Annotated in this window: 60 protein-coding genes and 3 pseudogenes (2 of these 63 running past the window's edge); 24 read left to right on the top strand and 39 right to left on the bottom strand. The window is 72.6% G+C overall.

Annotation, left to right across the window (positions count from 1 at the left end; genetic code table 11):
• The 4 genes from bioD to BJ965_RS33320 form a co-directional block, all read left to right on the top strand.
• On the top strand, window positions 1-356 hold the 3' end of the coding sequence (gene bioD / locus BJ965_RS33335) for a dethiobiotin synthase (protein WP_184914009.1). The gene continues 370 nt to the left of window position 1, outside the view; the window shows 356 of its 726 coding nt (coding positions 371-726); its start codon lies off the left edge, out of view; it ends in the stop codon at window positions 354-356.
• An 86-nt stretch (window positions 357-442) separates the two neighbouring features.
• On the top strand, window positions 443-1,342 hold the full coding sequence (bla, locus tag BJ965_RS33330; protein WP_184914007.1) for a class A beta-lactamase: 900 nt from the start codon (window positions 443-445) through the stop codon (window positions 1,340-1,342).
• Window positions 1,343-1,353: 11 nt separating this feature from the next.
• On the top strand, window positions 1,354-2,289 hold the full coding sequence (locus BJ965_RS33325) for an endonuclease/exonuclease/phosphatase family protein (RefSeq protein ID WP_313667429.1): 936 nt from the start codon (window positions 1,354-1,356) through the stop codon (window positions 2,287-2,289).
• A 76-nt stretch (window positions 2,290-2,365) separates the two neighbouring features.
• Complete coding sequence (locus BJ965_RS33320) at window positions 2,366-3,040, top strand: class I SAM-dependent methyltransferase (RefSeq protein ID WP_184914004.1); 675 nt, start codon at window positions 2,366-2,368, stop codon at window positions 3,038-3,040.
• 12 nt (window positions 3,041-3,052) lie between these two features.
• Here the strand turns inward: BJ965_RS33320 and BJ965_RS33315 are convergent, their stop codons facing one another.
• Both BJ965_RS33315 and BJ965_RS33310 read right to left on the bottom strand, forming a co-directional pair.
• Window positions 3,053-3,427, bottom strand: a complete 375-nt coding sequence (locus BJ965_RS33315) for a fic family toxin-antitoxin system, toxin component (protein ID WP_184914002.1) — start codon at window positions 3,425-3,427, stop codon at window positions 3,053-3,055.
• A gap of 4 nt (window positions 3,428-3,431) precedes the next feature.
• A complete protein-coding gene (locus BJ965_RS33310; RefSeq protein ID WP_020270799.1) occupies window positions 3,432-3,671 on the bottom strand; it encodes a hypothetical protein in 240 nt (79 codons plus the stop codon).
• Window positions 3,672-3,806: 135 nt separating this feature from the next.
• On the opposite strand from BJ965_RS33310, the gene BJ965_RS33305 reads away from it, so the two are divergent.
• Together BJ965_RS33305 and BJ965_RS33300 are read left to right on the top strand one after the other, a co-directional pair.
• Entirely contained in the window at window positions 3,807-4,622 is an 816-nt protein-coding gene (locus tag BJ965_RS33305; RefSeq protein ID WP_184914000.1) for an ABC transporter ATP-binding protein, read from the top strand.
• A gap of 4 nt (window positions 4,623-4,626) precedes the next feature.
• Window positions 4,627-7,194 carry an ABC transporter permease gene (locus BJ965_RS33300; RefSeq protein WP_184913998.1) on the top strand — a complete coding sequence of 856 codons (2,568 nt, stop codon included), beginning with the start codon at window positions 4,627-4,629 and terminating at the stop codon, window positions 7,192-7,194.
• Window positions 7,195-7,326: 132 nt separating this feature from the next.
• Here BJ965_RS33300 and BJ965_RS33295 read toward each other — a convergent pair whose 3' ends face one another.
• The 21 genes and pseudogenes from BJ965_RS33295 to BJ965_RS33195 all read right to left on the bottom strand — a co-directional run bounded on the left by BJ965_RS33295 (window position 7,327) and on the right by BJ965_RS33195 (window position 62,532).
• On the bottom strand, window positions 7,327-7,842 hold the full coding sequence (locus BJ965_RS33295) for a flavin reductase family protein (RefSeq protein WP_184913996.1): 516 nt from the start codon (window positions 7,840-7,842) through the stop codon (window positions 7,327-7,329).
• A gap of 68 nt (window positions 7,843-7,910) precedes the next feature.
• Window positions 7,911-10,526 (bottom strand): annotated as a pseudogene (locus BJ965_RS33290) (amino acid adenylation domain-containing protein); the annotation flags it as partial.
• A 34-nt stretch (window positions 10,527-10,560) separates the two neighbouring features.
• On the bottom strand, window positions 10,561-11,154 hold the full coding sequence (locus BJ965_RS33285; protein ID WP_184913991.1) for a cysteine dioxygenase family protein: 594 nt from the start codon (window positions 11,152-11,154) through the stop codon (window positions 10,561-10,563).
• Window positions 11,155-11,283: 129 nt separating this feature from the next.
• Window positions 11,284-15,936: a type I polyketide synthase gene (locus BJ965_RS33280; RefSeq protein ID WP_184913989.1), complete on the bottom strand. Its 4,653-nt coding sequence runs from the start codon at window positions 15,934-15,936 to the stop codon at window positions 11,284-11,286.
• Window positions 15,933-20,489: a type I polyketide synthase gene (locus tag BJ965_RS40005; protein ID WP_184913987.1), complete on the bottom strand. Its 4,557-nt coding sequence runs from the start codon at window positions 20,487-20,489 to the stop codon at window positions 15,933-15,935. Before BJ965_RS40005 ends, BJ965_RS33280 begins: the two co-directional genes overlap by 4 nt.
• 55 nt (window positions 20,490-20,544) lie before the next feature.
• Window positions 20,545-21,771, bottom strand: a complete 1,227-nt coding sequence (locus BJ965_RS33270) for a threonine synthase (RefSeq protein WP_184913985.1) — start codon at window positions 21,769-21,771, stop codon at window positions 20,545-20,547.
• 13 nt (window positions 21,772-21,784) lie between these two features.
• The gene (locus BJ965_RS33265; RefSeq protein WP_184913983.1) at window positions 21,785-23,572 is read right to left on the bottom strand and encodes an ABC transporter ATP-binding protein; all 1,788 of its coding nucleotides are present in this window, start codon (window positions 23,570-23,572) and stop codon (window positions 21,785-21,787) included.
• On the bottom strand, window positions 23,569-25,353 hold the full coding sequence (locus BJ965_RS33260; protein WP_184913981.1) for an ABC transporter ATP-binding protein: 1,785 nt from the start codon (window positions 25,351-25,353) through the stop codon (window positions 23,569-23,571). Before BJ965_RS33260 ends, BJ965_RS33265 begins: the two co-directional genes overlap by 4 nt.
• A 442-nt stretch (window positions 25,354-25,795) precedes the next feature.
• On the bottom strand, window positions 25,796-26,608 hold the full coding sequence (locus BJ965_RS33255) for an LLM class F420-dependent oxidoreductase (RefSeq protein WP_184913979.1): 813 nt from the start codon (window positions 26,606-26,608) through the stop codon (window positions 25,796-25,798).
• Window positions 26,609-26,646: 38 nt separating this feature from the next.
• Window positions 26,647-27,627, bottom strand: coding sequence for an alpha/beta fold hydrolase (locus tag BJ965_RS33250; protein WP_184913977.1), 981 nt, complete (start codon window positions 27,625-27,627; stop codon window positions 26,647-26,649).
• A gap of 126 nt (window positions 27,628-27,753) precedes the next feature.
• A complete protein-coding gene (locus BJ965_RS33245; protein ID WP_184913976.1) occupies window positions 27,754-29,613 on the bottom strand; it encodes a CocE/NonD family hydrolase in 1,860 nt (619 codons plus the stop codon).
• An 8-nt stretch (window positions 29,614-29,621) separates the two neighbouring features.
• A complete protein-coding gene (locus BJ965_RS33240; RefSeq protein ID WP_184913974.1) occupies window positions 29,622-33,143 on the bottom strand; it encodes a non-ribosomal peptide synthetase in 3,522 nt (1,173 codons plus the stop codon).
• Window positions 33,140-33,907 (bottom strand): thioesterase II family protein, encoded by a 768-nt coding sequence (locus BJ965_RS33235; RefSeq protein ID WP_184913972.1) that lies wholly within the window; start codon window positions 33,905-33,907, stop codon window positions 33,140-33,142. Before BJ965_RS33235 ends, BJ965_RS33240 begins: the two co-directional genes overlap by 4 nt.
• Complete coding sequence (locus BJ965_RS33230; protein WP_184913970.1) at window positions 33,904-34,119, bottom strand: MbtH family protein; 216 nt, start codon at window positions 34,117-34,119, stop codon at window positions 33,904-33,906. Before BJ965_RS33230 ends, BJ965_RS33235 begins: the two co-directional genes overlap by 4 nt.
• 76 nt (window positions 34,120-34,195) lie before the next feature.
• Window positions 34,196-41,029 (bottom strand): type I polyketide synthase, encoded by a 6,834-nt coding sequence (locus tag BJ965_RS33225; RefSeq protein ID WP_184913964.1) that lies wholly within the window; start codon window positions 41,027-41,029, stop codon window positions 34,196-34,198.
• A gap of 304 nt (window positions 41,030-41,333) precedes the next feature.
• A complete protein-coding gene (locus BJ965_RS33220; RefSeq protein WP_184913962.1) occupies window positions 41,334-44,780 on the bottom strand; it encodes a non-ribosomal peptide synthetase in 3,447 nt (1,148 codons plus the stop codon).
• On the bottom strand, window positions 44,777-52,696 hold the full coding sequence (locus BJ965_RS33215) for a non-ribosomal peptide synthetase/type I polyketide synthase (protein WP_184913960.1): 7,920 nt from the start codon (window positions 52,694-52,696) through the stop codon (window positions 44,777-44,779). Before BJ965_RS33215 ends, BJ965_RS33220 begins: the two co-directional genes overlap by 4 nt.
• Entirely contained in the window at window positions 52,696-59,100 is a 6,405-nt protein-coding gene (locus BJ965_RS33210) for a MupA/Atu3671 family FMN-dependent luciferase-like monooxygenase (protein WP_184913958.1), read from the bottom strand. Before BJ965_RS33210 ends, BJ965_RS33215 begins: the two co-directional genes overlap by 1 nt.
• 80 nt (window positions 59,101-59,180) lie before the next feature.
• Window positions 59,181-60,338: an acyl-CoA dehydrogenase family protein gene (locus tag BJ965_RS33205; RefSeq protein WP_184913956.1), complete on the bottom strand. Its 1,158-nt coding sequence runs from the start codon at window positions 60,336-60,338 to the stop codon at window positions 59,181-59,183.
• A 322-nt stretch (window positions 60,339-60,660) separates the two neighbouring features.
• Window positions 60,661-61,290: a hypothetical protein gene (locus tag BJ965_RS33200; RefSeq protein ID WP_221513277.1), complete on the bottom strand. Its 630-nt coding sequence runs from the start codon at window positions 61,288-61,290 to the stop codon at window positions 60,661-60,663.
• Between the two features lie 585 nt (window positions 61,291-61,875).
• Window positions 61,876-62,532: a 4'-phosphopantetheinyl transferase family protein gene (locus tag BJ965_RS33195; protein WP_184913952.1), complete on the bottom strand. Its 657-nt coding sequence runs from the start codon at window positions 62,530-62,532 to the stop codon at window positions 61,876-61,878.
• 426 nt (window positions 62,533-62,958) lie between these two features.
• On the opposite strand from BJ965_RS33195, the gene BJ965_RS33190 reads away from it, so the two are divergent.
• A complete protein-coding gene (locus tag BJ965_RS33190; protein WP_184913950.1) occupies window positions 62,959-63,945 on the top strand; it encodes an aldo/keto reductase in 987 nt (328 codons plus the stop codon).
• Window positions 63,942-64,535 (top strand): hypothetical protein, encoded by a 594-nt coding sequence (locus BJ965_RS33185; RefSeq protein WP_184913948.1) that lies wholly within the window; start codon window positions 63,942-63,944, stop codon window positions 64,533-64,535. Before BJ965_RS33190 ends, BJ965_RS33185 begins: the two co-directional genes overlap by 4 nt.
• A gap of 100 nt (window positions 64,536-64,635) precedes the next feature.
• Here the strand turns inward: BJ965_RS33185 and BJ965_RS33180 are convergent, their stop codons facing one another.
• The 5 genes from BJ965_RS33180 to BJ965_RS33160 all read right to left on the bottom strand — a co-directional run bounded on the left by BJ965_RS33180 (window position 64,636) and on the right by BJ965_RS33160 (window position 74,507).
• Complete coding sequence (locus BJ965_RS33180; RefSeq protein WP_184913946.1) at window positions 64,636-65,889, bottom strand: hypothetical protein; 1,254 nt, start codon at window positions 65,887-65,889, stop codon at window positions 64,636-64,638.
• Window positions 65,886-67,811 (bottom strand): CocE/NonD family hydrolase, encoded by a 1,926-nt coding sequence (locus BJ965_RS33175; RefSeq protein ID WP_184913942.1) that lies wholly within the window; start codon window positions 67,809-67,811, stop codon window positions 65,886-65,888. Before BJ965_RS33175 ends, BJ965_RS33180 begins: the two co-directional genes overlap by 4 nt.
• 85 nt (window positions 67,812-67,896) lie before the next feature.
• Window positions 67,897-68,145 (bottom strand): acyl carrier protein, encoded by a 249-nt coding sequence (locus BJ965_RS33170; RefSeq protein WP_030835555.1) that lies wholly within the window; start codon window positions 68,143-68,145, stop codon window positions 67,897-67,899.
• A 29-nt stretch (window positions 68,146-68,174) separates the two neighbouring features.
• Window positions 68,175-69,026, bottom strand: a complete 852-nt coding sequence (locus tag BJ965_RS33165) for a 3-hydroxyacyl-CoA dehydrogenase family protein (RefSeq protein WP_184913940.1) — start codon at window positions 69,024-69,026, stop codon at window positions 68,175-68,177.
• Window positions 69,027-69,077: 51 nt separating this feature from the next.
• Window positions 69,078-74,507, bottom strand: a complete 5,430-nt coding sequence (locus tag BJ965_RS33160) for a type I polyketide synthase (RefSeq protein WP_184913938.1) — start codon at window positions 74,505-74,507, stop codon at window positions 69,078-69,080.
• A 673-nt stretch (window positions 74,508-75,180) separates the two neighbouring features.
• Between BJ965_RS33160 and BJ965_RS33155 the strand changes: the two genes are divergently transcribed.
• Window positions 75,181-75,981: a thioesterase II family protein gene (locus tag BJ965_RS33155; protein ID WP_184913936.1), complete on the top strand. Its 801-nt coding sequence runs from the start codon at window positions 75,181-75,183 to the stop codon at window positions 75,979-75,981.
• On the opposite strand, the gene BJ965_RS33150 is transcribed toward BJ965_RS33155, so the two are convergent.
• The 7 genes from BJ965_RS33150 to BJ965_RS33120 form a co-directional block, all read right to left on the bottom strand.
• Complete coding sequence (locus BJ965_RS33150) at window positions 75,964-77,028, bottom strand: phosphopantetheine-binding protein (protein ID WP_184913934.1); 1,065 nt, start codon at window positions 77,026-77,028, stop codon at window positions 75,964-75,966. The two genes, BJ965_RS33155 and BJ965_RS33150, sit on opposite strands and share 18 nt — an antisense overlap.
• Window positions 77,010-77,786 (bottom strand): hypothetical protein, encoded by a 777-nt coding sequence (locus BJ965_RS33145; protein WP_184913933.1) that lies wholly within the window; start codon window positions 77,784-77,786, stop codon window positions 77,010-77,012. The genes BJ965_RS33150 and BJ965_RS33145 overlap by 19 nt, the downstream gene beginning before the upstream one ends.
• 5 nt (window positions 77,787-77,791) lie before the next feature.
• On the bottom strand, window positions 77,792-79,558 hold the full coding sequence (locus tag BJ965_RS33140; protein ID WP_184913931.1) for a non-ribosomal peptide synthetase: 1,767 nt from the start codon (window positions 79,556-79,558) through the stop codon (window positions 77,792-77,794).
• A 32-nt stretch (window positions 79,559-79,590) separates the two neighbouring features.
• A complete protein-coding gene (locus BJ965_RS33135; protein WP_184913929.1) occupies window positions 79,591-82,707 on the bottom strand; it encodes a non-ribosomal peptide synthetase in 3,117 nt (1,038 codons plus the stop codon).
• On the bottom strand, window positions 82,697-83,941 hold the full coding sequence (locus BJ965_RS33130) for a cytochrome P450 (protein WP_184913927.1): 1,245 nt from the start codon (window positions 83,939-83,941) through the stop codon (window positions 82,697-82,699). Before BJ965_RS33130 ends, BJ965_RS33135 begins: the two co-directional genes overlap by 11 nt.
• On the bottom strand, window positions 83,934-85,271 hold the full coding sequence (locus tag BJ965_RS33125; RefSeq protein ID WP_184913925.1) for a condensation domain-containing protein: 1,338 nt from the start codon (window positions 85,269-85,271) through the stop codon (window positions 83,934-83,936). Before BJ965_RS33125 ends, BJ965_RS33130 begins: the two co-directional genes overlap by 8 nt.
• Before the next feature lie 137 nt (window positions 85,272-85,408).
• A complete protein-coding gene (locus tag BJ965_RS33120; protein WP_184913923.1) occupies window positions 85,409-86,866 on the bottom strand; it encodes an amino acid adenylation domain-containing protein in 1,458 nt (485 codons plus the stop codon).
• Window positions 86,867-88,170: 1,304 nt separating this feature from the next.
• Here BJ965_RS33120 and BJ965_RS33115 point away from each other — a divergent pair.
• From BJ965_RS33115 to mug, 9 genes are all read left to right on the top strand, one after another.
• Window positions 88,171-89,451 carry a valine--pyruvate transaminase gene (locus BJ965_RS33115; protein ID WP_184913921.1) on the top strand — a complete coding sequence of 427 codons (1,281 nt, stop codon included), beginning with the start codon at window positions 88,171-88,173 and terminating at the stop codon, window positions 89,449-89,451.
• Window positions 89,452-89,552: 101 nt separating this feature from the next.
• The gene (locus BJ965_RS33110) at window positions 89,553-90,839 is read left to right on the top strand and encodes an MFS transporter (protein ID WP_313667420.1); all 1,287 of its coding nucleotides are present in this window, start codon (window positions 89,553-89,555) and stop codon (window positions 90,837-90,839) included.
• On the top strand, window positions 90,799-101,646 hold the full coding sequence (locus BJ965_RS33105; RefSeq protein ID WP_184913919.1) for a non-ribosomal peptide synthetase/type I polyketide synthase: 10,848 nt from the start codon (window positions 90,799-90,801) through the stop codon (window positions 101,644-101,646). Before BJ965_RS33110 ends, BJ965_RS33105 begins: the two co-directional genes overlap by 41 nt.
• Before the next feature lie 186 nt (window positions 101,647-101,832).
• A complete protein-coding gene (locus tag BJ965_RS33100) occupies window positions 101,833-102,252 on the top strand; it encodes a GNAT family N-acetyltransferase (protein ID WP_184913917.1) in 420 nt (139 codons plus the stop codon).
• A gap of 231 nt (window positions 102,253-102,483) precedes the next feature.
• Complete coding sequence (locus BJ965_RS33095) at window positions 102,484-103,824, top strand: hemolysin family protein (protein ID WP_184913915.1); 1,341 nt, start codon at window positions 102,484-102,486, stop codon at window positions 103,822-103,824.
• On the top strand, window positions 103,821-104,834 hold the full coding sequence (locus tag BJ965_RS33090) for a hemolysin family protein (protein WP_184913913.1): 1,014 nt from the start codon (window positions 103,821-103,823) through the stop codon (window positions 104,832-104,834). The genes BJ965_RS33095 and BJ965_RS33090 overlap by 4 nt, the downstream gene beginning before the upstream one ends.
• Before the next feature lie 208 nt (window positions 104,835-105,042).
• The gene (locus tag BJ965_RS33085) at window positions 105,043-105,822 is read left to right on the top strand and encodes an SGNH/GDSL hydrolase family protein (protein ID WP_184913912.1); all 780 of its coding nucleotides are present in this window, start codon (window positions 105,043-105,045) and stop codon (window positions 105,820-105,822) included.
• Between the two features lie 92 nt (window positions 105,823-105,914).
• Window positions 105,915-107,357 carry an adenylosuccinate lyase gene (gene purB, locus BJ965_RS33080; protein ID WP_184913910.1) on the top strand — a complete coding sequence of 481 codons (1,443 nt, stop codon included), beginning with the start codon at window positions 105,915-105,917 and terminating at the stop codon, window positions 107,355-107,357.
• A gap of 13 nt (window positions 107,358-107,370) precedes the next feature.
• Window positions 107,371-107,916, top strand: coding sequence for a G/U mismatch-specific DNA glycosylase (gene mug / locus BJ965_RS33075; protein ID WP_184913908.1), 546 nt, complete (start codon window positions 107,371-107,373; stop codon window positions 107,914-107,916).
• A 4-nt stretch (window positions 107,917-107,920) separates the two neighbouring features.
• Here the strand turns inward: mug and BJ965_RS33070 are convergent, their stop codons facing one another.
• Window positions 107,921-108,352: a hypothetical protein gene (locus BJ965_RS33070; RefSeq protein WP_184913905.1), complete on the bottom strand. Its 432-nt coding sequence runs from the start codon at window positions 108,350-108,352 to the stop codon at window positions 107,921-107,923.
• 55 nt (window positions 108,353-108,407) lie between these two features.
• A pseudogene (locus BJ965_RS40530) lies at window positions 108,408-108,587 on the bottom strand (ABC transporter permease); the annotation flags it as partial.
• 72 nt (window positions 108,588-108,659) lie between these two features.
• Here BJ965_RS40530 and BJ965_RS33065 point away from each other — a divergent pair.
• Window positions 108,660-108,853: pseudogene (locus tag BJ965_RS33065) on the top strand (response regulator transcription factor); the annotation flags it as partial.
• Between the two features lie 89 nt (window positions 108,854-108,942).
• Window positions 108,943-110,091, top strand: coding sequence for an ROK family transcriptional regulator (locus tag BJ965_RS33060; RefSeq protein WP_184913903.1), 1,149 nt, complete (start codon window positions 108,943-108,945; stop codon window positions 110,089-110,091).
• A gap of 100 nt (window positions 110,092-110,191) precedes the next feature.
• On the opposite strand, the gene BJ965_RS33055 is transcribed toward BJ965_RS33060, so the two are convergent.
• Together BJ965_RS33055 and BJ965_RS33050 are read right to left on the bottom strand one after the other, a co-directional pair.
• Complete coding sequence (locus tag BJ965_RS33055; protein WP_184913901.1) at window positions 110,192-110,953, bottom strand: GntR family transcriptional regulator; 762 nt, start codon at window positions 110,951-110,953, stop codon at window positions 110,192-110,194.
• A 167-nt stretch (window positions 110,954-111,120) separates the two neighbouring features.
• The gene (locus tag BJ965_RS33050; protein ID WP_184913898.1) at window positions 111,121-112,002 is read right to left on the bottom strand and encodes an RNA polymerase sigma-70 factor; all 882 of its coding nucleotides are present in this window, start codon (window positions 112,000-112,002) and stop codon (window positions 111,121-111,123) included.
• Window positions 112,003-112,111: 109 nt separating this feature from the next.
• Here BJ965_RS33050 and BJ965_RS33045 point away from each other — a divergent pair, with 109 nt between their 5' ends.
• From BJ965_RS33045 to BJ965_RS33030, 4 genes are all read left to right on the top strand, one after another.
• Complete coding sequence (locus BJ965_RS33045) at window positions 112,112-112,765, top strand: NADPH-dependent F420 reductase (RefSeq protein ID WP_184917772.1); 654 nt, start codon at window positions 112,112-112,114, stop codon at window positions 112,763-112,765.
• Between the two features lie 107 nt (window positions 112,766-112,872).
• On the top strand, window positions 112,873-113,703 hold the full coding sequence (locus BJ965_RS33040) for an alpha/beta fold hydrolase (protein WP_184913896.1): 831 nt from the start codon (window positions 112,873-112,875) through the stop codon (window positions 113,701-113,703).
• A 64-nt stretch (window positions 113,704-113,767) separates the two neighbouring features.
• Complete coding sequence (gene pdxR, locus BJ965_RS33035; RefSeq protein WP_184913894.1) at window positions 113,768-115,207, top strand: MocR-like pyridoxine biosynthesis transcription factor PdxR; 1,440 nt, start codon at window positions 113,768-113,770, stop codon at window positions 115,205-115,207.
• A gap of 127 nt (window positions 115,208-115,334) precedes the next feature.
• Window positions 115,335-115,343: the 5' portion of an alkaline phosphatase D family protein gene (locus BJ965_RS33030; RefSeq protein ID WP_184913892.1), read on the top strand. Its footprint extends 1,554 nt past the window's final position; 9 of the gene's 1,563 nt are visible here — the first part of the coding sequence; the start codon lies at window positions 115,335-115,337; its stop codon lies beyond the right edge, outside the window.

Raw genomic sequence — 115,343 nt, 5'->3', positions numbered from 1 at the left:
CCCTCGCGGACGCGGCCCGGCTGCTGTCGGCGCCGGTGCTGGTCGTGACCCCCGCGGGGCTCGGCACCCTGAACACGACGGAGCTGACGGCGCGTGAACTGCGCGCCCGGGGGCTGGAGCCGGCCGGGATCGTCATCGGCAGCTGGCCCGCGGCCCCGGATCTCGCCGCGCGCTGCAACCTCGCGGATCTGCCGGACGTGGCCGGAGCTCCGCTGCTGGGCTCCGTTCCGGCCGGATCGGGCGCCCTCTCCCCCTCCGCCTTCCGGTCGTCCGCGCCGCACTGGCTGGCGCCGCGGCTGGACGGCTCGTGGGACGCGGAGGCGTTCCGGATCCGGGAGGCGCCCGAGGCGTTCTGAGGGCTGGGGCGGTCTCGCGGTGAAACCGAGGCGCGTGTGATCGCGTGTTGAAGTACGTACGTGATCGCCTCCGAAAGGGACCCCCCGTGCACACCAACGGATCACGCCCGTCCCGCCGTACCGCCCTCGTGCTGGGCACGGCCGCCGCTCTCTCGCTGGGCGGCGGCACGGCCCACGCCTTACCCGGCACGGCCGGGGTCACCGCGCGGTTGCGGGAGCTGGAGCGGAAGCACACCGCCCGGCTGGGCGTGTACGGCCGCAATCTGCGCACGGGCCGGACCGTGGCGTACCGGGCCGATGAACGCTTCCCGATGGCGTCGGTGTTCAAGACGCTCGCCGCCGCGGCCGTCCTGCGCGACCTGGACCGGGACGGCGAGTTCCTGGCCCGGCGTATCCACTACACCCAGGAGTACGTCACCAAGTCGGGCTACTCCCCCGTCACCGAGGACCACGTCGCGACCGGCATGACCGTCGGCGAACTGTGCGACGCCACCATCCGCTTCAGCGACAACACCGCGGGCAACCTGCTCCTGGAGGAGCTGGGCGGGCCGACCGCCGTCACGCGCTTCTCCCGCTCGGTCGGTGACCGGATCACCCGGCTCGACCGCTGGGAGCCCGAGCTCAACTCCGCGGAGCCGTGGCGCGTGACCGACACGACGAGCCCGCGGGCCATCGGCCGGACCTACGCCCGGCTCGTGCTCGGCACCGCGCTGGACCCCCGGGACCGGGCGCGGCTCACGGACTGGCTGCTGCGCAACACCACCAGCACCGAGAAGTTCCGCAAGGCCCTGCCCGCCGACTGGCTGATCGCCGACAAGACCGGCGGCGGACGCCACGGCGGCAACAACGACGTCGGCATCACCTGGCCGCCGGACGGCCCGCCGATCGTGATGTCCGTCCTGACCACCCAGCCCGAGGAGGACGCCCCGGCCGACAATCCCCTGGTGGCCGGCGCTGCCGCCCTGCTGGCGGCGGAACTCGCGTAGGGGGTCGCGTGGTGGGCACGGGCAGGCTGCGGCCGCGGGACGCCTGGCTCGTCGGCGGTGCCCTCGGTGTCGCCGGTCTGCTCGCCCTGCACTCGGCCGTGCCCAACGGGGTCGGGCGTCTGGGGAGTTTGCTGGAGACGTTCCTGCCGTGGCTCGGAGCGGCCGTGCCCGTGCTCGGCTGTCTCGCCCTGCTCGGGCGGTCGGGGGCGGGGCTGCTCGCCTGCCTCGCCCCCGCGGCAGTGTGGCTCTGGATGTTCGGCGGGATGTGGCTCTCCTCGCCCCCGGCCGCGTCCGACCTGACCGTCGTCCAGCACAACGTGGCCGACGACAACACCGACCCCGCCGGCACCGCGCGGGCCCTGCTCGCCACCCGCGCCGGGCTGATCGCCGTCGAGGAACTGACGCCCGCGGCGCGGCCCGCGTACCAAGCGGTCCTGGACGGGTCCCATCCGCACCGAGCGGTCCACGGCACGGTCGGGCTCTGGTCCGCGTACCCGCTGTCGGAGGTGCGGCCCGTGGACATCCGGCCGGCGGGCTTCCCCGGGAGCTGGCGGCGCGGTCTGCGGGCCACGGTGTCCGCGCCCGGCGGCGAGCTGGCCGTGTACGTGGTCCATCTGCCGTCCGTGCGCCTGGGTGCGACGGGCCTCGCCTCGGCGGCCCGTGACGAGAGCGCGGCGCTGCTCGCGGCCCGGATCGACGACGACCCGGCCCGCCGGCTCCTGGTGGTGGGTGACCTCAACGGCACGGTGCGGGACCGCGGGCTCGGGCCGCTGACCTCCCGGCTCGACGCACCGCCCACCGGGTTCGCGTTCAGCTGGCCGGCCGGTCTGCCGGTGGCGCGGATCGACCAGGTGCTGGGGCGAGGGGCCGAGGTGACGGAGGTGTCGGCACGGGATGCGACCGGGAGCGATCACCTCCCCCTGCTGGGCCGGGTACTCCTTCGGTAGCCGGCAGGGGTGGGCCGGGCCCGTCCGGGGGACAATCGCCTCGAGGCGCAAGGCCAGCCTCGTCAAGGAGGTCCCCATGCCGCTCCGCTCCGGCAAGGTGCCACGGGACGCCGTGCACCATCCGCTGTTCGCCCGCTGCTACGCCCGGGTCAGTGTCGCCGCCGAGACCCGGATGGGCATGGGCCGGATCCGCGGGAGACTGCTCGACGGGCTGTCCGGGCGGGTGATCGAGATCGGCGCGGGCAACGGGCTGAACTTCGCGCACTACCCGGGCACCGTCGCGGAGGTCGTGGCGATCGAACCGGAGCGGCGGCTGCGGCACCTGGCGGTGGAGGCCGCGCTGCGCGCCGAGGTGCCGGTGGACGTGGTGCCCGGTGCGGCCGAGGCGCTGCCGGTCAAGAGCGAGGGCTTCGACGCGGCCGTGGTGTCGCTGGTGCTGTGCAGTGTGCGGGACGTGCCCCGGGCGCTCGGGGAGCTGCGGCGGGTGCTGCGGCCGGGTGGCGAGGTGCGGTTCTTCGAGCACGGCAGGGGCGGTGGCCGGGCGATGACCTTCACGCAGCATGCCCTGGACCGGACGGTGTGGCCGTTGCTGAGCGGGGGCTGCCATGTGGCGCGGGAGCCGGTGCGGGCGCTGCGGGACGCCGGGTTCGAACTCGGCCCCTACCGGCAGGTGCTGATGCCCGAGGAGGGGCCGCGGCTGCCCAGCTCGTACTGCGTGCTGGGCACGGCGTGGCGTCCACTCAGCGGGTAGTGCGGCCGGTGGTCACAGGCTCCACTGGCGCAGCTCCCGCTCGATGTCCCGTACGGAGGCCGCGCCGCTCTTGACCAGCCGGGCGAGGTCGCGTACCTGCTCGGGCGAGGTGATGACCTTGACCCCGCTGGCGACGAGGTAGGCGTAGGCGACGGCGGAGGCGAACAGGGCGTTGGAGCGTTCGAGCGCGGGCACGTGGAGCAGGAGCTGGAGCAGGGCGGCGGCGCGGGCGTGCGGGCTGTAGTAGACGGGGACGTCGAATATGGCGGCCTGGTGGCGGGCGACGGCGGCGACAAGGGCTCCCCAGTCGGTGACCTGGGGGTCCCCGGGGGTGTGGTGCTCGGCGAGCATCAGCAGCCAGGCGAGGTCGATGTCGAGGTTGTTCAAGGGATCAGTGGCGACCTTCGCGCGTGCCCTCACGGTCTGCGCCGAATTCCTCGGCGAAGACGGATTCGTACTGCTTCATGAAGTCGGCGGCGGCTTCCACGAAGGTGTGGCCCACCTCGCCGGTGTCCTGCCTGACCAGTTCCTCGATGTACCGGTTGACGCTCATGCCGCGGGCCAGGGCGCGTTCACGGGCGGCGCGGGCGGTGCCCTCGTCGACGCGCACGTTCAGCTGGGTCTTCGCCATACCTCGAAGCTAGCGCGCAGTTGCTAGCACCGGCAAGGGCGGAGTCCGACCCGCGGAGGATACCGAGTGTGGGCCGGGTCACATTACCCTCGGGCAGGGCCAGGAGGTCCTGACGTCCATCCAGAGGAGGCGGCCTTGTCCACACCTGCTGCGGAGCACGCTCCCGGCCTCGCGCCGGCCGACGGGATCGCGGCCCGCGCGCGCGGTCTGACCAAGGCGTACGGCTCGGGCGAGACGGCCGTGCTCGCGCTCGACTCGGTGGACGTGGACGTCGTCCGGGGCCGGTTCACCGCCGTGATGGGCCCCTCCGGCTCCGGGAAGTCCACGCTGATGCACTGTCTGGCGGGGCTCGACACCGTCTCGGCCGGACAGGTGTGGCTGGGCGACACGGAGATCACGGGGCTCCGGGAGCGTGAGCTGACGCGGCTGCGCCGGGACCGGATCGGGTTCATGTTCCAGTCGTTCAACCTCATCCCGACCCTGAACGCGCTGGAGAACATCACTCTGCCGATGGACATCGCGGGCAGGAAACCGGATGAGAAGTGGCTGGACCGGGTGATCGACACCCTGGGCCTGCGGGACCGGCTCCGGCACCGGCCGTCGCAGCTCTCCGGCGGGCAGCAGCAGCGCGTGGCCTGCGCGCGGGCGCTGGCCTCCCGGCCCGAGCTGATCTTCGCGGACGAGCCCACCGGCAACCTCGACTCGCGGGCCGGCCTGGAGGTGCTGGGCTTTCTGCGCGAGGCGGTCGACCAGCTGGGGCAGACCGTCGTCATGGTCACCCACGACCCGGGCGCCGCAGCCCACTCGGACCTGGTGCTCTTCCTCGGGGACGGCCGGATCGTCGACGAGATGCGACGTCCCACGGCGGAGGCTGTCCTGGAGCGCATGAAGAGGTTCGACGTGATCCGCACCCGGTACGAGGACGCCCCCGCGACACCCGAGGAGAACTGAGCCCGTGCTCAAGGCGACCCTGCGGAGCTTCCTCGCGCACAAGGGGCGGCTGCTGCTCTCCGCGCTCGCCGTCCTGCTGTCCGTCGCGTTCGTCACGGGGAGCCTGATCTTCTCGGACACCGTCAGCCGCACGTTCGACCGGCTGTTCGCCTCCACCGCGGCCGATGTCACGGTCAGCCCGAAGGAGGACCTCGACGAGGCGGTGCCCTCCGGCCGGACGGCCACCCTGCCGGCCGCGCTCGCCGAACGGGTCCGGCGGGTCGACGGGGTCGCGGCGGCCCGTGCCGACGTCAAGGTGAACGGCCTCACGGTCGTCGACGAGGAGAACGCCCCGGTGGGGCCCACCACCGGGGCACCGACGCTCGGCAACGCCTGGAACCCGAACGAGCGCAGCCCGGTCGAGCTGGCCTCGGGCCACGCCCCGAGCGGCCCCGCCCAGGCGCTGCTCGACTCCGAGACCGCCGACCGCAGGAACGTACGCGTCGGCGATCCCCTCACGGTCATCGCGCCGCCCGGGTCGTTCAAGGTGCGGGTCGTCGGCATCGTCACGTTCACGACCACGAACCCCGGCTCGGCGCTGCTCTACTTCGACACACCCACGGCTCAGACGAAACTGCTGGGCCGGCCGGGGACGGCCACCGCCATCTCGGTCGACGCGGCGCCGGGCGTCAGCGACGATCAGCTCAAGCAGCGCGTGGCCGCCGCGCTCGGCGCACACACCTACGACTTCAGGACGGCCGGCGAACAGGCCGAGTCGGACGTCGAGCAACTGGGCGGGTTCCTCGACGTCATCAAGTACGTGATGCTCGGCTTCGCCGGGATCGCCGTGCTGGTCGGCGTGTTCCTGATCGTCAACACCTTTTCCATGCTCATCGCCCAGCGCACCCGCGAACTGGGTCTGCTGCGGGCGCTCGGTGCCGACCGGCGCCAGGTCCGCGGCTCGGTGCTCACCGAGGCCCTGCTGCTCGGACTGGTCGGCTCCACGCTGGGACTCGCCGCGGGCATCGGTCTCGCGGCCGGGCTGATCGGGCTGATGGGCCTGCTCGGCATGAACATCGACGCCGACGAGATGGAGATCGGCTGGGCGACCCCGGTGGCGGCGTACGTCGTCGGGCTCGGCGTCACCTTCGTCGCCGCCTATCTCCCGGCGCGGCGGGCCGCGGGCGTCTCGCCGATGGCCGCCCTCTCGGACGCGGAGGTGGCCGGGGTGGGCCGGCCGCTGCGGATGCGCGCGGTGGCGGGCGCGGTCGTCGGGGCGGCCGGTGCGGCGGCGCTGGCGGGCTGCGCGGCGTCGCGGCAGACCTCGTCGGCGGCGTCCCTGCTGGGCCTCGGTGTGGTGCTCACCCTGATCGCGACCGTGATCGCCGGACCGCTGCTGGTGCGTCCGGTGATCCGGGTGCTGGGCGCGGCCTTCCCCGCGCTGTTCGGCTCGATCGGGCGGATGAGCCAGCGCAACGCCCTGCGCAATCCCCGCCGTACCGGAGCCACGGCGGCGGCGCTGATGGTGGGGATCGCCCTGGTGGGCGGGATGTCGGTGGCGAGCGAGTCGATGACCGCGTCGTTCGACCGGCAGATCGACACGACGCTGGGCGCCGACTTCGTGCTCCAGAACAGCAACTTCCAGCCGTTCCCGCAGGAGGTCACCGACAAGGTGCGCGGCACCGACGGCGTGGGCCTGGTCGTGCGCGGGCGGTTCACCCCGGTCGCGGTGCGGCTCCCGGACGGCGACCGCGTGGAGACCACCGCCGCGGGCTACGAACCGCGGCTCGACGACATCGCCAACATCACCTACACGCACGGGGACACCGCGGCCGCGCTCGCACGCGGGCGGCTGGCCATGGACCGGGACTTCGCCCGCGACCACGGCGTGCGGGTGGGCAGCACCCTCCCCGTGGAGTTCCCGGGCGGACGCTCGGCCGAGCTGACGGTCGGCGCGCTCACCGACCAGGACTCCGCCGAGGGATTCGGCACCCAGGGCGGCCTGTTCTTCGGGCTGGGCACCCTGGAGCGGTACGCGCCGGGCGGACAGGATTCCGCGCTGTACGTCAACGCCGCCGCCGGCACGGGCGACGACGACCTGCGCGCGAACCTGGAGGAGACGCTGGATCCGTACCCGCAGGTGCAGGTGCGGGACCTGGCCGACTACAAGCGGCTGGTCCACGACCAGATCGCCGTCCTGCTGTACCTCGTGTACGCGCTGCTCGGGCTGGCGATCATCATCGCGGTGCTCGGCGTGGTCAACACCCTCGCGCTGTCGGTGGTCGAACGCACCCGGGAGATCGGGCTGTTGCGGGCGATCGGGCTGGCCCGGCGCCAACTGCGGCGGATGATCCGGCTGGAGTCGGTGGTGATCGCGGTGTTCGGCGCGGTCCTCGGGCTGGTGCTGGGGCTGGTGTGGGGCGTGTGCATGCAGCAGGTGCTGGCGCTCCAGGGCATGACGGCCCTGGCGATCCCGTGGGTCACGATCGTGCTGGTGGTGGTCGGCTCGGCGGTGGTCGGGGTCGTGGCGGCGCTGCTGCCGGCGTTGCGCGCCTCCCGGATGAACGTACTGGCGGCCATCGCGCACGAGTGACGTCCGTACGGTGCATCGCTGTGACGCGTGCCGGCGCGGGTGATGTGTTCTTGCCGTGCCGGCACGCGTATCCGGGCCGCGGCGCCCGGGTCCTCCCGATCGTCGAGCGCGCCCGTCGTTGCCCCGGCAGCGTCAGGAAGCGAGCGGTGTGTGGGTACCGAAGGAGCGTTGGTGGTAGGTGAGGGGGCTGGAGTCCACCGGGGGTACCTCGCCCGGTTCGGCCGAGACGACCTGGGCGAGCAGGACGGTGTGGTCTCCGGCGGGGACGTAGGCGTCGGCCTCGGCGGCGATCCAGGCCGCCGAGCCCGGCAGGCGGGGCCGGTCCTGGCTCGGCGACCAGGTCACGCCGTTGAACTTGTCCGGTCCGGAGCGGGCAAAGGTGGTGGCGAGATCCGCCTGGTGAGCACCCAGGATGTTGAGACCGAAGCGTCCGGTGCGGCGGATGACCTCAAGGAGCCGAGAGCGGTTGTCCAGGCACACCAGCACCATCGGGGGCGTCAGGGACAGTGAGCCGAAGGCGCTGACCGTGGTGCCGTGCGGGCGGGGGCCGTCCATCGCGGTGACCACGGCGACCGGGGTGGCGACGGTGGCCATGGCGTCGCGGAACGCTTGCGGGGTGATGGTGCCGGGTGGCTGGGGGGTGGGCATGACCGGGCCGTTTCTGTGACGGAGGGGTGGAGGGCATCGACGGCCCGGTGACCCGCACATGCAAGAGCTCAAGGGCGATTGATCAGGTATCGGGCCATGCCGGCGACGGTGGGTGACTCGAAGAGGGAGCGGATGTCCAGGTCGATGCCGAAGACCGAGCGGATGCGCTCGGTGAGCCGGATGCCCAGGAGCGAATCCCCGCCCACGCGGTAGAAGTTGTCGTGGATGCCGATCCCGGGAAGGCCGAGCACCTCCGCGAACAGGGCGCGCAGGAGTTCCTCCTGCGGGGTGCGCGGGGCGGCGGAGGTGGTGCGCGGGAGCGGGTCCGGGAGCGCCCTGCGGTCGAGCTTGCCGCTCGGTGACAGCGGAAGCGCGTCGAGCACCGTGAACGTCGACGGGATCATGTGCTCCGGGAGGTGCCGCGCCGCGCCGCGGCGGACCTCCTCCGCGAACAGGTCCGGGTCGGAGGGAAGCCCCGGGCCGGGGCGGGGCACGGCGGCCGGCCGGGCGGGGCCGTCCGGCGCATCACCGGGTCGGCGGGCGTACAGGGTGACCAGTCCCGTGCCCTTGAGGAGAGGCGCCGTCTCGACCTCGACGGCGTAGCCGTGCGCGGTGAGCCGGTCCTTGACGCGGGCCACCCGGTCGCCCACGTCGTGTGCCTCGATCGCCAGCTGTCCGATGAGGGGCCAGTGCGCGTCGTCGATACCGTTCAGGACCTCGAGTTCGCTCTTCTCCGCGTCGATCTTCAGCAGGTCGACGCGGTCCACTCCGGTCTCGCGGATGACGTCGGACAGGGTCCGCAGCCGGCAGACCACCTCCTCGTGCCGCAGCCGCTCGGAGAGCAGCACGTCGAGGTCCGCCTCGGCTCCGGGCGCGTCGAGGCCCCTCGACGAGAGGTCGTTGCGTACGTACGCCTCCACGACGCCACGTTCCTGCGCCGTGTCGCCGAACCGCCCGGACATGATGGACAGGCCCGGGTAGTAGGTGAACGTCGCCGTGTCCTCTTTCTCACCGATGCCGCACGGGAACAGCCGGACGTCCGCGCCGTGGATGCGGGTGTTCAGCTCCAGCAGACGGAACAGTTCGGGGATGGGTTCGAAGGCGTGGACGACGGCGCCCGGGCACGACCGGGCGACCTCGAGGGTGAACAGCCCGATGTGCGCACCGACGTCGAACACGCAGGCGTCCGGCGGCAGGGTGATGCCGTTGCGGAGGTACTCGCGGCCCTCGAAGATCTCCTGGTAGACGAAGTCCGTCTCGGCGTGATTGCCCGAAGCGATGAGCATGCCGTTGGGCAGTGTGTGCCGCTCGTCGGCGCCGAGCAGGCCCTGGCGTTCCAACCGGCACACCCGCAGCAGGGGGCCCGCCTCGCGGGCGTCCGGGACGAGGTAGGCGGCCAGTCGCGCGCCGCCCGTCTCGTCCGGCCGGGCCACGACCGCGGCTGCCCCGACGCCGGGCAGGCCGGCCAGCACGGCCTCCACCTCGCCCAGTTCGACGCGCATGCCCCGCACCTTGACCTGGTGGTCGGTCCGGCCGACGTACTCGATGGCTCCGTCGGGGCGCGGGCGGGCGAGGTCACCGGTGCGGTACATGCGGCTGCCGGGCGGCCCGTACGGGTCGGGGACGAAGCGGTCCGCGGTGAGGTCCGGTCGGTTGACGTAGCCGCGGGCCAGCTGGACACCGGTGATGTGGAGCTCGCCGGTGGCACCGGGCTCCACCGGCCGCAGGTCGGTGTCGAGGACACGGAGGCCGGTGTTCCACACGGGCCGGCCGATGGGGACCGCTCCCGGCTCGTCGTCCGCCCGGCACTCCCAGTGGGAGACGTCGACGGCCGCCTCCGTGGGGCCGTACAGGTTGTGCAGCTCGGCGCCGCCGAGGACGGGGAAGAACCGGTCGCGCAGTTCGCCGGGGAGGGCCTCTCCGCTGGCGAAGACCCTGCGCAGGCCGGTGCACGCGGCCGCCGCGGGCTCGTCGAGGAACAGCCTGAGCATCGACGGCACGAAGTGGACGGTCGTCACCTGCTGGGACCGGATCAGCTCCGCGAGGTACCGCGGGTCCCGGTGCCCGCCGGGCGCGGCCATGACGAGGCGGGCGCCGACGCTCAGCGGCCAGAAGAACTCCCACACGGAGACGTCGAAGTCCGCCGGGGTCTTCTGGAGCACACCGTCGTCGCCGCAGAGCGGGTACCGGTCCTGCATCCACCGCAGCCTGTTGACAATGGCCCGATGCGGTACGGCGACGCCCTTCGGCCGTCCGGTCGACCCCGAGGTGTAGATCACGTACGCGGTGTTCAGCGGGTGCGGCGGCGGAGGCAGGGGGTGGTCCTCCGCCGTGTCCCGTGCCGACAGCTCCCGGATGTCGTCGGCGGTCAGCACCGTCAGGGGCCGCGCGTCCTCGGCCATGAGCGCGATCCGTTCGGCCGGATGCCCCGGGTCGAGCGGCAGGTAGGCCGCCCCCGTCCTGTGGACCGCGTACAGGGCGACAACGAGTTCCACGGAGCGCGGCACACTCACCGCGACAACGGTCTCCGGCCCGGCGCCGAGGGCCGCCAGAGCACGGGCCAGCCGCTCGGTCCGCGCGTCCAGTTCGGCGTAGGTCAGTACGGTGCCGTCGGCGACGATCGCGACCGCGTCGGGCGTTCTGGCCACCTGCGCCGAGAAGAGCTCGGGCAGGGTGGTCGGCGGATTGTGCACGCTGTCCCCCATGATGTCGCTTCCCTTACGGTCTGGCGGGCCGCTGTGCCGCACCGAGGACGGCGTGCGGCGGCCGCACCGGCAGGTCGTAGCATCGCCGGACGCTGGTACCGAGCCTGCCGACGTCGGCGCCGTACACGTGCAGGGAGACGGTCAGGCCGTCGGTCGCGCTGCGGACCTCGTGGATGTCCCCCGGCGGCGAGAGGTGGGCGACGGTGCCGATGTGGTTGACGGTGACGTCGACGGGGACGAGGTGCGGTGAGCCGTCCTCGTCGACGAGCCGGTAGCGGATCTCCTCCTCGGCCCCCCGATGGACGCCGATCACACACCAGCAGACGTGGTCGTGGATCGGGGTGCGCTGGCCGGGCAGCCACACGAGGGCGACGACGGAGAACGTGCCGTCCGGCTCGATGTGCAGAACGTGCTGCTTGTACGCGGCGGGGTCGGCGGCCAGCTGCTCCTCGGTCAGCAGGTCGTCGTGGCGCAGATGGGCGGCGACGACGTCCGCGGCCCGCCGGCCCGGCTGCTCGGGCCGGTCGGCGGACGGGGCGCGCAGCGCCTCGCGGATCTCCCTGACGAGGACGTCCAGGCGCGATCCCCTGGGGGAGGGAGCGGGCATCGTGCTCCTTTCGTACGGCGTCCGGCGTTCCGACGGGGAGCGCCGGGGACCACCGGCCGGTGAGGGATGACGGTGTCGTCTCGGGTGCGCTGCGGCCCGTGCGCGGTGCGGGACGGGCCGATCGCCCGGTCAGGTCTGGCGGCGTGCGCGGGCGCGGGCCATCCGGTTCTGCTGGTGCTGCCGGCGTGAGTGGGCCCGGCTCTTGACCTGTTCGATCGTGTGCCCTGCCGCCTCGGCCGGTTCGGCGTCGTCCCCGTCGATCAGCCGGGCGAGACCGGCGACGGTGAGCACCTCGTACAGTTGCGCCACCGTGAGTGAGGCGCCCAGGGACTTGTTGACGGTCGCCACGAGCTGAATGGCGATCAGGGAGCCGCCGCCGAGATCGAAGAAGCTGTCGTTGACGCCGACCTGGTCGATGCCGAGCAGGTCCTGCCACGCCTTGCACAGCTGCCGCTGGGTCTCCCCCTTCGGCGGGGCGTAGGCGCTGGGGACCTCAGGGCGGGGGTGAAGGGTGTGCGGTGCGCCGAGTCCGGCGAGCCGTTCGTCGCCCCCGGCGTCCGCGCCGAGCACGAAAGCCTGCTCGATCAGGGCGTTGACGTCCACGGGCGACACGATCAGCTGGGGTTCGGGCGACGAGGAGAGGACGCGTTCCAGCGCTTCCAGGGCCTGCGCCGACGCCATGCCGCGCTCCGCGACATCCTTGCCGCGGATCTCCGCCAGCGCGTCCGGGAGGTCCGTCGCGACGGCCATGCCCGCGTCCTTCCACGGCCCCCAGTCGACGGTGAGGACCCGGCGTTCGGCCGCGTGGGAGTGGGCGTAGGCGTCGAGGAAGCTGTTGGCGGCGACGTAGTCGGCCAGGCCGAAGTCACCGACGTGGGCGGCGTTGGAGCCGAAGAGGAACAGGAAGTCGGGCCGTCGGTCTGCCAGCGCCTGTTCGAGGTGGAGCGTTCCGAGCACCTTGGGGCCCATGACCTGGGCGGCCTTCTCGGGAGTGCCGAGCTGGACGAGGCCGCCGCCCGCCAGGCCGGCCGCGTGGAAGGCGCCGTGGACGCCTCCCCACCGCTCCACGACGGCGGAGACGGCGGCCTCGACCTGGTCGTGGTCGCAGACGTCGGCGGTCAGCAGCATCACCTCGGCGCCCCGCCGCCGGAGGGCGCGGACCTTCTCGATGACCTCGGTGGTCCTGCCGCCGCCCGGCTGCGCGAGCCGGCGGTCCCACTCCTCCTCCGGGGGGACGGGGGTGCGGGCGAGCAGGGCCAGTCTCCGGCCGGGGCGGGCGAGGTGCTCCGCCAGGGCGAGCCCGAGCCCGCCGGTTCCGCCGGTGATCAGGTAGACACCGTCGTCACGCAGGGCGGACGGGGTGCTGTCCGAGGGCGGCAGTGGCGCGGGGACATAGGTCTGCGACCAGCGGTGCGGTCCCCGGTGGGCGACGGCGGCGTGCCCGGGCGGCACGGAGAACTCGCGCAGCAGCCGGTCTGCGGCGCGCTCGACCGGCTCGCCGTCCAGGACGATGTCGACGCTGCGGCAGGCGAGACCTGGGTGTTCGCGCGGGATGACACGGACGGGGCCGAGCAGGGTGGACTTGAGCGGCATGAGCCGTTCGGTGCCGAGGACCCGGTGCAGACCGTCGCTGACGACCCAGATGTCGCAGTCCGGTTGGTCGGAGTGGCTGTTGAGTGCCTGGGCGAGGAGCAGCAGGCCGTCGAAGGCGCGGCGGGCGGCGGCGAACCCGGCCGCGGGGCCGCCGTCCGGGTGAGGGGTGGCACCGGTGACGTTCCAGCAGTGGGCGATACGGGTGGGCAGCTGGTCCTGCTCGCGCAGCGCCCGCAGCAGGCGTGTGTAGTGGTCCGGGTCGACGGGGTCGATCGTGAAACGGCCGGGGGCCTGCGTCCACTGGTCTCCCGCGGACACGGTCGTCACCCGGGCGCCGTCGCGGCGCAGCCGGGCCGTCAGGGCCTCGGCCAGCCCCCGGCCGTCGTCGAAGACGAGCCAGCATCGGTCGGTGGGAGACGCGGGCGCCTGGGGCAGTACGGTGCGTTCCCAGGACGGGGCCTGTATCCAGTCGGCGACGTCGGCCCGACGGGCCGCCGGGGTACGCACGGCCGGTTCGGCCTGCCGGTCCAGCCAGTACCGCTTCCCCTGGAACGGGTAGGTGGGCAGGGCGACCCTGCGGCGCCGCCCGCCCTGGCGCGGCTCGTGGAAGGCGGCCCAGTCGGGTTCGCCGCCGGCGAGCCACAGTTGGCCGAGGGCCCGCTGCGCGGCCTCCACCGGGTGCCGTTTGTCCTGGCGGTGCGGCAGGGTGGAGGTGACCAGTCGGGGGGCTTCGCCGGTGACGACGCGCCGGGCGAGGCTCGTGAGGGTCTGGCCGGGGCCGACCTCCAGGAAGACGAGGTCGGGCTCCTCCGCGAGGGTGCGCACACCGGCGTCGAACTCCACCGGGGCCAGTACGTGCCGGCCCCAGTACGCCGGATCGCGGGCCTCGTCGTCCGTGATCCAGGTGCCCGTCGTGTTGGACACGAACCTGGTGCGGGGCGCCTGCCTCGGTACGGCCGCGACGGCGGCGACGAACCGGTCGACCATGGGCTGCATCATCGGCGAGTGGAAGGCGTGCGAGGTGCTGACGGGCCGGGTGGCGACGCCCCGCTCCGAGAGCAGCGCGGCGAACGCCGCCACGGCGGTGTGGCCGCCGGAGACGACACAGTCCTTGGGCCCGTTGTGGGCCGCCAGAAAGACGTCGCCGGGCAGCAGGGACTCGACGGTCGCCCGGTCGGCGACGACGCTGAGCATCGCCCCGGTCGGCTGCTCCTGCATCAGTCGCCCGCGCAGCGCCACCAGGGCGAGGGCGTCCTGCGGGGTGAACACTCCCGCGAGGCAGGCCGCGACGAGTTCTCCCAGGCTGTGACCGAGCAGGGCGGCGGGTTCGACGCCCCATGACGCCCAGAGCCGTGCCAGGGCGTATTCGAGGACGAAGAGGGCCGGCTGGGCGAGCCTGGTCCGGTCGAGTTCGGCGGCTGCGGTCTCGGACCGCTCCGTGTCGAGCAGCAGGTCCAGCAGGCCCGCGTCGGCGTCGCCGCGGGAGGCCAGTTCCTTCAGGCAGAAGTCCACGGCGTCGCGGAAGACCGGCTCGTGCGCGTAGAGCTCCCTGGCCATGCCGGGGTACTGACCCCCCTGCCCGCTGAGGAGGAACGCGACGCGCGGGGGCGTGCCGCCGCACTCGCCGGTCGTCACCCGCGCGGGGTCCCGTGCCTCCAGGGCGGCGGCGAGTGACGCGGCGTCGGGGCCGGTGACGGCGCGGCGTACCGGGAAGCGGTGGCGGCCTGTCGCGGCGGTGTACGTGACGTCGGTGAGCCGTGCCGGTCCTCGGCGCAGGCGCGCGGCCATCGCGTCGCTCAGCTCCTCCAGCGCCGCGTGGTCGCGCGCGGACAGCACGAGGAGGTGAGAAGGGTGTTCGTCGGGCCGGGTGTCCTCCCCGGGGTCGGGTCGGCCCTGCGGGGGGCCTTCCTGGAGGACGACGTGGGCGTTGGTGCCGCCGAAGCCGAAGGCGCTGACTCCGGCCAGGCGCGGTGTGCCGGAGCGCGGCCACGGTGCCGTGTCCCGCTGGACGGTGAAGGGTCCGGCGGCGAAGTCGATGTCCGGGTTGGGGGATTGGAAGTGCAGGGTGCGGGGCAGCGTCTCGTGCCACATGGCCAGGACCGTCTTGATCAGTCCGGCGATACCCGCGGCGGCGTCCAGGTGGCCGAAGTTCGACTTGAGCGACCCGAGGGCGACCGTGGCGGGCGGCACGCCCTCGTAGGCCTTAGTGAGGGCGCGCACCTCGATCGGGTCCCCGAGCGAGGTGCCGGTACCGTGCGCCTCGACGTAGCCGATCGCGGCCGGGTCCGTGCCGGCGTCGCGCAGCGCGTCCGCGATCACCCTGGCCTGGCCGGCGACGGTGGGGGCGGTGAAGCCGACCTTGACCGCCCCGTCGTTGTTGACGGCCGAACCCTTGATGACGGCGTAGACGGTGTCGCCGTCGGCGAGGGCGTCGTCGAGGCGCTTGAGCACCACGGCACCCGCGCCGCTGCCGAACAGGGTTCCGGCCGCGCGGGCGTCGAAGGGGCGGCAGTGTCCGTCCGGGGAGACGAACGAGCCTTCCTGGTGGAAGTAGCCGCGCTCCTGTTCCAGGTTGAGGAAGACGCCGCCGGAGAGCGCCATGTCGCATTCGCGCTCGCGCAGCGAGCGGCAGGCCAGGTGCACGGCGACCAGCGACGTGGAGCACGCGGTGCGCAGCGAGACGCTGGGGCCCCGCAGGTCGAGCTTGTAGGAGACCCGGGTGGACAGGAACCCCAGCTCGTTGCCGAGGAGGATCTGTGTGCCGCCGGTGGTCTCGACTATCTCGGGATGGGAGTAGACGTGGGCCAGGTAGCCGTTGCTGCCGGCACCGGCGAACACGCCGATGTCCCCGTCGAACCGGGCGGGGTCGTGCCCCGAGTGCTCCAGCGCCTGCCACGCCGTCTCCAGGAAGACCCGGTGCTGCGGGTCCATGATCTCCGCCTCGCGGGCCGTGTAGCCGAAGAACTCGGCGTCGAACATGTCGATGCCGGGCAGGCAGGCGCCGGCGCGTACGAAGTTCGGCTGGTCGAGGTGGTCCGGTGCGGCGCCCGCGGCGAGGAGCTGTTCGTCCGTGAAGAAGGAGACGCTCTCCACGCCGTCGCGTACGTTCGCCCAGAACTCGTCCAGGTCACGGGCGCCGGGGAAGCGTCCCGCCATGCCGACGATCGCGATGTCCCGGTCCCGGCTCATGCGAGGTCCCCGATCAGGCCGGCCAGCGAGCGGACGGTGGGGCCCTCGTACACGACGGTCAGCGGGACGGCGATGCCGAGGCCGCTGCGCAGCCGGTGCACCACCTGCAGGCCGAGCAGGGAACTGCCGCCCAGTTCGAAGAAGTTGTCCTGTACTCCGACCGCCTCGATGCCGAGCAGTTCCTCCCAGATGGCGGCGAGCCGGCGTTCCAGGTCGGTCGCCGGGGCCACGTACGGATTGCGCAGGCTGGGGCGGGCGTGGCGCTGCTCCACCACCGTCGTGTCCCGGACGGGTGCGGACCACTGCCGGACGCGCTCGTTGAGGTCGGTCGTGGAGGCGATGACCTGAGGACGGGCCGCCGCGTCGAGGAGGCGTTCGAAGACAGCGCGTCCCTCGTCCGGGTCGAGGGCGACCTGGTGGACGGCGGCGCCGATGCCGGCTTCCGCACCGGCGTCGCCGGGGAAGTGCCACGCCTCCCAGTTGAGCGACGTCCACCGGGGGCGGCCGGGACGTGGCTCGCGCCGGGCGAAGGAGTCGAGGAAGGCGTTGGCGGCGGCGTAGGCGGTGAACCCGAGTCCACCGAGCAGGGCCGCGACAGAGGAACAGAGCACCGCGAAGTCGAGGGGCTGTCCCTCGAGGGCCCGGTCGAGCACGTGCACGCCGTGCAGTTTCGGCCCGAAGTGGCGGGCGCAGTCGTCGTCCGTCAGGTCGGCGAGCACCTGGTGGGCGGCTGGTCCTGTGGTGCCCGCGGCGTGGATGACGCCGTTGACGGGGCCGCACTCCTGGACGGCCTTGTCCACCGCGGCGGCGACCGCGTCGGGGTCGGCCACGTCCGTGGCGGAGATGACGACCGTGGCGCCCATGGCCTCCAGTTCGCGCACGGCGGCGACGGCCGCGGCGGTGGCGGGGTCGTGCTCGCCGTCCCACGCGCCGCGGTCGGGCAGGCCCGTACGCCCCATCAGAACCAGGTGCGCGCCGGGTGCGCGGGTGGCGATGGCGCGGGCGAGGACCAGTCCGATCTTGCCCAGGCCGCCGGTGATCAGGTAGACGCCGCCGGGTCGCAGCACGCCCTCGGTGCGCGCGGTCAGCGGCGCCGGCACGAGGACCTGGCGCCAGCGCGTCGTGCCGCGCAGCGCCACGATCCCGCTGTCCGCCTCGTCGGCGAGTTCCGCGAGGACCCGGTCCGCGAGGCCGGTCGTGCCGGTCGGGACGGGCACGTCGATCTGGGCGCAGCGCAGGGAGGGGTACTCCTGGGGGGCGACCTTGCACACGCCCTGGACGGTGGCCTTGGCGGGGTTCACCGGCTCGTCCCCGAGCACCGAGTACGTCTCGCTCGACAGCACGGTCCAGTGCTGCTCGCCCACCATCAGTTCGGGCTCGCACGCACGGGCCCACCGCACGAGGCTGTGGAAGCCGCGCTCCAGGGTCTCCTCGGCCGCCGCGCGGTCGTCCGTCGTGGGGCCCGGGTCGACGGCCCAGCAGTGCACCACGCGGTCGGGGAAGGCCCCCTGGCCGCGCAGGCTCTCGGCGAGTCTGCCGTAGTGGTCCGGGTCGGCGGGGTTCATGACGTACCGGCCGGGACCGTCCTCCTGCCAGGCGGGTCCCGTGCTGACGGTCACGACGGGGGCGCCCAGCGCGGCGAGCCGGGCGGCGACGTCGCCGCCGAGGCCGCCGTCGTCCGCGAACACGAGCCAGCGGTGGCCGTCCGCCGCGAGGGTGGTGTCCTCCACGGGCGCGGCCCGCTGCCACGAGGTGTCGTAGAACCAGTCGTCCATCCCGGCCCGTTCCCCGGACGCGGCCGGGTGCCGGTCGCGCCGGTCGGCGTCGAGCCAGTACCGGGTGCGGGCGAACGGGTAGGAGGGCAGCACCACCCGGCGGCGCGGGGTGTGCGCGTGCAGGCCCGCCCAGTCGGGGGTGACTCCGGCGAGCCACAGCCGACCGAGTGCCCGGAGCGCGGCCGCCCGGTCGGACTCGGCGGTGAACGCGTCGGGCAGCGACGGGACGACGACCCGGTCCGCGACCTCCGCGCTCGCCGGGTGCTGCATCGCCCCCGACGTCAGGGCCCGGCCGGGGCCGACCTCGACGAGGACGACGTCGTCCACGCCCCACAGGGTGCGCATGCCGTCGGCGAAGCGAACCGGCAGCCGTACGTGCCGGGCCCAGTAGTCGGGGTCCGTCGCCTCCTCCGCGGTGATCCAGGTGCCGGTGATGTTGGAGACGAACGGGATGGCCGGCGGGCTCAGCCGTACCCGGCGCACGGCCTCGGCGTACGGCGCGACGACCGGGTCCATCATCGGGGAGTGGAACGCGAACCGGGTGTTGAGCCGCCGCGAGACCACCCCGGCCGTCTCCAGCGCGGCGGTCACCCGGTCGATCGCCTCGGGCGGCCCTGCCAGCACGCAGGTGCGCGGATCGTTGACGGCGGCCACGGACACCTCGTCGGTGAGGTGGCGCGCGACCTCCTCCTCGGTGAGCGGTACGGCCACCATCGCGCCCTCGCCGCAGGCGGAGATCAGCCGGGCTCGCTCCACGACCAGCCGCAGGGCGTCCGGCAGGGAGAACACCCCGGCGAGGCACGCGGCGACGTACTCACCGAGGCTGTGGCCGATCATCGCCTCGGGGACGACGCCCCAGGCGCGCCACAGCCGGGCCAGCGCGTACTCGACGGCGAACACGGCCGGGTAGCCGAGCGTGGGCTGGTCGAGCGGGTGGTCGCTGATGCGGGGCGCCATCAGCATGCGCCGCAGGTCCGGCTTTCCGTCGCCCTCGGAGCGGCGCGCGGCCGCCCGGTCGAAGACGACCTCGCGGATGTCCCGGCCGAGGAGCGGGTCGAGGATCAGGGCGCACTCGTCGAGTGCCTCCCGGAAGGCGGGCTCGGTCGCGTAGAGACGCTCCGTCATCATCGGGTACTGCTCGCCGAAGCCGCTGAACATGAAGGCGACCGGGCGGTGGCCGTCCCCGGTGCGGGCGGCGCTGAGGACCCGCCCGTCGTCGCGGGCGTCGAGGGCGTCGAGCGCCTCCGCCGGTCCGGACGCGACGAGCACCCGGCGGTGGTGGAACGGCCTGCGTCCCGTCTGGAGGGTGAACGCCAGGTCCCCCAGGGGGGTTTCGGGGTGTTCGCGCAGATGGTCCGCGAGCCGGTCGGACATCGCCTCCAGGGCGGTGTCGCTGCGGGCGGAGAGGACGATCAGCTGCTCCTCGCCCGCGAGATCGGGCGCGGGGGGACGGTCCGGGGCCTGTTCCAGGACGACGTGCGCGTTGGTGCCGCCCAGTCCGAAGGAGCTCACTCCGGCGCGGCGCGGGCCGTCGGTGACGGGCCAGGGCACGAGCTCGGTGTTGACGAAGAACGGGCTGTCGGCCAGGTCGATGCGCGGGTTGGGACGTTTGAAGTGGAGGGTGGGCGGGATCTGGCCATGCTCGACGGCACTGACGGCCTTGATCAGTCCCGCGATGCCGGAGGCCGCGTCGAGGTGGCCGATGTTGGTCTTCACGGCGCCGAGGGCGCAGAAGTTGCGCTGGTCGGTGCCCGCGCCGAACGCCGCGGTGAGCGCGGCGAACTCGATGGGGTCGCCCAGGGACGTGGCGGTGCCGTGCGTCTCGACGTACCCGACGGTCTCGGGTTCCACGTCGGCGTTGGCCAGGGCGGTGGTGATGACCGACGCCTGGGAGTCGGCGCTGGGCGCGGTGAACCCGATGCGCCGGTCACCGTCGTTGTTGAGGGCGGCGCCCTTGATGACGGCGTGGATGTGGTCCCCGTCGGCCAGGGCGTCACCGAGCCGCTTGAGGACGACCATGCCGACGCCGTTGCCGCCGACGGTGCCCCGGGCGTCGGCGTCGAAGGAGCGGCAGTAGCCGTCCGGCGAGAAGATGCCGTCCTCGGCGTAGAGGTAGCCCTTGTGCTTCGAGTCGTCGGCGGCGACGCCCCCGGCGAGGGCCATGTCGCACTGGAAGGAGAGCAGGGCCTGACAGGCCAGGACGACCGAGACCAGGGAGGTGGAACAGGCCGACTGGACGTTGACGCTGGGGCCTTCGAGACCGAGCTTGTACGACACGCGGGAGGCGAGGAAGTCGCCGCTGTTGCCGATCATGACCTGGCTGCCGCCCAGCATGTCGGCCGCCCGGCGGTTGGCCGCCACGTTGAACATCAGATACGTGTTGGTGCCGGCGCCGGCGTAGACGCCGACCAGCCCGTCGTAGCGGGCCGGGTCGTGGCCGGCCTTCTCCAGCGCGCCCCAGGCGCATTCGAGCAGCAGCCGGTGCTGGGGGTCCATCAGTTCGGCCTCGCGCGGCGAGTAGCCGAAGAACTCCGCGTCGAAGCTGTCGATGTCGGCCAGCTCGTTGGCCGCCGGCACGTACAGCGGGTCGCGAGCCGTCCGCGGGTCGACCCCGCGGCTGAGCAGCTCGTCCTCGGACAGGAAGGTGACCGCGCACTTTCCGTCTCGTATGTTGCGCCAGAAGGCGTCGACGTCCGGGGCCTGCGGAAACCGGCCCTCCATGCCGATCACCGCGATGTCCAGGCTCTCCGCGTACTCGTCGAACTGCTGGTCTGTCATCGGTCTCCCGTCCCCGCAGCGAGCATGTGTGTCTTCCCCGTCCTCGGCCCCCGGGTCAGGCGGGCGCGTCCGTCCGGCTGCGCCCGGTCAGATTGACGAGTACGGTCTCGTCCTCACCGATCCGCCCGGCGGCGGCCTCGTTGCGTACCGCAGCGATCGTCGCCGCCGCGGCGTAGCAGACGTCGAGGCCCTCGAGTTCCCGCAGCATCGTCCTGGCCTCGACCAGCTCCCGCCGCGAGGCCGAGACGACGGCTCCCCCGGTCTCCGACGCGATGTCGTACAGATACGGGTAGTACGGGGCACCGTCCCCGAGCAGGATGGCCGTGGCCAGCCCCTCGGGCCGGTCGATCCGGTCGGCGGCGGTCAGTTCTCGGCGCCCCTCCCGCCAGGCCTTGGCGGCGGGCGCGCACGACTCCTCCTGGACCATGAGGAACCGCGGCATCCGGTCGAGCGCGCCGGTCAGCAGGTACTCGCGCATGGCCTTGTGGGCGGCGAGCAGCCCCATGCCGCTGCTGATGCCCTGGACGACCACGTCGGGCGTGCGGTCCATCTGGTCGAGGGCTTCCAGGTAGGCCAGCTTGAGCCCTTCGCGCCGCGCCCAGTTGAAGAACCCGGCGTCCAGGTGGAGGGACTGCTCGGCGGCGAAGCGGCGGGCCTGCGCGGAGGCGTCGACGTAGGTGCCCGGAACCACGGTGAGCGAGGTCCTTGCGTGGTCGGGTACGTCGTGGTTGGTGACGAAGTCCTCGCCGCAGAAGAAGTGGGCGCGCATCGCGGGGTCCCTGCGGACCGCGCGGGCGAGGGCGGTGGAGCTGTTGCCCGTGCTCGACCCGACGAACTCCTTGACGCCGAACTGCCGGAACACGGCCAGGACGACCGAGGCCAGCCGGTCCTTGGTGGTGCCGGTGGGCTGCCGCGACTCGTCCTTCGTCCACAGGCCGGGCACGCCGATGGCGGCGCCGAGTTCCGGTGCCGGCCGACAGGGCGTACGGCGTGTGATGCCGTCGTCCAGGAAGTCCGGCGAGCTCAGCGGAAGAAAATCGAAGTACGCCCGCTCCGGGGCCTCGTGGTCGCGGCGTGCCGCGCCGCGCAGGGTGTAGCGCGGCTCCAGGGCCCCGGAGCAGTTCGGGCACCGGTACACCAGCGCCGGTTCGAGTTCGACGTCGCAGCGCAGGCAGGCGAGTCGATACGTGCCTCCCGCGCCGCCCTGGCTCTTCTCGTCCTCCGGCACTGCGGCGTCCCCCTCGTTCTCGTGGAACCGGATGCAATAGGTGTCGTGCGGCAAGGGTGCGCGGGGGTCAGCCCGCGCGGCCCTCGTCGGCCGAGGCGCCCCGGCCGTGCCAGGAGCGCCACAGCGCCGCGTACGGTCCGTCGGCCGCGACCAGCTCGTCGTGCGAGCCGAGTTCGGCGATCCGGCCGTCTTCCACCACGGCGACGCGGTCGGCGTCGTGTGCGGTCTGCAGGCGGTGGGCGATGGCGATGACGGTGCGGTCGGCCCGTACGGCGGCCATCGCCCGCTCCGCGTGCCGTGCGGTGGTCGGATCCAGCAGCGAGGTGGCCTCGTCGAGGATCAGGGTGTGCGGGTCGGCCAGTTCCACCCGGGCCAGCGAGAGCTGCTGGGCCTGCGCGGGGTCCAGCTCGGTGCCGCCGGAGCCGACCTGTGTGTCGAGACCGTCGGGCAGGTCCTTGACCCAGTCGGCGCCGACCACGGCGAGCGCGTCCAGCAGCCGCTGGTCGTCGGCGTCGGGGGCTGCCATGGTCAGGTTGTCGCGGAGGCTTCCGATGAAGACGTGGTGTTCCTGGGTGACCAGGACGACGCGGTTGCCGAGTTCGTCGGCGGCGGCGAGATCCGCGACCGGGACGCCGCCGACCTCGACGCTCCCCGTGCGCGGCGCGTCCGCGCCGGACAGGAGCTTGCCGAGGGTGGTCTTGCCCGCGCCGGACGGGCCGACCAGAGCGAGGCGCTCCCCGGGGCGGACGGTGAGGTCCACGTCCTTGAGCACGTCGTGGCCGTCCACGTACGCGTAGCGCACTCCGCGCATTTCGATGCGGTCGTCGGCGGGCTCGGGCAGGCCGCTGCGGGGCTCGCCCGCGACCATGCCGATGCCCTTGATGCGGGCCATGGCCGCGCCGCTGCGCTGGAGTTGCTCCACCCACATCAGCACGCGGTCGAGCGGTTCGACCAGCTGCCACATGTAGAGGCTGCCGGCGACGACCACGCCCAGGCTGATGGAGCCGTCGAGGTAGGCGTGCCCGCCGACGAACAGGGTCACGGCGACGGGCAGGGAGTGCGCGAACTCCGTGACGGGGAACAGCACGGTCCGCAGGAACAGGGTGCGACGGGCGGCGCCGTACGCGCGGCCGATGGCCGCGTCGGCGTCCCGGACGCGGCGGCGGCGCAGGCCGAACACCTCCACGGTGCGGGCGCCCTCGGCGGTGGCGGCGACGATCTCGGCCACCTCCGAGGCGGCTTCGCCCTCGACGAGGTAGGCGGCCCTGGCCCGGGCGAGGTACCAGCGGGTGACCAGGAGGACGAAGGGCATGCCGACCAGGGCCCACAGGCCGAGCAGGGGGTGCAGCAGGAAGGTGGCGGCAAAGATGAACAGCAGCTGCATCCCGGCGACGAACACCTCCGGGATGGCGCTGCGCAGCGTGGTGGCGACGGTGCCGACGTCCATCGAGGAGCGGGTCGTCAGGTCACCGGTGCCGGCCTGTTCGACCACCCGGGCGGGCAGGGCGAGCGCCCGGTCCACGACCTCCTCCCGGAGCCGTGCGAGGGCGCGCTCGCCGAACCGGTGGGAGTGGTTGAGGGCGAACCGGGTGAGCACCAGCTGGGCGACGGCGCAGACGAGCACGCCGAGGGCGAGCCGGTCGACGGAGGACATGGTGGCGTCGCCGGACTCGACGCGGGTGACGATCCGGCCGAGCAGCCATGGCCCGGCGAGTCCGGCCGCGGCGGCGAGACCGGCGAGCAGGACGACGAGGGTCATGGACCGCCAGTCCGCCTTGACCAGTTCCACGCCGGCCCGGCGTACGGTCGCGCGGTCCGCGACCGGAAGCCGCCATGGCTCGTTCGGGCGGCTCATCGGCTGGTTCCTTCCTGGAGGGCCGTCGTGTGCGCGGCCGGGACACTCTCGTCGCTGCCCCGGAGCACGAGGTCCCGGTAGCCCGGGTGGGTGGCGAGCAGGTCCCCGTGGGTGCCGACGGCGACGACCGCGCCGTCCACCAGGTACGACACCTGGGCGGCCCGGTCGAGGATGAGAGGTGAGGTGCTGACCACCAGGGTGGTGCGGCCCCGCCGGGCCTCGAGGACGCGCTGGGCCACGGTGGCCTCGGTGTGCGCGTCGAGCGCCGACGTCGGTTCGACCAGCAGCAGCACGTCGGGATCGGCGAGGAGGGCCCGCACCAGGCGCACGCGCTGGCGCTGTCCGCCGGAGACGTTGCGGCCCTGGGCTTCCAGCCGGGTGTCGAGGCCGTCGGGCAGGGCCTCCACGATGTCCTCGGCCACGGCGGCCCGCAAGGCCCCCTGGAGTTCGTCGGCCGCGTGGTCGTCGCGGACGGAGACCGCCGAGCGCAGGGCCCCGGCGAAGAGGTGGGCGTCGTTGTCGGCTACGAGGACACGGCGCCGCACTTCGGCCAGTTCGAGGTCGGAGAGCCGGACTCCGCCCCAGGTCGCGTCGGAGTCGGTGTAGCGGGCGAGCCGGTCGACGACGGCGCGGGCCTCGTCGAGGCGGGCGGAGACCAGGGCAGTCATCCGGCCGGGCTCCAGCGTCAGTCCGGAGTCGGGGTCGCACAGGGCGGCGGGGCCGGCCGGGGCGGCCGTCGGGCTCGCCCCGTCCTCCACGTCGGGCTCCAGCGCCAGGATGCCGACCACCCGTCGGGCGGCGACGAGGCCGCGGGGCAGGTCGTCGGCGCCCTCGATGAAGAACGACACGGGCACCAGGAGCGCGGCGACGTAGCCGTACACGGCGACCATCTCACCAACGGTGATCGTCCCGCTGGCGGCCATCCTGGCGCTGATCCAGGTGACGACGGCCAGGAAGATCACCGGCAGGCCGGCGCCGATGGCCTGGACCCAGCTGGTGAACGAGGCGACCCGGTAGCCGTCGGTGAGGAGGGCCTGCGACCGCTGCCGGTACCGCTTGCCGAAGGCGGCCTTGCCACCGATGCCGCACAGCACGCCGAGGCCGGAGACGATGTCGCCGGCGCGGGCCGTCAGCTCGCCCTGCCGTTCCCGGTAGGTGCCCTCGGCGCCGTGCAGTTTGCCGAGGAGGGGACCGACCGCGAGGGCGAGCAGCGGGACGCCCAGCAGGACCACGCCGGCCAGGACGGCGGAGATGGTGAACAGCAGGACGGCGGTGGCCGCGTAGGCGATGACCGCGCCGACGCCGGGCCCGGTGATGGTGAGCGTCACGGCGATGCGCCCCATGTCGCCCGCTTGGAGGTGGGTGAGCTCTCCGACGGAGACCTTGCGCGGCAGGGTGGCGCCGAGCCTGGTGACCTGCCGGACGACGACCTGCGCCGTCCGGTAGGCCGCGTCCGTGCGGATGAGGGTCATGGTGCGGTGCCGCAGGATGCCGAGGGTGGCGATGGCCGCGCCGGTGACCAGGATGATCACGACCCAGAACGTCAGCGTGTCCGTGTCGCGCTGCCGGAGGCCGTCGTCGATGGCCTGGGCCATGAAGTACGGCGGCAGCATCAGCGCGCACATCCACAAGGAGCCCCACAGGGAGCCGAGCAGGATCCGGCCGCGCTGCATCCGGACCAGCCACCACAGGTAGCGGGCCGGACTGCGCAGGTCCGGCGTGCCGGGGTCGGTGTAGGGGACCCGGCGCTCGCGAGTGGGCAGGTCCGATCCTTCGGTCATCTAGGCCGTCCTTGTACAGGGGGGTTCATCGACGTGGGCCTTGGCTTCGGACCGCGGCGCGGCGGGCGCGATCACGGTGGGAGGGCACGGGCGCGACGGGGCCGGGCGGCGGGGCACTGCGGAAGAGCGGCCTCGGACGGCCGGGAACGCTGCCACCGGGTGGGATCCGGCCCACCGGTACCGCCGGTGTCCTGTCCGGTTCACCGGCCGGCTCGGTCCTGGTGGGCACATGTCAGCAGCGTGCTGGCCATACTCTTAGAGCTTCCCCGGTGTGTCAAGAGATCGTGATCTTGGGGTAGTTGCGTGCGGCCCGTCCACCGTCGCCGAGCCAGGCGGGGGCTGTCGGGCCGGGGCTCCCCGACGCCGCCCTGCCCTGGGTCGGCGACGGTCTCTCTCCCCGCCGTGGGCTGTGCCCCGGGCCGGGTCCGCTGCCGGCCTGCGGTCAGGACGCGACGAGGCTCTTGTTGACGTCGTCCCGGAAATCCAGCCAGTCCTTCACCGGTGCCGGGTCGAAGTTGGGTGACTGCGCCACGAGTTGGATGAGCCGCGTACCCACGTCCACGAGGTCCCTGCCGACCTCGTCGGGGCTCCGCCGGAACACCCGGGTCGACCGTTCGATCTGCGCCGGGTCACGGCCGATCTCGGCACACCATGCGTCGAGGACGCTGTGCTTGTGCGCCAGTTGGCCGGGGTCGCCGAAACCGTGCCAGATGTCGGCGTACCGGGCGGCCAGACGCAGGGTCCTGCGCTCTCCGTTGCCGCCGACGAGGACGGGGATCTTCCGTGTGGGCGCGGGGTTGAGCCGCTGCCACCGCCGCTCGATCCGCTCCAGTCCCTCGCCCAGGGCCGTGAGCCTGCTGCCCGGCGTCCCGAACTCGTAGCCGTACTCGTCGTAGTCCTTCTCGTTCCAGCCGGCGCCGATGCCGAGGATGAGGCGCCCGTCGCTGATGTGGTCGACCGTGCGCGCCATGTCCGCGAGCAGGTCGGGGTTCCGGTACGAGTTGCAGCTCACCAGGGGGCCGAACTCGACGCGGGAGGTCGCCTCGGCCCAGGCGCCGAGCATGGTCCAGCACTCGTAGTGCTCGCCGTCGGCGGGGCCGTAGACGGGGAAGAAGTGGTCCCAGTTGAACAGGATGTCCACGCCGAGTTCCTCGTACCGGGCGACGGCGCGGCGGATCTCGGCGTAGGAGCAGTACTGCGGCTGGATCTGCACGCCGACGCGGACGGGCCGGGCGGCGGAAGGGGGGTAGGACATGGGCTTCTCTCTTCGGAATCGCCGTTGGGGTGGGCCGGTCACGGGTTGCCTGGCCGCGGGACCTCCAGATGCCGTGCCATCTTCGTGAGCAGTTCGTCCTCGGCGTCCCGGAGGAAGAAGTGGTCCCCGTCGATCTCCTCGATCGTCATGGGTCCGCCGCTGTATGCGCTCCACGGTTGCGTGACGTCCCGTCCGGCGTCCTCGTCCCCGCGTCCGTAGAACACGGAGACGGGGCAGTCGAGCGGTTCGGCCGGGGGCGCCTTGTAGTGGTCGAGGATGGTGTAGTCGGCCCGGAGGATCGGGATGTACAGCTCCATCAGCTCCTCGTTCTCGAGGAGTTCCTCGGGGGTACCGCGCAGCCGCCGCAGCCGCTGGGTGAACTCCTCGTCCGAGAGGTCGTACGTGGTCTCGGCGGGCGTGGCCAGATGGGGTGCCGGGCAGCCGGAGACCAGCAGGCGCCGGGGCGGCGGAAACCCCAGCGCGCGCAGGTGGCGGACGAGTTCGAAGGCGAGGATGCCCCCGAAGCTGTGTCCGAAGACGGCGTAGGGGGCGTGGTGCGCCTCCTCCATCGTCCCGGCGAGGTCGTCGAGCAGGGGCTCCAGTTCGGACTTGGCGTGCTCGGGCCAGCGGGCACCGCGTCCCGGCAGCTCCAGCGGGGTGACGGCCACCGACGACGGCAGCCGGGTCTTCCACGGTTCGTACATGCGGGCGGAACTGCCGGCGTACGGCAGGCAGTACAGGTTCAGGACGGATGCGCCGGCCGCCTCCGGGTGCGCGGGACGCGGCTGCCGGGGCGGTCGCAGGCCGAGGAGACCGCGGACGGTGGGGTGATCGTGGATGTGGCGCAGGGGCACCCGGTGGCCGAGGGCCTCGGTCAGACGGCGCTGCAGTTGCACCGCGAGGAGGGAATTGCCCCCGGCCTCGAAGAAGTCCTCGTCGTCCGAGGCGGGGTCGGACTCCAGCGTCTCGCGCCAGGCCCGCACTACGGCTTCGCGGCGTGCTTCGACTTCCGTGTTCATAAAGGCACTTTCCGGTTACGGGGGACTCGGCCGGGCTTCTGCGGGAGCCCGGGTCGTGGCACGGGCTGGGTGCCCGCCCGTCACAGCCGGGGCGCTACGGGCAGGCACGGGCTGGGTGCCCGCCCGTCACAGCCGGGGCGCTACGGGCAGGACCACCCGCGACGGATGGCCGGGGCCCCGGTGGACCCGCACGACCGGCACGGGGTCCCGCTGGGGCACATGGGCGTTGTCGCGGTCGCAGCAGGTGACGCTGATCCGCAGTCGGCGGCCGGCCACGAAGACGTTCGACGTGGGGTGCATGTCGGCGACGAGTTCCACCGGTTCGCCGGGGAGCGGTGCGACCGATTCCGCCGTCCCCGGGTGGTAGGGCAGGCCCATGCCGTCGTACGGGGGTGTGCCCAGGCCGCGGTGGGAGGCGCGGATCACCGCCTCGCTCACGTAGTGGGAGTCGCCCTTCTCGTCCACCTCCTCCAGGTAGACGAAGAACTCGCCGTCCGGGTGGGTGGAGGTGACCCACAGGTGGACCAGGGGATGGCCGGTGACCTCCAGGTCCTCGGTCAGCACCGGCGAGGTGTAGGTCAGGGCCTTGCGGTCGTTCGCCGTGAGGTCGTAGCGGAACCCGCCGCCGTACCCGTCGGACCAGCGCGAGGTCCTTCCGGTGGTGGCGGAGTAGTCGACCTCGTAGGCGTCGGCGCCGTCGGCAGGGGCGGCCCCGGTCTCGTCCTCGGCGAGCAGCAGTCCGTCGTTGGCGGAGGAGACGGTGCCGGCCGGGCCCTCGTGGAAGTGGAACGCCCGGGGCCGCACATGGGGCGGCGGCCACCGGCTCGCGGTGCGCCACTCGGTACCGGTCGGTGCGCTCATGGTGAAGTACCGGACGGGCCGTTCGCCGGTGACCCCGTTGTCGATGCCCTTGAGCCAGTGGTCGTACCAGCGCAGGTGTTCACGGGCGATGTCCTCGTCCGACCACTTGTTGTGGCTCCAGGGGCCGATGACGAGGCGCTGGGGGTTGGTCAGGTTGCGGTACCAGAGCGTCGTGTCGCGCACCCAGACGTCGTACCAGCCGGTCAGGTGACACACGGGGACGCCGGAGGCGCTGATGTCCGCAAGTGCGGCGGCCGGGTTGATGTGCTCGTACAGGGCAAGGCCGCTCGCCCGGTCCGTGCTGTCCCGGAACTCCAGCGCCGCTGCCTGCTCGAACACCCGGGCGTTGAGGCGGTGTTCGGCCACGAGCCCGTGTATGTCCGGGTCCCCCGCAGCGGCGACGCCCGCCTCCGTGTCGAGCCTGCGGACGGTCTCGGCCCAGTTGCGTGCGAAGTCGTCCCGGAAAACCCCACCGGGGCGCAGGAACGCGTAGAGGTCGAACATCGCCATCTGCGGGACGATCGCCGCGAGGTGCGGGGGCGCCGTACCGGCTGCGAGCAGCTGGCTGATCCCCGAGTACGACATGCCGAACATGCCGACGCGTCCGGTGGACCAGGGCTGCTCCGCCAGCCATTCGGTCACCGTGTGGGCGTCCCGGGCCTCCTGGGGGTCGAACTCGACGGGGCGGGTGCCTTCCGACGCGCCGCCGCCACGGACGTCGACGACGGCGACCACGTAGCCATGACGGAGGAGTTCCTTGAGCCAGGGCTGGCTGTCCAGCTTGGTCAGCACACCTCCGCTGACATGCTCGGCCCGGCGGTAACGCTCGTGGCACCAGACGACCGGCAGGGGTTCCTCGGTCACCACGCCCTCACGCTTGGGGCGGTACAGGTCGGCGGCCAGGCCCACACCGTCGGTCATGGCGATCCGCACGGTGCTGCGCTCGGCCAGGTCGGCTTCGGCGAGGAAGGCCACGATCTCCGCCCTGCGCGCGACGAGCCTCTCCCGCAGGGCGGGGGTCATCGCTCCGGCCGGGGCGTCGAAACGCAGCTTTCCGTGCTCGGCCCACAGGGCGATGCCCTGCGCGCGCAGGGACAGCAGCAGGTCGACGACGCTTTCGGACACGTGTGGGGTCACAGCTCACCCAGCTCGCGCGCGCCGGTCGTGTCGACGGAGGTCTCCCGAGACCCGAGGGTCCAGCGCAGTGTGTCGATCCGGGCGGCGAGTCCCGCGACGGTCGGAGTGTCCACGACGGCGCGCACCGGGATCTCCAGGTCCTGGGATCGACGCAGCCGTTCCACGACGGACAGCAGGGTGAGCGAGTCTCCGCCCAGTTCGAAGAAGGTGGTGTTCACGTCGACCACGTCGAGCTTCAGCACCTCGCTCCACACGGCGGCGACGGCGTGCTCCGTCTCGGTGCTCGGCGGGACCACCACGACCTCGGCCGGGGGCTGGTCGGTGGGCCGGGGCAGCCGGGCCCGGTCCACCTTGCCGGTGGCCGAGGTCGGCATCGTGTCGAGCCGGACGAAGACGGCGGGCTGCATGACCGCGAGCAGCTTGGGTGCCAGGTACGAGCGCAGCTCCGGATCGTCCGGGCCGCCCTGCGGGGCCGGTACGAGATAGGCGACGAGCCGCTCGCCGGGCTCCAGGACCACCACCGCGTTCGCCACGCCGGGGTGGCCGCGCAGCACGGACTCGATCTCCTCCAGCTCGACCCGCACGCCGCGGATCTTGACCTGGTGGTCGGTGCGGCCGAGGAACTCCATCTCGCCGCCCGGCAGCCAGCGCACCGTGTCGCCCGTCCGGTAGAGGCGGCGACCGGGCCTCGCGGGGTCCGGGGCGAAGCGTTCGGCGGTCAGGCCGGGACGGTTGCGGTAGCCGCGGGCCACGCCGTCGCCGCCGACCAGCAGCTCGCCGGGGACGCCGATCGGCTGCTGGTTGCCCCAGCGGTCCACGACGGCGCAGGAGGCGTTGGAGACGAGCTCCCCGAGCGGCATGGAGGCGCGGTCCTCCGCGGCGTGGCCCATGCGTCCGGCGAGCGCCACACCGGCGGTCTCCGTGGGGCCGTACTCGTTCCAGACGAGGCACTCGGGCGACACGACCTCGCGGATGCGGGCGACCAGGTCGCCGCTCAGGTTCTCGCCGCCCAGGGAGACGTGCCGCAGGGTCGGCAGGGTGACGCCGACGCCTGTGAGTGCCCGCATCTGGGTGGGCGTGAGATACAGCATGTGAATGTCGTGCTCGTTCACGAACCGGGCCGTGGCCTCGGGGTCCGCGCGCACGTCCAGCGGCAGCATGACCAGGCAGGCCCCGCTCGTCAGCGCGTGGAACATCTGCTCCACGGACCAGTCGAAGTGGTACGCGAGGTTGTGCACGACCCGGGTGCCCTCGCCGATGGGCCGGATGTCCTGCGCCCACCGCATCCAGGGGGTGACGGCCGTGTGGGGCAGTCCGACGCCCTTGGGCCTGCCCGTCGTCCCGGAGGTGTACATGAGGTACACGAGCTGTGCCGGGTCCACGGCCGCCTCGGGGCACCGCGCGCCCGGTGCGGCGCCCTCGTCCCCGACGGGTCCCGCCGTCCCGGCGTGCACCACGTCCACGCCGTCGAGCGCGACGCCGGGCAGCTGGGGGTGCAGCTCGGCAGTGGTCACCAGTACGCGCAGCCCGCTGTCCTCGACCAGGTGGGTCATGCGGTCCACGGGGGCGAGCGGGTCGATCGGCACGTAGGCCGCCCCCGCCTTGAGGATGCCGAGGATGCCGGCCAGGAGGTCCACCGAGGGTTCCGCGCAGAGCCCCACGAGGTGGTCCGTGGAGACGCCGCGTTCCATGAGCGCGGCCGCCAGCAGGTCCGCGCGCCGGTTCAGTTCGCCGTAGGTGACCCGGGCGTCGCCGCTCTCGACCGCCACCGCTCCGGGCGTCCTGCGCACCTGCTCCTCGAACATGTGGTGGAGGAACGTGTCCGTCGGATACGGACCGCAGCGGGCCCGCGACCAGGACTCGATCTGCCGCTGCTCTTCCTCGGGAAGAACCTGCAGGCCCGAGAGGCGCTTCGTCGGCGCGGCGACCGCGTCGGCGGCGAGCGTGCGGAAGTGGTCGAGGATCCGCCACGCCCTGTCCTCGACGAAGAGGTCGGTGTTGTACTCCAGCGCCACACGGTAGGTGGTTTCGGTCTCGGTCACCGAGAACACCAGGTCGAACTTGGCCGCGTTGCGGTCCAGGTCGACGTCGGTGACGGTGAGGCCGGGCAGCTGCGGCGACGGCAACTCCTGCTGGAAGGCGAGCATGACCCGGAACAGCGACTGCAGCCCGGAGCGGTCCGTGGCCACGGCGTTCACCACCCGCTCGAACGGGACGTCCTGGTGCGCGTACGCTCCCAGCGTCCGCTCGCGTACGCCACCGAGCAGTTCCAGCACCGTCGGGTCGCCGGACAGGTCGCAGCGTACGGCGAGGGTGTTCAGGAAGTAGCCCAGCATGCCTTCCAGTTCGGGCAGATCCCGGTTGGCGCTGGGGGTGCCCACCACGATGTCCGTCTGGCCGCTGTACCGGTGCAGCAGCGCGGCGACGAGAGTCAGCACGGTCATGAACGGCGTGGCGTCGTTCTGCCGGGCCAGTTCCCGGATGCGGCGCGAGACGGCCCGTGGCAGCTCCACCGCGACGGTCGCGCCCCGGCCGCTCGGGGAGCCCTGCGGGGTGAGGTCCGTGGGCAGGTCGAGCACGGGGAGGGGGCCGCGCAGGCACTCCTTCCAGTACTCGAGTTGCGCGTCGAACGCGGCGTCGCCGACCGTGCGGCGCTGCCAGGCCGCGAAGTCGGCGTACTGCAGGGCCGGCGGTTCGGCCGGCGGGACGGTGCCCTTGGCGGCCGTCGCGTACAGCTCCAGCAACTCCGCCACCGCGAGCTCGAACGAGTGGATGTCGGTGATGGCGTGGTGCATGTTGACCAGCAGGACGTGCCACTGGTCCTCAAGCCGGTACAGCTCCGCCCTCAGCAGCGGGCCCCGCTCGACGTCGAACGGCCGCTGCGCCGAGGCGCCGATCCGGTCGACGAGGACCTGCTCCCGCTGTTCGTCCGGCTCGCCTTGAAGGTCGACGATCTCCAAGGGCAGTTCCACGGCGGCCTCGACCACCTGGTGGGGTACGCCACCGACAGCGCGGATGGCGGTGCGGAACGGCTCGTGCCGGTCGACCAGCGTCTGGAGGGCCAGGCGCAGAGCCGCGACGTCGAGGTCTCCCTCGATCTCCACGGCGGCGGGGACGTTGTACCGGGAACTGGGGCCCAGGATGTGCTCTTCCACCCACAGGCGCTGCTGGGCGAAGGAAGCCGGTGCGTGGAAGGTCCCCCCGGTCCGCTCCGTGAACGGCGGGACGGTGACGCCGGTGCGTGGCGCGTCCCCGCGCAGGTCCTCGATCCTGGCGGCCAGTTCGGCGGCCGTCTGGCTCTCGAAGAGCGCGCTGAGCGGGATGCGGATGCCCAGTTCCTCACGGAGCCGGCCGACCATCCGGGCGCCCTGGAGCGAGTTGCCGCCGAGGGCGAAGAAGTTCGCGTCCGGGTTCGGGCGGTCGATGCGCAGCACGGACGCCCACACGGAGGTCACGACGTCCGTGACGGAGGGGGTGTGCGTGTCGCCCTGCGGGCCGGTCCCGTACTGCGAGGTCATGCCGTTCCAGCCTTTCCGTAGAGCGAGTCCGCGCCGAGCCGGTCGGTGATGTCCGCGAGGACGGCCGAGCGCGCGGAGTGCGGGAAGAAGTGGTCCCCGGGGAACATGCGGCAGTTGGAGGGCCCGGTCGTCACCTCGCCCCACCGCGCCAGCACGTCGCTGCCGACGCTGCCGTCCTCGGTACCGCCGTAGGCCGTGACGGGGCAGGTGAGCAGGGGTTCGGTGCGGTGGACACGGCTTTCGACCACGGCGAGGTCCGCTCGTATGACGGGCAGGAACAGCGCCATCAGCTCCGGGTCGGCGAGCACGGCCTCCGGGGTCGCGCCCCACTCCCTGAGCCGGTCGCAGAGCTCGTCGTCGGACAGGGTGTGCAGCGGCCGTTCCGGTACGTCCCTGATCTGCGGCGGCACACTGCCGGAGACGAACAGCCGTACCGGCGAGCCGGCTTCGAGCTGTTGCAGCGCCCGGGCCAGCTCCCACGCCACCACGGCACCCATGCTGTGGCCGAACAGGGCGAACGGCCGGTCCAGCAGCGGGACGACGGCGGGCACCAGGTCGTTGAGCAGGTCGTCCATGTGGGCGAGAGGCGGGGTCATGACCCGGTCCTCCCGGCCGGGCGGCTGGACCGCCCACAGCTCGATGCCGTCGGGCAGCTCGGTCGCCCACCCGCGGTACGCCGAGGCACCACCTCCGGCGTGGGGCAGGCACAGCAGCCGCATGCTCGCGTGGGGCCTGTGGACGAACGGCCGGACAAGGGTCGTCATCGGGTGTTCTCGGTCTCCATCTTCAAACGGAGGCTCAGCGGACGCATGTCGGTCCACACCTCGTTGATGTGGGCCAGGCAGGCGTCCTTCGGGCCTTCGTGTCCGGCGTGCTTCCAGCCTTCGGGAACCTCGCGGCCCAGGGGCCAGATCGAGTACTGCTCCTCGTGGTTGACCACCACGACGTAACGGGTTTCTTCCTGTCGCTCGTCCATGGACCTCTTCCTCCTCGAATGAGCGAGTCCGCCGGTCGGGCGGACTCGGTTGCGGACCGGGGCCGGCCGTCGCTCCTCAGACGCCCGGAGCCCGGGTGGACCGCAGGGCTCCCAGGCGGCGGCCCCTGGGGGCGACGACGCCCGCCCGGCGGGCCCGCCGCATGGGTTCGGCCAGGGCCGCCAATGTGCTGCCCGGGTCGGCCGTCACCTCGCGCAGCACGGCGAGGAAGGCCGTCCGTACCTCCATGGCCTCCGACTCGGTCAGCCGCAGCGAGTTGTAGGTGAGCCGCATGCCCAGACCGTCCTCTCCCGGCTTGCCGTACAGGCAGATGTCGAGTTGCGAGGTCTGGTTGGCGGGCGGCAGGAAGTCGGTGAACTGGAACGCGGTCGAGAAGACCGGGTTCCGGCCGTCGCGGGGCGCGCCGTCGGCGGGCGCCACCCGTTCGGCGATCAGTGTGAACGGGTAGCGGCTGTGGGCGTAGGCGCCGACGCTCTTGGCCTGGGCGCGCCGGACCAGTTCGTCGAACGTGTCGGTGTCGGAGAGAGTGAGGCGCACGGCGAGCGGGTTGACGAACATGCCCAGGTGGTGGCTCATGCTCTTGCTGTCCCGCCCGGAGAACGGCACGCAGATCACCATGTCGTCGTCCGACCCGATGCCCCGCAGCGCCACGGCGTACGCGCTGAGGAGGAGGACGTGCACGGTGACGTCCCACTTCCTGGCGAGCGCCCCGACGGCTTCGGACAGGTCCGGGTCGACCGTGAAGTCCATGGTCTCGTTGGACACCTCGGCGCCGGGCGCGTCGTGGTCACCGATGTGGAGCCGGGGCAGGGGGCCCGCCAGCTCGTCGAGCCAGTAGGCCTCGGCGGCCGGGCGCTCGGGGCCGGCCAGCCATGCGAACCGGCCGCGGATCAGCTCCTCGTACGTCGTTTCCAGCGGCTCCGGCGACGGTTCCTCGTCCCGCGCGAGCGCCTCGTACGTCTCCAGCAGCTCCCGCAGGAAGATCCCGATGCCGGTGCCGTCGGAGATGAGGTGGTGCATGGTGTAGTACACGCAGTGGTGTTCGGGGCCGAGCCGGTACAGCGCGACGCGCAGCGGCGGGGTGTCCAGGGTGTCGAACGGGATGGCGCTGTCCGCGCGGATCAGCCGCTCTGCCTCGGCCTCCGGGTCGGGGTGTGCGCTCAGGTCGACCAGCGGGACGTCGAGGTCGAAGGCGGGCAGGACCCGTTGGCGGGGCCCGTCCGCGGTGTCCCGGAACACGAGGCGGAGCGCTTGGTGGCGGTCGATCAGATACGCGACGGCTCTGCGGAAGACCTCGTGGTCGACAGCGCGGTGCACGTGCGTCCACACCGGCAGGTTGAGTTCAGCACGGCCCTCCCCCAACTGGTGCTGCAGCCACATGCCGCTCTGGGCGTTCCAGAGGCCGAACCAGCCCGGGTCGGTCTCCTCCCCGGCCGCCTCGTCCGGGACGGTCTCGGTGGGCGGGGTGGGCGCGGTGTCCGGGGCCGTCACCGCGTGCGGGGCTTTCCTGGGGTCTGTCGCCTGCTCACCGGAGCTCACATGCCGGGCGAGGTCGGCGACCGTCGGGTGGGCGAACAGGTCGGCGATCGACGTCTTCACGTCGAGGGCCTCCTGCAGGGTGTTGGACAGGCGCAGGGCCAGCAGCGAGTCGCCGCCGAGGTCGAACAGGGTGGCGGACACGTCGATCTCACTGATGCCGAACTCGGCGGCCCACAGCCTGCCCAGGGTCTCCTCCATGGGGCTGTATTCGCCGTCCGGCCGGCCCAGCAGTGTCACCTCCGAGACGGGTGCCGGGGGTCCCGCGGCGGCCCGGGTGGCGGTGGTCGCCGCCAGGGCGGCCACGGCCCGCCGGATCGGCTCGCTCAGGCGGATGGGTGAGGCCGCCAGACGGGCCCGCAGCACGGCCGGGTCCAGCACGGCCAGCGCGTCGTGGTTGATCTCCCCCACGATCACCCGCACGTGGTCCGACCGGACGGCCGCGTGGAAGCTCGCCACCGCGTCCTCGATCTCGACGGACCGGAAGAAGCCCTGGTCGCGCTGGACGCCGTGGTCGGCGGCCATGCCGGTGCCCAGCCAGTCGGTCCAGTTCAGGGTGATCGTGCGCAGACCCCGCTTGCCCCGCCAGGCCGCGTACGCGTCGAGGAAGAGGTTGGCCGCCGTGTAGTCGCCCTGGCCCGGTGAGCCGAACAGGGCGGTGGTCGAGCTGAACATCACCATCAGTTCGGGCGGGTCGTCGGCGGTGACGTCGTCCAGCACCATCGCGCCCGTGACCTTGGGGGCCAGGGTGGCCCGGTAGACGTCGGGCGTCTTGTTCATCAGGAAGCCGTCACCCGCGGTGCCCGCCGCGTGCACCAGCCACGTGATGCGGCCGAGGTCGCGGCGGACGTCCGCGACGACGCGGGCCATGTCGTCGTGGTCGCAGACATCGCCCGGGCGGACGAGGACGCTGGCGCCGTGGGACTCCATCTCCTCGATGAGGCGGATCCGCTCGGCTTGGCCGGCCGGCCCGTCGCGCAGCACGTCGGGCCACTGCTCACGGGGTGGCAGTCCGCGTCTGCCGACCAGGGCGATCCTCGCTCCGGGCCGGGCCGCGGCGATGGACCGGGCGATCTCCAGACCGAGTCCGCCGAGGCCACCGGTGATCAGGTGGACGCCGTCCGGTACGGCCGCGAGGTCCTCCGGTTCGGGGCGCAGGTCCGTTTCGACGAGTTCGAGGACGTAGCGGCCGTCGCCGCGCAGGGCGGCCTGCCCCGCCGGGTCCGTCCCGAGGATCTCCCGGGCGAGCGCGCCGGGCGGGACGTCGGCGGCCGTGTCGACGCACCGGCAGCCGATGTCGGGGTGCTCCTGGCCGATGACCTTCGCCAGGCCGAACAGCGCGGAGTGGGCGGGCACGAGGTAGGGCTCGTCGCCGGTGACGTCCTCGGCGTACCCGGCGACGACGGTGAGCCGGCGGGGGCCCGCGCCCGGCCCGCCGAGGGTCTGGGCCAGACGCAGCAGGGCCATCACGCCGCTGTCCAGGAGGCGTTCCTGTGCGTGTCGGCCGGGGCTGCCCGCTTCGTCCTCACTCGCCACGAACACGGTCTCCGCCGGCAGCGGCTGCGTCCAGGTGGTCCAGTCGGTGTCGGCACCGGTCACGTCGACGGTCACGCCGGCGTCCCGCAGCTCGGCGACGACGACCGCGCGCCGGGGCGAGTCGGTTCCGACCACCAGGGCATGGCCGACCGGCCGCCGTGCCGCTCCCCCGTCACCGCTCGCCCCGGTGCCGTCCGCGGGCACCCAGCGCAGGGTGTGGTGCGCTGTGGCCGCACGGGCGTTCCGGACGGTGCGCCGGGGGTCGTTGACGCGCTTGGCCGTGAAGCCCCTGATGTCGAGGACGACGGCGCCGTCGGGGGCGCAGACCAGGACGTCGACCTTGCGGATCTCGTCGCTCTGCGGGAAGTCCGGGTCGGGCTGGACGAAGCTGACGCACCGGGCGGGCATCGGCCCGTGCACGGTGAGGTGGTCGTAGGCCAGCGGCAGGTAGAAGTCGTGCCCGGACGCGTCGGGGGCCTCGTCGCCCCGGAGCATCGCCCAGCGGTGGAACCCGGTCGCCAGGTCGAGCAGCGCGGGGTGGAGCGCGAAGGCGCCGGTCTCCTCGTGGTGGCGCTCCGGCAGGTTCAGGTGGCCGAGCGCGGCCCGCACGCCGACGTCGACCGTGCGCAGGCTGTCCTGCCAGCGGCTGCCGAAGTCCATGACCCGGTGCTCGGCCTGCAGGGTGCCGACGTCCACGGTGGCGAGCCGGCAGCGGGCTGCGAGGGCGGGCAGGTCGGCGCGGCGCGGCGGCCGGGGCCCCGCCGAGAGCCTGCCGCGCACGTGGACGGTCCACCGCCGCCCGTCGGACGCTGCCGGGTCCTGGCTGACGACCTTGAACTCGGCGCCGTCACCGCCGTCGGAGCGCACGATGGTGTGCGCGACCCGCGGCTGCTCCGCCGTGACCAGCAGGGGGACCTGGAACTCGACGTCGGACAGGACGGTGACCTGCTCGCCGAGGTACTCCGTGCCCGCGGCCCGTGCCATCTCCAGGTAGGTGGTGCCCGGCACGATGGCCTCGGAGAGCATCTTGTGCTCGCTGAGCACCCAGTGGCGTTCCAGGTCGAAGGACGTGAGGAAGACCGCTTCGTCCACCGTCCGCACCAGCAACTCGTCGAGAAGCGGGTGGGGCCCCGGCCTCGCCGGTGCGGCCGGTGCGGGCTCCAGCCAGTGGCGCGTGCGCTCGAACGGGTAGGTCGGCAGTGCCACGCGACGGGGCCGCTCGTCGGCGTGGTAACCGGTCCAGTCGGGGGTGACGCCGTGGAGCCAGAGCAGGCCCAGGGCGCGCTGTGCGGTTTCCAGCGGCCCGCGGCCGTCCTGCCGGTGCGGCAGCGTGGCGGTCACCAGGCGCGGCGGCTGTGCACCCGCGAGGTTCCGTGCGGCGAGGCTGCGCAGCGTCTGGCCCGGTCCGACCTCGAGGAAGGCCACCTCCGGGTCGGCCGCCAGCACTTCGACGCCCCGCGCGAACTCGACCGTGGCGAGGACGTGACGCCCCCAGTAGGCGGGGTCGGTGGCCTCGCGAGCGGTGATCCAGTCGCCGGTCACGTTGGAGAGGAACGGCACCGCCGGCTCGTGCCGGGGGACCTGGGCGACGGCGCGGGTGAACTCCTCGACCATCGGCGCCATCAACGTGGAGTGGAAGGCGTGGGAGGTGGCGACCGGGCGGGTCACGATCCCCTGCCGCTCCGCGAGGGCGGCGAACGCGGCGACCGCCTCGTCCGGGCCCGACACGACGCAGTCGGACGGGCCGTTGTGCGCCGCGAGGGACAGTCCGGCGGGCAGGAGCCGCTCCACGGTGGCCCGGTCGGAGGCCACGCTGAGCATCGCGCCGCTCGCCTGCCGCTCCATGAGCCTGCCGCGCAGGACGACCAGCCGGAGCGCGTCGGCCAGTTCGAAGACCCCGGCACGGCAGGCGGCCACGTACTCGCCGAGGCTGTGCCCGATCATGGCCGACGGGGTGACGCCCCAGGAGCTCCACAGCTCGGCCAGCGCGTGTTCCAGGGTGAAGAGGGCCGGCTGGGCGAGCGCGGTGGTGGCGAGCCGGCGAGCCGCTTCCTCGTCGTCCGGCGCGGCGAGCAGCAGGTCGCGGACGTCCGTGCCGAGTTCGGGGCGCAGCAGTTCGGCGCACCGGTCCACGGCCGCGCGGAACACGGCCTCCTGCGCGTAGAGCCCGGCCGCCATCCCCGGGTACGCGGAGCCCTGCCCGGTGAAGAGGAACGCGACGGAAGGCGCGGCGGCGTCGGCGGTGCCGGTCGTCACGCTCCCACCGTCGCGGGATTCCAGGGCGTGCGCCGCGCTGAGCGAGTCGGGGGCGACGACGACGCGGCGGTGGCGGAACTCCTGACGGCCCTGCGCCAGGGTGAAGGCGACGTCGGCGAGCGACAGGTCCTCCTGCCGCAGGCGCGCGGCCAGCCGGTCGGTGGCCCGCTCCAGCGCCTGCGGGGTGCGGGCCGACAGGACGAGCAGCTGGGAGGGCCGGACCGGACCGGGCGGGGCGGGTTCGGGTGCTTCTTCGAGGACGACGTGGGCGTTGGTGCCGCCGAATCCGAAGGCGCTCACCCCCGCGCGTCGGGGGGCACCGTCCGGAGTGGTCCAGGGGGCGAGTTCCCGCTGGACGTGGAACGGCGTGCTGGGGAAGTCGATGGCCGGGTTGGCCTGACGGAAGTGGACGGTGGGCGGCAGGGTGCGGTGGCGCAGGGCGAGCGTGGTCTTGAGGAGCCCGGCGATTCCGGCGGCCGCGTCGAGGTGGCCGACGTTCGACTTCACCGAACCGATCGCGCAGAATCCGGTGCGGTCCGAGCCGGTGTCGAAGGCCCTGGTCAGTGCCTCGATCTCGATGGAGTCGCCGATTCTGGTGCCGCTGCCGTGGGCCTCGACGTAGCTGATCTCGTCGGGCTCGACACCGGCGATCTCCAGGGCTTCCAGGACGACCGCGCTCTGCCCGGCCACCCCGGGGGCGGTGAAACTCGCCTTCGCGGAGCCGTCGTTGTTGACGGCGGTGCCCTTGATGACCGCGTACACCGTGTCGTTGGCGCGCAGGGCGTCCTCGAGGCGCTTGAGTACGACGACGCCCGCGCCGTTGTTGAAGACGGTGCCCCGGCTGTCGGCGTCGAAGGGACGACAGTGCCCGTCGGGGGAGAGAATGCCGCTCTCCTGGTACTGGTACCCCTTGCCCGGCGGGACCTTGAAGGCCGCTCCACCGGCGATCGCCGTGCCGCACTCGTGGTTGAGCAGGCTCTGGCAGGCGAGGTGGACCGCCACCAGGGAGCTGGAGCAGGCGGTGTGCACGGGGACGCTCGGGCCCTGCAGGCCGAGCTTGTAGGAGACGCGTGTGGTGAGGAAGCCGAGTTCGTTTCCGAGCCCCACGTTGGAGGCGCCGATGGCGGCGCCGCTCTCCAGGTTGGCGAAGACGTGCGGGAGGTAGGCGCTGGTCCCCGCCCCGCCGAAGACGCCGACACCGTCCCCGATCCGGGCGGGGCTGTAGCCGGAGTGCTCCAGTGCCTCCCAGGCGAGTTCGAGGAAGATCCGGTGCTGCGGGTCCATGATGGTGGCTTCGCGGGGCGTGTACCCGAAGAACTCGGCGTCGAAGAGGTCGACGCCCTCCGCCCGGGCCCCGGCCTTCACGTAACCGGGGCGGGAGAACTCGGCCTCGGGAACGCCGGCGGCGAGCAGTTCGGAGTCTTCGAAGAAGGCCACGGACTCGACGCCGTCCCGGAGGTTCGACCAGAACCGCTCCAGGTCGGGTGCTCCCGGGAATCGTCCGGCCATGCCGATGACGGCGATCTCGGTGCCCAGTTCCTGCGAGTCGTCGGGCTCTTCCACGTACTCCCCCAATTCCGTACTACCGCTGTGCGTTCTGACTGACTCTGCCCGCGCGGGATCGCCCGCCGCGGTGACGGGCACGCGGCGGTGTCCGTCGTGGTTTCCGGGAGCCGCCCCGGCCGGGCGGGGTGCGCGACAGGACGGCGCGGACCGTGCGAGGCGGGGCGGGAAGGAGACGACCGGCCGGCGGAAAGTCCCGGGAGACGGCCCGGGCCCGGTCTGTCGATCGCGCTGCGGGAACGTCGATACATTGCGGCAGCGTCCCGCTCATACTCTTAGCCGCTCTTCCCGGTGTCAAGGTCCGTCATGGCGCGGGCCGTTGCGGCCGAGCCGCCTGCCTGCGCCTCAGCAGCTGATGCTGCCGTCTGCCGCGTTCCCTGGCGCTGTCCAGGCCGACGGGTCCCGCCGCGCCGGTCTCGTCGTCGGCGAGGGCGGCCTGGGAGCGGACGGTGGTCGAGCGGAACAGCTCCATCAGCTCGGCGTGGATGCCCACGTCCGCGGCCAGCCGCCGGTGCAGTTCGATGAGCAGCAGTGAATGACCGCCGAGGTCGAAGAAGTTCTGGTCGAGGCCGACGTCGTCGACGCCCAGGAGGTCGCGCCACACCTCGGCGACGGCCCGCTCCGTGTCGTTGCGGGGGGCGAGCACGGGTGCTTCGGTGCGCGCCGGGGCGGGCAGCGCCCTCCGGTCGACCTTGCCGTGCGCGGAGAGGGGCAGGGCGGGCAGCGCCACGAGCGCGGAGGGAACCATGTGGCGGGGCAGGCGTGCCCGCAGGTACTCCAGCACGGCACTCGTGTCGGCGCCCCCGGCACCGCCGCCGTCCCCGCCGTCCGCGCCGTCCCCCTTGCCCTCGGCGTCCTCGGCGCCCCTGGCGTCCCCGGCGCCCTGCGGCACGAGGTAGCCGACGATCCGGGGCTCCTCCTGTCCGTCGCGCCGGACGACGACGATCCCCTCCCGTACGAGAGGGCAGTCGGTCAAGGCCGCCTCGATCTCGCCCAGCTCGACCCGGAACCCACGGATCTTCACCTGGTCGTCGCCGCGCCCCAGGAACTCGAGAGTGCCGTCCCGGCGCAGCCGTACCAGGTCACCGGTCCGGTACATCCGGGCCCCGCCCTCCCCGCCCGGCGGGTTCGCCGTGCCGCCGCCGGCCGGGGCGAGGTGATCGGGGACGAAGGCGGCCGCGGTGAGGTCCGGTCTGCCAACGTAGCCCCGGGCCACGTTGGCGCCGGAGACGCAGAGTTCACCGGGGGCCCCGGTCGGCACGTGCCGGCCGTCGCGGTCGAGCACATGGACCGTGGTGTTGGGCAGCGGTCTTCCCAGCGGGGCGTTCACCGCCTCGGGCTCCGCTTCACGGGGAACAGGCCAGGTCAGCACGCCGACGGTGGTCTCGGTGGGACCGTAGTGGTTGTACACCTGACAGTCCGGACCGGCGGTGCGGGCGACGGAGCGCAGCCACTGCCAGCCCGACGCCTCGCCTCCGATGACGAGACGGCGCCGGGGCAGCAGGTCCGCGCCTCGCCCGGAGCGCATGAGGGCCTTCAGATGGGAGGGGGCGATTTTCAGGCAGTCGACCCTGTGCTGCGCCATGTAGTCGGCCAGGGCGTTCGCGTCGAGGGCGCGCTCACGGGTGATCAGGTGCAGCTCTCCCCCGGTGACCAGGGGAGGCACCAGCATCGTCAGGCACGAGTCGACGGTGAGCGGTTGCAGCATCGCGTAGCTCAGTGGCTCGTCGACGCCGAGCCGGTCCAGCACCGCGAAGGTGTAGTTGACGATCTGGCGGTGCTCGACGGCGACGCCCTTCGGGGCGCCGGTGGAGCCGGAGGTGTAGAGGATGTACGCGGTGTTCCCGGGTGTCGCCCCGCTGTCGGGGCAGTCGGTGGGCCGATCGCGCAGCGCCGTCCAGTCCGGGTCGAGTTCCACCGTCCTGATCGTGGCCCCGGGGTCCGCGCCGCCCGTGTGGACCAGGACGGCGGCGCCCGAGTCGGCCAGGATGGCCGCGCGCCGGGCCGCCGGGTCGGCGGGGTCCACCGGCACGTAGGCGCCGCCCGCCTTGAGCACGCCGAGCACGGCCACGGCCATGGCCGGGGTGCGTTCCAGGCACAGCCCGACCGGGCGTTCCGGGCCCACGCCCGCCTCTCGCAGCAGGTGCGCCAACTGGTTGGCACGCCGGTCGAGTTCGGCGAAGGTGAGCGTGGTGCCCTCGCCGCGTACGGCGACGGCGTCCGGAGTGCGGTCGGCCTGCTCGGCGAACAGCTCGTGCACGCACGAGGCCGCCGCCGCGTAGAGGGCCGGTTCGGCGGGCGGGGCGTGGTCGGCGTCGGTGAGCATGGGCAGTGCGCCGACCGGGGTGTCCGGCGCCGCGAGGGCGGCGGTCACCAACTGCCCCAGGTGCGCGGCCAGGCGGGTCACGGTCTCGCGGTCGAAGATCTCGGTGTCGTACTCGAACTGCCCGAGGACGGTGTCACCGTCCTCGACCAGGTTCAGGGTGAGGTCGCGCTTGCTGGTCCCGTTGTGGACGGGGAAGTCGCTCAGCCGCAGGCCGGGCATCGCGGGGAAGCGCGGCGCGGGGCGCAGCGTGCACATCACCTGGAAGTACGGGACGGCTCCCCCGGTGCGGTCGGGGCGCAGCCGCTCGACGACCTTCTCGAACGGGACCTCCTGGTGGACGAGTGCCTCACCGGTCCCTTCCCGGACGTGACGCAGGACCTCGCGGAACGTCCGGTCACCGTCGAGCCTGGCCCGCAGCAGCAGCGTGTTGACGAAGAGGCCGACCATCGGTTCGACCTGAGAGTGAGCGCGGTTGGCCACCGAGGTGGCCACGAGGAAGTCGGTCCGGCCGGTGTAGCGGTACAGCAGGACGTCGAGGGCGGCCATGACGGCCATGAACAAGGTCGCGCCCTCCTGGCGTCCGAGTTCCCTGAGCCCGGCGACGGTGGCGGTGTCCAGGCCGAAGTCCACCACGTCGCCGCGGAACGCCGGGGTGAGCGGACGGGGCCGGTCGGCCGGAAGTTCCAGGACGGACGGCGGGTCGGTCAGCACCCGCTCCCAGTAGGCGATCTGGTCGTCGTAGGCCGCGCCGTGCAGCCGGTCGCGGTGCCAGCGCGCGTAGTCGCCGTAGTGGACGGGCGTGGGTTCGGCGGCGGGCTTCTCGCCGCGCAGGACGGCGTCGTAGCCGGCGGCGACCTCGCGCAGGAGCACACCCCAGCTCAGGGCGTCGCCGACGAGGTGGTGCATGTTGAGCACCAGGACGTGGTCGTGTTCGGTCAGGGTGACGAGGTGGACGGCCAGGGGCGGCGCGTCGGTCAGGTCGAACGGGCGGGCCGCGATGGACCTGGCCAGCTCGAGGGCGCAGCGTTCCCGGTCCGGGGCCGGCTTCCCCGTCAGGTCGTGCCGTCGGATGGGCACCCGGCCCGGATCAGGGGCGAAGTACTGCCGGGGCTCGGAGTCCTCCATGCGGAACCTGGCGGTGACGACGGCGTGCCGGGCGATCGAGGCGTCCAGGGCGGTCTGCAGGGCCGGAACGTCGACCGTGCCGGCCAGCCGTACCGCCGCGGGCACGTTGTACGCCCCCGTACCGGGGAACATCTGCTCGAACAGCCACAGTTGGCGTTGAGGGTGCGACAGCGGGGCGCTGCCGCGCTCGGGGTGGGCGGCGATCGGCGACTCGGACTTCGTGCTCAGTCCGCGCTGCGCGAGCAGTCGGCGCATGGCCTCCCGCCGCTTGTCGGCGATGTCTGCGCCGGTGCCGCTCACACGTCCTCCTGGGTCAGCAGTCGATCGAGGTCGCTGTCGGACAGTTCCGCGACCCGCAGCAGCAGCGCCGCACGCTCGTCGACCTCGTGGCCGGTGTCGGGGTCGTCCCTCAGGGTCCGGACCACACCCGCGACGGTGGCGTCCGCGAAGAACCGGTCCAGCGGGAACGCGGCGCCGAAGGTCTCCCGGACGCGTACGGCGAATCGGGTGGCGAGCAGCGAGTAGCCACCCGAGGCCCAGTAGTCGTCGTGGACGCCCACCGGTCCCGTGGTGCCGAGCGTCTCCTGCCACAGCACGGCGACCGCCCGTTCGGCGTCGTCACGCGGTGCGACCGAGGACGCCGTCGCGGTCCGTGCCCCGGTACGGGCGAGGCCGCTGAGCGCCCGGCGGTCGATCTTGCCGCTCGGCGTCAGGGGCAGCTCGGCGCAGGGCACGAACAGCGTGGGGACCATGTAGCCGGGCAGCCGCCCGTGCAGATGCCGGCGCAGTTCCTCCACGTCGGCCCGCTGTCCCTCGGCCGCGACGTAGTAGGCGGCCAGGACCTCACCCTCGGCCGTCACGACGGCCTGTTCCAGTGCGGGGTGGGCGAGGAGGGCCTGTTCCACCTCGGCGGGCTCGACCCGGAATCCGCGGACCTTGGCCTGCTGGTCGCTCCGTCCGGCGTACTCGATGGCCCCGTCGGACCGGAACCGCGCACGGTCGCCGGTGCGGTAGAGCAGTCCGCCGGGTCCGTCGGGGAAGGGATTCGGCACGAAACGCTCGGCCGTGAGGTCCGGCCGTCCGACGTAGCCCCGGCCGAGGGCGGGCCCGCCGATGTACAGGTCCCCCGCCACCCCGGCGGGGACCGGCCGCATCAGTTCGTCCAGCAGGTACGCACTGGTTCCCGCGATGGGCCTGCCCAGGGGCACCTTGCCCGCCGCCACGTCGGCGTCGGTGAGCACGTGCCAGGTGACGTCGGCGGAGATCTCGGACGCCCCGTACAGGTTGAGCAGGGTCCGGCCCTGCAGGGTCTTCAGGAAGCGGCCCGCGAGGTCGGCCGGGAGGGCCTCCCCGCTGCTCACCCACAGGCGCAGAGCGGGCAGTTCACCGGCGAGGTCGGGCACCGTGTCAAGTAGGGCCCGCAGCAGGGACGGGACGAGCACGATGCGGGTGACCCGGTGCTCGGCGAGCGCTGCGACCAGCGCGGGCAGGTCCATGAGCAGGGACTGCGGCAGCACCACGACCGGTACGCCCTGGCAGAGCGGCCCGAAGATCTCCCAGAACGAGTCGAGGAAGTTCAGCGAGGTCTTCTGGCAGAGGACCTCTCCGGGCTGGAAGGGGAACTCCCGCCACATCCACTCCAGTCGGTTGACCATGCCGCCGTGCAGGCCGATCACGCCCTTGGGGACGCCGGTCGAGCCGGAGGTGTAGAGGACATAGGCGGGCTGGGCGGGGTCGATGCGCAGGTCGAGGGGGGCCGTGGGCAGGTCGGCGGAGGCCTGTCGCAGCGCGTCGACGTCCACCGTCCGCGTGGTGTGCGGACCCTCGCCGAGGCGTTCTCGGTGCTCGCCCGCGACCAGCACCAGCTCGGCTCCGGAGTCGGCCAGCATGAACCTGAGCCGGTCCTTCGGGTACGCGGGGTCCAGGGGCACGTAGGCGGCACCGGCCTTCATGACCGCCAGCAGCAGCACGATCGTCTCCGGGGACCGCTCGGCGCAGACGGCGACACGCGACTCGGCGCCCACCCCCCGTCGCCGCAGTTCCCTGGCGAGCTGGTTGGAGGCGGCCTCGACCTCTTCGAAGGTCAGGGACGCGGCGGGGTCCAGCGCGTCGCGGACGGCGACCGTGTCCGGCGTGGCGGCGGCGTGCTCCCGGAACATCTCGGGCAGGGAACGCCGACCGACGTGGCCCTCGGGCCCGTGCGCCCATTCGCCGGTGACCCTTGCCCGCTCGGTCTCCGAGAGCAGGTCGATCCGGGCGAGGGGGCGGTCGGGGTCCGCGACGACCTTGTTGAGCAGGCTGACGAAGTGGGCACCGATCCGGCGCACGGTCTCCTCGGTGAAGAGGTCCGTCGCGTACTCGAGGATGCCCACCGCCTCGTCGCCCGTCTCACGCAGCATGATCATGAGGTCGAACTTGGCGTTGACGGCGGGCATCGGCACCTGTTCGAGGTGCAGCCCGGCGAGGTCGAGAGGCGGCAGCGGGGCGTTCTGCAGAACGAGGACATTCTGGAACAACTGGCCGTGGCCGAGGCTGCGTTCGGGCGCGACGGCCTCCACGACCAGCTCGAACGGCAGCTCTTGGTGGGCGTAGGCGCCGAGCGTCGTCTCCTTGACCCGCTCCAGCAGGTCGCGGAACGACAGGCCGGGGTCGACGTCGGTGCGCAGGGCCAGCATGTTGACGAAGACGCCGATCAGGTTCTCCACGTCCGGGTGGGTACGCCCGGCGATCGGGGATCCGACGACCACGTCCCGCTCGCCCGAGTACCGGTGCAACAGGAACGTGAAGGCCGCGAGCAGCGTCATGAACAGCGTGGCGCCCTGGCTGCCGCCGAGCTGCTGGAGGCCCTTGACGAGGGGGCCGGGCAGCGTGAGCGGCACGGTCGCGCCGGCGAAGCTCTGGGCCGCCGGGCGCGGGTGGTCCGGCGGGAACTCCACCAGCTGGGGTGCGCCGGCGAGCTGGGTCCGCCAGTACTCCACCAGTTCCTCGCGCTGCGGCCCGTCGAGCCGCGCCCGTTGCCAGGCGGAGTAGTCGGCGTACTGGACGGGCAACGGCGGCGGTTCCTCGGTGGCCGCGCCGAGACGGCCGGCGTAGTGGATGCCGAGTTCCCGGACGAACACGCCGGTGGACCAGGCGTCGGACACGCTGTGATGCATGGTGAGCAGCAGGATGTGCTCCTCCTCGCCCACCCGCAGCAGGGCGGCCCGCAACAGGGGCGCCCGGGTCAGGTCGAACGGCCGCCGCGACTCCGCCAGGGCCAGTTCCTCCCAGCGCCGGCGCCGTTGCCCCTCCGGCAGGTCGCGCAGGTCGGTGACGGGCAGCGGGACGGACACGTCCGTCGCGATGCGCTGGGTGGGCCGCTCGCCGTCGAGGCCGAAGGACGTCCGCAGGGCCTCGTGCCGGGCCACGATGTCGTCGAGGGAGGACCGCAGCACCTCGGCGTCGAGGGGCCCTTCGACGCGCACGACGTCGGGGATGTTGTAGACGGAGTTGCCGGGGGTGAGCTGGTCGATGATCCAGAACCGCTGCTGCCCGTACGAGAGGGCCAGCGCCTCGTCCCGTGGCGCGACCGGAATGGGGTCCTGGGCCGCCGCCTCGCTCTCGTCGCCACGCACGTAGTCGGCGAGACCCGCCACGGTCGGCCGGCGCAGCAGGTTGAGCAGCGACAGTTCGACGCCCAGCGCCGCGCGGGCCCGCGACACGATCTGCGTCGCGAGCAGGGAGTGCCCGCCCAGTTCGTAGAAGTCGTCGTCGCGGCCGACCTTGTCGACGCCGAGCATCTCCGCCCAGATGTCCGCGATGACCGTCTCCGTGGTGTCGCAAGGCTCCGTGTAGGCGGTACTCAGCTCCGGTCGCGGCTGGCGGGCCCCGCCGGCGGGTACGCGTCCGCGTCTGGCGACCTCGGGGTGGCGGACCCATCGGTCGAGCCGCTCCTCGAGGTCGGCGGTGACGATGGTGGTCACACCGGCCTCGGCGCTCTCCGCGATACGGCTCAACAACCGAACGCCCTCCGCGACACCGACGCCGTACCGGGTGACACTGGTCATCGGGCGGCCGAGCCCCTCGTCGGGTATCCAGTCCTCCATGTCGACGCTGATCCAGCGCGTGCCCGGCCGTCCGGCCCTGGCCTGGGCGAACGAGTCCAGGAATACACAGGCCGAGGTGTAGCCGGCGGTGCCGAGACCGCCGAGCAGGGCCGCGTTGGAGGAGAACAGCAACACGAACTCGGGCTCACGTCCGGCGAGGGTGCGTTCCAGGACGCGCGTGCCGTCGACCTTGGCGCGCATCACGCCGTCGAGCCACCGCCGGTCGAGGGTGTCGATGGGGGCGAAGGCGTTCTCGCCCACGATCCCGGCAGCGTGGAACACGCCGGTGACGGGTCCGAGCAGCCGCTCCGTCTCCGCGAGGGCCCGGTTCATCTCCGCCTCGTCGGTGACGTCCGCCCGTTGCACGAGGACGCGCGCGCCGCGTTCCCGCATGGCGCGCAGCCGCCGGATCCTTCGGCTGGTGGGGTCGTCGTCGCCGTGGCGGGCCGTCCAGCCGTCCCACTCCTCCTCCTCGGGGAAGGCGGAGCGGCCGGTCAGGACGATCGACGCGGCCATGTCGGCCAGGTGGTCGGCCAGTTCGAGGCCGACCGCCCCGAGTCCGCCCGTGATCACGTACACGCCGTCGCCGCGCAGGGGGCTGCGGGCCGTGCCGAGCGTCAGGGGCTGGAAGGTCCGCACCCACCGGGTGCGTCCGCGGTAGGCGATCAGGCGCTCGTCGGGCGCCTCCGCGACGACGTCGATGATCCGGTCCGCGAGTTCGTCCGCGCCCGGGCCCGGGATGTCCTCCGGGGCGACGTCGACGCAGCGGACGCTGATGCCCTCGTACTCCTGCGGAACACACTTGGCGGCGCCCAGCAGCGTGGCGACCTCCGGCCTCGGCCGGTCGGCGCGTTCCACGCCGACGAGCCCGTGGGAGACGACCCACAGGTCGACGGGAGTGGCGGCGCTGCGGGCGGACAAGGCCCTGGACAGCCACAGCAGGCTGTGCATGCCGCGTGTGTACGGATCGCCGTCCGGGTCGATGCCCTCCGCGTCGTCGCCGCCCGGGTCGACGCTCCACAGGTGGAGCACTTTCGCGGGCCACTGGTCGTCGTCGAGCGCGGCGACCAGTTCGGCGTAGGCGCCCGGGTCGGCCGGGTCGATCCGGTGGTCGACGCCGTGCCGGTGGCCGTCGGCGGGGGCCGGAGCGCCGGGCACGACGACGGTCACCCGGTGTCCGGCCGCCGTGGCACGGTCCTTGACGCTCAGGGCGAGCGGGTGCGGCAGGCCGTCCTGTCCGACCGGGGCGAGGAGCAGCCAGTGCTCGCCGGCGGGCCGGGGCGGCGCCGGGGGCGGCATGGGCGCCGACTGCCAGGCGGGGGCGAGCAGCCAGGACTCGGGGTCGTCCCGCCGGGCGGTGCCGGAAGGCCTGCGGGAGGGCCCGGAACGCTCACCCGGCGGGTCGAACCGGCAGCGGGTGCGTTCGAACGGGTAGGTGGGCAGGCCGACCCTGCGGTGCCCGGCCGGGTCCGACAGGGCGTCCCAGTCGACGGCCGCACCGGTGGTCCACAACTGGGCGATGGCGTCCAGGAGATGGCTGAGGTCGTCGGGGCGGCGGCGGTCGTAGACGGCCCGCAGGGAGGGCACCACCACGGGGCGCGCCTGCGGGTCCGCCCCCGCGAGGTGCTCCGCCGCCAGCGCGCTCAGCGACTGCCCGGGGCCCACCTCGACGAGGGAGCGGTCCCGTTCGGCGCACAGGGTGGCCAGCCCGTCGGCGAACCGGACGGTGCTGACGCTGTGCCGGGCCCAGTACGCGGGGTCGGTGGCCTGTTCCGGGGTCATCCAGGTGCCGGTCACGTTGGACACGAGCGGGATGCGGGGCGGGGCGAGCGGTACCCCGGCGATGAACTCGGCGAGGGGCGCGGCCATGCCGGCGACCATGGGCGAGTGGAAGCCCCGTTCGGCGCGCATCCGCCGGGCGGCGATCCGCCGGCCGGCGAGGCGCCGCTCCAGCGCCTCGATCTCGTCGACCGGACCGGACACGGCGGTCAGGGCGGGTCCGTTGACGAGAGCGACAGCAAGGTCCCCGTCGAGGTGCCGGGTGGTCTCCTCCACGCCGAGCGGGACGGCCAGCATGGCGCCTTGGGGCATCTCGTCGAACAGTTTGGCGCGGGCGACGACCACACTCAGGGCGTCCTCCAGGGTGAAGACGCCCGCGACGGTGGCGGCGACGTACTCCCCCAGGCTGTGCCCGATGAGCGCGGCGGGCCGTACACCGAGCGACTGCCACAGCCGGGCCAGCGCGTACTCGACGACGAACAGCGCCGGATGGGCGAGCCCGGTGCGCTGCAACGGGTCGTCCTCCTCGCCTCCGCCGAACATCATGCGCCGCAGATCGAGCCCGCCGCTCGCGGGCGCCTCGACGGCCGGGCCGCGCAGCCGCAACTCGTCCCGCAGGTCGAGGCCGAGGAGCGGCCGGAGCAGGTCGCAGCACTCGTCCACGGCCGTCCGGAACTCCGGCATGCCCTCATACAGGTCCCGGCCCATTCCCCGGTACTGGTCTCCGAGCCCTGCGAACATGAAGGCGACGGGCCGGTCCTGGCGGGCCGCGGCCCCCTCGTGCAGCCGCGTCGGGTCGCCGCCCTCCAGTACGGCGAGGGCGTCCTCACGGTCCCGGACCACGAGCGCCCTGCGGTGCTCGAACGGCACGCGGCCCTGCCGCAGGGTGTGGGCGACGTCCCTCGTCGTCAGGTCCGGCCGCTCCTGGAGGTGACGGGCGAGCCTCGCGGTCGTCTCCTCCAGCGCGGAGGGCGTCCTCGCGGAGAGGACCAGGAGCTGTGGCCCGGCGTCGTCCGGGACGGGCGGCAGGGCGGGGGCCTGCTCCAGGACGATGTGGGCGTTCGTGCCGCCGAAGCCGAAGGCGCTCACGCCGGCCCGCCGGGGGCCGTCCCGGTCCGGCCAGCTGACGAGCTCCGTGTTCACGTAGAAGGGACTCGCCGCGAAGTCGATCTGCGGGTTGGGCTCGTCGAAGTTCAGTGACGGCGGGATCTTCCCGTGGTGCAGGGCCAGGGCCGTCTTGATCAGGCCGGCCGCGCCCGCCGCGGCGTCCAGGTGCCCGATGTTGGTCTTGACGGAGCCGATGGCGCAGTACCCGGTGGCGTCGGTGCCCTGCCGGAAGGCCTTGGTCAGCGCGGCGACCTCCACCGGATCACCGAGCTTCGTGGCGGTGCCGTGCGTCTCGACGTAGGTGACGGTCCGCGGGTCGACGTCCGCGATCTTCTGCGCGCGCAGGACGACCTCGGCCTGACCGTCCAGGCTGGGTGCGGTGAAGCCGACCCGGTTGGCGCCGTCGCTGTTGACCGCGGACGCCTTGATGACGGCGTACACGGTGTCGCCGTCTTCCAGAGCGTCGTCCAGCCGCTTCAGGGCGAGGACGCCCGCTCCGCTGCCGAAGACCGTGCCGTCGCCGGCCGCGTCGAAGGCCCGGCACCGCCCGTCGGAGGAGGCCGTGCCGCCGGGGACGTGGACGTAGCCCGTCCGTTCGGGCAGCACCACCGTGCTTCCGCCGACCAGGGCCAGGTCGCACTGGTAGCTGAGCAGGCTGTCGCAGGCGAGGTGGGCGGCGACGAGCGAGGTCGAGCAGCCGGTCTGCACCGTCATGCTGGGGCCGCGCAGATCCAGGTGGTACGAGACCCGGCTGCTCAGGAAGTCCTTGTCGTTGCCGAGCATGGCGAGTTGTGTGTCGGAGTCGCTGATGTCCGGGTGGTCGAGCAGGTTGTACAGCAGGTAGGTGCTCAGGCCCATGCCGGCGTAGACGCCGACGGTGCCGGACCGGTCGGACGTGGTGTGCCCGGCGTGCTCCAGCGCGGCCCAGGCGGTCTCCAGGAACAGCCGCTGCTGGGGGTCGAGCAGCGCCGCCTCGCGCGGGGAGTATCCCCAGAAGCGGTGGTCGAAGCCCTCGGGGTCGTCGATGGGGGCGCCCGCCGGGACGAAGCCGGGCTGTCCGGAGACCTCCGGCGGTACGCCCAGCTCGGCCAGTTCTTCCGGGGTGAAGTGCCGGATGGACTCGACGCCGTCGCGCAGGTTCGCCCAGAACGTCTCGACGTCGGGCGCGCCGGGGAACCGGCAGGCCATGCCTACGACGGCGATGTCCGAGCCGGTGTCCTCCGCCGGCTCGTTGAGCTCGCTCATCACGCCCTGCCCCTTCCACCGAGCCCGCGGGACCTTCGCCTGCTGTCGCGCTGACGGCGCGCTCGTTCCTCGCTGCCGGAGAACACCCGCTGCTCCGTGTCGGCGCCGCCCTCGCCCAGATGGGCGGCGAGCGCGCTGACCGTCGGGTGCTCCAGGAGCTTGATCAGGGGCAGTTCCACGCCCGTGTCGCGCTGCAGCCGGTTGTGGACCTGGACCATCAGCATGGAGTGCCCGCCGAGATCGAAGAAGTTGTCATACAGTCCGACCGATTCGACGCCGAGTACCTCGCTCCAGATCGCGGCGATGGACCGCTCCAGCTCCGTCACCGGTGCCGCCTTGACGCCGTTGCCGGAGCCGGACCACTGCAGGGCGGCCAGGGCCTTGACGTCGACCTTGCCGTGGGCGGTACGCGGCAGGTCGGGCAGGAGGACGAAGCCACTGGGGACCATGGACTGGGGCAACCGCTCGCGCAGGCCGCGCTGGAGGTCGCGGCCGGAGAGCGCCGCGCCGTCGGCCGGCACCACACAGGCGACGAGCCGGGTGCCGGCGGATGCCTCCCGCTGGGCGATCACGACCGCTTCCCGTACGTCCTCGCGGGCCGCCAGGGCCGCTTCGATGTCTCCGAGCTCGATGCGGTGCCCTCGTACCTTGACCTGCCGGTCGATCCGCCCGAGGAACTCGACGTGGCCGTCGGGGCGGTAGCGGGCGAGGTCGCCGGTGCGGTACAGGCGCTCTCCGGGCGTCCGGCTGAAGGGGTTCGGCACGAACCTCTCGGCGGTGACGTCCGGTCGGCACCAGTAGCCGCGGGCCAGCCCGGCACCGCCGATCACCAGTTCGCCGGCCACACCGACCGGGACGGGTCGCAGGCCCTCGTCGACAATGTGGATCTGGGTGTTGGCGATGGGGCCGCCGAGCGGCACCGTCTCCTCCACCTCGGTCACCTCGTGCGTGGCCGACCAGATCGTGGTCTCGGTGGGGCCGTACATGTTGACCAGCCGGGCAGGCAGCTGTTCGCGCAGTTCCCGGGCGAGGTCGGGTGGGAGGGCCTCACCACCCAGCAACAGCGCCCGCAGGGACGTCAGTCCGCTCATGGCCGCCTTGTCCAGGGCCGTAAGCCGCATCGCGGACGGCGTCGCCTGCAGCAAGGTCGGGCGCCAGGCCGCGATCTGGCCGGCGAGGGACCTGTCCTCGTCCCCGGCGGTCTCGGCTTCGGCGGCGGTACCGCGTCCGCTGCGCTCGCGCAACCGGTCGAGGGCCGGCAGTCCGTCCAGGACCGTCCGGCGGGGCAGTCCGAAGTCCACCAGACACGCGATCTCGTCGACCCCCGCCTCGGCACACCGCTCGATCAGCGGCCGTACGGACTCGGGCGTGCCGAACAGCGCGCCGGTGTCGAAGTAGCGGTTGAAGGCGAACTCCAGCAGGTCGTCCATGTCGGACTCGCTCATGCCCGCGACGTCGACGGGCAGGTGGAGGGAGCGCACCAGGTTCTCGATCAGTCCGACGGACGACCGCAGGTAGGCCGTGAACGGTTCGCGGACCTGCCGCTTCACCTCTTCGACGTCATCGCCGAGGAAGGTGTGCAGCATCAGGGTCACCACGCCGGCGTCCGGGTCGTGGCCGTGCTGGAGCCGGGCCTCGCGGTAGCGGCGTACGTTCTCCGCGACCTGCTCGACAGTCTGGCCGAGGAGGTGCGTGAGGACGTTCGCGCCGATGGCTCCCGCCCTGGTGAAGGTGTCGGGGCTGCCGGCGGCGGTGATCCAGGTGGGCAGTTCGGGTTGGAGGGGGGCCGGGCGGATGGCGATGTCCACCGGCTTGCCGCTACCGCCGGGCAGGGAAACCGTCTCACCCCGCCACAGCCGCTGCACGGTGTCGATGTCCCGGAACATCTGCTCCTTGCGGCCCTCGTACCGCTCCGGGAAGAAGACGAAGTCGTCGGCGTGCCAGCCGGAGGCGAACGCGACGCCCACCCGTCCGCCGGAGATGTTGTCCACGAGGGACCACTCCTCCGCGACGCGCACCGGTGAGTGCAGCGGCAGGACGACGCTGCCCGCCCGGACGGCCACGTTGCGGGTGACGGCGGCGATGGCGGCGCTGAGCACGGAGGGATTGGGGTAGAGGCCTCCGAACTCGTGGAAGTGCCGCTCGGGGGTCCACACCGCGGTGAAGCCGTGCTCGTCGGCGAAACGGGCACTGTCGAAGACCAGGTCGTAGCGCCGGCGCGCGTCGTCCGTGCCGGAGCCGGCGTCGCTGGCGAAGAAGAACAGACTGAAGTCGACGGGCTTGGCCGGGGCCGCCTGCCCGGCCTGTCGGGAGAGCGCGTCCTCCGCCAGTACCACTGTGGCGCCCCGGGTGAGCGTCCACAGCAGTTCCAGGACGGAGATGTCGAATCCCGCGTTGGTCACCGCGAGCATCGTGTCGTCGGTGCCGCAGCCGACCTTCTCGTCCATGGCGGCGAAGAAGTTGCCGACGTTGCGGTGGGTGACCACCACGCCCTTGGGGACGCCGGTCGAGCCGGACGTGTAGAGGAGGTACGCGGCGTTGTCCGCGGATGCCCGGCCGGCCGGGCATCCGGTCCGCCCGTCGGGTGCGGCGAGGACGTCGTCGACGTCGAGGAGGGGTACGGCGCTTCCCGCGACCCGGCGCGCCACCCTGCCGCGGGTCACCATCAGGTCGAGCCGGGCGTCCGAGACGACCACGTCCAGCCGCTCGCGCGGGTAGTCCGGGTCGAGCGGCACGTAGGCGCCGCCGGCCTTGAGGATTCCCAGCATCGCGACGATCAGTTCCGGCGAGCGGTCCAGACAGATGCCGACCCGGGACTCCGCGCCGACGCCCCGGCCCACGAGCTCCCGGGCCAACCGGTCCGACGCCTCGGACAGTTCCTCGAAGGTCAGCCGCGCCGACCGGAAGACCACGGCGACGGCGTCGGGCGTGCGAGCGGCCGCGGCCTCGAACTCCTGGTGGATGCACAGCGCGGCGGGGAGGTCCAGGGCGGTGTCGTTCCAGTCGACGAGCACGCGCCGGGTCTTCTCCTCGCTCAGCAGCGGCAGCGCGGACAGGGGCCGGTCGGGGTCGGCGGTGATGCCCGCGAGCAGGGTGCGGAAGTTGTCGGTGAGGTCGGCGACGGTGGCACGGTCGAACAGGTCGGCGTTGAACTGGACGCGTCCGACGAGACCGTCCGCGTGCTCCGCGACGATCATGGTGAGGTCGAACTGCGCGGTGCGCTGCGGCACGTGGACCGGCGTCAGGTCGAGCCCCGCCAGGGTGAACGGCCGCGTCCCGTGCCCGGTGGCGACCGCGGCGAGGTCGCCGGGGAACCGGGAGGGTGCCTGGTGGTGGATGAACATGGCCTGGAAGACCGGGGACCGCGCCGGGTCGCGGCCGGCCTGGAGTTGCTCGGCCAGCAGGCCGAACGGGTAGTTCTGGTGGGCCAGCGCCTCGGACACGGTCCCGGAGAACCGGGACAGCAGCTCGCGGAAGGCCGGGTCGCCGCCGAGGTCGCCGCGGATGACGACGGGGTTGACGAAGTAGCCGACGGTGTCCGCGTACGCGGGGCGGCCCCGGCCGGACACCGGCGAGCCGACCAGGATGTCGCTCTGACCGCTGTAGCGGTGCAGCAGGACCTCGAACGCGCACAGCAGCGCGGTGTACAGCGTCGTCCCCGACTGCCGGGCCAAGGCGGTGAGCCCGCCGAGCAGTTCCGCGTCCAGGGAGAAGTCGTGGGTGTCACCGCGGTATGTCTGGACGGGCGGACGGGGCCGGTCGGTGGGGAGCTCCAGTACGGGCAGTTCACCGCCGAGCCGCTCCCGCCAGAAGGCGGCGGCGGCCTCGCCCTCGGCGCTCTGCGCGTACCGCTGCTGCGCCGCGACGAAGGCCGCGTAGTCACCGGCCGGCGGCAGATCAGCGGCCGTGCCGGAGCGCGCCGCCCGGTAGCAGCGCGCCAGTTCGTCCACGACCAGGGACATCGACCAGAAGTCCGCGACGATGTGGTGCATGACGAGCAGCAGTACCCGCCGGCCGTCGGCGCCGGCGCACAGCCGGGCTCGTACCAGGGGCCCCGCTGCCAGGTCGAAGGGCTCGGCGGCGGCGTCCGCGAGCAGGGCTTCCAGGGCGCCCGGCGCGGCGTCCGGGACGGCCGTGCGGTCGAGGACGACCTTCCCTCCGGCGTCGATCCGGCGCATCGGCCGGTCCTCGTCCGTGGTGTACGAGGTGCGCAGGGCGGCGTGTCGCTCCACCACCCGGTCGAGCGCCCGTTGCAGGGCGTCCGGGTCGACGTCGTCGGGGAGGCGTACGGCGCCCGCGACGTTGTAGGCGGCGCCGCAGCCGGTGACGTGGTCGAGGAACCACAGGCCGCGTTCGCCGTGGCTCAGTTCGTCGGGCGAGACGTCGGGTGCGGTGGCGTCGGGTGCGACCGGAGTCCCGGCGTCCTCGAGGGAGGCGACCACGGCGGCGAGGACGTCGCGGACCGGGGCGCCGTGCATGGCCTCGTATCCGAGTTCGACGCCGAAGGCCTTCTCCACCTCGTGCTGGATCTCCAGAAGGTCGAGGGAGTCGAGGCCGAGGGCGGGGCCGGACCTGCCGAGGTCCAGGGCGGCGGGGTCGCCGCCCACGCGCCGCGCGATGGCCGCCCGCAGGAACGCCTCCACCGCCTGAGGTGTGCCTGCCTGGTCCGGTCCCGCGGTGGCGGTGGCCGTGACCGGGTCGGACACGTCGTCCTGGCCGTACTCGTGGACGCCGAGCACGGCGAGCGTGCCGGCCAGATACTGCTCGCGGGCCGCGAACCGCTGGATCTTTCCGCTCGATGTGCGTGGCAGCCGTCCGGGCCGGACCAGCGCGAAGGCGTACGGGGCGATGAGGTGGTTCTCTCCGACAGCGGCCCGCACCGCCGCCGCGACCTCCCGCACGTCGGCGTCGCGGGCGACCCGCTCGGCCTCGTGTGCGAGGACCAGCACCTCCTGGCCGTCGACGGGGACGGTGAAGCAAGCCCCGCCGTTGTGCCTGAGTGCCGGGTGGGACCGGAAGGCGGTGAGCTCGATGTCCTGGGGGTAGTGGTTCACCCCGCGCAGGATGATCAGGTCCTTGATGCGGCCGGAGACGAACAGCTCCCCGTCGACGACGTACCCGAGGTCGCCGGTGCGCAGGAAGGGGCCGTCCTCCGAGCCCTCGATGCGAGCGCCGAACACCTCGGCGCTGGTCTCGGGGCGCTGCCAGTAGCCCTGGGCGACGCTCGGGCCGCTGACCCAGATCTCCCCGACCTCTCCTGCCGCGCAGCGCCGGCGCGTCTCGGGGTCGACGATGGCCAGTTCCTGTTCCGGGGAGGGCTGTCCGCAGCCCACCACGGGGTCGGCGCCCTCGGTCTCGCGCACCACGGGGGCCGCCTTGGGCGAGCCGCCGGTGACGATGAGGGTTCCCTCGGCCAGTCCGTAGCAGGGGTAGAACGCCTCGCGGCGGAAACCGGTGGGCGCCAGGAAGTCGGCGAAGGCGTCCATGACATCGGCGCGGACGGGCTCGGCTCCGTTGAAGGCGACCTGCCAGCAGCTGAGGTCCAGGCCCTCCAGTTGCTCGGGGCGTATCTTGCGCAGGCACAGCTCGTAGCCGAAGTTCGGCCCGCCGCTGGTCGTGGCCCGGTGGTCGGAGATGGTGCGCAGCCAACGCAGGGGGTCGGCGGCGAACGCCATCGGCGGCATCAGCACCGTCGGGTACCCGGTGTACAGAGGCTGGAGGATGCCGCCGATGAGGCCCATGTCGTGGTAGGGCGGCAGCCAGATGACGGTCTTGCTGTCGGGTGTGAGCTCGAAGAACCGCTCGATGTCGCCGCCGTTGTGCAGCAGGTTCCCGTGGCTGACCATCACCCCCTTGGGGGTGCCGGTGGAGCCGGAGGTGTACTGGAGGAAGGCGAGCGCGTCGCGGGGCGCCGGCTCCGGCCGCCAGCCGGCCTCCGGCGTCACGTCGGTGTCCACCCCGATCCACCGGAGCGTGCCCAGCAGGGGGTTGGTCTCGACGAACGCGTCGCGCTGCCCCGCGACGGCCCCGAGGGTCAGGGCCGCGGCCGGGCGGGCGTCGGAGACGATCGCCTCCAGCCGGGACAGGCTGCGGACCAGACTCGCCCCGTTCGGCGGGTATACGGGGACGGCGATGACCTCGGCGTAGAGACACCCGAAGAACGAGGCGACGTAGTCGAGTCCAGGCGGCAGGACGATCACCACCCGTTCCCCCGGAGCGCAGTGCCTTCGCAGGGTCGCGCCGATCTCCCGGGCCCGGGCGTCCAGTTCGCCGTAAGTCCAGGAGATCTCGCGGTCGCGCTCCAGGAAGGTGTAGGCGACGGAGTCGGGTTGCTCCGCGGAGCGACGCAGCAACAGATCGGTGAGCGAGTCGGCGACGCGGCTCGCAGGCCGTCCACTGTTCATCGAGGTTGGTCCTTCCCCCGTGATCGAGGTGTTGTCTGCGGCGGCCGGATCTGCGGCCCGGGCGACGTTCCGGTCGGTGGTCAGCCGCGGCCGACGACCTGCCTGGCGTACTGGCCGAGCATGGACTGCTGGATCTGGGTGGTCCCCTCGATGATCTCCATGACCTTGGCGTCCCTGAAGTGCCGTTCCACCTGGCCGGGCGTGCCGATGCCCTGCGCTCCCTGGATCTGCACGGCGTCGGCGGCGGCCTGGTTGGCCAGCAGTGAGGCCCGGTACTTGGCCATCAGGGTGAGGTTGACCGCGTCCGCCTCGTTCTGGTCCTTGCTCAGTCCGGCCTGGTGGCAGAGGGCTCTGGTCGCGGTGATGTCGGTGACCATGTCGGCGAGCATCCGCCGCACCAGTTGGTGGTCGCTGATCGGCCCGCCGTACTGGTGGCGTGTGTCGGCGTGGCGGACCGAGGCTTCCATGCACGCCTGGGCCAGTCCGACCGATCCCCACGCGGTGCTGTAGCGGCCCAGGTCGAGGGAGGAGGAGGCGATGAAGGTCAGACCCATGCCGGGCCGGCCCACGAGTGCCCCGGCGGGGATGCGGCAGTCGTCGAAGACAAGCTCACCGAGCATGGAACCCCGCAGGCCCAGCAGGCCGTTGAGGGGGTTGACGGTGAGGCCGGGGGTGTCCCGCTCGACCAGGAACGCGGTGTGCTTGCCGTCCATCTTGGCGAACACGAGGAAGAGGTCCGCGATCTGGCCGAAGCTGATCCACTTCTTGCTCCCGCGCAGGACGAAGCCGTCCTGCCCGTCCGGGGAGGCGACGGGATCGGCGTCCATCTCGATGGAGGCCGCGTCGGAGCCGATGCCCGGTTCGGTGAGCGCGAAGGCGGCGAGCGTCTCGCCGCGGCGGATCGGGCCGATCCAGCGGTCCCGCTGCTCGGCGGTGCCCCAGCGGTCGAGCGCCTGGGCCACCATGTCCTCGACCGCGACGAAGTTGCGGATGTTCTGGCACGCGCGGCCGAGCTCCTCGCTCAGCAGCCCGTACGTCACCCAGTCCATGCCGCCGCCCCCGTTTTCCGCGCGCACGGGCGCCGCGAGGCAGCCCTCGTCGGCGAGCGCGCGCACAACGTCCGTGGAGATCGCCTGTTCGGCGTCGAACGCGGCGGCGTGCGGAAGGATCTCCTTTTCGGCGAACAGCTTGAACCGGCTCCGGGCCGCCCGCTGGTCCGGAGACAATTGGACGATCACAAACAAGCACCACCTTGTGTCACGAGCGGAGGAGTGGAGCGCCGCGCCGCATCGGACGCGCGCGAGCCGAGCGTCATCGGTCGGAATGACGCTCATGGGAGTGAGGAAGAACGGGGTGGGCCACCGGGCGCCGAGGCGGTACCGCTTGGCGTCTCATCGGTGTCGGCGTCACCGCCGGGATGGTGCTCCGCCCGACCCGTTGGCTGGGCCGTTCAGTCGGGCGACCTGCACAGACACGTGTGCAGTCTGGTTTTCATATTCTTAGCCGTCGGACCGGAAGTCAAGAGTCGGCTTGCCGCCCCCACGGCCCTGACGGCCCGCCTCAGCCCACGGACTGGAGCACGTCGGCCTCGTAGTAGTAGACCCTGCGGCCGTTCGCGCGGCGCCGCCAACTGTTCACCGACGCCAGCCGGTAGACGTTGCTGGTGGACAGGCCCCACAGCTTGGAGACCTCTACGACGGTGAGCCACCGCTCGCCGCCCGAGGAGTTCTGCCGGCTCACTCGCCGGTCCAGTTCACGCCAGCGGTGCGCGGGCCAGGTGTGCTCGGGGTCGATGTCGCAGCGCAGTTCGCTCGGCAGGAGCTGTTCGTGGGACTGGATCACGGCGACCAGGGAGCCGTCGCACTGCTGCTCGACGCACGGCCCGACCCTGAACTTGCGGGTCCGGTGGGGATAGGCGGCCCGCTTCGCCCTGGCCGCCGTCTCGTCGATCTCGGCGACGACATCGGCGGCCGCCGCGTGCGCGCAGAGCCAATGGGCATGGCGGAGCAGAAAGGCCGTCATGGCCTCGACCGACCGGTCGGGGGCGGCGCAGGCCCGCTCGGTGGCGACCAGGTCGGACCAGGCCAGCAGACGCGCCCGGACACCATCGCGGGCCTCCACAGCGCTGGAATTGAGCGAAATTCCCCGGCCCAGTTGACGGGACACCCTCTCGCCCTTCTGGGGCGACACCGTGAGCATTTCCTCACACTGGCGGTAGAGGCGCGGCAGGGAGGTCAGATTCTGCCTGAACCGATCGAAACATGTTCCGCACACATGGAGCCGGCCCTGACCGGCCTGCCGCATCCGGATAACGTCACGTTTGCAACTGTGACACTGGTCGTTCTGCTGCACATCATTCGACACTTCGATTCCCGTTCTACACCTTGGGGAAATCCCAGGACCGCATACTGTCAGCGCACACCGCAGGCACGAAGGAGGAAGGGGAGAACCGGCCGCCTGCCACGACAGAGGCAGCGACAAGACTTGAACTTCGCAACTGCGAACTGAGTGAGCATGAATGGTCGAGTTCATGCAATCCGGCCCGCCGGCCTTATTCGTCACGTCACGTCCGCCTACCCCGTTACAAGGGGACTCCGAGCCGGAAACCGAGAAGGGACTCCCGGTCCGTCACGCTCCCCCACCCTCTCGGCCGCGCCATCCCACCGAATAGGGCGTCTCGCCCCGTTTATGACACAGGCATTACCATTCCCCATTGAGCCGACGATGTACGAAAGAGGGCGAGCCCACTCTTTCCCGGACGCCGGTACGCGCCGGTCAGGACTGCGCCGTCGTCACCGCGAGGGCGGTGACGATCAACCCCTCCTCCACCAGCCACCGGCCGGTGAACCCGTCGGCGGGGACAGCGGGATCGGTTGTCAGCAGACGGGCCGAGAAGGTCCCCTCGTACTCGATCGTGATGTCCGCCTGCTCGAAACCCAGCCATCTACGGGTGAGCGGGAACCACGCCTTGTAGACGCACTCCTTCATGCTGAACAGCAGTCGATCCCAGTTGACTTCGGGCTCGAGGCGTCCCATGTCCGCGATCCGCAGCCGCTCGGCCGGGAGAGCTGTGACCTCCAGCACCCCGTCCGGCAGCGGCGCATGGGGCTCGGCGTCGACGCCGATGGCGAGCACACCGTCGCGCACCCGGGCCACGGCCGCCGCTCGGTATCCGTCGCAGTGGGTCATACTGCCGACGAGGCCCTCCGGCCACACGGGGGCGCCGCGCTCGCCCGGCAGGATGGGAACGGGGCCGACTCCCAGGTCCGCGAGCGCTGTTCGCGCACACCAGCGGACGGCGGCGAACTCCCGTCTTCGCTTCTCCACTGCGCGGCTCACGACCTCGGGCTCCCCGCCCAGGAGGGGCGCGTGGGGCGGGTCGTCATACGTCTCAGCCACGGCCACCGAAGCCGGTAACAGCTTTTCGATCATCAGTGCTCCCCCGCACGATGCGGTGGGCCCTGCCGCCCACCCGTCCTGAGGCCGCTCCTCGTACGGGATTCCCGAAGAGCGGGCGACCTCATTACCGGCGATAGACCTTTCGGCCGAACCGCCGACGAACACCGGCCATTTTTGATCACGCCCGGCCCGAGCCACGCTACGTCAGCCGGCGGACCCCGGCAAGTGATTTCGAGAAGGGAAGCACCCGTCTGCCGGACGTTCACCCAGCGCCCAACTCCATACGCGAACTTTCCAGACATGGAGGGCGAGTTGGACAGTACACCTTGCCCATCGCGGGAACCTGCCGGAGTATTCGAGCGTTCGCTATCTGAGATACCGTCACCCACACCACGACGGGCACACGCCTCCGTATTCACCGAACCAAGATGAATTGCACATCGCATTCAGAGAGCGACCATGGCTACCATTGGGCAATCCGACGTGAAAGTCTTCCCGCTCTGCCTGGGCGGAAGCGTCTTCGGCTGGACCGTCGACCAGGACACCTCGTTCGCCGTCCTCGACGCCTACCTCGAGGCCGGCGGGAATTTCATCGACACCGCCGACTCCTACTCGCAGTGGGCGCCCGGCAACCACGGGGGTGAGTCGGAGACGGTCATCGGCCGCTGGCTCGCCACCCGGAAGGTCCGCGACCAGGTGGTCATCGCCACCAAGGTGGGCCGCAAGGAGGGCCTTTCCGGACTCGGCCGCAAGGTGATCCACCAGGCCGTCGAGGACTCCCTGCGCCGCCTGCGGACGGACCGGATCGACCTCTACTACACGCACGCCGACGATCCGGGCACCCCCCTGGAGGAGACCCTGACGGCGATGGACGCCCTGGTCTCGGCCGGGAAGGTCCGCCATATCGCGGCGTCCAACACCACCGCGGACCGGCTGTCGGAGGCCCTCGCCGTCTCCGAGAAGGCCGGTGTCGCCCGGTTCGTGGCGGTGCAGCCCCCGTACAACCTGGCCGACCGCGTCCCGTTCGAGCGTGAGCTGCTCCCCCTCTGCGTCGAGGAGGGCCTCTCCTGCGTGCCCTACTTCGGGCTGGCGCAGGGGTTTCTGACGGGCAAGCACCGCGACGCGGCGTCCGCCACCGGGAGCGTACGGGGGGACGCGGCACGGCAGTACGCGAGCCGGCCCCACGCGCGCGCCCTGCTGGACACCCTGGACCGCGTCGCCGAAGGCCACTCCGTCACTCCCGGCGCGGTGGCGCTGGCCTGGCTCGCCGCGCAGCCGTCCGTGACCGCGCCGATCGCGAGCAGCAGGACCACCGGACAGCTCGCGGAGCTTCTTCCCGGCGCGACCCTGCGGCTGTCCGCCGGCGAGCTGCAGGAGCTCGACGTGGCCTCCCGGGCCCTCTCACCGGACCGCAGCGCACCGACTGGAGACACGGCTGCATCATGACCTCTGCCCACCCGCACACCGTCCTGATCGGATTCGACTTCCTCAAATCCTTCACGAGCGCCGCTCGCACCGAGTACGAAGAATGCACTCCGGAAGAACCACCGTCCTGTTTCGCCTTGTTACTGGGGACCATCGAGGGTGGCGTGGCCCATATCGCCGAGGTCGAGTTCGCCACCAATGCGCGGGCGAGCGACCCGACCGCCGTGGCGGAATTCTCCGGCACCATCGCCGCGTGCTTCGGAGCGGCCTACCGGAACACCCGCCGGGGGTTCTGGTGCAGTTCCAAGGACCTCCTGCGGATACAACGGCAGGCCGAGCACCAGGGGCTCGACATACTGGGATCCGTCCATATGCATCCGGACTGGCACCGCATAGGGCCGCCCTCCGAGCGGGGGCTCACCATCAGTGAAGACCCCACACCCATGGACCGTTACATGTTCGACAACACCAGATATCCGGTGAACATGATCTGTTATCTGGAATCCATCGGCGGAAAGCTGTCGTCGGCGCTCGCCGCGTGGGGACCGCCTTCCGAGGAGCAGGCTGACGCTCCCTGCCCCAGGCTGGCCCTGCGCTTCGCGGTGGACTGAGCCGGGGGTGGACCCCCGGGTCGACCGGGCCACCCCCGGCGAGACCGCGTCGCGGCCCTGCGGGGCTTCGCGACGCGGTCGCCCGCCGTGAGCGGGCCGGTCAGACCAACCCGCCCACGGCCCGGGTGCCCTCGCGCACGGGGGCGGGCCAGTCCGCCGAGTCGAGGCCGTACTGGCACAGGAAGGCGTAGACGAGCCGCTCCAGCCCGAACCCGACGCAGGCGCTGCGCGCCGTGCCCTCCGTGCCGTAGTCGATGCCGAAGCCCCGGCCGAACAGGTCGTCGTGAAAATTGAAGGAGCCCACCGCGATGGTCCGCCCGGGTGCGACCGTGAGGCGCAGCTCGTACTTGAGCTCCATCAGCCGCTGCGACCAGATCCGCGCGGAGGTGTCGTCGCCGCCGAAGAACGGGTCGTTGCCCACCTCGCAGAAGCCGCTCAGACCGAGCTCCTCCACGAACGCGAAGATCTTCCGCATGAACAGCTCGCGCGAGGCGAGGACGTCCTCGCGCGGTCCCATGAAGACGATCTCCCGGATGGTGAAGTCCCAGAGCCGTTCCATCGTCGTGGCGTAAGCCGCCTCGAAGCGGAAGGACTTGCCCTTGGCCGTGACGACGTGCACCCCGTCGGCGTCCAGCGTCCGCCCCCGGTACTGGTGGAACGTGTGGTAGCACATGGTCGGCGGCAGGCAGTAGTCCACGTTGTGACAGGCGTCGAGGACGGTGGAGTCGATGCCGGTCTCGCCGTACGATCGCTGGAAGCCCTGGTACACGTCGATGTCGTTGTGCAGGCGCGTCACGAACATCAGGTGCTGCGGGAACGAGGCGAAGTAGCCCGCCGTCGCGAGGGCCTCGGTGCTGATCAGCGTCGGGTAGCGGTACTCCGTCGGGTTGAAGTCCTCGCCCAGGATCCGCTTCACCGCCCGGTCGAAGTACGCCAGCAGAGACAGCAGCGGCTCACCGACGGCGACCTGTCCCTCGCCCGCCTCGGTCACCGCGCCCGCCTGCGCCAGCCGTTCGAACGTCCCCTCCTCGACCACCCGGTCGTGCGAGGACGTCCACACCGACTTCGGTGGGGTCGTCCGCTGTTTGCGGACGTCGCCGTCGACGACCCGGTTGACCTTCTCGGTGAGCTCGTCCGCGGGGAGCGGGGTGGCGGAGCGGAGGGTCACCCCGCGCACCTCGCCGTCGGCTGTGTCCAGTTCGTATCCCGTGATCTGCGACGACACGAACAGGAGCCGGCGCTCGATCTCGGAGGCGAGCTGCCCGGCAACCGGGGTGTGCAGCGCGACGCGTGTGTGGAACTCCCCGGTCCCGGCGCCCGTCGGCTCGGTGCCCTGTCGGGTGGTCTCGGTCATGTCTCTTGCTCCTGTGCGGCTGAGAGGGCTGGGAGGACAGGGAGGTCGACGAAGGAGGCGTGCGCGCCCCTCCGGTGGATCTGGACGACGGGCGGCGGGTGGTGCACGCGGGTCTCGGCGTTGTCCCGGTCGCAGCACGTGACGGCGATCCGGAGCCGGTGCCCCGGAGCGAACACGTGGCTGACCGGGTGCAGGTCGAAGACCAGCGCCACCGGCTCTTCGGGAAGCGGGGCCCGGGTCCGCTCCGCGCACGGGTGGTACGGCAGTGAGAGGTTGTCGTACGGGGCGGTGCCCAGCGCCCGGTGGGAGGCGCGGATCACTCCCTCGGTGACGTAGTGGGAGACCCCTGCGCCGTCGACGTCCTCCAGGTAGACGAAGAAGTCGCCGTCCAGGTGGGTCGACGTCACCCACAGTTCCGCGACCGGGTGCCCGGTCACCTCCAGCTCCTGTTCCAGCGGGGCCGTCGTGTAGGTGAGGGCGGTCCGGTCGTTGCCGGTCATCGGCTCGTAGCCGAACGGTCCGCCGTAGCCGTCGGTCCAGCGGGTCGCCGTGCCGGAGGTTGCCGTGTAGTCGACGACGAGGTCGTCGACGCCCCCGAGCCGCGAAGGCGCGCGGTCCGTCAGGTTGCCGTCGTTGACGGAGGACACGGGCACGGCCGGGCCGGGACCGAAGTACATCCGCGTGGTGCGGACTCCGGCCGGCGGCCACTGGCCCGTGGCGCGCCACTCCTCGCCGGGGGGCGCGTTGCGCCGCTGGTAGCGGATGGGCGGTTCGTCCATGACGCCGGTGTCGACGCCCTTGAGCCAGTGGTCGAACCAGCGCAGGTGCTCGGCCGCCAGGTCGACGCCATCCCTGCCGTTGTGCGACCAGTCGCCCACGAGGAGCTTGCGCGGCCCGGTGAGATTGGCGTGCCACAGGAAGGCGTCCCGCACCCACATGTCGTGCCAGCCGGTGAGCTGGTAGACGGGCACGCCCGCGGCGGCGATCGCCTCGACGTGGGTGGAGGGGCTCTGCCGCGCGTACGGCGGCTCGTCGTCGCCGTCGCCCCGGCTGTCCCGGCAGGGCAGCGCGGCGGCCCTGGCGAAGACGTCCGTGTTGGCCCGGTGTTCCTCTGCCGCCGCGCGCACCGCCGCCGCGTCGTCCCGTACGGGGGCGGCCCCGGTCTCCGTGTCCAGCCGCCGCACCATCGCGCCCCAGTTCCGGATGAAGTCGTGCCGGAACGCCCCTCCGGGGCGGAGGAACGAGTAGAGGTCGAAGAGCGCCACCTGCGGGAAGATCGCCTTCAGGCTGGGCGGGGCGGTGCCGGCGGCGAGGAACTGGGTCATGGCGAGGTAGGACTCGCCGTACATGCCGACGTTCCCGCTGCACCAGTCCCGCGCGGCGAGCCATTCCGTGATCTCGTGGGCGTCCTGGCTCTCCTCCGGGCCGAACTCCATGCCCCGCACGCCGCTGGAGGCACCCGTGCCACGGGCGTCGGCGGCGGCGATCACATAGCCGTCGTCGAGGATCCGGCGCAGCCAGGGGCGGCTGTCGAGCTTGGTCCAGGTCACGCCGTCCACCACCTCCGAGCGGTGGTAGCGGTCGTGGCACCAGAGGGCCGGCAGAGGCTCCTCGACCACCCGGCCGTCCCGCTTGGGGCGAAACACGTCCACGGCGATACGGACGCCGTCGCGCATCGTGACGTAGTGGGTGGAGGACTCGACGCCGTCGGCGGCCTGGAGGTAGGCCGCCACGTCCTCCGAGTGCTCCTCCAGGAGCCCGCGCAGCTCCTCGTCGAGCCCGCCCGGTGGCGCCTCGTGGTGCAGTCGGCCGCCGGACGTCCACACCCGGACGTTCGAGGCCCGCAGCCGCAGCAGCAGGGTGACGACGGACGCGCGGGCCGCGTCGGGGCCTGGTGCGACGTCCTCGGTCCGCGCCGTCATGTCGTACGCCTTTCTGTCTCTCCGTCCACCGCGGACGGACGCCGTGCGTGGCCGTCGGCGACGGCCGCGCACGGCGTCCTCGGGGTCACGCGGCCGTCGCGGTCTTCGACGTCACGAGACGGACGAGTCCGTCCACCGTCCGGAAGTTGTCGAACTCCATGTCGTCGGGGGTGAGCTGGAGCGAGAACTCCTGCTCCACGAAGAGCGCCAGTTGCATGGCGAAGAGCGAGTTGACGTATCCCAGCGCGAAGATGTCGTCGCTGTCGGCCAGGGTCCGGCCGTTGAGCTGCGGTGCGAGGAACTCCCGGACCCGGGTGCGCACGTCGTTCTGCATCGTTCTACCTCCAGTGTGGGGTGGGGTTGTCAGTAGGTGTAGAAGCCGCGTCCGGTCTTGCGGCCCAGCAGCCGGGCGTCGACCATGCGCTGGAGCAGCGGCGCGGGACGGTACTTGCTGTCGCGGAAGCTCTCGTACATGACGGTGAGGGAGTTCAGGATCGTGTCGAGGCCGATGAGGTCGCCGGTCTCCAGCGGGCCCATCTTGTGGCCGAAGCAGCCCTTGAACATCCGGTCGACCTGATCGGCCGTGGCGACCTGGTCCTGGACGCAGAAGATCGCCTCGTTGATCGTCAGCATCAGTACGCGGTTGGTGACGAAGCCGGGCGCGTCCTGGACGACGATGCCCTCCTTGCCGAGGTCCCGCAAAAGCCCCAGCGCGGTGTCCAGGGTCTGCTCCGAGGTGAAGTGGCCCTGGACGACCTCGACCGTGTCCATCAGCGGCACGGGATTCATGAAGTGCAGCCCGAGCACGCGCTCGGGACGCTCGGTGACCGAGCCGACCCGGGTGATGGGCACCGCGGAGGTGTTGACGCCGAACACGACCTCCGGACGGCAGATCTTGTCGATCTTCTCGTAGACGTCGCGCTTGATGTCCCAGTTCTCGGTGACGTTCTCCACGACGAAGTCCGCGGCGCTCAGGGCCGAGAGGTCGGTGCCGGTGGTGATGCGGCCGAGGATGGTGGCCGGGTCGTCCTTCAGACGCTCCGCGCGGAACATGCCCTGCAGCCGCAGGTCGTTCCCGATCTGTGTCGTGGCGGAGGCGAGCTGCTCCTCGGACACGTCGATCAGCAGCACGTCGAACGCGGACTGGGCCAGGGACTGTGCCACTCCACGGCCGATGGTGCCCGCGCCGATGACACCCACCGTACGGATGTTCATGCTGTTACCGCCTCAGATGATTGGAAGGGGCGGCCGAACGGGATCGCCGTTTCAGCCGTGGGACTTCTTGCTGTCGAGGTGCGCCGCCAGGTCGGCGACCGTGACGTACCGGAACAGGTCGACCATCGACACCCGGACGCCCATGGTCTTCTGGATGCTCTGCGCGATCCGCAGGGCGACGAGGGAGTCCCCGCCCAGCGAGAAGGCGCTCTCATGGATGTTCAGCCGGTCCAGACCGAGTTCCCTGGACCAGATCCGGGCGAGCAGATGCTCCGTCTCGCTGTATCCGCCGTCCTCCCGGCCGAAGAGCGTGACGCCCTCACCCGGTGCCTGTCCGGCGGGCGCGTCGGCCGGCCGGCGGGCCTCGCCACCGGCCGAGGCGACCCGCTGCCGGACCGACTCCTCCAGGACCAGCGGGGCTGCGCGCAGCCGGGCTGCCAGCCGGTCGGAGTCCACGGCGCCGAGCATCGCGTAGTTGATCTCGCCGACGACTACGGGCGAGCAGGGCGCGGCGAGGATCTCGTCGAGGCTGCCGAGCCCGTCCTCCACGCTGATCGAGCGGAAGAACCCCTGGTCCCGTTGGACGCCGTGGTCGAACGCCATGCCGGTGTCCAGCCAGTCGGTCCAGTCGATGGTGACCGTCCTGCGGCCCAGGGCGGTGCGGTGGTCGGCGAAGTGGTCGAGGTACGTGTTGGCCGCGGTGTAGTCGCCCTGGCCGGCCACGCCGAACACGGAGGTGGTCGACCCGAAGCAGAGCATCAGCTGCGGCGGGTCGTCCGCGGTGACGAGGTCCAGGACGGTCGCGCCGAACACCTTGGGGGCGAGTGTGGCCCGGAACGTGCCGACGTCCTTGCGGAAGAGGAACCCGTCACCCGCGACGCCCGCCGCGTGGATGACGCAGGCGATCCGGCCCAGGTCTGCGCGGACGGCTCCGACGACGTCCGCCATGGCCGCCTCGTCGGCCACGTCCGCCCGGTAGCAGCGCACCTGGGCGCCCAGGTCCTCCAGCTCCCGCAGGGCGGCCCGTTGCCGCCGGTGTCTCGGGTCCTCGGCGGCCGTCTCCTCGCGATGGTCGCGCGGGTCCGGGGCGCCGCGGCCGACGAGCGCCAGCCGGATGCCGGGCACGGTGCGGCTCAAATGCCGGGCCACGGCCAGTCCCAGGCCGCCGAGGCCGCCGGTGATGAGGTGGACGCCCTCGGGCCGCTCGTCCTCCTGGCGCGAGCGGTCCCGCAGGTGCAGCGGCGCCAGTTCGGTGACATGACGCCCGCTCCCGCGCAGCGCGACCAGGGCCGGTGACCAGGGCCCGAGGAGTTCGGCGCACAGCGCGTCCGTGTCGGTGTCCTCGTCGGCGTCGACGCAGAGGACCTCCGTCCCCTCGTGCTCCTGACCGATGACCTTGGCCATGCCGAACAGGGTCGCGTGTACGGGAGCCGTGGTCGGCTCCTCGCCGGTCACGCGCGCGACGTGGGGGGCGATCACGGCGAGCCGGCCGGGGACGGCGTCCCGTGCCGCCAGGGCCCGGAGGAGGTGGAAGAGGTTGTCCGCCCCGCCGCGCAGCCGTCGGTCGAGCTCCTCGACTCCGCGCTGGGCGTCGCCGGCGGGAGCGGCGACCAGCACCGCTTCGCCGGGCACCGCCTCGCCCAGCGCGTCGAGCAGCCGTTCCCACCCCTCGGAGGTGGGGGGTACGCCGAAGTGGTCGTCGCCGAGGGCACTCCACTCCCCGGCGAGTTCGGCCGTGATCACGCGTGCGCCTCGGGAGCGCAGTGCTCCGCCGAGGTCCCGGGAGAGCCCGCCCCCTTCCGTCACGAGGAGTACGGCGGCGGGCACCTCGCGCTGCTCCGTGACGGCCGGCGCGGGGATCCAGCGCAGGGTGTGGTGGCGGGAGTGCGGACGGATGCGGGCGACCGTGTGCCGGGGGTCGGGGACGCGCTTCACGGTGAAGCCGAGGATCTCGACCGCGGTATTGCCTTCGGCGTCGCGGATGGTGACGTCGACCTTACGGATCTCGCTGCCGCGTTCGGCGTCCGGGTGGGGGGTGATGAGACTGGTCCCGGTGGGCGGCAGTGGGGCGTGGATGCGGAGGGACTCGTAGCCGACGGGCAGGAAGAAGGCGCGGCTGCCGCGGTACTCCTGTACGTCCTCCCGGGTCTCGTGGACGGCGAATCCGCTGAAGCCCGTCGCCAGGTCGAGCAGAGCCGGGTGGAGGATGTGGTCCTCGCACTCGGAGCGGTACCGCTCGGGCATGTCGAGGATGCCGAGCGCGGCCCGGACGCCGACGTGCATGGTGCGCAGGCTGTCCGTCCAGCGGCGGCCGAACTCCATCACCTTGTGCTCCGCCTGGGCTCTGCCGAGGTCCACGGTCTCCAGACCGCACCGCGCGAGCAGGGCGTCCGGGTCCTGACGCGGCAGCGGGACGAGAGGGCCCGAGGCGGCCTTGCCCTGGACGTGGACGGTCCACACGTCGCGCTCGGGATCGTGGCCGGCCACGGAGAACTCCACGAGGTCGTCGTCGAGTTCGCGAACGGTGATGTGCACGGTGCGGGGTCTGTGCTCCTGCACGAGCAGTGGCACCAGGAAGTCGACGTCCCTGATCTCGGTGACAGGGCGGCCCAGATGGGCGGTGGCGGCGGCGCGGCCCATCTCGAGGTAGGTGGTCCCGGGGACGATGGCCTCACCGAGCATGCGGTGTTCGGCGAGCACCCAGTGGCGGTCGAGGGACAGCTCGGACCGGAAGACGGTCTGTCCGGCGGACCGGAGCAGCACCTCGTCGAGCAGCGGGTGGCGGCCGGGTTCGCGGGACACGCGGGGGGCCGCGGGCTCCAGCCAGTAGTGCTTGTGCTCGAAGGGGTACGTGGGCAGGGGAACGCGGCGCCGCCCGTCCTCGCCGTAATAGCCGGCCCAGTCCGGCGCAGCCCCGTTCAGCCACAGCTGGCCCAGGGTGCGGCGCATCGTCTCGCCGGCACCGCGCGGGTCGCGGCGGTGCGGCAGCGACGCCGTGACCGTGACGCTCCCCTTGTCCGCGTCGGCGAGCGTGCGCCGCACCAGGCCCGCGAGGGTCTGTCCGGGCCCGACCTCCAGGAGGACCGGTGCGGCCTTCCGCACCAGCAGGCGCACACCGGCGGCGAACTCCACGCACTGCCGTATGTGGCGTCCCCAGTACTTCGGGTCCCGCGCCTGCTCCGGCGTGATCCAGTCACCGGTCACGTTGGAGACGAACGGAATTCCGGGCGCCGCGCGCTCCACCCGCGCCACCGCCGCGACGAACTCGTCGACGACCGGTTCCATGAGTCCCGAGTGGAACGCGTGGGACACCTCCAGCGGACGGGTGGACCACCCGCGCTCGTCGGCCGTCACGGCGAACTTCTCGACCGCGTCGACAGGGCCCGACACGACGCAGTCGCGGGGACCGTTGTGAGCGGCCAGGGCGGCCCCTTCGGGCAGCGCGGACTCCACCGCGTCCCGCTCGGCCACCACACCGAGCATCGCTCCGGCCCCGCACCGCTGCATCAGTTCGCCGCGCAGGGCCACCAGCCGCAGCGCGTCCTCGAGCCGGAAGACTCCGGAGACGCACGCCGCGACCCACTCCCCGAGGCTGTGCCCGAGCAGGTGCGAGGGTTCCACGCCCCATGCCCGCCACAGTGCGACCAGGGCGTACTCGACGACGAACAGCGCCGGCTGCGCCCACCGGGTCTGTTCCAGGAGGGTGGCGTCGGCGGGGTCCTCGGGGAAGAGGACGTCGCGCAGATCCCTGTCCAGGTGGGGCCGCAGAAGCTCTGAGCAGGTGTCCACGGCCGACCGGAAGACCGGCTCCGCGTCGTAGAGTTCCCGTCCCATGCCCGGGTGCTGGGCTCCTTGCCCGCTGAACAGGAACGCGACGTGCGGCGGGGTCGCGGCGGCCTGCCCGGTCGTCACGTACGCGGGGTCGCCGGTCTCCAGCGCGGCGGCCACCGCCTCGGCGTCCGCCCCGCAGACGGTGCGCCGGTACGGGAAGTGGCGTCGGCCCGTGGCCAGGGTGAACGCGGCGTCGGCCAGTACGGGCCGCTCGCTGCGCAGGAACGCCGCCAGCCGGTTGGACGCCTGGTCCAGCGCGTGTTCGGAGCGGGCCGACAGCACCAGGAGCTCGGACTCGCGGGGGCTCGGGGCGGGTTCGGGGGCGGGCGGGGCCTCCTCCAGCACCACGTGCGCGTTCGTGCCGCCGAAGCCGAACGCGCTCACCCCGGCGCGGCGGGGCCGCCCGGACGTCCGCGGCCACGCGCCGAGCTGCGTCTGCACCCGGAACGGCCCGCCCGCGAAGTCGACGTCCTTGTTGCCCTCCACGTGGTTGAGGGACGCGGGGAGTTCCTCGTGACGCAGGGCCAGCACGGTCTTCAGCAGTCCGGCCATCCCGGCTGCGGCGTCCAGGTGTCCCACGTTGGACTTCACCGAGCCGATCCGCCAGGTGCCCGACGTGCCGGCGAAGGCCCGCGACAGGGCCTGGATCTCGATCGAGTCCCCGATCACGGTGCCGCTGCCGTGCGCCTCCACGTAGTCGATGTCCCCCGGCTCCACCCCGGCCGTCGCCAGGGCCTCCGCGATCACCGCGGCCTGCCCCGCGACGCTCGGCGCGGAGAAACTCGCCTTGACGGCACCGTCGTTGTTGACCGCGGTGCCCCTGATCACCGCGTGGACGGTGTCTCCGTCGGCGAGGGCGTCCGCCAGTCTCTTCAGCGCGACCACCCCCACGCCGTTGGCGAAGACCGTGCCCCGGGCGGCGGCGTCGAAGGGCCGGACGTGGCCGTCCGGCGAGAGGAAGCCGCCTTCCTGGTAGGGGTAGCCGGTCTTCTCCGGGACCTTGTACGCGACCCCGCCGGACAGCGCCACGTCGCACTCGTAGCCCAGGAGGTTCTGGCAGGCGGTGTGCAGGGCGACCAGCGAGCTGGAGCAGGCCGTCTGGACGGGGTAGCTCGGTCCCCTGAGGTCGAGTTTGTACGAGACCCGTGTGGTCAGGAAGGCCAGCTCGTTGCCGAGGCCTACGTTCTCCCCGCGGATGTTCTCCCCGCCGTCCATGTTGCTGACGACGTTCCCGATGTACGCGCTGCTGCTCGCGCCTCCGAAGACCCCGACCGTGCCCCGGTACCGGGCCGGGTCGAGGCCCGCGTGCTCCAGCGCCTCCCAGGCGGTCTCCAGGAACAGCCGGTGCTGCGGGTCCATGATCTTGGCTTCCCTGGCGGTGTAGCCGAAGAACTCCGCGTCGAACAGGCCGATGCCCTCGAACGAGGGCCCCGCCTTCACGTAGTGCGGTTGCCGGGACTGCTCGGGGTCGACCCCGGCCGCCAGCAGTTCGTCGTCGCCGAACTCCACGACGGACTCGACGCCGTCGCGCAGGTTCGCCCAGAACTCGGTCAGGTCCCGGGCGCCCGGGAAGCGGCCGGACATTCCGATGATGGCGACGCCTTCCGGCACGGACGGGTCGTCGAACCCCTCGTCGTTCGTGTCGCTCACCACTGCTCCCTCCGTCCTGCACGCGTCCATCGGTGCTCCCGAGGCCCTGCGGCCTGCTGTCGTCGCGGTGGTGGCCCGGGCGCTCCCCGCCGCGGGGGTCGCCCGCGCCTCAGGCGGGCCGTTGCCGGCCCGTCAGATCCACCGGGAACCTCGTCGCGCGGCTCTCGCGGAACGGCCCGTGGCGGCCGGTGTGGTGAGCGCGACGGCGGTGTCACCGCTGCCGGAGGTGACGAGCTTCTCGACGCCGGGGGGGCTCGATGGGCACGAGGCCGGTTCGCGTCTCGACGGCACCGGAAGGGGCCGGTCACCGCCCCCACGAAGGGGGAGGACCCGACCCGTCGCACCGCACACCCTCCGGACGGTATTTCCGGAGGTCCTGGTTCCACCGGCGTTTGCTGCCCCGTACCGCACTCAGTCCCCCAACGACTGCCCTCGAGAATCTCGAGAGCAGGAAATCGATGCTGCTCGACGGCCCATCGCCCGGTGTTCGCAGCCCATGTCGACCGGCTGCGAGACTAACGCAGGATCCCACGGGCCACAATGGCACCTGGTGTGACGTGGCCAATAGAAGGCGAAAGCGCCCGTAATTCCTTCCTCGCGCTCGCCCCGGAGGCGGCTCTGTGGCACGCTGTTCTGGCCGATGAGCCGCACCGGAAACGGAAAGAGGACACACATGCACGGCAATCCGCCCAGCCGCCCGTGGATCCACCGCCTATCGCGGACGAATCCCCCCGGACGCATACGGCTGTTCTGTTTCCCTTATGCGGGCGGCGGTGCTTCCACATTCCGGGGCTGGGCCGAGCTGCTGCCGGATGAGATCGACGTCCACGCCATTCAGCCGCCGGGCCGCGAGGACCGGCTGTTCGAGGATCCGGTCGACACCCTGCAGGCGACTCTGGACGCCGTCGTCCCGGAGCTGCTGGAGCACTCCAAGGAGCCGTTTGCCCTGTTCGGACACAGTCTCGGAGCGATCGTCTGCTGGGAGGCGGCCCGCGTGCTACGCGAGGAGCACGACATCGAACCGATGCACATGTTCCTCTCGGGATGCCGCGCACTGCCCGCCGTTCACGACGGCCGGCGGGACCTTCACACGCTTCCGGAAGCGGAACTCATCGAGGAACTCCGACTGATGAACGGAACACCGGAGGAGATTCTCCGAAACTCCGACTTCATGCGGATGCTGTTGCCTACCGTAAGGGCGGACTATGCGATGCTCTCACGCTATTCCTTTCTGCCGTGCAAGCCGCCGGGCGCACCGGTAACGGTTTTCGGCGGGGCAAACGACCCGGGTGTTGGAATGAACCATCTCCAGCAGTGGTCCGAGTTGGTGGAGGGAGAGCTCGACTCGGTGGTCCTGCCCGGTGACCACTTTTTCCTGCATGCGTCGCGGGAGCCCCTTCTCGCGGAAATGGCGAAACGCCTCGTCGAGCCCGCCAGGGAGCCCGGGCGGGATTCCTCACACCGTTCTCTCTGACCTCTTCCGGCCGTCGTCGATGTCCTTCAGCGCGTTTTCGACGGCCTTCAGGGTCGGCTCGTGCACGATCATCTCGAAATGGTCGACGGGCACCTGGTACTGCTGGTAGTCGGCCAGCCCGAGGTCGGGCCAGTCGGTCACCGGGTGGAGGGTGCGCTCGATGTCCGACGGGTCGTCCCGGTCGTCGGTCGAGAACAACCGCACGGCGAAGTCGCCCGGCTCGGGCACATAGCCCGACACCGCCGACCCGACGGAGCCGAAGACCCGCAGTCCCGCCTGGAACTCCGCGAAGTCGGTCTCGATGGGGTCCGGGCCCTGTGAGCCGACGGCGCGGTACACCTCGGCGGCGTCCGGCTCCTGGCCCTCCGGTATTGCGATGCCCGCCTCGTGCGCGACGGACAGGAGCTTCTCCCCGGCGGCTTCGGCCACCGTCAGCGGCGGGCAGTACAGGGAGGTGTTGAGCAGGACGACGGAGCGCACGTCCCATCCGCGCCGCAGCAGTCCGGCAGCCAGTTCGTAGGCGAGGATGCCTCCCACGCAGTACCCGGCCAGGTGCAGGCTGCGCGGCGCGTCCCCCTTCTCCAGGACTTCGGTGAAGTCGTCGACGATCTCCGCGAGCGTTCCGCACGGCTCGCCCTCGGCCGGGTCGAGACCGCGGGCCTGCAGACCGAGCACGGGGCGGTCGATCGGGTCGCCTCCGAAGCGGTGGAGGCCGATGACACCGCCGCTCGCCGCCGGCACCAGCAGGAGGGGGGCACCGGCGCCGGACGGATTGAGGGTGAGCAGTCGGCCGCCGGACCCGGGGACATCGTTCCTGATACGGGCGCTGAGACCGCCGAACGTGGGCGCCTCGAACAGCGTCTTCAGCGGAATCCGGGTGCCGAGAGCGCCCCGCAGGGCGGATACCAGCTTCGCGGCGAGCAGGGAGGACCCGCCCGATGCGAAGAAGTCGGCGTCCAGGGAGGCGGGCGGCCGGCCCAGCACCCGGGACCACTGGGCGGCGACGACGGCCTCGGTGGCGTCCCGTTCTACGAAGTACGACTGCACGGATCTTCCTTCCCCCGTTCGCTCCCGGCCGCCGCGGCCGAGAGGAGTTCCGACAGCAGCGGCGTCACCGCTGGAGTGCCGAACAGTTCCTTCACATTGAGTCCGGTGTGGTGCACTGACAGCGCGTCGGAGTCCGGCCACTCGGAGCCCTCACTGAGGATGACGTGACCGAGCTTCGGCGGGGCGGTGCGTTCGGCCGCGGCGGACAGCGTGAAGCCGAGCCAGGCCCGCTGCGCCTGCGTCAGCTCGTCGGCGATGTCCTCGTCCAGGTCGGGCGCGGTCCGGGTGACGAGGGAGCGCAGGAAGACGCTCGCCTGCCGAAGCGCCTCGGACGCCGGGAGGCCGGTGATGTCGGGCACCTCGGCGGGGTCCAGCGTGTCGTCCATGTCCAGGGCCAGGTCCAGCAACAGCTCCCGGGGCGTGCCGGGGCCGGGGAGCACGGGGTCGAGGACGACGAGCGGTATGCCGGGCACGGGCAGTTCGCCGGCCAGCAGGTGCGCCAGTTCGACGGCGGAGCAGTAGGCGAGCACGGCCTGCGGTGGGGCGGCCGTCGCGATCTCGGCCGCCCAGTGCCGTGCCTGGGTCGCCAGGTCGGGGACCGTCTCGGCGAGTCCGGGATAACGCAGCGGATCGATCCGGAGGCGGCGGGCGTGCAGCTCGGGCGGAAGGACGGGGTCGAAGCTGCGGGGCGGGATCTCGTTGCCGAACTCGATGACGACGACCGGCCGGCCGTCGAGGGGGGGCGTGTTGCCGGACATCGGCTTCAGTCTCCGTTCTTCGGTGCCGCGTCGACCTCGGCCGCCAGGTCCGCCAGGACCGGATGGTCGAAGACCGCCTGGAGGCCCACCTTGACGCCGAACCTGTCGCGCACCTTGCCGATCATGCGGGCGGCCAGCAGTGAATGCCCGCCGACGTCGAAGAAGTTGTCGCGGGCGCCCGGCGCGATGCCGGTCAGATCGGTCCAGATCTCGGCGATGCCCTCCTCGGTGGAGCCGGGCGGGAAGGCCGCCTCGGGCCGCTGGGCGGGTTCGGCAGGAATCTCCGACAGGGCCTTGCGGTCGATCTTTCCGTTCAGGGTCAGCGGCATGGTGTCCAGCCGCTGGACGCGAGAGGGCACCATGTACCCGGGCAGCCTCGCCGTCAGCGCTTCCTGCACCGTTTCCGCGCCGGCCCCGCCGCAGTAGAAGGCGGCCAGGGAGCCGCCCGAGCCGTCGTCGCACAGCACGACGGCGGCCTGACTGACCCCTGCCACCGTCAGCATGGTGTGTTCGATCTCGGCGGGTTCGACGCGGTTGCCGCGGACGCTCAGCTGGGCGTCGCGCCGTTCGACGAACTCGAGGTCACCGGAGTCCGTCCAGCGGCAGACGTCCCCCGACGCGTACCAGCGCTCGGCGGTGCCGGATCCGGCTCCGGTGGGCCCGGCGTCGGCGGCGGGGGCTGCCGTGCCGAACTTCTCCTCGGTGAGGGTGGCGTCCCCTCGGTATCCGGCGGCCAGCACCGCCCCGCCGATGAGGAGTTCGCCGGTCGCGCCGGGGCCGGTGACCTCCTGGCCCTGGTGGTCGACCAGCCGGACGCGCGCGCCCGTGATGGGGGTGCCGATGACCGGTGGGCTGCCTGGGTCGCCGGTGCCGCGCAGGTCCCGGCTGGCGGTCGTGACGACCGTCGCCTCGGTGGGGCCGTAGTGGTTGTGGACCGCGGCGGGGAACGAGGCGCTCGGCCGCACCCGCAGCCGGTCGCCGCCGGTCAGCAGGACCCGCAGGGAGCGCGGGGGCGTGGCGGAGCCGATCAGTTCCTCGGCGATCGGGGTGCTGAGGAAGCACTGCTCGATCGCGTGCTCCCGGAGGAAGTCCGCGATGGCGGGCACGTCGGCGCCCATGGGTTCGGCGGGCAGGACGAGGGTCGCGCCGTTGGCGAGCGCCGCCCAGGTCTCCCAGACGGAGGCGTCGAACCCCAGGCCGGCGAAGGCGGCCACGCGTGTGCCGGGCCCCGTCCCGTAGGTGTCGCCGTGCCAGTCCAGCAGGTTCACCAGACTGGCGTGGGCGACCTCCACGCCCTTCGGCGTCCCGGTCGAGCCGGACGTGTAGATGACGTACGCGAGGGCCGACCGGGCCGGTCGCGGCTCTCGCGGGGGGCCGGAGAAGGCGTCCTGCGGCGCGGGCACCGCGGGCTGCACCCGGTGGCGCAGGTCGGGCTGGGCCAGCACGGCGAACGGCCGCGCGTCATGGAGGACCGACTCGATGCGCCCGTCCGGGAGGGCCGGGTCCAGGGGCAGGTAGGCGGCTCCGGCGCGCCAGGCCGCCAGTTGGGCGACCACGCCCGGCACGCCCCGCTCGTACAGGACGCCGAGCAGGCAGCCCGGCTCGAACCCGGGCGTCTCCTGGAGCCGTGCCGCCGCGGTGCCGGCCTCGTCCCACAGACGGCGGTACGTCAGCACGTCCTTGCCGCACTCGACCGCTGTCGCCTCGGGGTTCGCGTCGACGAGGCGCCGCAGCAGGCGCACGGCCGTCCGTTCCTCTGGAATGTCCTGCATGGGGAGGTGAGGTCCCTTCGGGTGGGGGCTGTTCACACGTGCTGGGGGGCCGGCCGTTTCCCGGACACCAGCAGTTCCTCGTAGACGCGGGCGAGGCGATGCGCCGTGCTGGAGGCGACGCGGTCGGCCTGGAAGCTGATGTCCACCCGCAGCCCGCCGTCGGCCGTCGGCCAGATCTCGCAGACGATCTCGTGCATGGCGGCGGGCGGCTCCATCGGCAGGCGCCGCACCGCGCACCCGGCGAGGGCGAGTTCCTCGGGTACGGCGTTCTGCACGGCGAACATCGTCTGGTACAGCGGGTTGCGTCCGGTCCTGGGCGGCCGGATCGCGCGGACCACCTCCGCGAACGCCACGTCCTGGCGGGCGAAGGCGTCCTCGACGGCGGGACGTGCCGCCTTCGCCAGGTCCGCGAGCGCCGGCCCGCCGGTCATCTCCGGCAGCCGCAGGCACACGACGTCCACCAGGCACGACACGGCCGCCATGGAGGCGGGTCCGGAGCGGCGCACGAGGGGGACGCCGAGGCCGAAGTCGGCCTGTCCGGTCACGTCGGCGAGCGCGGCGGCGTACCCGGCCGCGAGGGGCAGGAACAGGGTCGCTCCGAGGTGTCCGGCCTCGGTGCGCAGCCGGGCGGCGACCACCGGGTCCACGGTGAAGCCGTGGCTTCCGAACGACCGTTCCGGCTCCGCTCCGGGCGCGGGCAGGGCGAGTTCCGGCAGGTCCGCGAGGTGCCGGGTCCAGTAGGCCAGTTGGGCGGCGGCCTCGTCGCGGTCGTCGAACCGCGCGGCCTCGTCGGCCAGGGCGCGCAGGGTCGGTGCGGGGTGTTCGAAGCGCGGCTCGGCGCCGCGGGCGCGGGCGTCGTAGGCGTGTGTCAGCTCGGCGATGAGGAGGTCCTGCGACCAGCCGTCGAAGGCGATGTGGTGGACGGTGAGGCCGACCAGGCCCGTGTCGGCGTCCACGGGGGCGTGGACGCACCGCCAGACCCGCGCGTCCTCGATGGGCAGAGGCCGGTTCAGGGCCTCCTCCACCAGAGACCGGGCGTCCTGGGTCCCGTCACCGGAGGTGAGCGTCTCGACGCGGATGGCGTGCGTGGACTCGGGCGTGAAAGCCACCGGTTCGGGGTCCAGCCGGTAGGCCGACCTGAGGGCCTCGTGGCGCCGCTGCAGGTCGTTGAGGGCCTGTTCCAGGGCGTCGGTGTCCAGCGGGCCGGTGACCTCCCACAGCAGGTGGCAGAGGGCGGCGGAGTCGCTCGGGTCCAACTCGTGCAGCAAGCCGAAGTGGGCCTGGATGCCGTCGAGGCGGACGCGGTCGGCGCGGCCGGCCGGTTCCGTCGGGCCGGGCGCGGAGCGGCTTTCCAGGAACTCCGCGAGACCGTCGGCCGTGGGATGGCGCAGGAAGGCGGAGACCGGCACGGAGATGCCCGTACGGTCCGAGAGGCGAGCGCAGAGCCGGATGGCGTCGAGGGACGTGCCGCCGAGGACCGCGAACGGCGCGTCGGGCGCGGCGTCGGTCTTCAGGAGGGCGCGGATCTCCTCCAGAACGACCGCCGCCCAGCGGTTCCGTGACGGTGCGGGCTCGCCGGGAGCGGTCGTCTCCGGCTGCGGACCGCCGGGGGCCCGCCGGGCCGTCGACAGCAGCCGCGCGGTGTCCGTCTTGCCGGTGGACGAGAGCGGGATGGCGTCGACGCGCCGCAGGTCGTCGGGGACGCTGTGGGGAGGCAGCCCGGCGACGAGGTGGGCACGTACCGCCGCCGGTGCGGCGGCGTCCTCGGGGGCGCCGGACTCCGCGACGTAGAAGAGGACCATGGCGGTGTAGGCGCCGTCCGTGCCGGGCACGGGCACCGCGACCGCCTGCTTGACGTGCGGCAGGGCGAGGCAGACGTTCTCGATCTCCAGCGGCTCGATCCGCCGTCCCCTGATCTTGACCTGGCGGTCGGCCCGGCCGACGTAGTGGAGGAGTCCGTCGGGGGTGGTGAACCCGAGGTCCCCGGTCCGGTAGACGCGGACGGTCTCGCCGTCGACGTCGGTGTCCACGAACCGTGCGGCCGTGTCCTGCGGCATGCCCAGGTACTCGACGGCGAGGCCGTCCCCGCCGATGCAGATCTCTCCGGTCTCCCCCGGCGGACACGTCCGGCCGTCACGCATCACGTGGACCGTCGTGTGCGGCACGGGCCTGCCGATGGGGATGCCGTGCGGAAGTTCCGTGTCCTTCGGCGCGATGTCGTGCGTGGTGGTGAAGACACAGGACTCGACGGGTCCGTAACCGTTGGTCAGCCGCACCGTCGGGTGGACGTCCAGGAAGCGGCGCACATGGTGCGGCGACAGCCTCTCCCCGCCGGTCATCACGTGCCGCAGGCCGAGGAAGCAGGACGGGTCCTCGTCGACGAAGGCGTTGAAGAGGGAGGTGGTGAGCCATGCCGTGTCGACGCCCTGGTCGCGTACGAGCGCGGCGAGCCCCGAGGGCAGCAGGTACTCGTCCTCCACCAGGGCCACCGTGCCCCCGCTGGTGAGAGGCCCCCACAGCTCCATGCTGGCGACGTCCCAGGGGAGCGCCACCGACGCGAGCATGACGTGGCCGGGGCCGAAGTCGGCGAAGCCGCCGGGCTGGAACAGCCGGGTGGTGGCCCGGTGCGGGGTGACGACGCCCTTGGGGAGGCCGGTGCTGCCCGAGGTGAAGAAGATGGTGGCCTCGCTGCCGCCGTCGCAGACCGCAGCGGGGACGCGGCGCCGGCGCCGTACCGCCTCGTCGACGGGGTGGTCGGCCGCGGACCACGTGGGTACGTGCAGGTCCTGGGGCTTCTCCACGACCGCGAGGGGCGGTTGGAGCCGCCGGAGGATGGAGCTCACCCGCTCCTCGGGCCAGCGCGGGTCCAGGGCGGCGTAGGCGGCCCCGCACTTGAGGACGGCGAGGACGACGGCCGCGTACTGGGGCGAGCGGCTCATCAGTACGGGCACCCGGTGTCCCGGGGCGACGCCCAGGGCACGCAGTCCGGCGGCGTAGTCGTCACTCGCGGCGTCCAGTTCCCCGTACGTCAGGCGGTGGCCGCCCTGTACGACGGCGACGGCGTCGGGCCGTGCGCGGGCCTGGCGGGACACCGCCTCGTGAATGAGCTCGCCGTGTTCGTACGCGCTGGTCGCGGTGTCACGCGTCATTGCGGGTCCCCCCTCTGACCTTGAGGTGTTCCAGGACGGTGAGGCCGTAGTGCGACCGGGTCACCGGGGCGGAGGCCTCCTCGATCACGTCCCACCGTTCGCCGAGACCTCGTAGGGCGGCCTCGGCCTCCAGCCGCGCCAGTCCGGCCCCCAGGCAGTAGTGCGCGCCGAACCCGAAGGTGAGGTGACGTCTGATCTCCCGGCCGGGCCGCAGGTGGTCGGGGCCTTCGAAGACGTCCGGGTCGCGGTTGGCCGCTCCCAGCATGATCAGTACGAGGTCGCCGGCCGCGACACGCTGCCCCGCGACGTCGACGGGCGCCGTCGCGAAGCGGGCGACCTGCTGCACGGAGGTGTCGAAGCGCAGCAACTCCTCCACGGCGGCGGCCGGGTCGGCCTTCAGGTCACCCGGCCGGACACCCGCGTGCAGGGTGGCCCGTACGGCCTTGCCGATGAAGGTGGAGGTCGTCTCGAAACCGGCGTAGATGAGCAGGCTCGCTGTGGCCCACACGTCCTGGAGTCCGATCTCGCCGCGCCGGTGCGCCTCGCGCAGCAGCCACAGGCCCGAGTTCTCGGGCACCTCGCCACGGAGCGCGTCGTCGACGGCCGCGGTCACCTCGTGCAGCGCCCGGTACCCGCGGGTGACGACCTCGGGGAGGTAGTCCGCGACGAGCAACGCCGCGATGTCGGGAGCCCAGGCGGCGAGACGGGGAGCGACGTCCTCGGGCAGCCCGAGGATGTGGCAGATGACCCGGCTCGACAGCGGCACGGCGAGGTCGTCCATGACGTCGAGGACGTCGCGGTGCGGCGCGAGAAGTTCGTCGACGAGCCCTTCCACGAAGGTGCGTGCCGCCGCCAGGCGTTCGGCCGAGAAGAGCGGGGCGACGATCTTGCGGGCGGCGGCGTGGCCGGGGTCGTCGTTGAACATGAACCACATGCGCACCAGTTCGGAGGTGCGGCTCCCGTCGCCGCTCTCGCCCTCGGCCGGAGTGTGCAGCCTGGTCCTGCCGTGCTCGGGCCAGGCCGCCGACAGGGACGGGTTGCGCAGCAGCTCGGTCGCCTCACGGAATCCGGTGACCAGCCATACTCCGAGGTCCTCGTCCCAGCGGACCGGCTCGTCGTCCCGCAGGTGGAGGTAGTCCATGCAGGGGTCCGCCTGCGCGCGACCGGTCACGTGGTAGGGGCACCGGCCCGCACGGGGGGCGGTGTCCTGGGCCGCCTGCAAGGTGTCACTCATGGGCGGTGTCCCCGTCCTGTGTGGGCGGCGGCGGGCTCACCTTCCGCAGCGGGGCCAGGTCGACGGCGCCGACGGTCTCCGGCGCGCCGTCGGCGAGGTCCACCAGCGCGGCCTCGACGGAGGCGAGGAAGCGGCCGGTCGCCCCGGCGCCGAGGTAGTCGTCGCTCGCGGTCAGGGACAGGTGCAGGCCGGTGCCCGTGGCGGCCCTGAGGTTGAAGCGCGGCCCGCCCTGCCAGGCGTCGGCGAACCACTCGACGTCGTCGCGCGCGGGTGATCCCTCGGCCGGGGGCTCGGCGATGTCCCCGAGGTAGTTGAAGTAGCAGTCGAACTGCAGGGGATCGGGGTTGGCGCAGCCGGTCTCCGTGAGCCGGGCGCGCAGTTCGTCGATGCTGTACGAGCCGTGGAGCAGGCGTTCCAGGCTGTTCATGTAGAGCATGCGCAGGAACACCGCGGGCGCGGCGTCCCGGTCGGCGGCGACGGTCATCGGGGCGAGCTGGTTCATGCTGCTGAGCAGCGTCTGCCAGCGCTTGTCCATGCGGTTGCCGGCGAGCAGGCCGAACGTCGCCCGGTCGCGGCCCCTCAGGTCGAACAGGACGAGGGCGGCAGCGCCGAGAACCACGGACTGGACGGACACGGAGAGGCGTTCGGAGACCGCGCGGGCGGCGTCCTGGGCCCGCTCGGAGTACAGCGCCGCCCGGTGGCGCCGGCTCCTGTCGCCGCCCTGCCGGTCCTCCTCGACGAACCCCCGCCACTCGTCGAGCCAGAACTCGATCGTCTGGCTGCGCTGCTGCTCGTCGCCGTGCTGCTCCAGCGCCAGGTCGACGGGCTGGGGCGGGTCGGGGGCGAGCGTGCCCCCGGAGACGAGGGTGCGGAACTCGTCCTCCAGCAGGGTGCAGGCGGCGCTGTCGACCGCCAGGTGGTGCACGACGCACACCAGGTGGGTGGCGACACCCTGGTGGACGCCGACGGCGGCGCGCCAGGAGTGCTCCACGTCGAAGCGGATCTCCTCCTCAGCCCACTCCCCGGCGACGTCCAGAGCCGCTTCCCGGGTGGGGGCGGGCAGTTCCACTGTGTCGAGCCGGACGCCCTGAAACGGCTGGACCGTCTGGGTGGGCTCGGCGGCGCGGCGGTCGTAGACGGTCCGCAGCGCCTCGTGCCGCTCGACCAGCCGCGCCCAGGCCGCGGTGGCCTCGTCCACGCCCGTACCGGAGGGGACGTCGAGGACGAGGGGGAGATTGCCGTCGCTCTGCTCGTCGGGCCCCGACAGATCGAGATCCCTCAGCACCGACAGCTGACCGAAGGTCAGCGGGGCGGTCTTCGCCTGGCTCAACTCGTTGCCTCCATACGCTTGCTGATGTCCTGGTCCTGGGACGTCGGCGGGGGCGCGCGGCGCTCGTCCCGTGCGGGGCTGCGCCGATGGGTACCGCTCGTGATCGGCCGCGCTCCCCCGGCGCCCGGCCGCGTGTCCTATTCGGCGGCCAGCAGCACCCGGTCGATCTTTCCGGCCGTGGTGCGCGGGAGGGTCCCGCGCACCACGATGCGGCTCGGGCAGTGGCCGGCCGGGAGCCGCTCGCGCAGCCAGGTCCGGAGGGCCTTGTCGGACACTCCCTCCCGGCGGGCGGTGACGTGGGCGGTGATCGACGCGTGCTCCGGCCGGTCGGCGTCGCGCAGGACGGCGACCGCGGCGGTGATGTCGGGGTGCTCCTCCAACACGGCCTCGATCTCACCGAGTTCGATGCGATGGCCGCGCAGTTTGATCTGGTCGTCGAGGCGCCCGAGGAACTCCAGGGAGCCGTCCGCCCGGTATCTGCCGCGGTCTCCCGTGCGGTAGAGCCGCCCTCCGGCACCGGCGGTGCCCCCGGTGGGGAACCGCTCGGCGGTCAGGTCGTCCCGGTCCAGGTAGCCGAGCGCGATCCCGGCCCCGGACAGGACGATCTCACCGGCCGTGCCGGGCTCGGTGACCGTCTCACCCAGGTGGGTCGTACCGCTGTCGTCCACGGCGGCCAGGTAGAGGCCACTGCCGTCCAGCGGACTTCCCAGGGAGATCACGTCGGGCTCCTCGACGCGCGCGGCGGTGGCCCAGATCGTGGCTTCCGTCGGGCCGTACAGGTTCCACAGCTCCGCGCCGCGGGGCAGGAGGCGACGTGCGAGTTCCGGGGTGAGGGCCTCTCCGCCGCACCAGAGCCTGGCGCCCGTGGCACCCTGCCACTCCGCCGCGAGGAGCATGCGCCAGAAGCTGGGTGTGGCCTGCATGACCTGCGGGGCGTGCTCGTCGACGAACTCCTGGAACAGGTACGGGTCGAAGCGCACGTCGTCCGGAACGGCGAGGAAGGACGCCCCGACCGTCAGCGGCAGCAGCATCTCCGCCATGGAGATGTCGAAGGACAGGGCCGTCGCGGCGACCATCACCTCACCCGCCGCGAGCCCCGGTGTGGAGGCGAGCCCCGCCAGCCGGTCCAGCAGCGCCGTGTGCGGGACCATGACGCCCTTCGGCAACCCGGTCGATCCCGAGGTGTACATGACGTAGGCGATGTCGGCCATGACCGGCTCGCGGGGGACGACCGGCCGCCCTGCGGCGGCCACGGGCTCGACGGCGAACACGCACTCCGACGTCTCGCGCAGGACGAGGGACGGCCTGGCGTTCGCGAGGACCCGCTCGCGGTGGGCGGGCGGGCTCTCCCGGTTCAGAGGGAGGACCGCGCACCCGATGCCGGCGGCGGCGAGGATGCCGAGCGCCCCGCCTGCGGGGCCGGTCGCGTCGAGGGCGACCAACGACCCGGGCCGGGTGTGCGCGAGGATCTCCTCGCCGAGGGCGACGGCCCGCGCCGAGAGCTCCCGGTAGGTGTAGGTGCGGACGGCCCGCACGGCGGCCGCGTCCGGGGTGCGGGCCGCCTGGGCCTCGAAGGCGTCTCGTATCGTCTTCATACGTCCGCTACTTCGTGCGTGGACGGACACGGCCGGGGTGTCGTCCGGGGGCCGCATCGGCGGTCCGCCGCCGCAGGGCGGATCCCTTCCCTGATCTCCGCTGTCTCCACTTCATTCCCCATCCCGGCGGTTCACAGAAGCTACGACGAGTTCGGCGCGGGCGGCCATGGATTCGGCCCGAAACGGAGCGACCAGTTCCGTGAAAGCGTCGAACCGGCCCCCGAGGACGGACGTCGGACGCGGCACGGCGATCGGGCTCATCCGAGGGTTCGCGAATGAATCGTCAAGTGACGCCGACTTACCGTCGAAGGTTCCGGCCACTTCCGCACGTACGCTGTCGGCTAAACTCGCACCGGCGTCGGACATTCCACTCCTTGAAGGCACTGCCCCGGGCGCGGACGTCATTTCGACGCCCCGCGGGGGTTTTCACGGACGTGTCGTCTCAGGGCAATAGCGAGAACGCGGGCAGGGCTCACGCACGGCGGGGCCGATAGCCCACCACCATGTCCTGCGTCGGCGCGCGAGGTCAGGACCCGGCCCTCCGCGGTTTCTCCGCGCTCAGCACGCGCGAGCGGTCACGCTCGCACAGCGGCACCACTCATCGGTCGTACGGCAAAGCAGGATGCGCCCCGCATCACCTTTCCCCCTTTCCGTCGGCCAGCAGCATACGACGGCAGCGATTCGCCCTCTCGACGGTCAATGACGAGGGGCCCGCTGCCCGCCTCGTGTCCAGCCGAGCGATGCACTGGTGATGCACCCGTCCCCCACGAGGTGTCCCGAAGGACGCTGCCACTGTATGGCGTGGGGCCGAATCATGGAAGGGTTGATCATCTTTACTTACCGGAACACGACTTGAGCCTGCGTCAGGCCGGTGACGGGGTCGCGCGGACTTACTTGCGGAGTAATTCCACGGTTGGGGCATCGGATTGACTAACGGATGGTTCTCCGCGATCCGGGCATCACTCTCACCGTAGCCCACTTCACACAGCGCCGGTCGTACAGGCCTGCCCCGGAAGGCCGTTGACAGAATCTCCGGGCGCTAAGAGCATGGGCGGTACGCTGCGTTTCCTTTGCGCGCGTTCGGAAAGAGCCCCGCCGCGCGGACTTTCGGGGACATCGCGTTCCCTCCTCGTCTCCGCCGGCAGGGCGCGGCACCGCCGGGCCTGTCGCCCCGGGGCGGTACCGCCCGCGCCACTCGTTCCTTCCTTCTCCCCGGCCCACCCCTGGCCGGGCACGCGTGCTGCGCGATGCCCGCGTGCTCCGCCCGCGCACCGGCACTCACCCTCGAGTACCAGGAGATCCCCATGCAGTTGTCACTGAGCGGCGCGAAGATGGCCGGTGTCTCCGGCCTGCGCAGCATCATGGAGGACGTGGCCGCCAGCACGGCGGACGCGTCAGCGGGTGACTGGCTCAACCTCAGCGTGGGCAATCCCGCCTCCGTACCGGAGGCGAGCGACATGTGGCGGACCGCCCTGGCGGATTCGCTGGCCGAGGACTTCGGGCGGGTGAGCTGCCGCTACGGCCCGTCGCGCGGCAGCCGGTTCCTCATCGAAGCCGTCGTCGAGTACTTCCGCCGGGCGTACGGCTGGCGGATCGGCCCGGAGAACGTCGTGGTGGGCCCGGGCAGCCAGATGCTGTGCTTCGCCGCGGCCGCCCTCTTCACCGGCCCCGGGGCGCGGGGTGAGCGGAAGATCGTCCTGCCCATGGTCCCCGACTACACCGGCTACCAGGGCATGTGCATGCACGCAGGGGGCATCGTCGGAGTGCCGCCCCGGATCGAGCGACAGGGCGACCACCGCTTCCGCTACGCCCTGGACGTCGAGGGCCTGAGACGGCAGTCGGACATCGGCATGATGCTGGTCTCCAGCCCCGGCAACCCCACCGGACGCGCCCTGGACCGGGCGGACCTGGACGCGCTGACCACGCTGGCGGCCGAGCGTGACGTACCACTGCTCCTGGACCAGGCGTACGGCTCCCCGTTCCCCCGGATCGCCGAGGTGCGCACCGAGCCGGTGCAGCACGACCACCTGATCAACTGCTTCTCCGCGTCCAAGGCCGGACTGCCCGGGGAACGCGTCGGGTTCGCGATCGGCTCCCCGGAGTACGTCGACGCGCTGGCGTCGTTCATGTCCAACTCCGTCCTGCACGCCCCTCAGCTCCCCCAGGCCGCCCTGGCCCGCATCATGCGGGACGGGCGGCTGGACGACGTCACCCGGGAGGCGATCGTCCCCTACTACCGGGAGAAGAAGCGCTTCGCCGCGGACCTGCTGGCGGAGACGATGCCGGCGGACATGGACTGGCGGATGCACTCCGGCGCCGGGGGGATGTTCTGCTGGCTGTGGGTGGACCACCCGTGGTTCGACGACGTCGAGCTGTACCGCAGGCTGAAGGAGAGACGGGTGTTCGTCGTGCCGGGCCGGCACTTCTTCGTGGACCCGCTCTCCTCCCCCGCCGTGGCCGGCCACGCGACCCGGTGCTTCCGCATCAGCCTCAGCGCCGAGGAGAAGGTGCTCACCGAAGGCATCCGCCACGTGGCCGATGTGCTCCGGGAGATGCGCGCCGAGGCGCCCGTGACCACCAGGTGACGCCGCAGCCCCCGCCGGCCCCCCACGAGGGCGGCCGGCGGGCTCGTGACGGACAGGGGACGAGGGCCGGTGAGCGCCCGCACGCGCGGGAAGGGGACGTGGTGGGGGGTGTGGACCTGCGTTTCCGTGCCCTCGTCTGCGCGTACGCGGTGTCCGGCTACGGCAACTACCTGAACCTGATCGCGCTGAGCCTGTTCTCGTACGAAGCCACCGGCACGGCCTTCGGGGTCGGCCTGGTGATGGCGCTGCGTCTGTTCTCCGGGTTCGTCGCCGGGCTCACCGCCGCCGCGCTGTCGGCCAGGACCACCCGCCTGCGGACGATGGTGGGCGCGGACGTCGCCCAGGGCCTCGTCATGACCGTCCTGGCCCTGTGCGCGACCGACACGCCGACGTGGCTGCTGTGCTGCGCCGTCGTCGTCATGGGCGCGGGGAACACGTACTTCACCGTCGCCCTGCGCAGCTCGATCCCCGCGATGGTCGGCCAGGAGTCCCGTACCCGCGCGAACGGGCTGCTGGTCACGGCGCGTTCGATCGCCACCGTACTGGGCTTCGCCTCGGCTGCTCCCGTCATCGGATTCGGCGGCTACGGCGCCGCCTTCGCCGTCAACGCCGCGAGCTTCGCGGTGTCGGCGGGGGCGCTGCTCGTCCTGCGGCCGCGCACGGACAGCGAGGAGGAGGCCGCACGGGAAGGGGACGGCCGAGGCAAGGACGCGGACCGTCCGTGGCGCCGCCCGCGCCTGTGGCACGGGGTGGCCGGGCTTCCCGGCCTGCTGCTCGGCATGATCCTGCTCCGGGGGGTCGACGCCCTCGCGTCCTCCTCGCACAACGTCGCCCTGCCCGTGGTCGCACACGCCGGCTCCCCGTCCGATCCGGCGCTGTTCATGACCCGGTTCTGGGTGGCGTGGGCGGTGGGCACCATCGCCGCCCACCTCGTGCTCAAGCGCACCGAGGGGGGATCGGCGTGGGGCGAACGGGCCTTCGCGTTCGGTACGTCGGCGATGTCGGTGTCCTTCGTGGCCGCCTTCACCGGCCTGCCTTCCGCCGGTCTCATGGCCGCCGCCGCGTGCGCGGGCTTCGCCGACGGCTGGACCGAGATCGTCTACACCTCACGCCTGCAGGCCGCACCCGACCGGCAGCGCAGCCGGCTGTTCGGGATGTCCGCCACGGCGGAGACGGCCGGCTTCGCGCTGGGCACGGTGCTCGCCGCGGCGGCTCTCGAAGCGCTGCCCGCCCTGACGGTCGTCGGGATGTTCCACGGTGCGGCGGTGTGCGGGGCGCTGGTCCTGCTGCTGTTCGCCGCAGCCGCGGCCCGGACGTCGTCCACGAGTGGAGAAGAAGGGGACACGCATGGAACGCGTACAGGGACAGGCACTCTGCCGGGGTCCTGAGCCCGAGTACACCGAGGACGACCCTCGCACCGCCGTGGACGCTCTGCTGCGAGCCGCCGACGCGGACTCCGGCGCCGCTGTCGTCGCGATCGCCCCGGACGGCACCCCGATCAGCCTGCCCTACCGCGAGTTGCTGTCGCGGGCCCGTCGGCTGCTGACCGGGCTGCGGGGGCGCGGGCTGCGTGCCGGCGACACGGTGGTGCTGTGCGGGCTCGAACTGGCGCAGTTCTTCCCCGCCTTCTGGGCCTGTGTGCTGGGCGGCGCTCGGCCCGCGGCGATCGCGGAGCGGGCCGTCCCGGGCTCCCCCGCGTACGAACGCCTGCTGCACACATGTGCCGTGCTGGACGGACCGCTGGTGCTCACCGACGCGGCCGGTGCCCGGGACCTGGCCGCCTCCGCTCCCCACCTGCGGGTCGCGATCGCGCACGACCTTCTGGGCGCGCACCCCGCGGACGACCACGTCGACCCGGCCGGGACCGACGTCGCCGTGCTGATGCTGTCCTCCGGCAGCACCGGTGGACCCAAGGCGGCACAGCTCACCCATGCCGGTCTGGCGGACCTCGCCGCGAGCTCCCGGCGGATCATGGACGTACGGCCGGACGACACGATGGTGAACTGGCTGCCGGTCGACCACAGTGGCGCGTTCCTGCTGTACCACGTGCTGGCGGTCTTCGCGGGCTGCACCAACGTCCACGCGCCGACCGACCGGGTCCTGGCCGAACCACTGCGCTGGCTCGACCTCGTCGAGACGTACGGGGCGCAGCACAGCTGGGCGCCGACCTTCGCGTACGGGCTGGTCGCGGACGCGCTCGCCGAGCGGCCGGACCGCGTACGGAGCCTGGGCGGCCTCAGGACACTGCTGTGCGGCGGCGAGCAGATCGTGCTGCCGGTGCTGCGTCGTTTCCTGGACGCCACCGCCGCGTCCGGGGTGCGGCAGGGGCACATCGTGCCGGTGTGGGGGATGGCCGAGACGGTCACGGCCGTCACGTACGGACGGCTGGACCGGCCGGGCACCGTGCACCACCTGCTCAAGAGCAGCCTGGGCGGCGACCTGGTGCGGGCCGACCCGGGGACCCCGGAGGACGACTGCGTCACCTTCGTCGCGGCCGGCTCGCCGGCGCACGGGGTCACCCTGCGCGTCGTGGACGACCGCGGCGAGATGGTGCCGACGGGCAGGATCGGCCGCCTCCAGGTGCACACGCCCGCCCGGCTCACCCCCGGCTACGTGAACAACCCGCAGGCGGACGCCGAGGCGTTCCCCGTGGGTCGGGACTGGCTGGACACGGGCGATCTGGCCTTCCTCGACGGCGGGCAGGTCGTGATCACCGGTCGGCGCAAGGACCTGATCGTCCTCAACGGACACAACGTGTACTGCCACGAGGTCGAGGAAGCGGCGACCGCCGTCGCCGGGGTCCGCCAGGGAGAGGTCGCGGCCTGCGGCGTACCGGACGAGGACAGCGGTACGGAGCGGCTGGCCGTGTTCTTCGTGACGCGCGGTGCCGACCAGGACGCGCGGATCGTGCGGGAGGTGAAGGCGGCGCTGTTCTCCCGGCTGCGCCTGACCGCTTCCCACGTCCTGCCCGTACCGGACGGCGACTTCCCGAGGACGCCCGCCGGGAAGGTGCGTCGCGCCGAACTCCGCCACCGCCTGATCGCCGGCGGCTTCCGCGCCGGTCCCGCGCCGCACGCCCACGGCGTCCCCTCCCCCGACCTGACGCGGATCGTGTGCGAGGAGATCGACGCCGTACTGGGGCACCCGGTGGACGCCCGGGTGCCGTTCTACGAGCTGGGGCTGAACTCCCTGCTTCTCACCCGCCTGCGCGCCCGCCTGGAGCGACGGCTGGCGACGTCGATCGCCCAGACGGCGTTCTTCGAGCACCCCACGGCCACGGCGCTCGCCGCGCACCTGACCGCCACCCCCGGGGACCGGCCGCAGCCCGTGACCACCGCCTCAGGCGGCGACGCGGCCGAACGGCGCGTCGCGGTCGTCGGCCTGTCGCTGCGCTTTCCCGGCGCGGACTCGGCGGACAGCTTCTGGGCGAACCTGCGCGACGGCGTGGACAGCGTCCGGGTCTTCGACGAGGAGCGCCTCGCCGCGGCCGGGCTGTCCCCGGAGCAGCGGCGCGCCCCCGGCCTGGTGCCGGTCGCGGGCGTCATCGACGGTGTCGACGCCTTCGACGCGGACTTCTTCGGGATGAGCCCCCGGGAGGCCGGGCTCACCCACCCCGCGCACCGGATGTTCCTGGAATGCTGCCACGAGGCGCTCGAGGACGGCGGCTACGCAGCGGCCGGCCCGGGCACCAGGGTGGGGGTGTTCGCCGGTACGGGCATGAACCTCTACGACCACCAGAACCCGCCCGCGACCGGAGTGACCGACACCCCGGACGACCCGGCCGCCGGCATGCAGGCCGCGATCGGGCAGCAGCCCGACTTCCTCGCCTCCCGCGTCGCCTACCGGCTCGGCCTCACCGGCCCGGCCATCGGTGTGCAGACGGCCTGCTCCACCTCGCTGGTCGCCGTCCACCTCGCCGTGCAGGCGTTGCTGAGCGGTGAGGCGGACCTGGCGCTGGCCGGCGCGGCGGCCGTGCACCTGCCGCAGGAGAGCGGCTACCGCAGCCACCCCGGGTCGATCCTGTCGCCCACCGGACGCTGCCGGGCCTTCGACGCGGAGGCCGACGGCACCGTCGGGGGCAACGGCGTGGCGGCCGTCCTGCTCAAACGGCTCGACCGTGCGCTGGCCGACGGCGACACCGTGCACGCGGTCATCCTGGGCTCCGCCGTGAACAACGACGGGGCGGGCAAGGTCGGGTTCAGCGCGCCCGGCGTCTCGGGCCAGGTGGAGGTCGTGCGCCAGGCGCTGCGCAGGGCGGACGTCCCCGCCGACACGATCTCGTACGTGGAGGCGCACGGGACGGGCACCCGTCTCGGCGATCCGGTGGAGCTGGAGGCACTGGGCAGAGCGCTCGGCGAGGGCACCCGGCGTACCGGCTTCTGCACGGTCGGCTCGGTGAAGCCGAGCATCGGGCACCTCGACAGTTGCGCCGGGATGGCCGGCCTCCTCAAGACGGTCCTCATGCTGCGCCACCGCACGCTGGTCCCCACACTGCACCTGACACGCCCCAACCCCGACCTGCGTCTGGAGGGCGGCCCGCTCGTCCTGGGCACCGAACTGCGGCCGTGGCCGGCGCGGGACGGCGTACCGCGCCGGGCCGGGGTCAGCGCGCTCGGCGTCGGCGGCACGAACGCGCACGTGGTGCTGGAGGAGCCGCCCGTTCGCTCCGCACCCCACACGGCCGGACTTCCCGTACTGGTACCGGTGTCGGCCCGTGACACGGAGGCGCTGCACGAGCTCACCGGTCTGCTCCGCGACCGGCTGCGCCGGCGGCCGGACCTCGCGGCGGCGGACGTGGCGGCCACCATGGCGCTCGGGCGGCCCCATCGGACGGCGCGGAGCACCGCCGTGGGCCGGACCGCCGGGGAGCTGGCCGACGCCCTGGACGAGCAGCCGGCCGCTCCTCCCGCCCCGCTCGGGCCGCTCGCCTTCGTCTGCGCCGGGCAGGGAAGCGCCCGGCGCGGCATGGCGAGCGGCCTGTACGCCGCCCACCCGGCCGCCAGGCGGGTCCTCGACCGGTGCGAGGAGCTGTACGCCGACGAGTTCGGCGGCAGTCTGCTCCCGCTGCTGCTGGAGGAGTCCGCCGACGACGGGGTCTGGCCGACCGAGACGGCGCAGACCGCCCTGTTCGCCCATCAGGCAGCGCTCGCCGACGTGTGGTGCGCCACCGGCATGCGCCCCGCGCTGTTGTTCGGCCACAGCGTCGGGGAGTACGCGGCCCTCTACGCGGGCGGCGCCCTCACGCTCGACGACGGGCTGCGGCTCACGGCGTGGCGCGGACGGCTGATGCAGACGGCCTGCCCGCCGGGCGGCATGCTCGCCGTCCGCGCCGGGGAGGCCGAGGCGGAGCGGATCGCGCGGGCCGCGGGGGCCGCACTGGCGGCGGTCAACGGGCCGCGCTCCCAGGTGATCTCCGGTCCGCCGGACGCCCTCGAGGAAGCGGTGCGCCTGCTGGAAGGGGAGGGCCTGCGATGGCGGCGGCTGCCCGTCGACAGGGCCTTCCACTCCGCCGCGGTCGAACCGGCTCTGCGCTCTTTCCGCCCGCACGCCGAGCGGGTGGCATACCGCCCGTTGCGCACGCCACTGGTGACGGCGGCCGACGGGCTGGTGCGCCCGGTGGGCTGGACCCCGGACGCCGACTACCTCTGCGGCCAGGCGCGCCGGACCGTCCGCTTCGATCTGGCCATGACCGCGGCGGCGGCGCAGGGGTGCCGGGACTTCGTGGAACTGGGCGCCGGGGACACCCTCACCGGCCTCGGCCGCCACTGCGTACCGGAGAGCCGCTGGCTCGAAGGGCAGGGCGCCGGCCCGGGAGCGGCCGACCAGCTGCGCGGGCTCCTCGCGTCGCTGGGCTCGCTGTACCGCAGGGGGGCCGACCTGGAGTGGGGCGCGGTGAACACCGGCGGGGGCAGGGTGCCGCTGCCGGGTCATCCCCTGCGCAGGCGCCGGGTGGTGTCGCTCCTCACGCCCCCGGCCCCGGCCCCGCACCGTCCGTCAGAACCGCCGGCCACCCCCTTGGAGGAACCCAACGTGCCGGACGAACTGCTCGCCGACGTACGGCGGCTGACCGCCGAAAAGCTCGGCCGCCGGGCGGCGGACGTCGGCCCCGGCACCTCGTTCTTCGAGCTGGGCGCGGACTCGCTCTCGCTGATGGGCATGACGGCGGAGCTGGAGCAGCGGTACGGCGTGCGCGTCCCGGTACGGGAGCTGTTCTCCACGGCCGACACGCCGCGCGCGCTGGCGGAACGCCTCGCGCAACTCGGCGCGGGGCCGCCGCCGGAGCCCGTGGAGACACCCGGGAACGCGGGTCGGCAGCCGCACGCAGCGCATGAGCGCCAGCGAGAGGAACCGGTGGCCGCACCCGCGCCCCTGCCCACGCCCGTGCCCCCGGCGCCGGCAACCGCGGCCCCGGGCGCCCTCACCCCGGCACCCGAGGCGTCCTCCGGGCTGCACGAGCTGCTGAGGCGGCAGCTCGAGCTCACCGAGCATCTGGTCGACCAGGTCACCGGAGTGCTGTCCCGCCAACTCGACGTGCTCGCCTCCACGGGAGCCCCGCCCACCGCTCCCCCGGCGCAGGCACCCACCCCCCGGCCGGCGCCGTCCCGGCCCCAGGCACCTCTGCCCGCTCCGACCCCGGCGGAGGTCTCCACCCCGCACGCTCCCCCGGCCCGCGCCCCGCACACTCCCCCGGCGGGTCCCGAGCAGAGACCCCGGCCGGCACCCGCGCGGGGCTGCGACTTCAGCCTGTACTTCTTCGGCGACTACCCCGAGGACGCCGACCGCGACAAGTACGCGCTGATCATGGAGTCATCGACGTACGCGGACGAGCACGGGTTCCACGCCCTGTGGCTCCCGGAGCGCCACTTCGACTCCTTCGGAGCGCTGTTTCCCAACCCCTCCGTGCTCGCCGCGGCGCTCGCGGCGAGCACCCGCCGCATCCGGCTGCACGCGGGCTCGGTCGTTCTGCCGCTGCACCATCCGGTGCGGGTCGCCGAGGAGTGGTCGGTGGTCGACAACATCTCCGGCGGCAGGGCGGGTCTGTGCGTCGCGAGCGGCTGGCACGCCACCGACTTCTCGCTCGCCCCGCAGCACTTCGGGCGCCACCGCGACGTGATGTACGAGCAGTTGGCGACCGTACGGCAGCTCTGGTCGGGGCGCGGGCTGCCGACGACCGCCGGTGACGGTGAGCCCGTCGAAGTACGCCTCCACCCCCGCCCCCTGCAACAGGAACTCCCCTTGTATGTCGCCGTGGTGGGCAACCCGGACAGCTACCGCCGGGCCGCCGTCGAGGGCCTGGGCGTGGTCACCAACCTGATGACGCAGACCGTCGAGCAGCTGGCCGAGAACATCGCGCTGTATCGGCGCACCCGAGCCGAGCACGGGCTCGACCCGGCGGCGGGGCGAGTGGTGGTGCTGGTGCACACGTACCTCGGTGAGGACGGGGACCGCGCACGGGCGGAGGCGTACCGGCCGTTCGTGTCGTACCTGCGTTCCTCGCTCTCCCTTTTCGGCCAGGTCACCAACAGCCTCGGCTTCACGGCGGACCTCGACAACACCCCCGAGGAGGACGTGGAGTTCCTGCTCGAGCGGGCCTACGAGCGCTATTGCGCCTCACGTGCCCTGATCGGCGACGAGGACACGGCCGCCGGGACCGTGCGCCGCCTGGTGGACGCCGGAGCGGACGAGATCGCCTGCTTCGTGGACTTCGGCGTCCCGAAGGAGAAGGTCCTGGCCGCGCTGCCGGTGCTCGACCGGGTCCGCCGCCGTGCGCTGCCCGAGGCCGGCGGGCGGGCGGCTCCCGTACCGCAGCGGGTGCCGCTCACGCCCGCGCAGCGCCGCATCTGGTTCCTGGAACAACTGCATCCGGGGACCGGCATGTACCACGAGCCCAAGGCGGTTCGGCTGGACGGGCCGCTGGACGTGCCGGCTCTGCGCCGTGCGCTCCAGCGGGTCGCGGACCGGCATCCGGCGCTGCGTACGGTGTTCCTGGACGACGGCGGTGTTCCGTACCAGGAGATCCGCGACCGGGTACGCCTGGAATGCCCGGTGGACGACCACACGGGGGCGACGGAGGAGGAGGCGCTGCGCGCCACGCTCGCGACGGAGGGGCGCCGGGTCCTCGACCTGTGTGAGGGCCCGCTCGTGACGGCGCGGCTGCTGCGCCTGTCCGAGGAGCGGCATCTGCTCTTCCTGCTGGCCCACCACATCGTCTTCGACTCGGCCTCCACGGCCGTACTCGTCGGCGACCTCGCAGCCTGCTACCGCGCCTCGGAACACGGCGCCCCCGAGCCGCCACCCCTGCCGGAGGTGGCCCCGGCCCGTCCGGCGGACCACGCCGCGTCCCTCGGCTTCTGGCGGCGCGAGCTGGCGGGAGTCCCGGAGCTCGCCCTGCCCACCGACCGGCCCCGCCCTCCCGTCCGGTCGGGGGCGGGGGCGAGCCTCACCCACGAGCTGGACGCGGAACTCACCGACTCGCTCCGGGCGTTCGCGGCCAGGCACCGGGCCACCGCGTTCATGGCGCTGACCGGCGCCGTCGCGGCGGTGCTCGGCCGGATGAGCGGCCAGGACGACGTGGTCCTCGGCACCGTCCTCGCCGCCCGGCCCGCGGGTGCCGACCGCCATGTCGGCCTCTTCCTCGACACCGTGCCGCTGCGCCTGGACCTCGCCGGCGACCCGGACTTCCCCGCGCTGCTGCACCGGGTGCGCGCCGGCAGCACGGCGGCGTACGAGCACAGCGGCGTCCCCTTCGACGAGCTGGTGGGAGCGCTCAACCCGCCCCGGGACCCGGGGCGCAACCCGCTGTTCCAGGTGATGGTGGAGTACGAGAAGGAGGGCGAGGCGGAGTTCGACCCGCCCCGGCTTTCCGCGACGCTGCTCGACGTGCCGAGCGCGCGGGCTCCGTTCGACCTGAGCGTCTACTTCACGCACCACGGCGACGGCGTGCGGTTCATGGTCGAGTACGACACGGCCCTGTTCGACGAGGCCACCGTGCGCCGCTTCACGCACTACGTGGAAGAGGTGCTGCGCCGTGCCCTCGCCACCCCCGGCGCGCCGCTGCGGGAACTGACGGCCGTGACCGGCACCGACCGCACGGCCCTCGCGAGGCTGGGGCGCCTGGACGAGCCGTCGCCCGCCATCGAGGACACCCTGCACGGACTGTTCGAGCGGCAGGCACGGCGGACACCGGACGCCGTGGCCCTGGTGAGCGGGGCGCAGAGCGTCCGCTACCGGGAGCTGGACGGGCGCGCGAACACGCTCGCCCACGATCTGCGTGCCCGGGGCGCCGTGCGCGGGGAGCGCGTGGCGCTGCTGCTGCCGCGCGGCCCGGAACTCATCACCGCGGTGCTGGGGGTGCTCAAGAGCGGCGCCGCGTATCTGCCGCTCGACCCGTCCCTGCCCACCCCTCGGCTCGCCGCGCTCCTCGACGACGGCGCGCCCGTGCTGCTGCTGACCTCCGCATCCGTCCTCGCGCGGCATCCCGGGCTCGGGGCGGACGCCCCGTACGGGCCCGTACGGCTCGTGGAACAGGTCGACGGCGATCCGGCGGAGGCCTCCCCGGCGGACGGCGCGCGGCCCGAAGACCCCGCGTACTGCATCTACACCTCGGGCTCGACCGGCCTCCCCAAGGGAGTCGTCGTGCCGCACCGGGGCCCGGTCAACCTCGTGCGCGGGCACCTGGCGAGCCATTCCGCGCTGCGCACCCTGCAGTGGACGTCGCCCGCGTTCGACGTGAGCGTGCAGGAGATCTTCACGACGCTGTGCTCGGGGGCGGCGCTGGTCCTGATCGGCGACGAGGTGCGGCACGACCCGGCGGCGGTCGCGGAGGCGGTGCGCCGCCACGGGGTGGAGCGGATGTTCATGCCGTGCACCCCGCTCCGGTACCTCGTCGAGTCCGGGCCCGAACTGCCTTCCCTGCGGGAGTTGTTCTCGGCCGGCGAGGCACTGCAGCTCACCGGCGCGTTCCGCCGGTTCCTCGCTGCGCACCCCGGGTGCGCGCTGTACAACCAGTACGGGCCGACGGAGACCTCCGTCATCGTCACCTCGCACCGGGTCGACCCCGAAGGCGAGGAGTGGCCGCCGATCGGCACGCCGGTACCGGGCGTGCGGATCACCCTGCTGGACGGCACCGGGCGGGAGGTTCCGCCAGGAGCGGTCGGTGAGATCCACGTGGGCGGCGCCGCGGTCGCCCACGGCTACCACGCCCGGCCTGCCGAGACGGCCGACGCGTTCCTCGCGGACGGCGCGGGCTCCGTGCTGTACCGGACGGGGGACCTCGGGCGCTGGCGCACAGACGGTTCGCTCCAGTACGTCGGCCGCCGGGACGACCAGGTCAAGATCCGGGGCCATCGGGTCGAACCGGGCGAGGTGCAGCAGGCGTTGAGCGCCCTGCCCGACGTCCGGGACACGGCTGTCGTGTCCCGGCGCGACCCGCACGGCGACCAGGAGCTCGTCGCCTACGTGGTGCCCACGGCGCAGGATGCCGACCTGCGCGCGCTGCGCGCGGCGCTCTCGGCGGAGCTGCCCGGCCATCTGGTGCCCCGCCACTGGGTGCGGCTGGAGCGGCTGCCGGTGAACGCCTCGGGCAAGCTGGACCGGGAGCGGCTGCCCGCGCCCGGGCCCGAGCCGGAGGACGCGGCGCCGGGGGCCGACGCGCGGCCCGCCACCCCCCTGGAGACCGCCCTGCACGAGCTGTGGTGCGAGGAGCTCGGCGTGGGCCGGGTGCCGGTGACCCGGTCCTTCTTCGAACTCGGCGGCCACTCCCTGAGCGCGATCAGGCTGCTGAACCGCATGGCGGACGGGCTGGACATGGAGCTGTCCATGGCCGAGTTCTTCCTGAACCCCACGATCCGGGGTGTGGCGGGACGCGGTGAACGTCCCTCGCCCGCCGAGCGGGTGGTGGACACGGCACCGATGACCTCCACGCTGCGCAGGCTGTGGCACCGGCACCACGAACACGCCGATCCGGGCGTCTACAACGTCGCCCACCGCATCGACCTGTGCGGCGACCTCGACCCACGGAACCTGGCGGGCGCCCTGGAGGACCTGGTGAACCGCCATCACGCGCTGCGGAGCAGGGCCGTACGGCGTGACGGGCGCTTCGTGGTCGAGGTGCTGGCCCAGGTGCCGGTGGACCTGCCGGTGGACGACCTGACGACGCACGCCGACGACGAGGCCGTCGAGCGGTGGTGCCGGGACCAGGCCACGCGTCCGTTCTCCATGGACCGCGCGCCGTTGTTCCGCTTCCGGCTGGCGCGACTCGGTCCGGATCGCTGGGTACTGGTGACGGTGTTCCACCACGCCGTGTGCGACGGCTGGTCCATGGGCGTCATCTGGCGCGAACTGGGGGAGCTCCACAACGCCCGCCATCAGAACATCGGCAGTCAACTCGCGCCGGTCTCAGCACAGTTCACCGACGTCGCGAGGGCGGAACACCAGCTGAGTGACGATCGCAGGGCGGAGCTCGAACGGTTCTGGCGCACCGAACTCGACGGGGTTCCCCTGCGTCCACCGCTGCCGTACGACCGGCCGCGCCCCGCGAAGCTGTCCGGCCAGGGCGCCCTGCACACCTGGGTCATCGACGGGGACATCCCGAAGCGGGTCGCGGAGGCCGCCGTCCGCCTGGGGACGACGCCGTACGTCGTACTGGCCGCGACGTTCGCCACATGGGTCGCCGCGTTGTGCGGCGGGCCGCCCGACGTGGTGCTGGCAGCGTCCAGCGCCAACCGCGCCCGTCGCGAGCGGTCCGACGTGGTGGGGCTCCTGGGCGACGCTGTCCTGCTGCGCGCCCGGCCGGGCGAGGCCGACACGTTCGCCGACCTGGTGACGCGGCTGGGCACGACGCTCTTCACCGCGCTCGACCACCAGGACCTGCCGCTGACGGAGGTGGTGGAGCTGGTGGCGCCGGGAACGGGCGACTCGCTGTTCCCGACCGCGCTGTTCACCGTGGTCACCACACCGCCGCCCCACCTGGACATGCGCTCACTGTCGGCGTCGGTACGCGACCTCCCCACATCGGACGTGGCCCGCAACGAGTTGTACGCGGTCCTGGCACCCGGCGCCGATACGATCACCGTCACCTTCGAGTACTCCACGGACCTCTTCGACGAACCCACCATCATGTCCTGGGCGGACGATTTCACCCGGCTCCTGCAGCGCTTCACGCGGGCCCCCGACTCCTCCCTGCGCACCCCCTGACCGATCGTGAACGGCACGACAGGCGGCGCGAAGGGGCGACGAAGAGGCCCGAGCGGTCCGTCCCGCCGGTCATCGCCCTCGCCTCGCGGCCGGCGGAAGCCCGGGGCCCCGCCGGTCCCGCTCCCGACCGCGCCCGGGACGGAATCCGGTTCGCCAGACCGGCGAGCACTCTGCTTGGCTCGCCCCATGAGCGATCTTCACATCCGCCGCGCCACTCTTTCGGACATCGATACCGTGCTGCGGTTCTGGCGCGACGCCGCGGAAGGAACGAGCATCAGCGACGACCACGACGGCGTGACCCGACTCCTCACACGAGACCCCGAAGCCCTGCTCCTCGCGGAGCGCGACGGCGTCCTCACCGGCACCGTCATAGCCGGCTTCGACGGATGGCGATGCTCCGCCTACCGACTGGCCGTCCACCCTGACCACCGCCGGCAGGGCATCGCCACCGCCCTGCTGGAAGCAGCCGAGGAACGCTTCGCCGCCCTGGGCGGGCGACGCGTCGACGCCATGGTCCTGGAAGCCAACGATCAGGCCCACCACGCATGGGCCGCCAGTGGCTACCATCGCGAGGACCACTGGCGGCGCTGGGTCAAGGCGCTGTAGATCACGTTCGCGCTGCTCGCGCCCACGGTCGTGGTCGCGGCCACGCCTACGTGCTCGCCTCCACGCCCTCGTGCTCCGGCCCAGGAAAAGGACTTTGCCCATCCTTTACCCTTGATTGGCCACTCGGTTCTGCATGAAAGGTTGTGAGCGTCCGCCCATGGGCGAGCCTCCCCGTGCGCGACACCGCGCGTTCCGCCCCGTCCTGGAGAACCATGGAACGGGGGTGAACCGATGACCGAAGTACTCCTCCTCCTGGCGGCGATCCTGCTCTCGCTCGCCTGCGGCGCCTTCGTGGCCGCCGAGTTCTCCCTCACCACGGTCGAGCGGGCCGAGCTGGAGCAGGCCGTGGAGCGCGGCGAGCGGGGTGCGCAGGGGGCGCTGAAGGCCGTACGGAATCTGACGTTCCAGCTCTCCGGCGCACAGCTCGGCATCACGGTCACGAACCTGGTGGTCGGCATGCTCGCCGAGCCGTCGATCGCCGCCATGATCGCCGGGCCGCTGGAGGACCTCGGCGTCTCACGCTCGGCGTCGCACAGCGTCGCGCTGGTGCTCGGTACGGCCGCGTCGACGGTGTTCCTGATGGTCGTCGGCGAGCTGGTGCCGAAGAACTGGGCGATCTCCTCGCCGCTGACCGTCGCCAAGACCGTGGGCAACGCGCAGCGCTGGTTCAGTGCCGCGTTCCGGCCCTTCATCACGCACCTCAACAACACGGCGAACCGGGTCGTGCGGCGGATCGGTGTCGAGCCCGCGGAGGAGCTCGCCTCGGCGCGCGGGCCGCAGGAGCTGGCGGCCCTGGCCCGGCACTCCGCGAAGGAGGGCGCCCTGGAGCCCGACACCGCCGAGCTCTTCGTGCGGACCCTGAACCTCGCCGACCTGACCGCGGAGAACGTGATGACGCCCCGGGTGCAGGTCGTCGCGCTGGAGATGCAGGCGACCCTGGAGGACGTCGCCAACGCGACCCGGGCGACCGGTCTGTCCCGGTTCCCCGTCTACCGCGGGACCCTCGACTCGGTCGTCGGAACGGCCCACGTCAAGGACGTGCTGGCGGTGCCCGCCGAGCGCCGCACCCGGATCTACGTCTCCGAGCTGATGCGCGAGCCGCTGCTGGTCCCGGAGTCGCTCACCGTCGACCGGCTCCTGGACCGGCTCTCCGGCAAACGGACGATGGCCGTCGTGATCGACGAGTACGGCGGCACGGCGGGCGTGGCCACGCTGGAGGACATCGTCGAGGAGGTCGTCGGCGAGGTCCGTGACGAGCACGACCCGCACGAGACCCCCGACCTGGCCGCGGCCGGCACGGACGAGTCCGGGCACGCGCTGTACTCGGCCGACGGCTCCGCCCGCGTGGACCACCTGGAACGCGTCGGGCTGCGCGTCCCGGAGGGGCCCTACGAGACGCTCGCCGGACTGGTGGCCACGGTGCTCGGCCGGATACCCGCCGCCGGAGACACCCTGGAGGTCGCCGGCTGGCACCTGGAGGTCCTGGACGCGACGGGGCGCCGCGCCGCCCGCGTCCGGCTGCGCGCCCCCCTCGACGACCACGAGCCCGACGAGAAGGGGGTGGAGCTGTGACCGTCGTCCAGCTGCTGATCGGACTGGCGACGCTCGTCGTCAACGCCTTCTTCGTCGGTGCGGAGTTCGCGCTGACCTCCGTGCGCCGCAGCCAGATCGAGCCCTACGCCGACCAGGGCGACCGGCGCGCGAAGAGCGTGCTGTGGGGCCTGGAGCACGTGTCCGCGCTGATGGCCGCCGCCCAGCTCGGCATCACGCTGTGCACGCTGGTGCTGGGCGTGGTGGCCGAGCCCGCGATCGCGCATCTGCTGGAGCCGGTGTTCCACGCGGTGGGCGTGCCCGAGGGCGCGGGGCACGCGGTGTCCTTCGTGATCGCGCTGGCCCTCGCGACCTATCTGCACATGCTGCTCGGCGAGATGGTGCCGAAGAACATCGCGCTCGCCGAGCCGGTGCGCAGCGCGCTGGCGCTCGGACCGCCCCTGGTGGCGCTGTCCCGGGCGCTGCGCCCGGTGATCTTCACGGTGAACGCGTGCGCGAACGCCCTGCTGAAGCTGCTGCGGGTCGAGGCCCGGGAGGAGGTCGCCGCCTCCTACTCGGACGCCGAGATAGCGCAGATCGTGAAGGACTCCAGCGAGGCCGGCCTGATCGACGACCGGGCCCAGGAGCGGCTGCGCGACGCGCTGGAGCTGGGCCGCCGTCCGGTGCGGGACGTGGTGATGCCGCTGGAGGACGTGGTGTACGCGAGCGTCGGCATCACGCCGGAGGAACTGGAGCGGCTGTCCGCGGAGTCCGGGTTCTCCCGTTTCCCGGTGGTGGACGAGGGACGGCGGATCGTGGGCTACCTGCATGTGAAGGACGCCCTGGACGCCGCCGGGCGGGACGTGCCGTTCCGGCTGCGTGACATGCGGTCCATCGCCCGCGTTCGGGAGCACACGCCACTGGACGACGTCCTCACGGCGATGCGGGGCAGCCGTACACATCTCGCCGCGGTCCTCGGGACGGACGGGCGGATGGCCGGGCTGGTGACCATGGAGGACGTGCTGCGGGAGCTGTTCGGCCAGCGGACGTGAGGGAGAGGCGGAACGCCGGGACCGCCGCCCTACGGGGCCGCTCGAGCAGTGTTCCGCGGAACACACCGTGCGACACCCTGCCCGCCGAGCGGCAGACCTGCGAGGGCGTCGGGCGCGGGACGGCCGTGCGGCCGTGCGCCGTGTGCGGGGGGGGATCCCCGGACCGACCGACTGCTGGGTATGTGCACGGGATACCATTTCCGTCGCCATGCAGACGAACCCCACCTACAGCAGCCTGGTCGCCGTCGGCGACTCCTTCACCGAGGGCATGTCGGACCTGATGCCCGACGGCACCTACCGGGGCTGGGCCGACCTGCTCGCCGCGCGGATGGCCGCCCGGACCCCCGGCTTCCGGTACGCCAACCTCGCCGTGCGCGGCAAGCTGATCCAGCAGATCGTCGACGAGCAGGTCGACGTCGCGGCTGCCATGGGCGCCGACGTGATCACCCTGGTCGGCGGGCTCAACGACACGCTGCGGCCCAAGTGCGACATGGTCCGGGTCCGCGGACTCCTGGAGGAGGCCGTGGAGAAGCTGGCCCCCGCCTGCCGGCAGCTCGTCCTGATGCGCAGCCCTGGCCGGCAGGGCCCCGTCCTGAAGCGGTTCCGGCCGCGCATGGAGGAACTGTTCGCCTGCGTCGACGAGCTGGCCGCCCGGCATGGCGCGATCGTCGTCGACCTGTACCGCGCGCCGTCCCTGAGCGACCCGCGGATGTGGGACGTGGACCGGCTGCACCTCACGGCCGAGGGGCACCGCCGGGTCGCGGAGGCGGTGTGGCAGACGCTGGGCCACGACCCCGAGGACGCCGAGTGGCACATGCCGATGCCGGCGACATTGCCGCCGGGCTGGGTCATGCGGCGGGTGGCGGACGCGCGGTTCGCGCGGCAGCACCTGCTGCCGTGGATAGGCCGCCGTCTGACAGGCCGCTCCTCGGGCGACGGACTTCCCCCGAAGCGGCCCGAGCTGCTGCCGTACGAGGACCGGGCGTAGCCGCAGGTGGAGGCGGCCCCGGCGCTCTCGTAGGTTCCAACAAGGACACCCGCGGCGCTGGCCTGCACGAATCGCCAGTAGAATCCGTGCACGTGACTTCCGCTCCCGCCAAGCCCCGCATCCCGAACGTCCTCGCCGGACGCTACGCCTCCACCGAGCTCGCCACGCTCTGGTCGCCCGAGCAGAAGGTGAAGCTGGAGCGGCAGCTCTGGCTCGCCGTGCTGCGGGCCCAGAAGGACCTCGGGATCGAGGTGCCGGACGCGGCGCTCGCCGACTACGAGCGTGTCCTCGACACCGTCGACCTGGCCTCGATCGCCGAGCGCGAGAAGGTCACGCGGCACGACGTCAAGGCGCGGATCGAGGAGTTCAACGACCTCGCCGGGCACGAGCACGTGCACAAGGGCATGACCTCCCGCGACCTCACCGAGAACGTCGAGCAGCTCCAGATCCGCCTCTCGCTGGAGCTGGTGCGCGACCGCACGGTCGCCGTCCTGGCCCGGCTCGGCAAGCTGGCCGGCGAGTACGGCGAGCTGGTCATGGCCGGCCGCTCGCACAACGTCGCCGCACAGGCCACCACCCTCGGCAAGCGCTTCGCCACCGCCACCGACGAACTGCTCGTCGCGTACGGCCGGGTCGAGGAGCTGCTGGGCCGTTACCCGCTGCGCGGCATCAAGGGCCCGGTCGGCACCGCGCAGGACATGCTGGACCTGCTGGGCGGGGACGCCGCGAAGCTCGCGGACCTGGAGCAGCGGATCGCCACGCACCTGGGCTTCTCTCAGGCGTTCACCTCGGTCGGCCAGGTCTACCCGCGCTCGCTGGACTACGAGGTCGTGACGGCGCTGGTGCAGCTTGCGGCGGCCCCGTCGTCGCTGGCCAAGACGATCCGGCTGATGGCCGGGCACGAGCTGGTCACCGAGGGCTTCAAGCCCGGCCAGGTCGGCTCCTCGGCGATGCCGCACAAGATGAACACCCGCTCCTGCGAGCGCGTCAACGGCCTGATGGTGATCCTGCGCGGCTACGCCTCGATGACCGGCGAGCTGGCGGGCGACCAGTGGAACGAGGGCGACGTGTCCTGCTCGGTGGTGCGCCGGGTCGCGCTGCCGGACGCGTTCTTCGCGCTGGACGGTCTGCTGGAGACGTTCCTGACGGTGCTCGACGAGTTCGGCGCGTTCCCGGCGGTCGTCGCCCGTGAGCTGGACCGCTACCTGCCGTTCCTCGCCACCACCAAGGTGCTCATGGGCTCCGTGCGCGCGGGTGTCGGCCGGGAGCTCGCGCACGAGGCGATCAAGGAGAACGCCGTCGCCTCCGCGCTCGCCATGCGAGAGCAGGGCGCCGAGCGCAACGAGCTGCTCGACAAGCTGGCCGCCGACCCGCGCATCCCGCTGGACCGGGACCAGCTGGACGCGCTGATGGCCGACAAGCTGTCCTTCACCGGTGCCGCGGGCGACCAGGTCGCCGCCGTCGTCGCCCGGGTCGAGGAGATCGTGAAGCAGCACCCCCAGGGCGCGGGCTACACGCCCGGCGCGATCCTCTGACGCACCTTTCCTGATGGCTCGTTTCACGCCCGAGGAGCTCGAGGCCGCCCGCGACCGCGTCGTGCCCGACGTGGTCGCGGAGGGTCTGCACGTCCTGTTCTGCGGCATCAACCCGGGCCTGATGACGGCCGCGACGGGCCATCACTTCGCCCGCCCGGGCAACCGCTTCTGGCCGGTGCTGCACCGGTCCGGATTCACGCCGCGGCTGCTGAAGCCGTCCGAGCAGCGGGAGTTGCTGTCGTACGGGCTCGGCATCACCAACGTGGTGGCGCGGGCCTCCGCGCGGGCCGACGAGCTGAGCGCCGAGGAGTACCGGGAGGGCGGGCGGCTGCTCGCTGCGAAGGTGGAGCGGCTGCGGCCGCGTTGGCTGGCCGTGGTGGGGGTGACCGCGTACCGCGCGGCCTTCGACGACCGCAAGGCGCAGGTGGGCCCGCAGTCGCGGACGATCGGGGACACGCGCGTGTGGGTGCTGCCCAATCCGAGCGGGCTGAACGCGCACTGGACGCTCGACACGATGGCCGAGGAGTTCGCACGGCTGCGGGAAGCCGCCGGGGGGTGATCCCCTACGGGGGGTCCGCCTCCGTGACCAGAGCCAGCAGCTGGACCTCCCGCGACGCGTCCCGGTCCGCGACCGCCACGGCGACCCAGCGGCCCGTGCCCTCCACCTCCCACAGATGGGCCACACCCGCCCGCGCGCTCAACTCCGCCCACGGCGCGGGTATCTCCTCCCGCGCGGTGCGCAACAGCACGGTCTGCAGGTTGTACGGAGGCGTGTCGCCCCAGCGGGAGGCGAGGTGCTCGTAGACGGCGTCGCGGTCCTTCTCGTACTGGTCGATCGTCACCGCCCTGGTCGCCGGAGCGTCGTCGGCCGCTGCCTCTAACACCGCGACGTGGTGACCGGGCCCCGAGACGCCGACGTCCGACGGGCCGTGCTCCGCCGGAAAGGGGCGGTGGCACAGCTCGTCGATGAGGGCGAGGTGCTGTGCGATGTTCATGGGTCCAGTAAACCCGCCCCCACTGACACTTGGCGGGGCATCAGCCGGTCCGCGCTCAGGCGTCCCTGCGGCGCACGCTCCAGGCTCCCGCCAATAGGGCGCGGCCGTCCACAACGCGGTCACCGCGAGCCCCGGACCGCAGGCCCGGCGTGCCGTCGTACGTCTCCCTGAGCGCCAACGGCCCGGCCTTGTCGGGCAGGAAGCCGGCGACGGTGACCGTGGCGTCGCCGATCACCCCGTCACCAGCCCCGCGAGGTCCGCCGGTACGGAGATGAGCCGCCACGGGCGCGTCGTGCACGCGGTGCGGCTGACCGGGCGCGAGGCCGAGGTGCTGCGGCTGATGGCGCGGGCCTGTCGGACGCGGAGATCGCCGCCCGGCTGGTCGTGGGGACCGGGACGGTGACGTCGCATGTCAGCGCGGTGCCGGCGAAGTCGGGGGCACGGGACCGCACCCAGGCGGTGATCGCGGCACGGGAGTCGGGCTTCGTGGCCCCGGGCTGATCACCGACGTCCGGTGCCCGCCCCTCGCCGGGGTGTGCCCTGCCGAAGTACGATCCGGCCAACACGCGCACGACCTGGGAGGACGGACGGTGGGGCGGCTGACCGGCGGGGATCCCTCGCTGCTGCGAAGGATCAACTCCGCGGTGGTGCTGCACGCGCTGCGCGCCACGGACTGCGCGACGCTGACCGAGATCACCCGGGTGACGGGGCTGTCGCGGCCGACCGTGGAGGGCGTCGTCGAAGGGCTCATCGAGGCCGGGCTCGTCGTCGAGAAGGCCGCCGAGGAGGGCGCCGCCCGGCGGCAGGGGCGTCCGGCGCGGCGGTTCCGGTTCCGGGCCGAGGCCGGACATCTGCTCGGGCTGGAGATCGGGGCGCACCGGGTGGCCGCGCTGCTGTCCGACCTGGACGGCCGGGTGATCGGCTCCCAGGCCAAGGAGGTGCCCGAGACGGCGGGGGCCGATGAGCGGCTGGAGCGGCTGCGCGGGGCCGTCGCCGAGTTGCTGCGGCGGGCCGGCGTCGCGCGCGGCTCGCTGCGGGCCGTGGGCGTGGCGACGCCCGGGATCGTCGAGGCCGACGGCACGGTGCGGCTGGGCACGGCGCTGCCGGGGTGGACGGGGCTGCGGCTGGGCGAGCGTCTCGGCCGGTCGTTCAAGTGCCCGGTCCTGGTGGAGAACGACGCCAACGCGGCGGCCGTCGCCGAGCACTGGAAGGGTGCGGCCACCGAGTCGGACGACGTGGTGTTCGTGCTGGCGGGGCTCAGCCCGGGCGCCGGTTCGCTGATCGGGGGCCGGCTGCACCGGGGCTACGGCGGAGCGGCCGGCGAGATCGGCGCGCTGCATCTGCTGGGCCGGGGGGTGACGCCCGAGACGCTCCTGTCCACCACGGACGAGCCTCTCCACCCGCTCGACGAGCAGGCCGTCGCCGAGGTCTTCGCGCAGGCCCGCGAGGGCGACCAGCGGGCCCGGGCGGCCGTGGACCGCTTCAATCAGCGCCTGGTCCACGACGTGGCGGCCCTCGTCCTCGCCCTGGACCCGGAGCTGGTCGTCATCGGCGGCTGGGCGGCGGGCCTGGACGGCGTCCTGGCCCCCCTCCGCGAGGAACTCGCCCGCTACTGCCTGCGCCCCCCGGAGGTCACCCTCTCCGCCCTGGGAGACGCGGCCGTGGCGACCGGCGCCCTGCGCCTGGCCCTGGACCACGTGGAGGAGCAGCTGTTCGCGGTGGAGCAACGTCCCCTTTAGGGGCGCGGGGCTGCACTGATGTGCGGCTCGGCCGCGTGGACGCGACCAGCCACGACGCTCCCGGCAGCCCCGTCGAGCACCGCACCCCGGTCCCGAACGGTCAGGACGCCTTCTGCCGAGGCCCGGCGTGGATCTCCACGTCACCCGAGTCACCGAAGGTCAACCGGCACGTGTCAGCCCGGTACGTCGCCACCGACAAGGCGGACGTGCGCCCCCCGGCCACGAACCGGGTGGTCACCACCAGCACGGGCGCTCCCGGCAGCCGGTCCAGTTCCTTCGCCTCGCCGGCCCCCGCGGAGCCCAGCTCCACCGCGTTCTCCTGCCGCTCCAGCTCCAGCCGCTGAAGCTCCCGCAGCACCGCACGCGCGCGTGCCGCTCCGGACGGCGCGTCGATGCCGGAGAGCTCGGGCACCGAGGTCTGCGGGATGTACAGCAGTTCCGCGGCCACCGGCCGGCCGTGCGAGACGCGGGAGCGCCGCACGATGTGCACGGGCTCGTCGCGGCCGGTCTCCAGGGCGTCGGCGACGGCCGCCGGGGGCACGGCCGTGGTGCAGTCGGCGGGCTGCCAGGCGTCGTCGGGGCCGCCCGGCCAGGTGTGCGGGCCGGTGCCGAGGGAGACGCCCATGCGGGGCGGTGCGACGGTCGTCCCGACACCGCGGCGGCGCTGCAGCCTGCCTTCGAGTTCGAGCTGCTCCAGTGCCTGGCGGAGCGTGGCGCGGGCGACGCCGAAGCGGGCCGCGAGGTCGCGTTCGTTGGGCAGGATCTCGCCCACCGCGAACTCCGAGTCGAGCGCTTGACTGAGCACCGTCTTCAGATGCCAGTACTTCGGTTCCTGCACCGATTCCAGCTGCGTGGTCCCCACCCTGTCCTCCGCAATCGCCGTGGTCGGCGGCGTTTTAGCGCCCTTGTTTATTAAAGGTTGTTGCACTTCTCTGCGACCATAGGGCGGCCCTGATCCTTGGTCAAGACCAATGGCCGGGAACGTTCACGGCGCCGCACCAGGGGCCGCTGACCGGCCTGGCGGCGTGTCTAGGCGGCCAGTGACCGCAGCTTGTCGGGGTTGCGGACGATGTAGACCGACTGCACGCGGCCGTCGGCCACGTCGAGCTGGAAGACGGAGTCGGGCCTGCCGCCGGACAGGATCAGCGCGGCCGGGCCGCCGTTGAGCTCCAGGAAGCGCACGGACAGGCCCGGGAGGCTCTTCTGCGCCACGCCGATGAGGAAGCGGCCCACCTTGTCGGCGGTCCGCAGGACCCGCAGCGGCGCCTGCGACTTGCCGCCACTGTCACCGACGAGCCGGACCTCCGGGGCGAGCAGCGCCATCAGGCCCTCGAGGTCGCCGTCGGCCGCCGCGGCGAGGAACCGCTCGGTGAGGTCGCGGCGCTCGGCGGGGTCGACGTCGTAGCGTGGGCGCCGTTCCTCGACGTGTTTGCGGGCCCGCCCGGCCAGCTGGCGCACCGCCGGTTCGCCGCGCTCGAGCATGGCGGCGATGTCGGCATAGGGGAAGGCGAAGGCCTCGCGCAGCACGAACACGGCCCGCTCCAGCGGTGACAGGGACTCCAGGACCACGAGGACGGCGAGGGAGACGGAGTCGGCCAGAACGGCACGCTCGGCGGTGTCGGGCACGGTGTCGCCGAAGTCGGTGACGTACGGCTCGGGCAGCCAGGGGCCGACGTACGTCTCGCCGCGTGCCTTGATCTGGCGCAGACGGTCGATGGCGAGCCGGGTGGTGATCCGCACCAGGTAGCCGCGCGGTTCGCGCACGTCGTCGCGAGGCGTGCCGGTCCAGCGCAGCCAGGCCTCCTGGACCACGTCCTCCGCGTCGGCGACGCGTCCCAGCATGCGGTAGGCGACGCCCAGCAGGACGGGGCGGTGCGCTTCGAAGGCGTCGGTGGCGGTCTCGGTGGTCACGGCTCCATCCCAGCCCACCGATGGTGCCCTGTCCAGGCGGAACCGCCCCTTCCCGGACAGAATGGCCGGACGGACGCCGGTGATCGGCGGCACGGCTGCGGAGGTGGCGATGCGGTACGCGGTGCTGGGCACGGGGCAGGTCGGGCGCACGCTCGGCGGACGGCTGGTGGAGCTGGGCCACGAGGTGCGGCTCGGCTCGCGCACGCGGGACAACACGGCCGCCGTGCAGTGGGTCGCCTCGGCCGGTCCGAGGGCGGGCGCGGGGACGTTCGCCGAGGCGGCGGAGTTCGGTGAGGTCGTGGTGAACGCGGTCGGCGGGCGGGTGGCGCTCGCCGCACTGGAGGCCGCCGGGGCGGAGAACGTCGACGGCAAGGTCGTCGTGGACGTGTCCAACCCGCTGGCGTTCGAGGAGGGCGAGCTGCGGCTGTCCCCGGTCGAGTCGGACAGCGTGGGCGAGCAGATCCAGCGGACGTTTCCCCGGGCGCGCGTGGTGAAGTCGCTCAACACGGTCAACTGCCGGGTGATGGTGGATCCGGCCCGTGTGCCGGGCGAGCACCACGTCTTCGTCTGCGGGGACGACCCGGGCGCCAAGGAGCAGGTGACGGCGCTGCTCGGGGAGTTCGGCTGGCCCGCGGAGCGCGTCCTCGACCTGGGCGGCATCCGGGCTGCTCGCGCCGTGGAGATGTGGCTGCCCCTTTGGGTCGGTCTGTTCCAGAAGTTCGGTCACGGTGAGTTCAACCTGGAGGTGCGGCGGGCCCGTTGAGCGGTCCGGCTCCGTGAAGGTGGCGCACCCATGGGGCTACCCGCGGGTAGCAATTGCTGACAAGCTGTCTACGGCGTCCGTCAGCAAGTACAGCCGAGGAGCACCCCATGTCCGCCACCGTCTCCTTCAACGTCGCCTCCGCGCGGGGCGAGCAGAACGTGACCCTGTCCTACACCCGCCGGGGCAGCGGCGAACCGCTGCTCCTGCTGCACGGCATCGGCCACCACCGGCAGGCGTGGGAACCGGTGATCCCCGCGCTCGCGGCCGAACGCGACGTGATCGCCGTGGACCTGCCCGGCTGCGGCGATTCACCGGCGCTCCCGGACGGCATGGCGCACGACCTGCCCACGATGAGCGCGGTACTGAAGGCGCTCTTCGGGGCGCTGGAGATCGAGCGGCCGCACGTGGCGGGCAACTCGCTGGGCGGCCTGCTGGCGCTGGACCTGGCCCGGGCGAAGCTCGTCCGCTCGGTCACCGCCCTGTCCCCCGCCGGATTCTGGAACGATGCCGAGCGCCGCTACGCCTTCACCGTGCTGTCGACGATGCGGCAGATCGCCCGGCGCCTGCCACCGCCGGTGGTCGAGCGGCTGGCCCGCCCGGCCCTCGGCCGCACCCTGCTGACCAGCACCATCTACGCCCGGCCGGGCCGCAGGTCACCCGAGGCCGTGGTCGCCGAGACGCTCGCGCTCGCGAGGGCCCAGGGCTTCTCCGAGACGCTGCGCTCCGGCCGGACCGTGCAGTTCACCGACGACATCGTGGGCACACCGGTCACCGTGGCGTGGGGCAGCCGGGACCGGCTGCTCATCCCCCGCCAGGGCGTGCGCGCCAAGGGCGTGATCCCGCGGGCCCGGCTGGTGCGGCTGCCCAGATGCGGCCACGTCCCGATGAACGACGACCCGGCGCTGGTGGCCCGGGTGGTCCTCGACGGCAGCCGCTGACCCGCCCCGGGGCAGCGAACCTTCCCCGGCCTCCCCTCATGAGAACCCTCTAAGGTCTCAACTCATGAGACCAATGCGGCGGGACCCGGGCGACGGTACGGCGTCGGCCGCCTGGGAGCTGCTGCTCCCCGCCGCCTCGGCTCCGGCACGCACGCGTGGCCGTTCCCTGCAGGCGGCTCTGCGCGAGGCGGTCCGCTCGGGCCGGCTCTCGCCGGGCACCCGGCTCCCGTCGAGCCGGGACCTCGCGGCGGACCTGGGGGTCTCGCGCGGTCTGGTCACGGAGGCGTACGAGCAGCTGACGGCCGAGGGATATCTGCGCAGCGGCCGGGGCGCCGGAACCTGGGTGGGCGCGGCCGTCCGCGCCGCGCGGCCGCGGGCGCACGACCTGGCTCCGCGCATCCCCGGCGCCCGCGCGGACTTCGTGCCCGGGACGCCTGACCTGGCCCTGTTCCCGCGCGCGGCGTGGGCCGCGGCGCAGCGCGGTGTGCTGGCGGAACTGCCGCACCAGGAGCTGGGCTACCCCGATCCGCGAGGGCTGCCGAGGCTGCGGACCGCGCTGGCCGAACTGCTCGCCCGGCGGCGGGGCGTGGTGGCCGACCCGGAGCGGCTCGTGGTCGTCTCCGGGGTGGCCCAGGCGACGGCGCTGCTCGGTTTCGCGCTGCACGCGCGCGGCGTGCGCGCCGTCGGCGTGGAGGACCCCGGCAGTCCCCAGCACGACGCGCTGTACGCCTCGGCCGGCGTCACCGCCGTACCGCTGCCGCTGGACGACGAGGGTGTCGCCCTGGAGCCGCTGCGGTCCTCGGGCGTACGGGCCGTGGTGACGACTCCGGCCCACCAGTTCCCCACCGGCCTCGCCTACTCGGCCCGGCGGCGCGCGGAACTGCTGGACTGGGCGCGGGCGGTGGACGGCATCGTCCTGGAGGACGACTACGACGGCGACTTCCGTTACGACCGTGCTCCCGTCGGCGCGCTCCAGGGCCTCGACCCGGACCACGTGGCCTACACCGGCTCGGTCAGCAAGTCCCTCGCGCCAGGACTGCGGCTGGGCTGGCTGCTGGTGCCGGAGTCCTGGACGGAGGAGATCGTGGAGCGCAAACGCACGATGGATCTCGGCCACCCGGCCCTCGACCAGGCCCTGTTCGCCCGGTTCCTGGAGCGCGGCGACTACGACCGCCAGTTGCGGCGCTGCCAGCGCGCCTACCGCGACCGGCGCGACGCGCTGGTCGCCGCCCTGGACGCGCACTTCCCCGGATCGCAGGTGTCCGGGATCGCCGCGGGCCTGCACGTGATCGCCACGCTGCCGCGGCGGTACGGGCCCGTGGAGCGGTTCCTCGCACGGGTGGCGGAGGCGGGGGTCGCGGTGCGCCCGCTCTCGGCCTACGCCCACACGCCGGCCGGGCCCGAGGGGGACGAGGAGATCCGGCTCGTCCTGGGCTACGCCCATGTGCCGCCCGCCCGGATCGCCGAGGGCGTGCGTCTGATGGCCGAGGCGGCGACCGGGTGAGCCGACCGGTTCGTGCGTTCCCTCACCCTGCGGTCAGTTGTTCACTTGGGGTTCGTGTGGGCGCTGCGGCGTGCCAGTAGGTGTAGCTCTGCACACTTGGCCGGATCCCGTCCCTGGAGGCGCATCCATGTCACAC

The sequence above is a fragment of the Streptomyces luteogriseus genome, assembly GCF_014205055.1.
In the GTDB taxonomy this organism is placed as follows: Bacteria; Actinomycetota; Actinomycetes; order Streptomycetales; family Streptomycetaceae; genus Streptomyces; species Streptomyces luteogriseus.
This window is presented reverse-complemented; position numbering and strand designations above follow the sequence as displayed.

Coding starts and splice junctions, on each gene's coding strand:
- BJ965_RS33320 (WP_184914004.1), top strand. CDS start 2,366: ATGCCGCTCCGCTCCGGCAAGGTGCCACGGGACGCCGTGCACCATCCG.
- BJ965_RS33310 (WP_020270799.1), bottom strand. CDS start 3,671: ATGGCGAAGACCCAGCTGAACGTGCGCGTCGACGAGGGCACCGCCCGC.
- BJ965_RS33295 (WP_184913996.1), bottom strand. CDS start 7,842: ATGCCCACCCCCCAGCCACCCGGCACCATCACCCCGCAAGCGTTCCGC.
- BJ965_RS33285 (WP_184913991.1), bottom strand. CDS start 11,154: ATGCCCGCTCCCTCCCCCAGGGGATCGCGCCTGGACGTCCTCGTCAGG.
- BJ965_RS33280 (WP_184913989.1), bottom strand. CDS start 15,936: ATGAGCCGGGACCGGGACATCGCGATCGTCGGCATGGCGGGACGCTTC.
- BJ965_RS40005 (WP_184913987.1), bottom strand. CDS start 20,489: ATGACAGACCAGCAGTTCGACGAGTACGCGGAGAGCCTGGACATCGCG.
- BJ965_RS33265 (WP_184913983.1), bottom strand. CDS start 23,572: ATGAGCCGCCCGAACGAGCCATGGCGGCTTCCGGTCGCGGACCGCGCG.
- BJ965_RS33260 (WP_184913981.1), bottom strand. CDS start 25,353: ATGACCGAAGGATCGGACCTGCCCACTCGCGAGCGCCGGGTCCCCTAC.
- BJ965_RS33255 (WP_184913979.1), bottom strand. CDS start 26,608: ATGTCCTACCCCCCTTCCGCCGCCCGGCCCGTCCGCGTCGGCGTGCAG.
- BJ965_RS33250 (WP_184913977.1), bottom strand. CDS start 27,627: ATGAACACGGAAGTCGAAGCACGCCGCGAAGCCGTAGTGCGGGCCTGG.
- BJ965_RS33240 (WP_184913974.1), bottom strand. CDS start 33,143: ATGACCTCGCAGTACGGGACCGGCCCGCAGGGCGACACGCACACCCCC.
- BJ965_RS33235 (WP_184913972.1), bottom strand. CDS start 33,907: ATGACGACCCTTGTCCGGCCGTTCGTCCACAGGCCCCACGCGAGCATG.
- BJ965_RS33230 (WP_184913970.1), bottom strand. CDS start 34,119: ATGGACGAGCGACAGGAAGAAACCCGTTACGTCGTGGTGGTCAACCAC.
- BJ965_RS33215 (WP_184913960.1), bottom strand. CDS start 52,696: ATGAGCGAGCTCAACGAGCCGGCGGAGGACACCGGCTCGGACATCGCC.
- BJ965_RS33210 (WP_184913958.1), bottom strand. CDS start 59,100: ATGAACAGTGGACGGCCTGCGAGCCGCGTCGCCGACTCGCTCACCGAT.
- BJ965_RS33195 (WP_184913952.1), bottom strand. CDS start 62,532: ATGATCGAAAAGCTGTTACCGGCTTCGGTGGCCGTGGCTGAGACGTAT.
- BJ965_RS33190 (WP_184913950.1), top strand. CDS start 62,959: ATGGCTACCATTGGGCAATCCGACGTGAAAGTCTTCCCGCTCTGCCTG.
- BJ965_RS33185 (WP_184913948.1), top strand. CDS start 63,942: ATGACCTCTGCCCACCCGCACACCGTCCTGATCGGATTCGACTTCCTC.
- BJ965_RS33180 (WP_184913946.1), bottom strand. CDS start 65,889: ATGACCGAGACCACCCGACAGGGCACCGAGCCGACGGGCGCCGGGACC.
- BJ965_RS33175 (WP_184913942.1), bottom strand. CDS start 67,811: ATGACGGCGCGGACCGAGGACGTCGCACCAGGCCCCGACGCGGCCCGC.
- BJ965_RS33170 (WP_030835555.1), bottom strand. CDS start 68,145: ATGCAGAACGACGTGCGCACCCGGGTCCGGGAGTTCCTCGCACCGCAG.
- BJ965_RS33165 (WP_184913940.1), bottom strand. CDS start 69,026: ATGAACATCCGTACGGTGGGTGTCATCGGCGCGGGCACCATCGGCCGT.
- BJ965_RS33155 (WP_184913936.1), top strand. CDS start 75,181: ATGCACGGCAATCCGCCCAGCCGCCCGTGGATCCACCGCCTATCGCGG.
- BJ965_RS33145 (WP_184913933.1), bottom strand. CDS start 77,786: ATGTCCGGCAACACGCCCCCCCTCGACGGCCGGCCGGTCGTCGTCATC.
- BJ965_RS33140 (WP_184913931.1), bottom strand. CDS start 79,558: ATGCAGGACATTCCAGAGGAACGGACGGCCGTGCGCCTGCTGCGGCGC.
- BJ965_RS33135 (WP_184913929.1), bottom strand. CDS start 82,707: ATGACGCGTGACACCGCGACCAGCGCGTACGAACACGGCGAGCTCATT.
- BJ965_RS33130 (WP_184913927.1), bottom strand. CDS start 83,941: ATGAGTGACACCTTGCAGGCGGCCCAGGACACCGCCCCCCGTGCGGGC.
- BJ965_RS33120 (WP_184913923.1), bottom strand. CDS start 86,866: ATGAAGACGATACGAGACGCCTTCGAGGCCCAGGCGGCCCGCACCCCG.
- BJ965_RS33115 (WP_184913921.1), top strand. CDS start 88,171: ATGCAGTTGTCACTGAGCGGCGCGAAGATGGCCGGTGTCTCCGGCCTG.
- BJ965_RS33105 (WP_184913919.1), top strand. CDS start 90,799: ATGGAACGCGTACAGGGACAGGCACTCTGCCGGGGTCCTGAGCCCGAG.
- BJ965_RS33100 (WP_184913917.1), top strand. CDS start 101,833: ATGAGCGATCTTCACATCCGCCGCGCCACTCTTTCGGACATCGATACC.
- BJ965_RS33095 (WP_184913915.1), top strand. CDS start 102,484: ATGACCGAAGTACTCCTCCTCCTGGCGGCGATCCTGCTCTCGCTCGCC.
- BJ965_RS33085 (WP_184913912.1), top strand. CDS start 105,043: ATGCAGACGAACCCCACCTACAGCAGCCTGGTCGCCGTCGGCGACTCC.
- mug (WP_184913908.1), top strand. CDS start 107,371: ATGGCTCGTTTCACGCCCGAGGAGCTCGAGGCCGCCCGCGACCGCGTC.
- BJ965_RS33070 (WP_184913905.1), bottom strand. CDS start 108,352: ATGAACATCGCACAGCACCTCGCCCTCATCGACGAGCTGTGCCACCGC.
- BJ965_RS33045 (WP_184917772.1), top strand. CDS start 112,112: ATGCGGTACGCGGTGCTGGGCACGGGGCAGGTCGGGCGCACGCTCGGC.
- BJ965_RS33040 (WP_184913896.1), top strand. CDS start 112,873: ATGTCCGCCACCGTCTCCTTCAACGTCGCCTCCGCGCGGGGCGAGCAG.
- pdxR (WP_184913894.1), top strand. CDS start 113,768: ATGAGACCAATGCGGCGGGACCCGGGCGACGGTACGGCGTCGGCCGCC.